This window comes from Janthinobacterium sp. 75 (assembly GCF_004365495.1).
Lineage (GTDB): Bacteria > Pseudomonadota > Gammaproteobacteria > Burkholderiales > Burkholderiaceae_D > Janthinobacterium.
This window is the reverse complement of the sequence record NZ_SORD01000001.1, coordinates 3,364,059-3,479,401: the sequence shown is the minus strand read 5'-3', so window position 1 is coordinate 3,479,401 and position 115,343 is coordinate 3,364,059. Positions and strand designations below refer to the sequence as shown.

Sequence of the window (115,343 nt, the reverse complement as noted above, 5' to 3'; positions counted from 1 at the left end):
GGGGTTAGGCCGCCGCGGCTGCGTGGTCCTCCCTCGGCTGCAGAGTAAACATGGGCGGCAACACCAACTCCTCGCTCACGATCATCGTCTTGCTTGCCTGTGACGCCCGATGTTAGCCTCAAACAGGTGACGAAGCAGCACCGCTGGCCGGCTGCCGTGTGTAGAAGTTTTTTGGTCGCCGGTGAAAAATCGATGCGACGAATACCTTGTTTGATGTTCGCGTTTGCCATTGTCGTTAAAATATATTTGATCGGCACTAGTGTATCAAAATAGCACATGCGCTGAGTGAATCGCCTCGACCATCGTAGTTACGGATGAGCCATAATTTAGCCAAAGGAGAATCATGAATGGGAAGCGCTATGCAGAAGAATTTAAAGTCGCTGTGATTAAGCAGGTTGTTGAGCAGGTTCTAATGGAATGGATGCCCTCTTTCAAACGGCATCGAGGAACCAAAATAAGAGTGATATCCCCTTAAGAGTCGTTTTCGGGGAGGGTAATGCGTAGGGCTGGATAAATTTGAAGTCGTAACTCTTGGTGCTCGGACATGATATAGGAAACCAATGGGGCGATTGGCCGGCGCCGTCAAATAAATGGCGGCCCACGCGCGTTTGGACCAAACGTAGAGACCGGACAATAAGTCGGGCAATACTTCAACTCCTTATGCTGTAGCGGTTGGTCTTGCGCCACATGCATTGCAACTATCTTGACGTCTTCGTCAAGGCTTTTCCTCCAGATACGTTCCAATTCGAGCGGAAGATTTCCAGCCACGTCGAGAAGAAATTTTTCCCAGTTCCAATCAGGAGCTAGGCTTGGATTTTCTTCGACTAGTTGCCGCATCTTGGCGAACCAGCTGAGATCAGAAAGACGTCGAATGATCGGTGACTCGTCGTGGAGCACGATATCATCTGAAATCTGTTCCGAAAGGTCTAAGAAGTCAAACTTCAGCTGCGCAAATGAAGTATCAGGACGCGCGAATGCCTGCGATGCCGTGGGCGTCACAGTGCCTGTCGTTTCCATTGATTCATGCAAAGTCAGCATCGTCATTTTATTCTTAGTAGTCGCTTTTGCCCTAGCTGTGATACCGCTTCAAGCGACTGTCTGTTATCGCTTGCCGGTGTGGAGGGTCACCCCCCGGCTAAGATAGTTGTTACAGAGGAAGTGAATTATTGTTTTTTTTGCTCATTCCATTTTTCCTTTAAGGATTTAGCTTGGTTGACTAAAATTCTCGCTGCTGTATTGAAACACAGCTTTTTCAGGATGATGTACGCGTGGACGTAGTCCTTTACTAAGATTGCTGCGATGAGCTGCAGGTAGGTGAGCCAATTCGTAGCGACATGACGCAGGACAATATTTGCAACCTTGCGTCCCGTTTCTTTATAAGACAAATTTACCTCCAATAATTAAATTGGAGGTTGCCTGCCTATCTAAAAATGTTGCCAGCCACAGCAGGGACCGGCTCCCCCTATCTTTGGGGTAATCGTTAGTATTTCAAGAGCGAAGCAGTGAATCGATTCCTGCAGCGCAGATGGTCTTAAAGCACAATTCCTGGTGAAAGAGACCTCGACAGGTTCTGTTGAGAGCGCTTGTCTAGTGTGAGGTGATTGCCCAATTTACTAACTCGCGCAGCGAGAGATCACGCACAGCTGTTTCCCCTCTTGCCTCGTCTATAGAGGTGGCTGCAGCACCAAAGTAAAACCTGCTTGAGTTTCGGCGGGCTCCGGCAGAATATCTTCCATGATTAAACACCTTGCGACGGTGTAGCTGAGGTTTTGCGGGGCGCCGGCTTTGACTCGATGCGTTGCCGGTGCCAGCGGTTTGGGTTCCGCCGCTAGGACCGGTCCAGGCGTTTGAACGGTGATCGGTACTGCAACGCATCGTTCTGGTTGCGTTGCATTGGGGCGTGCGATCACACTGCCCTCCTCCGCTGATTGGTACGCGCCGATATGGATCGGGTTATATGTCAGGCCTTGCCGCGCTGGTTGATCGATGATTAGTCGACCGATACGCCACGCTCCTCCATCATTTCCTCGATGTGCGGGTAGCTCAGTGGGTAGGCCGTATATCAGCGGATGCTGACCAAGATGACGTCGGTCGAGAAACGCACTCCTTTAAAGTTGATCATGGCGCGCCGTCAAGGCTTCGATAGTGCAGCTATCCCGAGGCAGCGGTCGTGTCGCCAATGCGACTGAGCCACTCATACTAACCGGCCGTCACAAAATCCGGGGCGGTTCACTTCTTGTCCGGTACGCGTGCGAGACGAGGACGAACCGGTCGCTGTGTATTAACGTACTCCCGAAACATATTTGCGGGTGTGTTAGTCTAGGAATGACCTTCTGGCGTAGAGGGTAGTGCTGGCGTTACACGTGCTCCGCCGAAGAGGTAGTTTGGTCGTTATTTGGCGCTCAACATGCAAGTGTGTTTTGAACTGTGACAACGCCCCTACCAGAAACTCGATTCGTGAATTTCTCAAGATGCTGATTTTAAACATCTTTTTCGTCGCCACGATAGAAATTTTCGCACCACTGTCACGCCGCTTTACGATTATAAATATCGCTCTGTGACATAGAAAGATGACCATGCGTGATGATGTACTTTACGTCTTATTGAGTGAAGGGCCCCAGCTAAGCGGCCAACTTGCCGTCGCCCTTGAAAAATGGCTCGGTATCACGTCGGCTGCTGCTCGGAAGAAGGTCGAACGACGAAGCACGGCAGTTCGCGAGTTGAAGCTACCTTTTGCACGCAGAGCGAAGTTTTTGTATGCGACAACTCAATACGGAAGCGATAAGTTTTGGGCACGTTTAGCTGAAGCGCTCGAGATGGGTAACGGTGCGTATGCGCGGGTTATTCGAGCACTTCATGCTCGCGGTGGCCTTCTCCCGCTGGCACATCTTGCCTCTGCAGCGGGTATATCGTCCGGGGCTCGCCAAATTTCATTCGAACGTGTCTGGCAAGACCTTGTAGGCACTGAGCTCTTTCAGACTATTGAAGTACCTGGCTTGGGCGAGTGTTTCGCATTCGCGAAGAGAAGTGCATCTATTGATGAGCAGCTCCCTGGTGTACGCGCTAGATTGATTGTGGAAAGTGTGCTGCTTCAGTCCATCCAGGAATGGGCTGCGAGACTTGGGCTTGGTAGCTTTGCGAGCTTTAAGTTGCGAAGCTATCAACAGGAATCCGCGCCGACCGTCTCGGTTTTTCAGTGGGACTTGACGGCACCGTCCTATATTAGTGCGCTTGCTGCCTGGAATAACTCTGGCCGCCCGAAGCCGGGATTTATGGTTTTGGACGTGCTTTTGAAAGAGCAGGTCGAACTAAACGACCTTAAGTCTTTCATCTACAAATGCAAGACACTGCGCCAAGTCCGTAACGTTCGCACGCTTCAATTTTTCGTCGCTCACCGATATACCCCCGAGGCGCTCGATGCGATGCGCCAAGAAGGCATTATTCCCGCTACTACTGAGTCAATATTTGGTACGGATGTCGCTAATGCTTTGATGGAGCTAAGCGGCATGCTGACGCAAGCCGCGACTCAAGCTGTTGACCTCGACAAGTTCGCGTACCTGTTCGACAAACTCGGAAAAGTCGAAGGCGCGGCTGGCACGCTTCGCGGGGCTCTTTTCGAGTTCGTCGTGGCAGAGGTGATGCGGAGAACGGTAGGAGGAGCCACCATCCTTATGAACAAGATTTACCGCAAGGACGGAAAAGACGTAGCGGAAGTCGACGTTAGGGTGCATGTCCCCGATCAGGAGATTAGATTCATCGAATGCAAAGGGCTATTGCCCGGCCGACTGCTGCAGGATTCAGAAATCGAGGCGTGGCTGACCAAGCGTATTCCGAACGTGAGAAACCAAACTCTCGACAACTCCGAATTCAAAAACATCACGCAAACCTTCGAACTGTGGCTTACCGGCGAGCTTTCACCCGAAGCTCGAGAACGAATCTCGGCCGCACAGGCGCAGGTAGACCCGAAACGTTACACCATTAAAGTTTCGTTTGCTCGGGACATCGAAGAATCAGTGAAGTCATTCCCAGACCTTCGAAAACTTGTAAAGCAGCACTTCCTGGCACATCCTTTGGCGGCGTCCCCTGAAGAAATAAATCCTCTTTCCAAGCGGAAGATTTCTCAAGTCGAGGCTGCTTTTTCGGACCTTACGCGTCGCGACTTTGGTGGTGAATCGCCACCAGTAGCTTAAACTCTCCTGAACCAAAGTTCTTGAACAATGCAAAACCTATGGATCGTGTTAGGTAATTGGGTGTCTTACCATGCACCTGGTGTGCGATCTCGCAACTGCCTGACCCAACGACGAGATCCGGTCTGACGTGCCTATCCCCTGCCCTGCAGAGACTCCTGCCACGTTAGCAAAAACAGGCAGTCCCTAGCCGGAACCGCCGGCGAAGTATGGTTTATCCGATCGAGGCAGCAGCAAAGCGCCTGCTTCTGAGCGCTATTACGGCACAGTTGGCTGCGATAAACTAGCCCGTCATCTGCTTCGTGCGCTCGGCCAGATCGGGGACTTTGCGCGCTTGCGGTGGAGTTGCGATCACGGCTGACGCGACATAGCACTTGGCGGCATCACGCCAAAACAGAAGCTTGCCATGGCCGCTTAACCTACACTTTTTTAGCGCGCTCTAAAAATAGGGGGATTACCTTGAGCCGCACGACGCCCAACGCACGTAGGGCACGACGAATCGTTGCTGCGCTCACGCGCAGAGCGCAGCGATGATGCAGCTCGTCGGCAATTTCCTGCAAGCTGGCCTGGGCGCGCTCCTGCACAATTTCGTGCAAAACTGCGATATGCTCAGGCTTCAACGCTGGTGTTCTGCCGCCGGCACTGCTTGACGGCACAGTGCTGCCGAGTGAATGTTTGGTTGCCATGGCATGCTCCCTCCACATCGACATAGCATGCCACAACTTCGTTGTTGATTTTGTCTACACCCTCTAAACCACTACAATTGTGCAGCTTACCCGAGGCGGAGGCCGCGTCGCCAAGGCGACAGAACCACCTTCCTTGATGCCACGTTATCATAACTGGCGGGTAGCCAGCGCTGAAGTGTGATGTGATCAATTACATCATGATCAAAGCTCGGTTACAGCAGACCAGGAAGTCTACTGCCAATAGCCTCCAAGAAATGTTCAACGTCCATGAACCACCAGCAAATCACCGTATGGATCAACGGGCATGCAACCATCGAGGCTTTGCGCATAGGCTACAATGCGGTTCGGCTGCACATGACACTTAGAAAAAAAATTTGGTGGCCTTTGTGGGCAACCGACGGACCGAAATCCCGGGCGCTAAGTGATGCTGGAGCCCAAGGAAATCATTTTTTCAGAGATTTGAACAAGTGAGGCTTGCCTCCCAGCGGCAATTCAACTCTAGCCTTGGGGGCTACTGTCGCGTAAGATGCGCAAGTTTTTGCCGTATGAAATTTAGGGCGTTAGCATAAGCACCTTTGATGTTGCAAACATAATAAAAATTATCTCACATATCAATAAATCTCCTCGTTATAGGCAATTGAGTTTATGAATGATGTAAAAATCACGGCTGCTATTAGAACTGCGTTAGAGGCTTCATTAAAAGGCCTAGTTCAGAAGATTGATAAGGTTCAAATTGGAAATATTGAACAATTTCCATATGGGTGGGGAACAGCAGGAAAAGGCAGGAGTGTTTGGCGAATACTCGAGGAATTAATTACTCAGAATCTTCAGATGTATGGAAAAGATTTTGGTATGGCAAAGTTAACTATGCCAGATAGCGAGGTCGGCGTTTACGACTTCGAGATACATTTGGAAGGATTTACACATCCGGTATTTGTCAATGTTAAATCTGCAGTAGAGGGTGGGAGAACGAACAAAGATGATATTTCCAAAGCGCGTGGCCTCTTAAAGTTTTATGAGGAAAATCCGACCCACGAATTATTTATCTCAACAATATCACTGAGATTTAATCCGGATATGAGTGTATCATTGGTCGATGTCGTCGTTATGCCTACCGCATGGCTCCCGGACCTGTACGTCAATCCAAGCAACAATGCAAATCTTCAATCTAGCAAATATAAAAATATTGCGAATGCCACAGTTAGGACGAATGAGGAGTTTATCGCGGAATTAAAAGTCGCGGTCGATGTTGCTGATATAAAAAAAATAAATAGACATCGAATCAACATCTCGACATACATTAATAATGTAAACGTGTAATTTTGGAAGGTACATAAATGGCGCGAGCTGGCGAAAAGAAAAATAGATTGGCGAAAATTTCTGATTTTGGAAATGTCGACATTGAATGGGATTTCCACAGTCAAATCTCCCCTGAGACTTCGTATATTGATGGCGTAACTGAAGCTAGGCGACAGCACTTCGCGCAATTTTTTACACCGGCTCCAATTGCAAAAATGATGGCAGAGTGGGTTGCAAGTATTCATCCGAAAAATATTCTTGAACCATCCGTTGGCACTGGAATTTTGGTGCGAGCAATTAGCGAATTAATTTCAGACTCAAAGATCACTTGCATTGATATTGATCAAGCTCCGATGAGCTTAGCAAAGAAATCTGCGCCCCGTCAATTGGCGTGCGAGTTCTTGCACGCAGATTTTCTCTTGCATCCTACAAATGAAGAATTTGACGGGATATTATCAAATCCGCCATACTTAAGGCATCATGACATTTCTTATAGTACGGACATACATGCTGAGATCGGGAAGCGAAACCATATAACCATCTCAAAAGCATGTAATTTATATGTCTTATTTATTTTCGAAATTTGTCGTCTTCTGGCTAAAGGGGGGCGTGCTGCCATCTTAGTTCCTGCCGATTGGTTAAATTCGAATGCAGCACTTTGTCTTCGAGATTACTTAATGGAATCAAGATCTCTCAAAGAACTCTTATATTTTGATGAAAGCGACAACCATTTTGATGGCGCACTAACCACATCAGTGGTTATTTTATTGGAAAATGACGAGAAAAAAAATCCCACGCTCACTGTACGACACTTTTCCTCTGGCCTTAACGTTGTTTCGGACAAAGTCATTGGGTGGGATTCTCTAAAAAAAATAAAAAAATGGAACAACTTCTTAGTTGGGGAAGTATTTGAAAAAAATGATTCAGTAATTTCTCTTTCAACTTTAGCAAAGACAAAAAGAGGTTTAGCTACTGGAGCGAACGAATTTTTTCACCTAACTGATGCAGAGGTTTCTTCGTCGCATATATCTCACGAAAATTTAGTTGATTGTATCGGCAACGCAAAAGATGTTTCTGGTCTAATTTTTTCAGAGGCTGATTTGAGTCGCCTAGCTCAATTAGGATCTCGTACCAAATTAGTCAATTTTTCTGGCGAGCTATCAGATGCTGAAAAGCAATATATAAAACGCGGCGAAGATCAAGGCTTCCATGAACGTTTCTTATTGGCGCGACGTCGACCTTGGTACAAAAATGAGAAGCGTGATCCAGCGCCGATTTGGGCTGCGTCATTTGGACGTGATCGGGTACGATTTATTTGGAATAAGAGTCAGGCATTAAATCTTACCACTTATCATTGTATTTACCCAAAAAACCTGACAGTTACTCAGCTAGGCGCCTTGGTTTGTTTATTAAATTCCGGCCCCATTCAAAAAAGATTCGCTGAGCATCTTCGAGTACTTGGTGGTGGACTGCTAAAATTTCAACCAAATGATTTGTTATCAATAGAAATTCCTGACGTTCAAACCCTTAGCGAAGATCAACTGTCTACGCTTAATGCATTTCTTGTTGCCATCGACATCGAATTGAGGCTCAATAAATCCCCGCACAATCCTAAAGTGGGACCAATATCTGATTTAGATGCTTATGTAGAAATGTTACTTAATTCAAGTATTTTAGAAAATGAACGCATCACTGAAATGACGAACGAACAGCTGGAAATGTTTTGACTGTGGATAAATTTTGGACTTGATATTTCCTCCGATAAAAATTTGACCACGGTGGTAAGTGAATCGCCACCAGTAGCTTAGACTCTCCTGCCCCATGGTTCTGAAAGATGATAACCAATGGATCGTGTTGAGGCTTAGGTGTCCCGCGAAGCACCTGGCGTGCGATCTCGTAGCAGCCTGATCCAACGCCGAGATCGGGTCTGACCTGACTATATCCCCTGCCCTGTAGAGTCTCCTACCGCGCGCTAGCAAAAGCAGGCCTTCCCTAGCCATAACTGCCGGCGAAGGATGGCATAGCTGACGGGTTCGACTGCAGAGCGCCTGCTTTTGCGCGCGATAGCGGCACAGTTGGCTACGATAAACTAGCCCGTCTTCTGCTTTGGGCGCTCGGCCACGCGCTAGTGGTGGACTGGTCGTCATGTGCCTTCCAGCCCGCCCAATTGCGAAAAGCAGTATTTTGAGCATCTGAAGAGCGTCTAGCGAACTCGTGGCGATTCAAACCGTCTTCCGCAGACGCTGCTCCGTGCTATAGAACGCCATCAGGTGGTCCAAGTGGCATTGGCGAATCACTTATCTGCCAGCCAAATCCTTTCAGCAGAAGCCTACAAGCCAATCGCGTACGCCTGCAGATTCTGGCCACCAGGCCGGAAGTCAAGCAGGCCACACGCTCCAGAGGCGATGGTCGTACCGCCTGTACTATCACCCCAGTCGGCCCCGCAGCTGTTCAGGATGATCCAGCCGTCCCGGTTAAACCCGGTGACGCAGACCGAGTGCAGCGAGTCGTCGAGTGCCGGTAGGCTGCGATAGAGATTCCCCCTGAATGAAAAAAACTCGTCACTCACGCTCATGACGGCCACCAACGGCCCCCGCCCTAAAGCCGCCTTTGCTTCCGTTTCGCTGCGGATAACGGTGTAGCTGCGTAACCGCACGACAGCACCGCCGACCTGGCAGGCGGCAAGAGGATATGGATGTGTAGAGGCCGCCGAAGTAGCCCAGCCCTTTTCCTTCAACAAGTCCAGCAGCCGGCCAAGGTCGATGGCACCGTTGCATACGGTCGTGCTATTCCCCTGGCCCGCATGACCAATGCAGGTATGCAGATAGCCAGGTGATATCGGCAGCGGCTTGCCGTTAATTCGGCTTTGCAAGGCGACCGCGGAAGCGGTAGCAAATGCCGAGCAGCTTTGGCAGTCGCCCTGCTGGCCGGCCGGGATTGGGTACTTTGCTCGCCAATCAACGCTCTGCACCCGGTAATCCAGCGTGGCCAGTTGGCGTACCCGCAACCCTGTGATTAGGACCTTTCGGTGCGTCAGCCGCTGGCGGGCTAGCGCAGTGCGCCGGTCGTGAGCGCGTTTACGTCGGCGCTGCGAGTTGCCGCCCGGCCGGTTCATGGCGCGGCGGCTTCGGCCTCAGCCGTACGCCGGGCGACCAGTGCATTGGCGTGCGCTGCCTGGGCCTTGACCAGCGCGGTCTGGGCCAGCAGCAGCGATGTTCGGTCGCTCACCGCCGAGCCTGCCAACGCCACACGCAGCGAATCCTGCGCGTTGAGGAACTGGGTCTGCGCTACCATGCTCGCGGTCGCTGTAGCTTGCCCGCCACGTGCCTGCGCCTGAGCCAGTTCGGCCTTAGCATTCCACAACTCGGCTTGCGAAAGCAAACTGGCGGTTTCGCCCTGATTGTCAGTACGCGACAAGGCCGTCGACAGATCGTTCTGGGCGTTGGCGCGTGCGACCTGGGCCTGTATTGCAGCGGTGTCGTTGGCGAAGCCTACACCTGCCAGTGTGGCGTCGGCCCTAGACTGGTTGACTTGCACGTTCGTCTTGTCGAGTTCGGCCGCGCGCAGCTTGGCCGGCAGGCTTGCAAGTTTTTCGGATACTTCCAGCGCAGCGCCACTCAGCACTTGGGCGGCGGCTGATTTCTCGACTACCTGGATCGACGACGGCAGGCCATTTGCATCCATCTTTATGACCGCTTGCTGCGAACGGAAGTTGTTGCCGGCAACCGGTACGATGTAAAACTGTCCCAGTTGCAGGACGCTGAAGACCTGAGCCACGTTTTGACGGAACTGCGACTGCAATAGCGCCAGATAATCCTTGGCGTCCTTGATCTCCTTTGCAGTTGCTGGCTTGGCCTCCAGCTCCGACACGCGTTCCTTGGCTTTTTTGATATTCGCCAGCGCCGTCTCTTGCTCATCGCAGGTGCCGTTGAAGCATGCCATAAGCTGCGCGGTCTTGGCCATGCGCACTGGCACACCGGTTTTCGTGTCGACATCCGTCGACAACGTGGGCTTGATCCAGACATTGCCGGTCGTGCTGTCCGACAGCGCCAAGTGGACGGAAAACCGCTTGTTGAAATCGTCAGTCGACACTAGATGTGACGTCACCCATTTGTCATACAAGGCATGGGACGGCGCCAGTGCCTGCGCGGTGTGCAGTTCAGTCGAATGCTCCGGCCAGCGCAGGGTTTGCACGTCAGTGGTCCCGGCTAGCGCCGCGACATACGTTTGCTCGAGCTTAGCCAGGGCCTTGCGGGCATTTTCCTGGTCCTGCAGCGAGGCTACAACTTTGGGACGAAGGGTCTTGTCATACTTCGACTTCTGGACTGCCAGCAAAAGCGCCGCGCTCGTTTGCTCGACCGTTGCGGTGGCGGCTTCAACTTGATCTTTGAGAGGTGTTGCGCCGTACAGTGCATCGACTTTTTGGGCCACATCGTCTTTGCAACGGTTCTTCGTACTGCCCCCCGGTCCTGCAGCAGCGCCGCGCAACGCGAGATTGGCGGCCGTCCCAACCACGTTGGTGAGCACTGCGGCGGTCGCGTCAGCCGATTGCGCGTTTAACGCGGTGCTGATTCCGCTTGGCGACAGTTCGCTGCCGATGTCGCTGGTGGCCCACCAGCCGTCAGACTTAAGCACGTAGCGCTGGGCTCGGTCGAGCACGATCTCTGGCGTGGCCATAACATCCATCTTGCCCTCCAGCTCTGGCATGCACTTAATCACCTGGCGTGTGATCGTAACCTTGAAGGTCGTCATGCCCAAGTTCCATGGATTTCCCGCTTTCGGCTTGTCGTCGTTGACCTTCGTCACCTTGATGCCGGTAGAACAGCCGGTGGTCAGGCAAACGGCAACTAAAACCGACGCGATAAATAGATGTTTCACGTACGTCCCCCCGAAATGAGGCGGCCCGCGCCCAGCATGTCCGACGCGGCCGGCCATTACGCAAAATCAATATTTCCAGCAAACATTGACACGAAGCCATCTTTTTGTAAATGTTTTTTTTGTTGAGCTCGCGCAGCAGTCTGTCCGTTCGATCATTCGCTTTTCTGTCGCGGTCGCACAGGTCCACCGACGAGATCGGGTCTGGCCTGTCTATCTCCCCTGCCCTGCAGCGACTTCTACTGCGCTCAAGTCAAAGCTGCTTGAGCTTCGGTGAATTCCACCATGAACTCTTCCGTGGCTAAACCTCAACGTTAATCCCGGGGTTCGCGGTGTGCGGAGCAATCGATTCGAGTTCTCTTTCGCATCATTTCCACTCTGCAACGATGCATTTAAGTTAAAGTGTTGCGTTGATAGATTGAATCCGCAAAACTGGCAAATGAACAGGAGCAGCTTTCAGATTGGCCAGAGATCGACGATGTACCATTCTAGGAAAATATCATGTTAGAAAAAATCGCAGCAGGGGTCTTCTTCTACAGCTTCTCGGTCTTGGAAGTGTTCCTCGCATTCTTCGAGCGCACCCATGCATTGGTCGGGTTGGGCCTACCATTAATGTTCATGATCGCGCTCCACTTGTACCTACCGGCCTGGGTAGCAGCTGGGTTTGTAGCGCTCGTGCTTGCGCCAGCCGCAGCTACAATGGGTACCTTGCTAGTTGAGGGCTTATTGCTTTCCCGTAAGCGCTAAATTTTTTACATAAGAAGATATCGGAAAGTTATGGGCGAAAGTAAATCCGGACGTTTAATGAAAATTGAATGGAAGATGGCGCTTCCACAGTCTGGTGATGTTCCCGTTTGGGTGTCTGTCGCCAAGCTGGAGCGCGAATGGCAGCGCAGCAAGAATGAATACATTGGAGCTGGCGGTGATAGTGCAATGCCTGGGAAGTACGAAAATTTTGGAAAATGGATAATTTCAGTGAGCCATGTGGAGATGCCGGAAGTGTGCATCGTCGACGGCTTTGTGCGGTTTAGTAACGGCCGACATCGCTTTGCTTGGCTGCGCGATCACGGCATGACTACACTCCAGGTCAGTATTCAACCATTCGATGTGACTTCTTTTGAGACGAAGTTCGGCTCTCAAGATCAAACTTCTCAATGGCTCAAAAGCTAGCAAAGAAAAACATGTCGACCAAAAAATTTGGGCCGTGGGACGATCCCGTATGTGGCAAGTGGACTATGAGATCAGCAGATTGACCTGGCCGTCTCATTCTCACTATAACGGACGTCGAAGGATTCATATCCTACCGAGTCAGCAGCAGCCTATGTAAATTGTTCCACAAGTTCGAGGGGGGCATCTCAGAGGTCCCGAAGGTCAAATTGCGCAAAAATGCGCTGCACAGTTTGGAATGAAATGTAGTCATGACCATATGCCCAAATGGAGCATTTTTTGACGCGGCAACGCATCATGTGCCACAACTTGGACGTCATGGCCGGCGCAACCGGTTCGTGGCGGACTGTGGTTGCACCGCAGGCTTTATCCTTGGCAATTTCCGAGCTGGCGTGCATTTTTTCCTTCTTTCATAGTCAGGTTCAACAGTGAGAAGGATGTTAAAGCTCTAAAGTCCAGAGACAAACCGTACTGGCGTACTTGCTTAAAAATTAGTTTGGATTGGCTATGGAGCAAATTGCGTGAAATGGCGAAATTTGCGCTAGTGCTGGTGGTCATGACTATACTCCTTCAGCCGGTCTCTAATCACGATCAATAATTCATCGGCAAGTCCGCTATCTTCCAGTGATCGCGCAATCTCCTGCATTGCCTGTAGCCGTGCCGCATCGTTTGAAAATCGGCGTTTACCTTGCCGAACACGCTCCATTTCGCTCTGTAACTGCTCCACCACCTGATGCTCGATCTCGGACATTACGTGACGAGCCGTAGATGCCGTCTGAATCGCAAACACTGCTGCACCGTGAGCCGAAGCTTCTTGTAAACGTATACTTTCTGCCTCTCGCTTGATGCGATCCGTCACTGTGCCACAGAGTAATTTCCATGTTGCGCTGAGGCTGCGATTGGGCCAACCCATCGCAACGAGGGAATGAATGTATTCAACTGGAATATCTGAGAAAGCAATCGCAAACTTCCGCGCAAGCGTCAGCGTGAACGCGCGAGCGCAGATATCTCCCGACTTGTTTGCAGGGGCGCTGGTAGGTGTCGCCCATTGACAAAGCGAGTCCAGTCCGCTCCGAAACTCTTTCGTATTTGCGTCTCCGGGCAGATGCTGGGCCGCCGGCAGAATTGTGCGCATTGAGCTGGCTTGTTCACGCACCTTGAGTACGAGGGAGGAATTAATTACCGCCACTTCTTTTTGATCACGTATATCTTCGTAGGCGTCCGCAGCGATTTTGCTGGCAGTTAGACGAAAAACGTCACTATCGCGCGTGGCCTTAAAGAACGAAGCCGCTTTCTGCCCCGCGATGCATCTGGCATGCCAATCAGTATATTTTCTCGCCTTACGAGGCGCTGCCAGGAAAACGCCCAAGGCGTCAACCATCGTCTTGGGAAGGAAAATCCCTCCCCAAATTACCATGTCTTGCCGCGTGGTCGAAGATAGCCAATTGCTCATGCGTGCGCCCAAATAATTGCCCGCGAGCGTTATCTTTCTACGCTCACGAGCATGTAAGTGCGGCGCGTGTTCTGCGCCATCTGCGAGACATTATACCTAAGACTGTATGTTTATCCAGTGTATTCCCCTGTTCTTCGCCGCGCATCACAGGCTCTAGCGATGTGCAATCATTTGGATTGATATTCGTCGAAGTCGAATTTGCTGACTTTGAACTCAACGGCAGTCGTGACTTCTGGCAGAAATTGGCCGCAGTGTGCTGTCGTTTTGCCTTGCGAATATTGCTGAGAGAGCAGCTGCAGTGTTTCAGGAGAATGGTGGTGACGGAGGTCTAGAGGCGCTTTTTTGGTTGGCATGCTAGCCCCTACGGCACTCTTAGGTCACAATCGTCACGTCGTTTGCTTGTCGGAATTGTACAGTCCTTTCCCATCGGTAAGCACAACGTTTAGGCTGTGCCTGGTTAATCGAGAAGTATTTCAGCCTAAAGGGCTTACAATCATCATTTTTATTGCTATGGCGAAAAATAACTGATGAGTAAGCCAATGTCTCAAAGAGTGCGCCCACTTAATGATGATGAGTGCCTACATTACCGAGATGAATTTCGTGCTGCCAGGTACGCAGCACTTGCAGATGCCGAATCGTTTAGTGAAATATGTTTTGCTTTAGAGTCCCTTGGAATCAGGCTACTTGGCCGGCAAGGTGATCTTGGAGCCTATGAGACGTTGATAGAAGCATATGCATTGCAGTCTCCCATATTCAAACACATCGCGAAAAATTCTCGCTCATATTTTAAGAGTTTCGATGCGCTATATAGAATCGTTAGAAAGGCGCGCAATGATGCGATGCACACGGGAGCCTACGCGCGCCATGCTACTGAAGCTGCAATCGAATTGTGTATCGGACTGGAGGATGCACTAATGATAGGAGTAAAGCAAACAGTTGGCAACGTAATGGTTAAGTCTCCAATCGTCGTTGAGTCATGGCAACTTGTAGTCCATGCGCGACAATTAATGTTGATGCATTCGTTCTCGTTTCTTCCCGTTCGATTCCAAGGTGATTGGTGGCTGGTATCCGAAGTCGGTATCGCTAAATTTTTGAATTCTAACAATGGTACGGTTAAGCGTCAGCGTCTTGGAATGTCGATTGAAGAATCTAAGGGTGGATTAGAGCTCATAAAGATACCTTCTGAGCAGCTTCTTTCAATTAACCACTCCATCGAGGAAGTTCTTTGTAATGCGCAGGTCAAGGAAGGACGGACGCTTTGGCTAGTCGTAGACCAGGAGCGACCTGATCATTTGGCAGGTGTGCTTTCACCCTTCGAACTTATGTAGACATTCCTTGGGAAACGCGAATTAATTGCGCCGAGAGAAGCAAATGGATCATGATAGGCGGGCTGGCCCTCCCCTCACCACAATAGACAGTGAAGGACGTCATATCCGACCGAGGCAGTCGCAGCGGTGCGCCTCCGTCCACGCGCTATAGCGTCACAGCTGGCTACCATAAACTAGCCCGTCATCTGCTTCGTGCTCTCCGCCAGCTTCGGGGACTTTGCGCGCCTGTGGTGGAGTTGCGCTCACGGCCGGCGCGACATGGCACCTGACGGCATCACGCCAGAACAGAATCTTGCCGTGGTCGCTTAACCTCTACTTTTAGAGTGCTCTAAAAAGGAGGGATTACCCCGTGCGAACACGTAACTCTGTTTTTTGCGAGCCAAACTCGACCACCGCCTTCGAGGTTTCCGTCAACATGGTCTTTGGCCGACCGCGCGTTTCGGCCAGTTTGCTCGCCAGTGCCGCCGACTCTCCAGCGATCATCGCCGTCAAGGCACCCTCTCGTTCGACCAAGCGTTAGTTAGTACCTAGCTGACAGTGATGTCCGATGGGGAATTCGTACATTTAAAGCTGAGGATACGCGCCGATCCAGTGTCCGATGTTGCAGTCTATCCGGCCGAGCCAATGACTTGGTTGAGGCGATAGAACAGGCAAGTGGGAGCGCCAACTGACTACAACGCATAAAGAATACGTTGACATAGTGACGAGCACGACATATAGTTCATCCACGCACTCTTTATACGTTTTTGTTGACTAACCCTTCTAGGAGATGGAAAATGGCTTCGGTTGATAACGCTCTATCGGCTCTCGCTGATTTTGTCCAGGTGCTGGACACTCACCAAACCGGAGCATTCCTGTGCTTCCTGATGATGATGCTTCTACTTTTGCTTCGGAAAAAATAACAACTATGGTTTCAATTCCTTTGGCCGAACTTGCAACTATTTCATCCCCTCTTACGTATCGCGGGGCCTACCAGGTATCAGATAAGGGGAACGCCCGCCTGCTTACCATCAGAAATTTGGTCTCAAAGGATCCGATTGATGCCGAAAATTTGCTACTTGTACAGGCAGAGCGGCCAGCTAGCAGGACCACAATTAGTGAGGGTGATATTTTAATGCCGGCTCGCGGGTTAAGTTATCCAGCTAGCTTAGTGGGAGTAATGCATGAAACTATACTTCCTACCGGGCAAATTCACGTAATCCGAACTCGTTCTATTCATCCTGAATATTTGCTTTGGTATCTTAACAGGCAAAGATCACAAGACCAGATTGCCATGCAATTGACAGGTTCAACCATTCAAGCTCTAAAGAAAAGTGATCTTGAACGGCTTGACATTGAGGTTCCTTCTAAAGAAATTCAAATTATGATCGGAAGATTAGATCAAATTCGACAAAAAAGGGATCAAGCTCGTCGATCTTTAGAAAAGGTTGAGATGCAAGAAATTGAATTGATCTGCCAAATGGCAATTGATAGAAAAGGTCATAATAAATGAATGCCAATATATTTAAAGAGATATCTCAGAGCTCAGACCCTAAATCTTTGTATAAGTATGTCGCAGCAATCATATTTTTGAAATGGATTTACAATAATACGGTCGTAGATAAATATAATTTTTCAATAGTAACTCTTGAGAAAAACAAAAATATATCCATTCGCAGTTTAAAAAATTTAAATTTCAATGATTTTCCCGGCGAGGGAAATTTGGGCGGGCATTTGGAATTGATTTTTAGAGAACTTGAGGCGGAAAATTCGGAGCAACTCGGAGGGCTATTCGGCTGGATAGATTTTCATAATAATTGCTTGCAAAAATATGATGATCGACATTATTATCTGAAGAGAATTTCAGCCATCTGTGCGAATATTAACGACGATGAGTGTTCAGTTTTTTCGCAACTTCTTGAGGTTGCGGAAACCCCATCTATTGAAACTCCGCCATCTATAGCATCTCTAATTTCTGGAGTAATTAATTTAACTGATCAAGAGGAAATTTTTGACCCTGTTTGCGGAAACGGAAGTTTGCTTCTGTCGTGCGCAGCGGTTTTGGAAAATGAGAATTTTGTACTTTCTGGAAATGAATGTAATCATTCGGTATGGTTCTTTGCTAAACTAAACTTACTTTTAAATGGGTTCTCTTCGCGAGGAATCTTGCATAAGGATTGTTTTTCTGAAGGCGTTCCTCGTTACGATGAGAAGCAATATGACGCCGTCGTTGGGCATCCGCCTTGGGGGGAGAGATTTTCTGATTCTTACCATTGGATATTGGAATCTTTATTGCCGAACATGGGGCGAAATCAAATCACTTTTCTTGATTATGCTTTTGTATTCGCTATTCTAGGGAAAATGAAGTGTGAAAATGGTAGGGCTGCTGTATTAGTGTCAAATGGAATGTTAACACGTTCTGGCGCAGAGTCCGACATTCGTCGTGATCTTATCGAGAAAAATTTGCTAGACGCAGTAATTGGTTTACCAGATAAAATGTTTACCACAACGTCTATAGGTACTTCAATTCTTTTATTTAGGTCAACCCGATCAATAAAAGAAGTTCTATTTGTGGATGCGCGTTCGTATGTAACGCCAGGAAGGGTGCGTAATACATTATCCGATAGTGCGGTGAAATCTATTGTTTCTATCGTGTTAAATCGTACCCCCCTAGAAGGTATCTCAAAATTGGTCCCTCCTACGGAAATTGCGGGGCAAGCATATACAATTAATGTCCCTCGTTATATGAACCTTGCGTCATCTAAAATAGAATCTGATCCTGATTTTCTTTATGAGAAAAAAATTTCCTTGCGGCAGGAAATTGATGAAGCCACTGTTGTAATTGATGATATTTTACAGATGCTCAAGTCACATGCGAACTGAGTGACTCGCCACCAGTAACTTTAGACTCTCCTGATCCATAGTTCTTGATAAATGAGAAGCCGATTGATCGTGTTGGGCCTGGGCGTCTTGCCAGGCATCTGGTGTGCGATCTCTTAGCTGCCTGAGCCAACGACGAGATCGAGTCTGACGTGCCTATCGCCCTGCCCTGCAGAGATTCATGCCGCGCTCAAGCAAAAGCGGCCTGGGCTCCGGCTACCGGGACTAACGGCCGCCGCAGCTATCTGTACGCCGGCGGCGACAGTGGCGGCGAGCGCGCCGGCGTGATCTACTCGTTGATCGGGACGGCCAAGCTCAATGGTGTCGATCCCGAGGCCTGGCTGCTCCATGTGCTAGTGCATGGAGCAGACCATCCCGTCAACTGTGTCCACGATTTCCTACCTTGAAACTGCATAATGCCGGTCCACTCGGCTTAAACTGCGCGCCACCTTCCTCCAAACTGGTGCCAGCATCAAGCAATTCGACCTCGGATTGTAGGCTGCTGTGGGAAAAAATTTGCTGCGATAATGCTGAACACGCCATTGTTACAATCTGTGGAGGCATCATGAACATCAACCAGGCTGTCAAAGAATTGAATCGCCACCGCTAGTCTAGACAGTCGTGATCCATAGTTCTTGGACGATGAAAAATCGATGGATCGTGTTTGGGCTTGGGTGTCCTACCAGACACCAGGTGTGCAGTCTCGTAGCTGCCCGATGCAACGATGAGATCGGATTTGACCTGTTGATCCCCGCTGCCCTGTACAGGCTCCTACCGCGCTCTAGCAAAAGCTTGCCTCCCTCCATAACTGCCCGCGAAGGATGGCATAGCTGACCGAAGCAGCAGCAATGCGCTTGCTTTTGAGCGCTACAGCGGCACAGTTGGGGCTACGATAAACTAGCCCGTCTTCTGCTTCGTGCGCTCGGCCAGAGGGGGACTTTGCGCGCTGGCGGTAGAGTTGCGATCACGGCTGACGCGACATGGCACCTGACGGTATCACGCCAAAACAGATGCTTGCCCTTCGCGTTTAACCTCTATTTTTAGCGCGCTCTAAAAATGGGGGAATTACCATTGCCCTTGCTAGGATGCACCTTACACCATATAAGATTGGTGTTTCATCAATGAAGGCACTTGTGAAGATACTTCTTATAATTCTTGTGTTGATTTTTCCACTCGTATCCAGCGCAGCCGACCGCGAAAGCTGCGCCGATAGTCTGGACGGGATGAAGCGCGTCTTACGCGACGCTAACGACAAGGCCGACGAAGCGAAGGACCAGCATAAAGCCTGGAAATCATGCAAGGACTCGTTGAGCTCAGGCTACGATTCAGACGGTGACCGTTGTGAAGGGAAGGCGCGCAGGCTGCGCTCCGCCGATGGAGATTTGAACAGCGAATTGAGTACGCTTGAACGGAAGTACCGTTCTGTGAAATCAGAGTGCTCCGCGCCTGACAGCCGAGCGAGCGCCAGCGCAGCCAAGACTGGCGACGAACATTGTGATGTCTATCGCGCCTATCTGGGACAGATGGGATACCCAATCCTGTTGAACCTTTGCAAGCAGTACATGCCGGAGGATGAGTGCGGGAAGTGCTTAGGCTTCCGCCCCACAGGGACAGGGATAGTAGTTCTGCCGCCAGCCGTCCAGCCTACTGTGAAACGACACAATAAGTAGCACGGGTTGACTAGGGCGTTGTCCCTAAGGCAAAGAACTTGCCGTGAGTGTCGTAAAGGGGCGTCTTGAGGAAGCCCGGGAAGCCGGATTCCCCATAACTTTCGCGCTGCCCATTGAAGGCTGGATGGTACTCTAAGGTATGGGGAAAATAAAATAGAGGAGAAAAATGGAAGCTATCTGGGGACTTATCGGTACGTTGATTGGTGCACTTGCCAGTATCGGCACTACCTGGATAACTGCGCGCAACGCATCTACACTGCAAATTGCTATTGCTGAGCGTGCTCGGGACGAACAAAACCGCACGTTTCAACGGGAGACATTGCTGGAATTACAGATGGCAGTAAGCGACATATTGCGATTAGTCTCTCGCGCGCATTTTCAGGGCAGAATGGCGTTCCGCTCAGGAACCGCATGGGGGCGAAATATGATTGACGATGCGCTAGACGCGGAGATGGGGACTACGTTTAGAAAGGTATCCCTTCTTACCGCTCGGGTCGTCGATGACCAATTGCGACAGGAGGTCCAACAGGCCGTAGCGTCCGCAGCGCGTGTGTCGGCTGCCGTCGACGAACACTCGGCCATTGCTCAGGTCACGATTGCCATGAACGCGGGTACAGCACTCATGGAACGAATCGACATCAACCTTAGACAACAGTATTAACCGAGGCAAAGACAAACCGCCCATCAACTCGTCAAGCACGGCTCTGGCACGGAACAGGGCCATGCGGCGACGAGGAATATGATCATACTAAACTAAACATGTACTATCTTAAGAGTATTTCCTTATTCCAACTTTTTGAATTTCCTCTTCTAGGCAAAAAGAGCTATTAATGCAATCAATCAGAGAAATTAACTGATCCTCAATTTCGTAATATTCAATTCGTGGCTGCATTGATATTGTTATTCCGATATTCGATAGTCTATTTTGCATTTCTGCTTGATGTGGTTTGTAGCGAAATGTTTCACCCGTTGGAGTAGAAGCTATAGCATTGGATTCGGAAATATGAAGTCTAATCTCCTCAATGTAATTTTTGTATTTTTTTGAGACTACCATGATGCCGCTTTTGGACTTCGGAAAAACAAGATTATACCAATAAAAAGTATCTATGCTGCCAATATTAACTCGATTCCTTTTGGCAATCTCACTATTTAAGTAGGATTGGAAGATTGAAAAGTGAGAAATATGATTTCCTAATGCCGAGTTACTAACTGACGTCAAGTAACTCCATAAAGCGATCAATATGCCACCAGCAGTAGCTATAGCAACCAATAAATCGGATGTCGCCTTTCCCACCGACAAAGCGGGCTCAACCGCTTTGATAAATCGCTCAACACAATCAGAATTCAAGCAAATTATCCTATCCCTCAAATCACCCTGAAATACCGTGAGAAATACACTTAAAATACAAATCCCATAACCAAAGATGGCGATAGAAATAAATGCATATATCGCTCGATTAAATTTATTTACATTATTCATAAACTGTTTTTATTGCTTTCAGTCTGAATCTCAAATCATAAGCCACGTTGGGAAAGGATCGCTGAAGAATATTTAATCGCTCATGAGCAAGATAGAATCGCTTAGCAAACCAAAAATTACCTTGTTTTGTTGGATAGTCCACTTCCAATTTCGTGACAATCTTAATTGCTCGCTCAATATCTTTTTTTGATGGTAGTGGATAGTTTTTTTGCAGGCGCAGCAAAAGTTTATCGTATTGATTATGACCAACCCTACACAATTTATTTACTCTACCCATGCACCGGTTGAAGTCTCGGCGATATGAGTGAGTGGTTTTATAATTCGGCTCTTTAGCCATCAACTCAATACTATGCACTGCAGCACGTATTTTTCGTACCTCATCACTTGGCAAACGGGGCTCTTTAAATCCAACTCGTAAGCCATGCACGGTAAGCGGTACGGTAGAAGAATATTGAATCTTTGTTTTCGAGTGATTAACCGGCAAATCTTTCCCAATTAACATATCCTCAATTATAGTCTTAGCATAACTAAAATTATAATCGGAAACTACAGAGGATACGTTGATATCGTCCACCAGTCGAGTGTAACGCAAATTTTTTCTCAGGAGCCTTTCAACAACCATTCCTTCTACATCAAAAAGAATCAAGCCAGCAATATAGCTCGAAGTTAAAGCTCCTTGAATCAAATAATCCTCGTGGCAACATATCTTAGAAACAACTTCGGCAACTTCCGGACTAAATTTCAGAAGCTGCGTAAAAACTTTTATAACTTGGCTTACGTGAATATTTCCAAAAAAATTCTCTATATCCAAAGTCAATATGCTCTTTGCGCCACAATGCACTTTAGCACAGGCAACATAATCTTTTGGGTGTTTAGATCCTTCAAATTTTTGATTTGGAATGCTACCGAAGATATGATCCGGCCAACTAACAAAATTTTGATTAGAGAACAATCGTTTATTTATTCTTCGCTGTATTACTCTAAGGCGATGGTGAGGATTATGAACCACGCGGACAGAGCCATCTTTTTTACGACGCTCTTGAGATGAGTATTTATCTTTCGGGGGAATAAGGAGAACATCGTCCAATTCTTCCACGACAATATCCAACGCCTCACATAGCCCTTGTATGGTCGTAATCGCGTGGGTTGCGGTTTTTACGGGATATAATCGAGTAGTACTGGAAACAGGAATCATAGGTTCGGCCAGCTCATACGGTAGAGCGCAGGGAAAAATAAAGCTTTCGTCGAGTTATCACCGGCAACTGCCACTTTTCCCATGACCTTGCCTATCAACTACCTCTCCTCGACGTTAGGAGAGAGAGGAGAGTGCTTGCGGCCCTCCCCACATGCCACACAGCACATACTGTATGACGCCCGTAAACGAGCATTTTCCGGCGATAAATGGTAAATCTCGACTGCGGCAAATGAGCGGTACGCTCATGCACTCTAAGTATCTCTTTAATTTTTCCTTAGATCAATAGAAAAATCTTCTTGGTATGAAATTTACAACAACAACTCTTAATTTGTAGTATCGCGTTCGGCGACCTACTGTTCCTTGCCCGCCAACTGTGAAATATTGCCCCTATGTACCGTTTAGTGCATATCGAGCGGGCGCAAGAAGTAGAGTCTCAACGAAATCAGACAGTTCAACTCACTTCTTTTCCCATCTGCGCGCCCCATCCATGGTCGTATCCGCATCAGGATACGCCTTACCAAAGCTGCCCGCTACCGCTAGCGGAGCCGCCACCTCACACACCTATTGCTACCCCTCCTTTCTCTGTTACGACCCACCGTCGTATCAGTCGCCCCCGTGTCGGTATCGCCTGTATCCTGTTTGCCGTACCCAGCGCGGTGCTTCGCCACAGAACCTCATTACACTAGGCTCCGAAAAAACAACATTTGAGTAGGTGTAACGCATAATTCTAACTAAACACTCACAAGTCGCTTGAAATGCGGCTTTTTGTAGGACCCGGAGCAACTTATTGTTTAAACGGTGACGTACGCGCCGTTACTGCCCCTCTTATCCCTGGTCCGGACATGTCTGGCTGGTGTGGTACGGTGGCGCGGCCAGCAACACCGCCGTTCCATTCCATCTTGTAGGCGAGTTGCTGCCCGAACTCACCCCAGCCCTTGTCTAGAATGGCACGGTGCAGCCCCGACTTCTGCCTTACCTTCTTGCCCAGCTGCCCGCATGAACCAACTGATGAACTTGATGCCGCCTACATCGCGACCATTTGCGCCGTTGCTAGTCGGCCTTGCGGCGGCGCCGGCAGATGGTCGATCAGGTCCACGGCGCCGGCGCGGCCGGCTGTTGACTATTACCCTGAGACTGCTTCGGTAAATGTTACGTCATCCATGCGGATCATAGGCGCGATGAGTTAGCGGCAATTGCCACCCCAACCCAACGGAACCATTTTCTAGGTAATCGTATAGCCGCACTTCTTGGGCTCCTCATCGGGGGTGATTCGGCTGCGCGCTGCGGATCGGCGCGCCCTCCGCGTTGACATCCTCCCCGCCCTAAAGGACGGGGATTCCTACGGCGCCGCGCGATAATTTGCGGGTCGCTTCGGCGGGTTCCTGCTTCTTCGAGCGGCCTGACTGCGCCATCTCTCCACAGGCTAAATTGACATCCTCCCTGCCTAAAGGACAGGGATTTCTACGGCGCGGCGCGATGAGTTGCTACACGCTTCGAGGGGTTCCTGCTTCTTCGAGCGGCCTGACTGCGCCATCTCTCCACAGGCTAGCAAGCGGTGCCCCCGCTCCAGTATATTCGCAGCTCCCACTACATCTGCATGATTTGCGTAACCGCAATTGACGCACAGGAATTTCGCCTGGGTCTGCCGATTGTCTTTTGATATGTGCCTGCAAGTCGGGCAAGTCTGGCTAATGTGGTGCGGTGGCACGGCAAGCAGCATTCCGCCACTCCATTCCATCTTGTAGTTGAGCTGCCGTCTAAACTCGCCCCACCCCTGGTCGAGAATGGCACGGTTCAGCGCGGCTTTCTGACGCACCCTCTTGCCCGGCTGTTCGACAGTGCCTTTGGCGGACCTGGACATATTCTGTACCTGCAAATGCTCAATGCAGACGAGCGCGTGGGTTTGGCAGATTGTCGTTGAGGATTTGTGCAAGAAGTCCTTCCGGGCATTGGCGATGCGGGTGTGAATCTTCTGGACGTGCGCTTTCGCCTTATTCCAATTCCTGCTGAATTTGACCATGCGGCCCATGCGGCGCTGGTAGCGCGCCAAGCGCTGCTGGTGTCTCTTGAAGCTGTTCAGCGGCGCTATGAAGCTGCCGTCGCTCAGGGTGGCAAAGCGAGCGATGCCGACATCTATTCCAACTGCACTCGTAGCGATAGGAACCACCGGATCTACCTCGCGCCGGGTCTGTATTGAAATGAACCACTTACCAGCAGCCTGGCTTATGCTTGCACTCACAGGTTCACCAACAAAGTCCCGGCTCTTGCGGTACCGTAGCCATCCTAATTTGGGAAAACGCAGGCGGCTGTTAGTTTGTTCGAATCTAATTGCCCCTTTTGCTGCCACGCGGAAGGAAATTCTGTCGCCCTTGCACTTGAATCTTGGAAATTTTGCACGGCCAGCAAAGAAATTCGCGTAAGCTTTCTCTAAGTCCTTCAACACATATTGAAGTGCTGAACGAGGTGCGGCAGCAAGCCAAGGAGTTTCGCAACAGTTGCGCCATGCTGTCAGATATTTCGACATGTCCACATATCCGATGAACTTGTTGCCGGCTGCGTGATTTTCTTTTTGCAGAGCCAAGGCTTTGTTGAAGACGAACCGGCACGAACCAGCGAAGCGGCGCATGGCGCGCTCCTGTTCGCCGGTTGGTCTCAACTCGAACCTGTAGGCTTGATATCTTTCCATGATTCTTCAAGCTTACTCGTGTGAAGGCAGTATCGGCCACAAGAAAGCTAGCCAATTTGCGCCGTATTTTGGCTTGACATGGGTCGCATACCGTACGAAATTGCAGCTCCGCTCTCCCTCCCCTATCTAAGCTTAAACTCCTGCCTCGCGATGATGTCGTCGAACGCAGAAGTGATCGAGGTTGAGATCAGGGTACCCATTTGGCCAAATCCGCCAGGGTGTGGTCCAAAGTTGAATGCAGTCACATCCTTTTGAGCATCCACGAAGTCATCCATCGTGCCGATGGCATCGATCAGGCCGATTTCCTTTGCTTCTAACCCACTCCAGATTTCCCCGCTGGCGTAATTGACGTCGTGCCGCAGGACGCGGCCGCGCCGTTCCTCTAGTTCGCGCAAAAAGGTTCGCCCTACCCTGTCCACCAAATCCTGCGCCTTGGCTTGCGCGTCCTGGCTAGGCGGTGTGAACGGATTCAAGAATGCCTTCAGGTGACCGGATGCATATACCTGCTGCGAGATTTCCATCCGATCCAGCGCACGCGACAGTTGCCATGGCGCGATGATGGCGCCGATCGATCCCACCAGACTGTATTTCCCTGCGATGATCTTGTCGGCGTGCAACGCAATCATGTAGGCAGCCGATGCGCCGACGTTGCTGATCGCCGCCACTACCGGTTTCGGGTGCTTTTTCCTGAAAGAGTGAATCGCGTTTCCGATACGCTCGGCCTCGACCGGCGCGCCACCGGGACTGTCTATCGCCAGAACTATCTGCGTAACGTTGCTGGACTCAAACGCCCGCTTCAGTGCCGGCACGATCTTGTCTGCGGACGCGAGTGAGGTTGCAGCGATCTCGCCCTCGATGTGCACAATGCCTATGACCGGGCCGAAGGGACCTATTTTAAACTGCAACGTTTGCATGAAAAAGTACAGACCGAACAAGAGTGGCATGAGAACGAGCAGAGACTTCAGCGTCACCGTGAGGCGGCGAGCAAATTTTCGATCCCGTTCAAGCGCCAGGCGTTCTTCCCTGAATCCCGCGCGTTGTTCGCGTATCTCAGCCAACATTAGTAGTGCGAGATTGGTGGCCTGCAGTTCAGCTTGACTCTTATCGTCCTTGTTTTCCATGGCGTTTCCTTGGGGGCTAGGCGCGATAAGTTAGCGACAACTGCCCCCCAACCCAGTACGACAGTTTCCCAGGTCATCTTGTCACCGCACGTTTTTTTTTCTTCTTCTCTCCGGTTTGGCTGTGCACTTCGCATCGGCGCGCCTTGCGCGATCATGGCTTCCGTCGGTTTTGCTTTTTCCATTTCGGATAATGCGGCGGTGGCTTCTTTGATCTTCGAGATCGGGCATTCCAGCATGAAAGCATGTGGGTGTTCCTGAGTAGCTGCAGATTCTCGTTTTACCGCTGAGCCGCTACAAAGCTGAGCAGTAACGGCGCGAAAATATTGCCCGTCAAATTCTGTTCCATCCTCGGAGTGCAAGAGCAAAACTTGGCCATTTTTGCATTCCTTTGTCACGAAGCGAAGGGCCAGACGAGCATAAATTTCGCTCTCATCGCGAGTGCCGGCTTCAACGAAGGTCCTTTGCGCCAACCGACTCGTGGTCTTCGGTGCTAAATCGCAGACCGAGTCATCCGTCGGTTTTTTTGCGAAAGCTACAGCATGCGACGACGTTGACAAAAGAGTTAAAAAAAGGAAAATCATAACTGATAAAAATTTTCTATTATGCATGATTTTAATATCCTACCGTAAGGTTATTCAGTATAAATTTATATTTATATGCTTGAAAAAGCAATAAAATATTACTATTATTTCCTTTCTTGGTCACCTGCTCACGGAGAAAGCTCATGATTAATTTAAAGAAAATATTAATGTGTGGAATTGTCGGAGCGATCTTCGGTGGCGTACTCGGATCTGGCGAGTCCATTACGTTAACAGTTATTTTTTCAATAGCTGGATTCGTTGTTGCTGTAATAGTATATGGATTAATTTACTTTATATACTATATGATCATTATATTTCACAAATGTAGTGGGGAAGCCATATTATCCTTTCATGATCTTCGAGACGATACCTATCTTTATAGTGGGGATCTTATAAAAAACTCATCATATAGAATTGATGAGTATGGGAATCCAAATTTAGATGCTAGATGGTTATCCAGGGAGCATTATTGATTATTTATTTCTTCAAAAATTCATTCAATTTTACTCTAGCCTTTTCTTTTAGATGTTGGAATCCCTTGGCGACAATATCTGGATCTTCAGTAACTTGTTCATTTGCATTTCCGAATAGAGATTTATCTGTCGTAATGTGTCCTTTCGGGGTTTCTTTAATACCTGTTGATTTGTAAAAATCCTTCTTCGATTGATTTACTTCTCGGTCTAAAGCGTCATATTTGTTGGAAATTTCCTTCTGCAATGGCGATGGGGATTCCTTGATTCTCGCTTGTTCCTTTTCAACCCAGTTGTTTCCTTTTTGCGGTAAACTTGTGCCGCTTGCATCGACAACCTTACCCCCTGGTTTTTCAGAAGATTTGGGATTTACCTTTGATTTATTTCCTTGATGAATTTTGATTACGTTCGGATTCAATAACGGGTCGGATTTGTCACGATTATAAATATCCCGAACAGCTTGAAATGAATTCGGTAGATTTGATGTTGTGCTAGGAATAATCGGTGACTTTGCGATACTTCCTAAATGCGAATCGAATATTATTTGAGCGGAAGCGCTACTATCGCCATGTGAGAGTAGCGATTCAAACAAGTCAATGTTTTTTGGATTTTTTGCAAGATCGATGCTCATTGATTCACCACGTTCAAATGCCCCGGATACAGCTCTTGAATATTCTTCTTGTTCTCGAAGCGTTGCATCCGCTCTTTCAGATCTGGAAACCGAACTCGACAATCTTGCTGCGATCTCTTGCCCATTTCTATTGTCCGATATTACCGAATTCAACAAGCTAGTATTTTTCGCAATCATTTCGCCCCATTCTTTAAATTTTGTTACGTCTTCGCTATTAAGTTTATTCCTGATATCCTTTAGCTGTTGATCAATCGATGCGACGTAATCCTTGCTGCCACGAGCAGATATGCCGATGCTTCCGACTCCAGGAATTCCGGGCTTAAACTCAACACCACCGCCAAATGCGACGCTTGCTACTTGCTGCTCAGTGGCTCCAGTTGCTTTGGCGACGTTCTCGGCCACTTGACGGAGCTCGTTCGTACGTTGTCCGAAACCTTCTGTACTGGCTCTGTTTGTACCTTTAGACGCATTTTGAATACCAGCGGTTCCTTGCGAATGTGTTAGCGCGTCCGATAGGGCAGCGGCTTTATCATTGGTGGCTGCGACGGCCTCAGACTTCGCCGCGCTAGCGGACTTCCTTGCGGCTGCAACGTGCTGATGCGTAACCTTGGCGTCGACGTTCTTCGAAACCGGCCCCTCATTGGCAAGCGCTTTTCCTGCCGTGATTCCAGACAGAGCACCACCTGTATATGTGTTCCCCGAAAAATCGTTTTGCCGACCACTGAAGAACGGCGACGAACGGACAGGTGCCAAGGTCATCTGGTCCATGGCGACATTTCCCATGGATACGTTACCCGTTGCCGCCGAATTGGTGGCACTGGTCACATTACTTTGCAACAGGCGCATGCCGTCGACGAGCGCGGTGCCAAAGTTCTCCATGCGCTTTAGGGCAGCCCAGGCAATGAAAGGAATGCTGATGGTCATGTATCCAACGACGGCTTCGCCTGAAATGGCGCTGGAAAAGATGGTCGATGAAGTGGCCAGCGACAGGGTGTTGACGCCGTTGCCTACGCTGGCCGCAGCGGCCAAGTCACGCATTGCATACATGGTCGCCATATAGTTCAGGATGGCATAGAGCGGTGGCCACAGCTGGATCCAGATGAGCACAGACGCATAGTTCTTGAAGCCGGCCACGGTGTCTTTGCCGTTGGTCAACATCAGGATGAGGATTAACAGCGGGAATATCGCGTACGCCACCGCTTCGACCACGTTGCGGATTACCGGCAGCGCTTGCTCGGCCACCTTGCCATTGTTAATCCACGCGGCATTCGTTTGGGCCACCGCCTGCGCGCGGCCAACGGCCAGCAGCATGGTAGCTGGATCGTTGATCTTTTGTCCGGCCAAGAGACTGGTATCGTTCACTGCATTGATGAGCGCGTTTTGCCGAATTATATTGGCTGCGGTGGCCGAGGCGTCGGCGATTTTTGCTTTCAGGAAGGCTTGCTGTATCTGGTCCGCGATCAGGGCCGAGGCTACCGTCCCAGGAAGCGTCGGATTCATGCGGAATGCCAGTGTGCCTTGAATGCGCTGAACTTCGGCCGGCATTTTCGCCGATAGCTTTGTATATGCCTGGGGACAGGTGAGCACTTCCGCAGTGCCGGCCGCATTCATGACGCTGCTAAACCGGGCGGGATTTGGGTCGCCCATGAGACTCCACACGTCGCCCGAGGTCGCAAATGCGTCCGGTGACAGGTAACCAGAGGCCAGATCGTACATGGTACAGTTGTGTAGGAAGTTGATGAGGTCAGTGCGGAAATATGGGCTTTGAAATACCACCTTGGAAGCCTCACGCACCATCCGGCTGCCAAACATGAGGCCATTGTTCTGATAGCTCAGCTTATCCGGCATGCCGGCCGACCCCGGGATCACCTGCATAGCCGTTTCTTCGAGTTCCGTCAGACTATTGCCGACCGTACTGGTCAGCGAGGCGAGCACCGCCAGGCCGAACGGGACGTTGTCGACGAAGACTTCGGCCGAACCGCCCGTCTTGTCGACGATACCGACAGTGACCTTCGGCACCAGGAGTACCGACAAGACCAGGACCACCGAGGCGAGCCACTTCCAGCCCACCATCTTTTCCGGGGCGAAGGCATAACCCACCAAGGCGGCCACGAAGCCGCACACGGCGACGATGCCAAGCGCATTTCGGTAGGTGTTCGCCCCGACCATGGCGGCCACGGCATTCATCAGCCCGTACAAACTGTCGGAGTTCTGGTAAGCAAAAATTTCCCACATGACTATTTACCTCCACCACCTTTTTATCACCGCAGATATCCGGGTTCGTTCCGCATGATGTCCGGCGCCTGATCGAATGGTGCCATGCACACGACAAGGTGGTGTTGGCATGTGGAGTTTTAACGGAGGAAGAGCGGGAATCCTACGGGCTGAGCCATAGCATCGAGCTGGACATCATTGCCGCACATGCACCGCTCTGTATTCAGTGGACTTCCTGCGCCGGCACGCTCCACCTTTTCGAAGAGATGTTCGTGCCAACGCTTAAGGCGGTTCAACGCACCGCCCATCTCTATTGTTCCGGACTACGATGCCAGCAGCATCGCATTAGCGCGGTAACAGGCACTCGACGAACATCGGCACCTCACAAGGGGCCAGAGCGGAGGAAAAGTCCCATAGGCCATTCGCACGCCAACGCTCACCCACATGATCACTGCCAATCGGCCCCACGCCACTGACGGCCGCCGCTACAGCATCCATCAATTGCCGTGAAATACCACCTAAATATTCCGCTTTTCAACTTGATGCCCACGATCAGCGCAGCCACCATGGCTCAGGATCATCCGTCATCGGTCATGCAGACAGCTCATCATGAAATACATCTCCCCTTCGAACCATTGGCCGTCTGCCACCATGATGGATCCTGCAGTTGGCCAGCGGGCATTAACCGAGGGGCACGCCGATCACCATATGAATTACCCCATGGATCGCGCGCGCATTACATTTGATACGACGCTGCTGGCATCGGATACTAGGCTCAGAAATTCAAAATATCGTGCAGCGCTGGCGCGGCACACCGGACGATGGAGGCTCAGATGGAACATCCCGTGACGTGGGTAAAAATCAGCAAATACGCCGAACTCACCGGCGATACGGCAGCAGCCGTGCACGCCAGACGGCGTGCCGGAAAGTGGTGCGACGGCATACAATGCAAGGTGGTCGATGAAATGCTTTGGGTCAATCTCGCTGCCGCTGAAAAATGGGTGGAAACATGGGGGCAAAGAACAGCGGTACGGGCATAGAACTGCGCAAGGGAGCACGCTCGGAAACGATACGCATCGTGTTCCAGTACCAGGGGAAACGCTGCCGCGAACCACTGAAGCTGGAACATACGCGCAACAACATCGCCTTTACCAAGCGCTTGCAAGGTGCCGTGGTCAATGCCATCGAACGCGGTACTTTTGTCTACGAGCAATTCTTTCCCGATTCGCTCACCATCCGGCGCCAAAAGCAGGCACAGGCCGACGCGCAGGCTGCAGCTGCCGCGAAGGTGCGTCCGCCAGTGCTCATGGGCGACCTGTTGCGCGACTACCTGCAGATCGCAAAGCGAAACCTGGAATTGTCGACCTACAACTGCTACCAGCAGGTAGCGAAAAACCATCTGTTTCCCCAATGGGAGGACAAGCCAGCCGCTGAACTGACCACACGCGACCTGCGCAAGTGGATCATGGGCCTGAACGGCAAGAGCAAGACCATCCAGCTGATCCTCACCCCGATGCGCAACGCCATCGAACTGGGCGTGACCGAGGGCGACCTGGAATCCAATCCTTTCGACAGCATCAAGCTAGGCAAGCTGCTGCCGCGCGACCAGCGCGTCAGCAAGTTCAAGGCTGACCCATTCAATATCGATGAGATGGAACTCATCCTGAAAGCCTGCGAGCGCGATGAAGAGCGCAACATGCTGCAGTTTGCCTTCTGCACCGGCATGCGCCCATCCGAATACATCGCACTGCAATGGCCGGCCGTGGACGAGCTGAACCACCAAGTCAGCGTGGCCGGGGCGTTCGTCGATGGAGAAATGAAGGACCGCGCCAAGACGCTGAGCGGCCTGCGCACGATCGACATGCGCTGCGGCGCGCTAGCCGCGCTGCAGGCACAGTACGCGCTGACGGGCGCTGGCGCCGGAACGGTATTCCTGCACCCGCGCAGCGGCAAGCCGTGGCAGGGAGACAAGCCCATCTATAACTGCTGGAAGCGCATCATCAAGGCCAGTGGCGTGCGCTTCCGCAACCCCTACCAGACGCGCCATACCTTCGCCTCCAACCTGCTCATGCTTGGTGCGCTGCCGCTGTATGTCGCCACGCAGATGGGCCACGCGGACACGACCATGATCGTGCGCACCTACAGCAAGTGGATTGCTGCGGGACTGGACCATGGACGCAGGGAACGGTTGCTGCGCCTGTATGCACAGACGAACCCGCTGCGGGCAGATGAATTCCCGAAATACAATTAAAAATACTTCACAGACCCGCTCAACGTATCTCCGACAGATGAGTGAGCAGGTAGGCGAAAGAATCACTTGATAGACAAGCCGTCTGCGCAGGCGATGACGCCATTCAAGTATCCGCTTGCCAACCCAACGCCGTTTGTCGGGATTCTCGCGTGACTCCGCGCAGTAACGCGCAATGCGTGCTGCGATCCCATGACGGCGCGGCCAAGTCCTGTGCGTTTTGAGGAATATGCTCGGTCGGCATGCAGCCTCCCCGGACGCTTGCGTACCTAACTTGGCAGCCATTTAACGGATGGGAACAACTCTGTCGCCTACCCGTCCAGTCACGCAGAAACCGAAAATTTCGACTTGTCTATGGTCAAGAAAAATTGCAGGCGTTTTTATATACATTCTTGATGCAATTAAGGCGGATAGACGAGTGGCAGTGGAGCTAGAAGTTCAAGGTGTTGACCGCGATCGCGATTTTGATACCTAGCAATAAGTAGTCAGCTCCGTAGAATAGAGACAACTTCTTTTCAAGGAAAAACATGCTACCAGCTACTAATCAACTGCCGACGCTAGGATACCTGCACAAAGTCATATGCGATAGCTTGGGACTGTGGAACAGCGACAACGAAGACGTCACCTTCCACGTCACGGCCACCGAGCAAGAGCGGCGTACAGCGTTGCGACAAGCTTTCGATGTAATTAAAAAAGAGGACGACGTGTATGGATCCCTCGACGACTTGGTCGCGGTTACTATCCAGTTCGCGCCAAAGGATAGTCAGAGCGTTAAAAAAAGTAGAACGATCCAAAGCTATGTCAATCATCTATCCAAAACCGACTTTGAATCTCTCGAAGAGTATATAGAATTACGCCAATACATCATAGTGTTGCTCAATGAGCGTTACGCCCGCTGGGGCGTAGCCAAACTTGCGGTCAGCTTTTACGTGTCGGCGCTTGCCCACTACCGGGAGTTTGTCAGAGAGTACGCCTGCGATGCGCAGAGTCAAAAGTACAGTTATCAGTGTTTTCTCAGTCAAGATCTTCGCTTGCTGACGGGGACTCTAACTCGCGAGTTGTTACCAGACGATACTTGGCCAGATGCGGCGCTGAATGAACCGTGGCCCTTGAAGGGATTCGCTGATGCTGCTTGCCAGATCACCGGTACGTCGCTGCATAAACTTCACCAGTACCACGAATTTCAGCGAGAGGGACCGCTCAACGAGCAAGCATGGACCCGTGACTTCACCTCCCAGGGGGTCAATACTCGGTCCAAACAGGTAATCGAGCGGCTACGCAAGTACAGCCGGATGAAGTGGGAAACTTTTTACCCCACCCTTCAACCGCTGACTTACTACCTGCCGAAGGCGATTCATGGAAAGGCATTCGCGACTCATGCGTTTGCGGCCATGATCGCTCACAACCTCAATGTCCATGTGGCTGATTGTGGACCATTCGAGCCTCCCGCAAGAGGCCATCTGACGCACGGCCAAGTTGATCAGAGTCACGCAATACCTAGCAGCGACTTGCTTGATCTGCTATTCAACGACTATCCCATTGGCCACGAAGTCTTCGCCCAGCAAGCGCCCAACCGCTATCAAGCTCTGCTCGCCGGAATCAGGACCCTACCTGGCTCACTGAGCCTTGCAATGGACATTCCGAGTAGCCTGGAGCTAATTTACGAAAAAGAACATAGGAGGTTCATCGAAGGGGCATCGCACGCAACGTTAGCGAATGGCCCCAACTGGCTCAAAGAATGGGCACGAGCCCGAGATGCCTTGTTTCTCGGTGATGCCGGGCTTGCGCTCGCGCACTTTAATACTGCACTCGATCAGGCAAAGTACGTGGCGGGGCCATTATTTATCCCCTTCTACATACAGGTGTGTGCATTCTGCAAATCGCAATATCGGGTACTTTCGGAGCGGAAGGAAGAGGAATTGTTCGAGCGGTTCTACGAAGGCTTGGGCAGCAACGCCGCGCACTACGCAAAATTGGTAGGTTATACCCCGCAGTGGGAGCGTGACCCGAAGACTCTGATGACCCACACAATGCTACCTCTGAAGTCTCGGTTGATTATCAGGGAAATCGACGCCCTGGCAAAAATCTAGTGCTACTGGATCGCACCGATTTTCATGGGGTGTCCCACCTAGGCCAAGCTTTCGAAATGCATCACTTTACCGGAGAGTGATGCAACTTACAGTGATCCGGAAAGGAGATAAAAATGAGCAAAGGTAGCAGTAATAACGGGGGCCGTAGTGGTGGCTCCCAAGGCAGTGGCAGTAAAGGTGGCGGCGCAGCTGGCGGTGGCCGTGGGCAAGGAAATGGCGGAGGGTGGCCAAGTGGAACGGGCAAGCCATCCGGCGGAGGGCGCAGCAATGCCCCCGCCCCCGCTGGCAACAAATAGGTCTGGCGCTGGTTTAGCTTAACAATTCCGTCGAGAGGAACCGCCCGCAAGCTAAGCTTGTGGACTCCCTTGACGTGAAAACGGCCGCAGGAAGCGGCCGTATCGTTTGGGGCTGGAGAATGGACGAAAAACCCATTGCCCCAAGTTTGCCCCAAGTTCGTATTCAGACAAGATGGGAAATCCCAAGTCATTGAATACAAACTAAATTCTTGGTGGGAAGTGCAAGTTTCGAACTTGCGACCCCTGCAGTGTGAATGCAGTGCTCTACCCCTGAGCTAACCTCCCGAAGCGAGGCGAATTATCGCATAGGTGTTGCGGCATCTGCAAGGGCTGGCAACAGTAAATTTGCCACGCCCACGCTTTTTTCTCAGGTGGCGGCCGGGGGAGCCGTGACGGCGGTCCAGATGCACTGGCCTTTGGCTGCCTTGTCGAGGCCAGCGATGGTCGCTTCGTGGGCGGCAAGCTCGTCGGCCGTGGCGCTCTGGAAGATGACTTCGGCCAGGGGCACGATTTCCAGCACCCCGCCATCGGCGGCTACTTCCACTTCTTCCTCCATGCTCAGGCTGTTCTGGCCGCGCGTCATGGCCAGGTAGACGTCGGCCAGCAATTCGGAGTCGAGCAGCGCGCCGTGCAGCTTGCGGTGGGCGTTCGACACGCCATAACGGTCGCACAGGGCATCGAGCGAGTTGCGCTTGCCTGGATGCATTTCCTTCGCCTGCACCAGGGTATCGATCACGCCATGCACTTGCTCATGCACGGGCGGCAGGTTCAGGCGCTTGAATTCAGCGTTGAGGAAGCCGATATCGAACGGGGCATTGTGGATGATCAGCTCGGCGCCGGCAATAAACGCGCGGAATTCTTCCGCGATTTCCGCGAACTTCGGCTTGTCGCTGAGGAATTCCGTCGTCAATCCGTGGACGGCCAGCGCGCCCTCTTCCGAATCGCGCTCGGGATTGATGTAATGGTGGAAATTATTTCCCGTCAACATGCGGTTGTTCAGCTCGACCGCCCCGATCTCCAGGATGCGGTCGCCCGTGCGCGGGTTCAGGCCGGTGGTTTCAGTATCGAGAACAATTTGACGCATGGCAGATTCAGTCGTAAAAGCAAAAAGCGAAGGGCACAGTATAGCAAACCTGTGCCCTTCGATTACGCCCTGCCCACCGTTTCGCGACAGGTATTTTTAACATCAGGCACGCACGGTTTCCACGCCCAGATTAGCCAGTTCATCGGCCCGCTCATTGCCCGGATGGCCATTGTGGCCGCGTACCCAGCGCCATTCCACTTCATGGACGGCCTGGGCCGTATCGAGGGCCTGCCACAGGTCGACGTTCTTGACGGGCGCCTTGGCCGCCGTTTTCCAGCCGCGAGCCTTCCAGCCGTGGATCCATTCGCTGATGCCCTTCTGGACATACTGGCTATCGGTATACATCACCACTTGGCAGGGGCGTTTGAGCGCCGTCAATGCTTCGATCACGGCCTTCAATTCCATGCGGTTATTCGTCGTGTTCAGTTCCCCGCCGTAAATTTCTTTCTTGGCGCCATCGGCCACCATCAGCGCGCCCCAGCCGCCCGTGCCTGGATTGCCCTTGCATGCGCCATCGGCGTAAATTTCTACCTTATCTTCAAACTTAGCCATCTTGCTGCTCCCGCCTTTTATTCGTGACCGGTGCGCCTGCGGGCGCCGTCGCCGGTTTCTTGGTCCACGCCGGACCGATCAAACGCATCCCTTTGACGCGCTTGATCGCCTGCACTATATACACTGCGCCCAGATATGGCCACCAGCGCGCGCCCGCCTTGTCCATGAAGGCGTTGCGGCGCAGCCATTTTTCTGTCCTGCAGGCTGGTGCGTAGCAGCCGAAATGGCTTTGGCTGACGCCCATGTTCAGCAATTTTAACCAGTCTTTCATACGCGGCATAGAGATCAGCTCGCCCGCCTGCGGCAGGTAATGACGTCCCGTGACCCGCCCCAGGCCCTGGCGCATGCCCCACAGGCTGGCCGGATTGAAGCCGCAGACGATCACGCGCCCCTCGGGGATCAGCACGCGCTCGACCTCGCGCAAGACCTGATGTGGCTCGGCGGCAAATTCAAGCACGTGCGGCAAGACCACCAGGTCCAGGCTTTGCGAGTCGAATGGCAGCTCGTCGAAGGCCGATACCAGGGTCAGGCGCCTCTCCTGCGGCGGACGCGACGGCAGACGCGAATCGAGCAGCCATTTGTTCGGCATGCGGCTGGCAGCCAGCGCGTCGAGCTGGGGCAAGCCAATCTGCACCGCATTAAAACCGAAGATGTCGACAGTCAGGCTATCGAGGCATTGCTGCTCCCAGGCGCGCACGTAGAGACCGGCCGGCGTCTGTAGCCAGCCGTCAAGCGCTATAATGGATTTTTCGGATGCTGCACTGTCCATTCAGTTTTCTCTTTTGCTCATGACACACTCCCCTGAACACGCTTTATCGGTACTTGCCGTGCCCGCCTTTGCCGACAACTACCTGTGGCTGATCCATGACGGCCGCCACGCCGCCGTGGTCGACCCTGGCGATGCAATGGCCATCCTCGATGCGCTGCAGGCCCATCAGTTGACCTTGTCCGCCATTTTACTCACGCACCACCACGCCGACCACACGGGTGGCGTGCCTGAATTGTTGCAGCACTTCGCCGTGCCCGTCTTCGGTCCACGCAATGAGGCTATCACAGCCATCACGGAACCGCTTGCTGAAGGCGATGTCGCCTATGTGGCCGAGCTGGGTTTGCAGATGACGGTCATCGACGTGCCCGGCCATACCAAGGGACATATCGCTTACGTGCGCCAGCGCGACGACCGCAGCGGCGCACCATGGCTATTTTCCGGCGACACCCTGTTTGCCGGCGGCTGCGGTCGCCTGTTCGAGGGCACACCCGGCCAGATGGCCGACTCGCTGGGCAAGCTGGCCGCCCTGCCCGACGATACCGAGGTATTTTGCGCGCATGAGTACACCTTGTCCAATCTGCGCTTCGCCAACGCCGTCGAGCCGGGCAATGTGGCCTTGCAGGAACGCATCGCCATCGACACGGAAAAGCGCCAGCAGGGTTTGTCCACCGTGCCGTCGACCATTGCCATGGAAAAAGCCACCAACCCCTTCCTGCGCTACCGCGAGCCCGCGATTTTGACCAGCCTGAAGGTGGAAGGCAAGCTGGCCACCGACGCCTCGCCCGTGGAAGCGTTCGCCGCGCTACGTATGTGGAAAAACAACTTTTAAGGTTCTGCTTCTAAAAAGAAAATCCCGGCGGCGCCATCAGGCATCGCCGGGATTTTTTATGCTTCTATTTGATCAGGATCAGATTTCTTCGTAAAGAGGCAAGGTCAGGAATTCGGCGAACGATTCCGACGTCGACATTTCCTCGAAAATCTGGCCGGCGCGCACATAGGTTGGGCCGTCGCCGCCTGGCGCATCGCGCTGCACCTTGGCCAGCTCTTCCGGAATCATGGCGCGCACCATTTCGGCCGTCACCTTGCGGCCATCTTCCAGCACGCCCTTGCTCGAACGAATCCACTGCCACACTTGCGAGCGGCTGATCTCGGCCGTGGCCGCATCTTCCATCAGGTTGTGGATAGGCACGCAACCATTGCCGGCCAGCCAGCTGCCCAGGTAGTGGATGCCCACGTTGATGTTGTAGCGCAAACCCGCTTCCGTGATCGGCGCTTCCGGCTGGAAATTCAGCAAGTCAGACGCCTTGACGTCGATATCGGGACGCTGCTTGTCGATCTGATTTGGCTTGTCGCCCAGCACTTTGGTGAACTCGCCCATGGCCAGCTCCACCAGACCCGGATGAGCAACCCAGCCGCCGTCATAGCCGTCGGTGGCGTCGCGCGCCTTGTCGTTGCGCACGCCGCCCATGGCGATGTCGTTCTTTTCGGGATCGTTCTTGATCGGGATCAAGGCTGCCATGCCACCAATCGCTGGCGCGCCGCGTTTGTGGCAGGTTTTCAGCAGCAGCAAGGCGTAGGCGCGCATGAATGGTGCCGTCATCGTGACCTTGGCGCGGTCGGCCAGGCAGAAATCCTTGTCCAGCTTGAATTTCTTGATGCAAGAAAAGATGTAATCCCAGCGGCCCGCGTTCAGGCCAGAGCTGTGTTCTTTCAGTTCGTACAGGATTTCATCCATTTCAAAGGCGGCCAGGATGGTTTCGATCAGCACGGTCGCCTTGATCGTGCCTTGTGGCAAGCCCAGCTCGTTTTGTGTCATGACGAAGATATCGTTCCACAGGCGCGCTTCCAGGTGCGATTCCATCTTCGGCAGGTAAAAGTATGGGCCGGCGCCGCGCGCCAGTTGCTCCTTGGCATTGTGGAACATGAACAGGGCAAAATCGAAGATGCCGCCGGAAATGCGCTTGCCGTCGACCAGCACGTGCTTTTCATCAAGGTGCCAGCCGCGCGGACGCACGACCAGAGTAGCGATCTTGTCGTTCAGCTTGTACGACTTGCCATTTTGCTCCAGCGAAATCGTCTTGCGAACGGCGTCGAACATATTGATCTGGCCCGTCAGCTGGTTATCCCAGTTCGGCGTGTTCGAATCCTCGAAGTCCGTCATGTAGCTGTCGGCGCCGGAATTGAAGGCATTGATGACCATCTTGCGCTCGACGGGACCGGTGATTTCCACGCGGCGGCATTCGAGCGCCTTCGGAATCGGCGCGATCTTCCAGTCGCCGTCGCGGATGTGCGCGGTTTCTGGCAGGAAATCAGGACGCTCGCCCGCATCGAGGCGCTTGGCGCGCTCCACGCGCACTGCCAGCAATTGCTGGCGGCGCGGCTCGAATTCACGCGTCAGCTTGGCCACCAGCGCCAGTGCCGCTGGCGTCAAAATCTGTTCGTAGCCGGGCTGGATTTCACCCGTGATTTGCATGCCTTCGGGAAGTGCGATCGTGTTCTGCGTCATGAAGTTCTCCGGTTTTTAATAAATGTAAGCAAAAGTAATCTGGTGATCCAAGTATAAGCTGAACGACTGTGCGGGCAAGCTGGACAGAGGTGCAAAAACACCCTGCCGGGCGGCGCGTTTATTCTATAGTATTGCACTATAAGGCATGGAAACGAGATTAAAAATCACTTCATCTATGCGTTTTTATCACAAGTGATGGCACAGCGGGAGCACGGCATGGGACAGTTCAGACAAATATCAACGTTCGTGGAAGTCGTGGCCAAAGGCAGCCTGTCGGCGGCCGCGCGCGCGGAAGGGATAGCCCCGGCCATGATAGGCCGGCGCCTCGATGCGCTGGAGCAGCGCCTGGGTGTCAAATTACTCCAGCGCACGACGCGCAAGCTGGCGCTGACGAATGAAGGCGCCGCCTTCCTGGAAGATTGCCAGCGTATCCTGGGCGAACTGGAAGAGGCGGAAGCGGCCGTGGCCGAGCGCAGCGTGAAGGCCAGCGGCCATTTGCTCATTTCCGCACCGGCCGGCTTCGGACGCCAGCATGTGGCGCCACTGATCCCCTCGTTTGTCGCCGAACACCGCGACGTGACGGTGTCGCTGAACCTGAACGACCGCCTGGTCGACCTGATCGGCGAAGGCATCGACGTGGCCATCCGCATCGCCAGCCTGTCCGATTCCTCTCTGGTGAGCACGAAACTGGCCGATAACCAGCGTGTGCTGGTCGGTTCGCCCGCCTATTTGAAACGGGCAGGCACGCCGCGCATCCCCGCCGACCTGGCGAAACATAATTGCCTGGCGATCAGCAGCGAAGGTAGCCAGCGGGGCTGGACCTTCCGCGAAAACGGCAAGAACGTCATTTTAAAGGTGGCGGGCAATATGGTATGCAACGATGGCGAAGTGCTGCACGACTGGGCACTGGCCGGCAAGGGGCTGGCGTGGCGCTCGATGTGGGAAGTGGGTGCCGAAATCGCCTCGGGCCAGCTGGTGACGGTGCTCGATCAGTTCGCCGCGCCGGGCAACGACATCTACGCCGTGTTCGCCCAGCGCCGGCATTTGCCGCTGCGCATACGGGCGTTTGTGGATTTTTTGCGGCATAGCTATTCGCAAGCCGATTACTGGCGCGAACGCGCTATCTGAGGACGACGGACCGACGCTGCTGCGCGTCGGCACAAGCCTCCTGCGATGCACACCGCCTCGGCGGCCCCGTACTGACGACGGTTCCGCTTCTCGGCCAAATCTGACTTCCGCTCGCGATGGTGTTGTGCAGCGTCGTGACGTCAATGGAGCAAATCGCAGCGGCGCAGCCTGGCCCCTGACGAAAAGTACGCAAAAAGAGCTGAGGAACCCATAAAACACACGCAAAACCCATGCTTCACGGAAATTTAGGCGAAAAAAAATCCTCGGAGACCGAGGATTTCTTTATTTCGTTTGATCCAGCGTATTAGATTGGCTGAATGTTCGAAGCTTGCTTGCCTTTAGGGCCAGCGGTCACTTCAAAAGAAACACGTTGGTTCTCTTGCAGGGACTTGAAGCCGTTCGACTGGATAGCCGAGAAGTGAGCGAACAGATCTTCGCCGCCTTCGTCAGGGGTAATAAAGCCGAAACCCTTCGAATCATTGAACCATTTTACGATGCCAGTTGCCATTACAATTTCCTATTTCAGTTAAGTTGGGCTTGCGCCCGTTATATCGTTTGAAGCAAGAAAGAAATGACAGACTAACTGCACTACTACCTCGAATCCAACGATGTCCAATTATACCAACAAAACCGAGAAAAACCATTCTTTCGCAAAATAAACTTGCGAACACTACTTTGATAGCCAAATCCCAGTCTTGCGGCGCCCCGTACCAGCGGCTTGAAGACACTATATCCTAATCTGCGACGCCGATGCTTTGCGTTGCATCAAATGAATCATAGTAACCACAATGCCTAGCTGTACTTATTCACACGCTGAAATGGGTGGCGCCCGCGTCGCGTGCGGCCCAGTGCAACAAGGCCTCCACTTGCCCCCGCACGGAGGGCCATTCCGCCACCGCCTGCGCCGGCGCATTGAGCATGGCGCGCACCTGCTGTTCGATGCGCCGGCATTCCTGGCCCAGCGCAGCGAAACCGAAGGTGGCGGCCGAGCCGGCAACCGCATGCAGCGCACGGTGCAGCTCCGTCAACGGTTCCAGGCGAGGGCCTTCGCTATCGCAGCGGCCGCTGGCCTGCGTGATCGCTTGCATCAGGGCTGGCACGCCGGCCGCATACTTCTCGTTCAGGGCGCGCAAACGCGCGCGATAATCCGGGTCGATCAAGGTTGCCATCGCAATACTCGCCTGAATGCGCTTACTTGGTGCCGAAGATGCGGTCGCCGGCATCGCCCAGGCCCGGCACGATGTAGGCGTGATCATCCAGGTGCGAATCAAGCGAGGCGCAGAACATCTTGACGTTCGGATGCGCGTTCTGGAACACGGTCACGCCTTCCGGTGCGGCCACCAGCGCCAGGAAGATGATCTGCTCGTCCGTCACGCCCCGCTTCTTCAGCACGTCAACGGCGTACACGGCCGAATTGCCGGTCGCCACCATCGGGTCGCACAGAATGAAGGTGCGCTCGTTCAGGTCCGGCAGGCGCACCAGGTATTCCACCGGCATATGCGTGGCCGGGTCGCGGTACACGCCGATGTGACCCACGCGGGCCGATGGCACCAGGTTCAGCAAGCCATCGCTCATGCCGATGCCGGCGCGCAGGATGGGCACAATCGCCAGTTTCTTGCCTGCAATAACAGGCGCGTCTATGGTCACCAGCGGCGTCTTGATTTCGCGCGTGGTCAACGGCAGGTCGCGCGTGATTTCATAGCCCATCAGCAAGGTGATTTCCTTGAGCAATTCGCGGAAGGTACGCGTCGACGTGTCGTGCTCGCGCATGTGGCTCAGTTTGTGCTGGATCAATGGATGATCGGTAATGAACAAATTCGGGAAGCGTGGATCTTGTTTCATCTTGTTTTTCTTTCTCTGCTATCTGGCGCGGCGGCAAGCATGGCCGCAGGCGCGTTGTGTGTCGATAAAATGATGGATTGCCGCATTATCCCAGCCCACAGCCCGCCTGTGGCTGGAATTTTCGAAATAATCGGATTTATCGGGGTCAATACTCGCGCAGAGCGCGCCTCAGGATAGCCGCGCAATCAGTGCCCGCCGGCAAGCGCCCATACGCGCCACCCGGCGCTTGCACCAGGCGCGACTGCAGGAATGCCTGCGCAACGAAGGGCGGCGCATGGCGCAGCAGCAATTCCGCCTGCACGGCCAGCACGATGCGCTCAGATAATTGCCTGGCGCCAAATTCATCGGCCTGCGGCCCGTCCAGTTCGGCCATCAGGCGCGTCCGGTACTCAGCAAAGGCGGCGTCGGTATCGCCGGCCAGCGCCAGCTCGGCCGCCAGGGCGTCGCGCGCGGCCGGCGACTTGCCGAAAGCGCGCAAGACGTCGAGACACATGACGTTGCCCGAACCCTCCCAGATCGAGTTGACGGGCAGCTCCCGATACAGGCGCGCCAGCGGCGCATCTTCCACATAGCCAGTGCCGCCCAGCACCTCCATGGCTTCCGCGCCGAAGCCGGGACCGCGCTTGCAAATCCAGTACTTGCCGGCCGGTGTCAGCACGCGGGCCAGCATGGCTTGCTGCGGATCGTCCTTTTCATCGAAACAACGGGCCAGGCGCAGGGCAAACGCGGTGGCGGCTTCGGATTCAAGCGCCAGGTCGGCCAGCACGTTCTGCATCAGGGGCTGCTCGACCAGCGGCTTGCCGAACACGGCCCGCTGGCGCGCATGATGCAGCGCCTGCGTCAGGGCGGCGCGCATGATGCCGGTGCTGCCCAGCACGCAATCGAGGCGCGTGTGGCTGGCCATTTCCAGGATGGTGGGAATGCCCCGCCCCGGCTGGCCCACCAGCCAGCCGTAGGCATTGGCAAATTCCACTTCCGACGAGGCATTCGAGCGGTTGCCCAGCTTATCTTTCAGGCGCTGTACACGGATGGCATTGCGGCTGCCGTCGGGCAGGTAGCGGGGCAAAAAGAAACAGGACAATCCCCCCTCTTCCGCCTGCGCCAGGATCAGATGGGCATCGCACTGCGGCGCCGAGAAAAACCATTTGTGGCCGACGATGCGCCAGGCGCCGCCAGCCTCGTCGCCGAACAGGGCCCGCGCCTCGTCCGGCGGCACGGGTACGGCGCGCGTGGTATTGCTGCGCACATCCGAGCCGCCCTGCTTTTCCGTCATGCCCATGCCGACCAGGGCGCCACGCTTCTGTTCCACGGGCAGGGAGCGGGGATCGTATTCGCGCGAGAGGATTTTCGGCAGCCAGCGCTGCGCGATTTGCGGCAGATCAAGGGCCTGGCGCAAGGCGGGCACCGAGGCATACGTCATCGTCACGGGACACTGCGTGCCGTTTTCCACCTGTCCTACTAATAGATAGGCGGCCGCGCGCGCCACCTGGGCACCGGGCCCTGGCGACGCCCAGGGCGCAGCGTGCACGCCGGCGCCCACGAGGATAGCCATCAGCTCATGCCAGGCCGGATGGAATAGCACTTCGTCGATGCGGCGCCCGGCCCGGTCGAACTGCTGCAGCTCGGGCGTATGGATATTGGCCAAGCGCGCCAGCGCGTAGGTCTCGGCGTGGCCCAGCTTTTCGCCCAGCGCGTCGAGCTCCTGCAGCGCGGCGCCTCCGCCCTCGCGCAGCAGCGCTTCGATCAGCGCGGGATCGCTGGCGAACAGATTGACGTTTTCAAACGGCGTGGCCTGGTTGAAAACTTCATGCGTGTCAAAGGCATTCATGGGGGTCTCCCGCGTTTTGTTATCATGGCGCCCTTGCCGTCGCTGGCGCACCGTCAACACCGTCTGCCAGCCAGACTAGCCTAAAGCGCATGTCAGGGCAAGCGCGCTACAGGAGACAGGTGCGGCAGAAAGTTTCCACAGGGAACGAAATGCCTGCACGTGTGGCGCGGGATGATTTTTTTCATGGAAGACAGGAATATTTACAAAACCTGAAGTAATGTTGCTCTATTTCATGTAATCGAATGCTTTTCAATGATACATTTCGTGTAGATCGCGTTCAGATATTTGCCCGCCGGCCCGCTGTGGCGCGCGTAGCGCACGATGCACTGTTTCCGTTGGCGCCCTGCCCTGCAGCGAGCGCCGGCACTGATAATAAAAAGGTAAAAGCCAGCACGATGTTTTCCAGTACCCCATCCGCCGCCCACCGCGAGGCACGCCACGAGTTGGACAACCTCATGGAAGAGGCCGGCGACGTCGTGTTCCGGCTCGATACGGACGGCCTGATCCTGTTCGCCAGCAAGCGCGCAGCTACCTTGTTCGGCGCACCATCGGGCCTGACCGGCCATTTGCTGCTGCCGCTGGCGGCCGAAGCGTCGCGCGCGGCGCTGCAGGCCGCGCTGGAAGATTCCCTGGAAGAACCTGGACGCCTGGAAGTGCGCCTGCAAACGCCGGACCAGGAAATCTGGTTCGAGCTGCGCCTGTCTTCTTATATGAACGCGGACGGCATCGCCGAATTGCTGGTGGTCGGGCGCGACACGTCGGCCCAGCACAACACGGAAGAACGCTTGCGCCACATGGCCACGCACGACGCGCTCACCGGCCTGCCGAACCGCCTGTTGCTGTCGGACCGTATCCGCATGGTCATCGCCCAGGCGGCGCGTTCGGGCCAGGGGTTTTCGGTCGCCACCATCGGTCTCGATGGTTTTAAAAAGGTCAACGATGGCCTGGGCCACCCCGTCGGCGACGCCGTGCTGCGCCTGGCCGCCGCGCGCCTGCGCAAGACCTTGCGCGACAGCGATACCCTGGCGCGCGTGGGCGGGGATGAATTTGTCGCCGTGCTGCCCGGCAGCGCTACCGATGCGCAAATCAAGCTGGTGACGGGCCGCCTGCTGGCCACCCTGCAAGCGCCTTTCGAAGTCGATGGCCACACGATTTACGTGGGAGCGTCCGTCGGTGTATCGATCTATCCGCAGCATGCGGAAGATGAAGTGCGCCTGGTGGCGCTGGCCGATGCAGCCATGTCGCGCGCCAAGGAAACGGGCAAGGCCCGCTGCCTGGTCTATAGCCCGCGCCTGAATGGCCCGTCGGAACATGATATTTCGCTGGAAGCGGCCATGTTTCACGCCGTGCGCGAAGGAGAATTTCTGCTCTTTTACCAGCCCATCGTCGATGCGCACACGCGGCAAATCCAGGGTTTCGAAACCCTGATGCGCTGGAAACACCCGACCCTGGGCCTGGTGCCGCCCGTGCGTTTCATCCCGATCGCCGAAGCCAATGGCTTGATCAACCTGCTGGGCGCCTGGGCGCTAAAGGCGGCCTGCGTGCAGCTCAAGCAGTTCCAGGAAGTGGCCAAGCGGCCGCTGTACATCTCCGTCAATATCAGCCCGCGCCAGTTCCGCAACGACAAATTCCTCGACGTGCTAGATGACGCCATCGCGTTTTCAGGACTCTCCGGCGAACACCTGGTGCTGGAAATTACGGAAGGCACCCTGATGATCGACCCAGTGCATGCGGAAACCATCCTCGTCAAGATGACGGAGCGCCGCGCGCGCATCGCCATCGACGATTTCGGCACCGGCTATTCCTCTCTCGCGTATCTGAAGCGCTTCCCCATTTCCGTACTGAAGATCGACCGTACCTTCATCAAGGACTTGCCCGAATCGAGCAAGGATGCGGCCATCTGCAACACCATTCTCGACCTGGCCAAGCATTTGAATTTGTCCGTGGTGGCTGAAGGCGTGGAAACGGAGGAGCAGATGCACTTCATGGAGTCGCGCGGCTGCCAGTATGTGCAAGGCTACTTGACGGGCAAGCCGATGCCGGCCCATGCCGCGCTATCGGCCTTGAGCGAAAAAACCTATGCGGCGCTGGTGCCCACGCCGTCTGCCAACGAACAGCGCGGAGGGGGGCAATGAATCCAGGTCATTTCACAGTGCCGACACAGCTCGGCAAAAACACCCTGGACCTGCTGTGGGCACGCACGCGCCAGCAGGGCGACATGCCCGGCTTCGCCAAGGCCATCAGCGCCATTCTGGGGGCCATGCGCGGCGAGGATGACCACGAATTCGATATCACGCAAACGGTGCTGTCGGATCCTGTCCTCACGCACAAGGTGCTCAGGCTGGCCAACAGCGGCATGTACTCGGCCTTCGGCCAGCGGGTCAACACCGTCTCGAAGGCCGTGCTGGTGCTGGGCATCGACGCCATCGGCCATCTGGCGCTGGGCCTGAAACTGATCGAGGAGCTGTCGCAGGCGTCGCCCGACTCCGTCAGCGCCCACGTGGAAATGGAAAAGGCCGTGCTGGCCGGGATGGTGGCGCAGCAGGTAGCCACCAGCGCCGGCAGCTTGCAGGCGGAGCAAGCCGTCGTCTGTTCGATGCTGCACACCCTGGGGCGCATGATGGTGACGTTCTACATGACGGACTTCTGGGCGCGCATGCAGGCGCATGCGGGTCCCGGCAATGAAGCGGCCGCCGCGCGCGAAATCCTTGGCCTGTCGCTGCCGGAAGTGGGCTATGCCACGGCCGCCCACTGGGGCTTGCCGCAGCACCTGATCAACGGCATGCGTCCGATGGACCCGTCGCCCGACAACGCGCCCGTCAGCGGCGCCGACTGGATGGCAGGATTGTCGACCATGGCGGCGCGCTGCGCCGACTCGCTGTGGCATGACGATGCGGCCGGCGCGGCGCAGGTGCATGCGCTGATCGACGACTATGCGGGCACCCTGGGCATCACGGCGACGGACCTCGTGGTGGCCGTGGACAAGGCCAAGGCGATGGCGGCGGCCGACCTGTCGATCGCGCCCCTGTCGAAACCGGCCGAACGGCGCGCGCGCCAGCTGGCCTCGACGCGCATGCGCGCCGAAGGCAATCGCGTCTTGATCAGCGGCCTGGCAGACCTGCGCGGCGCCATCGGCAGCGCCAACCCGGGCCAAATGGTCTCGATGGCGCTCGAAACGCTGCACCAGGGCTTTGATTTCTCGCGCTCGGTGGCTTTCGTGCGCAACCACCGGGATCATTTGTACTCGGCGCGCATCAGCATGGGCGAAGGCATGGCCGACCTGCAGGACTTGATGGTATTTGGCGACACGTATGAACCGAACGTGTTCCACGCGGCCCTCAATAGCGACCGCGTGATCTTCATCGACAATGCGCGCGACCCGAAATTTGCCGCCAAGCTGCCGCAATGGTGGAAAGCCACGCTGTCGGAGGCGCGCAGCTTCGTTGTGCTGCCCCTGTCGGCCAACGGCCACCCCACGGGGTTCCTGTACGGCGACTGGGACGACAGCTTCCCGCCGATCCAGCTGAACCAGACTGAATTCAACCTGATCAACGATATCAGGGCGTTACTGGTGCAGTCGGTGGAGATGCGCCACCAGCTCGAGCTGGTGGCAAATAAGGTAGCGTGACAGAAAACGCCAACGATGTTGTCGGATTACGCGGGGCGATGCCCCGCTAATCCGACCTGCACTTGGCGTGGGTCGTAGGTCGGATTAGGGCCGCAGGCCCGTCATCCGACAACATTCAACTTACTTCAACTTCGGCGTATTCACCGACACATCGCCGCATTGCGCGCGGTGCATCAGCGCATGGTCGATCAGCACCAAGGCCAGCATGGCTTCGGCGATCGGCGTGGCACGGATCCCCACGCAGGGGTCGTGGCGGCCGAAGGTTTCCACCATCACGGGATTGCCCTCTTTATCGATCGAGCGGCGCGGCGTGCGGATCGACGACGTTGGCTTGATGGCAATCGACACTTTGACATCCTGTCCCGTCGAGATACCACCGAGTACGCCACCGGCGTTATTGCCGATAAAACCTTCCGGCGTCAGTTCGTCGCCGTGCTCGGAACCCTTTTGCGCCACCGAATCGAAACCGGCGCCGATTTCCACGCCCTTGACGGCATTGATGCCCATCATGGCGTAGGCGATGTCCGCGTCAAGCTTGTCGTAGATGGGCTGGCCCAGGCCGACCGGCACGTTTTGCGCGATCACGTCGATGCGCGCACCGATGGAATCGCCGTCGCGGCGCAATTGATCCATGGCCTCCTCCATGCGCGCGATCAGGTCCGCGTCGCCGCTGGCGGCAAAGAACGGATTCGCATGCACGTGTTCCCAGGACTGGAATGGCACGGCAATATCGCCCAACTGGCTCATGCAGCCCTTGAAAGTGGTGCCGTATTGCTGCAGCAGCCATTTCTTGGCGATGGCAGCCGCGCCCACGACGGGCGCCGTCAGGCGCGCCGAGGAGCGCCCGCCGCCGCGCGGGTCACGCACGCCGTATTTATGCCAGTAGGTGTAATCGGCGTGGCCGGGGCGGAAGCTTTCCGCGATATTGCCGTAATCCTTGCTGCGCTGGTCTTCATTGCGGATCAGCAGCGCGATGGGCGTACCCGTCGTCACACCCTGGTACACGCCCGAGAGAATCTCCACCGTATCCGATTCCTGACGCTGCGTCACGTGGCGCGACGTGCCCGGCTTGCGGCGGTCCAGCTCGGGCTGGATATCGGCTTCCGACAGGACCAAGCCCGGCGGACAGCCATCGATCACGCAACCGATGGCCGGGCCATGCGATTCGCCGAAAGTGGTAACAGTAAACAGTTTGCCAAAAGAATTGCCGGACATAGTAGGAAGTGTGAAAGACTGGAAAACTCAATTCTACCAGCCTGCGGGGCATGCCATGCCGCTAATGCCGCAGCAAGGCCCGATATTCCCCAGCCCACATCGCCATTTTTATATCCCGTGTGTTTTTTTCAACTAAAAAACACCAAGTATGAGTTGCAATCATGCAATACAAGAAATATTGCTCGACGGAATAGATTTAAAAAAACATTTTGCTTGTTAAATAGCTATATACTTGAACGATAGCGCGCCGACCATGTCCGATGCCAAGCCGGATTTGGGCTGCGCCGAGAGCACGTCACAACATGCCCGGGGCTAGGCGTCGTTGCCGAAGACAGTACGCGAGTACGGCGAGGCAGCGCAACAACACCATGGGCTTCTTTGACGTGCTCGTAAAAAATATCGAGTCATCTTGGAGAAGCTATACATGCCCGCACCGATCATCCCCCTTGACGCCAACAAGGACGATCACGACGACCTGGTATTCCTCGATGAGCAACCAGCGCCGCTGGCCGTCGCACCGCGCAGCGTCTGGCGGGTGATGATCATCGACGACGATGAAGACGTCCACTCCACCACCACTTTCGCCCTGGGCAACCTGGAAATGCAGCACCGCCCGCTAGAATTCGTGCATGCGTATTCAGCCGGCCAGGCGCGCGAACGGCTCAAGCATGAAGACGACATCGCTGTCATCCTGCTCGACGTGGTGATGGAACAGGATGACGCGGGCCTGCACCTGGTACGCTACATTCGCGAAACCCTGAAGATGACGGATGTGCGCATCATCCTGCGCACGGGCCAGCCCGGCTATGCACCGGAAATCGACGCCATCCGTGATTTCGACATCAACGATTACAAGACCAAGTCCGAATTGACACGCATCAAGCTGTTTACCACGGTGACGGCGGCCATCCGCTCGTACGAGCAGATACGTTCGATCAGCAACAGCCGGCGCGGCCTGGGCCAGATCGTCCACGCCAGCACGCAGCTGATGGCGCTGCACGGCGTGCAAAATTTCTCGGCCGGCGTGCTGGCGCAGATCGCCGACCTGCTGGACATCCGCGCCGACGGCGTGCTGTGCGTGCAAGACTTGCAGGACAGCGGCGCCAGGGAGCTGCTCGTCTCGGCCTGCACGGGCAGCTTTTCCGGCTTGCCGCACAGCGCGCTGTGCGGCCTGCAAAACCCCCGCGTGATGGCGGCCATCGAACACACGCTGGCGCAGCGGCGCAATGTCTACACGCACGACTACGCCACCCTGTACTTCGCGGGCAAGGCCAGCCGCGACGCGGCCGCCTACCTGGTGCTGCCGCGCCCCCTCTCGGCCATCGATGAAAGCCTGCTGGAAGTGTTCTGCAGCAACGTCGCCGTGGGCCTGGACAATGTCGAACTGGTATCGCACCTGCACAATGCTGCCTTCTACGACCAGTTATCGAAGCTGCCCAACCGCACGCGCCTGGTGGAAATCCTCGACGCTGCCCTGGCCGGTCCGGCGCGCGACGACGCCACACTGGCGCTGGTCGATCTCGACCACTTTGCCGAGACCAACGACGCGCTGGGACACCAGTTCGGCGACACCCTGCTGATCGCCGTGGCGGGCCGCCTGCAAACCCAGCTCGGGGCCCAGCTGACCGTGGCGCGCCTGGGCGGCGACATCTTTTGCGTGCTGGGCGACTCCTCGCAAGTCAATCCGGCCAATATCCTGGCCCTGTTCCAGGCGCCGTTCAGCATCGATGGCCAGGATGTGCAGCTGTCGGCCACCCTGGGCCTGGTACGGCTGGGCGAACATGCGGGCACGGGCGCCGATGCGCTGAAGGATGCCGATATCGCCTTGAAACGGGCAAAAAGCCAGCAGCGCGCCGGTCACTTCTATTTCTCGCGCAGCATGGGCATCGAAATCCGCGAACGGGTGCGCATGATGCACGCGCTGCGCACGGCCTTCAGCCAGGACCAGCTGTTTGTCGTCTACCAGCCGCAGATCGACCTGACCACGCGCCGCCCGGTAGGCGCCGAAGCGCTGCTGCGCTGGCAGACGCCGGATGGCAAATTCATCTCGCCTGACCGTTTCATCCCCATCGCCGAGTATTCGGGCATCATCATCGACCTGGGCGAATGGGTGCTGCGCACGGCCTGCCGCGAACTGGTGCTGCTGCGCGAACAGGGCCACCGCAACTTCGTCATGTCCGTCAACGTGTCGCAAGTGCAGTTCCGCCACCCCCTGTTCCTGGAAATGCTGCGCGCGGCGCTGGAAGAGACACAGGCGCCGCCCGAGTTCATCGAGCTGGAAATCACGGAATCGATGGCCATGGAAGAGCCGGACATGCTGATCAAGATGTTGTGGCAGATCAAGCAGACGGGCGTCAGCATCGCCATCGATGACTTCGGCACGGGCTTTTCCTCACTATCGTACCTGCAGCGGCTGCAAGTCGACCGCCTGAAAATCGACCGCGCGTTCGTGACGGAAATCACGGGTTCCGCGCGTGGCAGCAGCATCGCCGAAATGGTCATCCAGCTAGGCCGCAACCTGGGCCTGGCCGTGATCGCCGAAGGCGTGGAAGACGAGCGGCAAGCACAAATTTTGCAGGCGCTGGGGTGTCCCATGGCGCAAGGTTTCCTGTTCGCCCGCCCCATGACGGCCACGGCGCTGGGCACCTGGCTGAACAACGAGGCGCTGCAGGGCGCGGCATAGGCGCCACTCGCCCCTGCAATGCAAAACGCCGGCAGTTGCCGGCGTTGCTTTTTATTGCATGAGTGAACCTTAGTCGGTAGTTTCGGCCGGCCAGTCGCGGATATACGCCTTGAGCATCTGGTTTTCAAAGCTTTGCGCTTCGAGCACGGCGCGCGCCACGTCGTAAAAAGAGATAACGCCCAGCAAGGTCTTGGCGTTCATGACGGGCAGGTAGCGCGCATGCTTTTCCAGCATGATGCGGCGCACTTCGTTCACTTCCGTATCCGGGGTGACGGTGATCGGGTGGTCGTCCATGTGCTTGCGCACGGTGCCGCCGCCGATCTGGCCCGCGTTTTCATGCAAGGCATTCAATACTTCGCGGAAGGTCAGCATACCGACCAGGTCGCCAAATTCCATGACCACCAGCGAACCGATGTCTTTTTCAGCCATGGTATTGGCCGCGTCAAGCAGGGGCTGGTCAGGCGTGACCGTGTAGAGGATGTTGCCCTTGACTTGGAGAATTTCAGATACTTTCATATTGGCCGTCCTGTCCGCGTGATTGGTATTTTAGTTATTCTAGCCCTTACTGCGACTGTAGCCTATGCCTGCGGAAAAATCCAGCCTTGCGCGCAATCAAATCGAAGAGGATTGCGCGCAACTTTTCATCACGCGCGGCGGCGGAACCAGCCTGCGATCGAAAGGCGTTCATGCGCCGTCGGCAGCACCTCGTGCAGCATCTCGCCCGACAGGAACATGGCCATGCGGCCAGCTACCGGCGCGATATCCACGTGGTCGCCGTCCTGCGGGTGCAAACGCAGCGCGCCGCCGTGTTCGGGCAGCCAGTCGTCGTTCAGGTACAGCACGACGGACACAGTGCGCTTGTCGTCGTCGCGGAAACGGTCCAGATGGGCGCGGTAAAAGGCGCCCGGCGCATACAGGGCGAAATGGCTTTCGTACTCGTCCAGCCCCAGGAACAGCTCACGGTTGAGTACCTGGCGCAAGGCTTCCATGTGTTCCAGATAGCGGTCACAGACCTCTGAACGGCCCGCTTCCAGCCATGCGATATGGTCGCCGCGGATATCCGGCTGCAGCAGCGGCGCATGACCACCGCCCACGCCGGCACCCTTCATTTTGCCGCTGAGCATGGCCTGCACGCATTCGGCGGCCAACTGGTGGCTGAGCTCAGGGGAGATAAAATGCTCTTGCATGTGCCAGCCTGCGCGGCACAGGCCGTCGACGATAGACGGTCCGGGCACGGCTAGGTCGCCGTCGAACGATATTGCGGGCATAAAATCTTTCCTGGTGGACATGCATGAGAGTGCGCCTGAAGCCCAGGATTTCGTTCGCTTGCAGCTGCTTCCTGGCGGTGCGGCGCACGCGCGAAGGTCGAACAGCCCGAATATCACTGACACGGCATCCTACCACCGCCACGCAGTGCCGGTCACATTTTTTCGACTTCAAGTTACACGCACGGCCCGCCAGGACGGCGCCATGCGCCCTGCACGCCAGCCCTTTTACTCAGCGACAAATCAGGTTACGATCTTGCCACTATAAAACTTGGCGGAGACACCATGAGCGGCCCGAAATACCCCGGTTTCGACACTTTATCCCTGCATGCGGGCGCGGCGCCCGACCCTGCCACGGGCGCGCGCGCCACGCCCATCCATTTCACCTCCTCGTTTGCCTTCAAGAGTTCGGAACATGCGGCCTCGCTGTTCAACATGGAACGGGCCGGCCACGTGTACTCGCGCATGTCGAACCCCACCAACGCCGTGCTGGAAGAGCGCATCGCCGCGCTGGAAGGTGGCGTGGCCGGCATCGCCACGGCCAGCGGCCAGGCCGCCATGCACCTGGGTTTATGCACCATCGCCGGCGCCGGCTCGCACATCGTTGCCTCGCGCGCCCTGTACGGCGGCTCGCACAACCTGCTGGCCTACACATTAAAACGCTTCGGCATCGAGACGACGTTTGTCGACCCGCGCGACGTGGATGCCTGGCGCAGTGCGATACGCCCAAATACGAAAGTGCTGTTTGCCGAAACCCTGGGCAATCCCGGCCTCGACGTGCTCGATATCCCGACAATTGCCGCCCTGGCGCACGAACACCAGCTACCGCTGATGCTCGATTCAACGTTTACCACGCCGTATTTGCTGCGCCCCTTCGAGCATGGCGCCGACCTGGTGTTCCACTCGGCCACCAAGTTCCTGTGCGGGCACGGCACGGCCATCGGCGGCTTGCTGGTCGATGGCGGCACATTCGACTGGCAAGCCGCGTACGACAAGACGGGCCGTTTTGCCGAACTGTGCGAACCGTACGACGGCTTTCACGGCATGGTCTTCGCCGAGGAATCGACGGTGGCGCCGTTCGCCCTGCGCGCGCGGCGCGAAGGCTTGCGCGATTTCGGCGCCGCCATGAGCCCGCACAATGCCTTCGCCATCCTGCAGGGCATCGAAACCCTGGGCCTGCGCATGGACCGCCACGTGGCCAATACACGCAAGGTGATCGACTTCCTGCTGGCCAATCCGGCCGTGGATACCGTGTCCTACCCCGAACTGCCGTCCCACCCCGACTACGCACTGGCGAAAACCCTGCTGCCGAAAGGCGCGGGCGGCGTCTTCACGTTCCGCCTGCGCGGCGACCGCGCGGCCGGCCAGCGCTTTGTCGATAGCCTCAAGATATTCTCGCACCTGGCCAATGTGGGCGACGCCAAGTCGCTCGTCATCCACCCCGCCTCCACCACGCATTTCCGCGTGCCCGACGATCAACTGGCGCAGGCGGGCATCACGCAGGGCACCATGCGTCTGTCGGTGGGCCTGGAAGACGCAGACGATTTAATTGAAGACCTGGCCCGTGGCCTGAAACTGTCGCAGAAAGGCGCCTGAGATGTTATTCACCATCGAGAACACGAGGGCCTACTGTTATACGGGCGGCAAACCATTCAATCCGAGCCAGCCCACGGCTGTCTTCATCCACGGCGCGCAGAACGACCATTCCGTGTGGGCCCTGCAAACGCGCTATTTTGCCCACCACGGCTGGAACGTGCTGGCCGTCGACTTGCCCGGCCACGGGCGCAGCCTGGGCGCGGCGAAAACCAGCGTGGAAGCACTGGCGCGCTGGATCCTGGCCGTGCTGGACGCGGCTGGCGCGGCCAAGGCCCTGCTCATCGGCCACAGCATGGGCTCATTGATCGCGCTGGAAGCGGCGTACCTGGCGCCGGATCGCATCAGCCACCTGGCCATGCTGGGCTCCACCTACCCGATGAAAGTCTCGCCAGCGCTGCTGGAAACGGCGCTCAAGGACGAACAGGCGGCCATCGACATGGTCAATATATGGTCGCATTCGTCGATCGCGCAAAAGCCGTCGTTCCCTGGCCCCGGCTTTTATGCCATGGGCGGCGCGCGGCGCTTGAAACAGCGCATCGCCGCCCTCAACCCCGATCACGTGTTTCACACGGATTTTTTCGCCTGCAATGCCTATGCGAACGGCGAAATCGCCGCCGCTTCTGTACACTGCCCCGCTTTATTCATTTTCGGCGCGCGCGACATGATGACGCCGCCCAAGTCGACCCGGCTGCTGACAGCGGCCATAGCGCATGGCACCGTGGTGCAGGTCGACAGCGGACATGAATTGATGGCCGAGCAGCCCGATGCCGTGCTCGACGCGCTGTTTGCGTTTGCGCAAAGCACGCCGGCATGACGCCATGCCACGCACATTTTTTTAGGATAGATCGATGATGTTGTTAAATACCCTGCTCGATGAATTGACTGGCCGCGGCAGCGGCACGGAAGCGGAACGGCACGAACGCTACAACTGGCTGGAGCAGCTGCGCTGCACCAATCCCCAGGCGGACGAAAATGGCCCCATGGCCGGCATACCCAGCTACCACTGGTTCCGGCTGCCGCAGGCGCTGCAGGTGGCGGGACAGGAGTCCGACCTGCTGGCCGGTACCATGAACGCCCAGTACCTGGTCTTCGAGGGCCGCCATGCGGCGGCGTTTGCGGCCGAACTGGGGCTGCAATACGACGCCAACAACCGCATCGACCGCCCCGGCGGCATCGACGAGCTGCTCGATGCCTATGAAGAGCAGGACGACGGCAGCTGGACCACCCTGCCGAATGAAGCGCCTGCCCCACCGCTGGCCGGCTGGGACGACGTGTATTTCCGCGTGCGTGACCTGAGCGACGGCATAGCCATCCAGAGCGTGACCACCATCGCCTACGAGAGCAGCCGATTTCCCGGCTACACCCTGCTCGGCACGACCCTGGTGGGCGCAGGCGCCATCGCCCACGACGACGAGACGGCGGAATATTTGCAACAAATCTTCGCCGACTGGGCCATCCAGCGCGAATGCGCCGCTACCTGCCTGCCTTCGTCCACGCCCTGGCCATGCACGCCGCGCCAGGCCCCGCCCACACCGTTCGATTTCGCCCGCAACCTGACTTACCTGGACGCGCTGCTCGCTGCCTACGGACGCGCGCAGGCGCAGGCGGAAATCGATGGCGGCGATGACGCGTACTGGGCGTGCGCGGCCGCCAGCACGGCTTATCAGGTATTCTCGCTGCGCTACACTGCTGGCTTGCCCTTGCTTGACGTGGAAACGGCGCTGGAAACGGCGATTGCCGCCTGCGAAACGGCGCGCGCGGCCTTGGCCGCCGCCTACGATGACGACGCCTTGCCCGCCTTTGATTTCGAACAATTGACGGACTATGCGCGCACCTTGCAGTTGCTGGGCGCCGCCCTGCTGTTCGGCCGCCACGACCTGGCTGCCCGCCTGGCCGCCCTGCAAACGGCCTTCGATGGCGAAGATGGCGTGTATGAGGCACTGCTGTCGACCATCGATCCACAGCGTCCCGCCGTCGACGAATGGTATTTCGCCGAGCCCTATTCGGCCCTGTTCGAGTGCCTGGACGCGGACGATACCGCGCAGCAGCTGGAACACCTGCGACACTACCTGGCCAGCTGGCATGGCGCGCTGGTGCACGAAGACTGGTTCAACGGCCATTTGCGCGCGCAAGGCCTGGGCGGCTACTACGGCCTGTGGGCCTTCGAGGCGGCCGCCGTGGCAAAGCAGCTGGGACTCGATCGTAGCGCGCTGGCGCACTGGGTCATGCCGCCATCGCCCTGACTACCCCGTTCACCTTTACATAAATATCAATGATCAATACCGCAGCCCTGTTCAGCACCACCTTCCTGCCCGGCCAAGCCGGCTTCGACACTGACGCCGTCACGGGCCTGGCCGAATGGCGACTGGACACGCCCATGCTGTTCAAGCTGCTCATCGGCGCCGATGCGCAAACCGTCGCCTGGCCCATCTACGGCGATGGCGAAGACTGCCCCTGCGTGCTGGCCGCGCCGATGGCGCAGGCACAGGCCAGCTGGCAAGCCTTGTCCGCGCTCATGGACAAGCCGCGCGACGCGGCCGCCATCGTCGCGCGCAGCGCCATCAGCGCCCTGCTGGCCGGTGGCCAGGCGTGGCTGATCCTCGATTGCGTGCAGCTGATCCCCCACGATATCGACACGCCGGAAACCGCCGCCGCGCTCGAGGCCCTGCGCGCCGAAGCGCAAGCCTTGCACTCTGCCCTGCAGCGCGGCGACCGGGAAGCGCTGGCGCCCCTGCTGGCCGCTGGTTCTGCAGCGCCTGCGACCGGCTACTGGTCTGCGTCCGCCAGCGCGCAGCTGGCCAATGTCGAGGAACTCGGCGCGGAAGAGCTGCCTTTCCTGCAAGGCCTGGAAGTAGCGGGATGGAAGGAAGACGCGCTGTGCTATGAAGTAAGCACCGCCGGCGAACCGGCCGTCACCGGGCTGGTCACGCCTTATGGCCGCTGGATCGTGCCGCTGTCGCAGCGCTATGTCGACCTATGTGCACACGATGCGGAAGACGGCTGGATCACCTTTGCCACAGCAGACGCACCCGATGCGCACGGCGTGCTGGATCTCAATGGCACAGTGGTGCTGCCGCCCGCCCCCGGCGCCCTGTATGTGATCAGCCCCCATCTGGTACAGCAGATCGATGCAGACGGCGCCAGTCGCTTGTTGCGCTTGCCCGATGGCGCGCTGCTCATCGACAGGGTAAACAACATGTGCGAGCGCGACGACGGCTATATCGACATCGAGCGCCAGACAGACAATGACGACGAACGCAATGTCTGCGGCGTGCTCGACAAGACAGGCAAGGTCGTGGTGCCGCCCGGCTACAGCTCCGTGCAGGATTTCGGCACGAAGAAAAAAATCGCCGTCGTCAGCCAGCGCATCGCCGGGCGCTTCCTGTTTGGCCTGATCAATAGCCAGGGCGAACTGCTGGCGCCCTGCCAGTACGAAGCCATCGATAGCGCCACCACCTCGTCGCCGCCAAAAGTGCGCAAGAACCTGATCTTCGCCATCGACGCGCAAGGGCTGGCCTGCATGCTGACGCTCGATGGAAAACAGGCCTTCACGCCCCTGTATCCGCCCGCCCACCATTTGCGCGGCGTGGCCGTGCAAAGCGACTTTTTATATGTGGTCAAGGATGGCATGGCCTGGAGCATGGATTTCACGGGCCAGCTGCTGGAGCAGTTCGACACCGTGGAAAACTTCAAGGCGGCCATCACGGCCCAGTTGAGCGAGGCCATGGGGCTCAGCAAGAAAAAACCCGTCAGGCGCCGCAGCTTTACGCCCGCGCAGATCCTGGCAAAGGCTGACCGCGAGCAGTTGCGCGCCATGGCCGCCCTGCTCTTGCTGGGCGATGCGGCACTGGCCGCGCGCTGCGTGGACATCACTTTGGAAGAGCTGGCAGAGGACGTCCCGGAAGAGGAATACGAAGGCGACACACCCGAAGCGGCGTGCTTCTTCCTGCTCTGGTCCACGGCCGCCGATGCGCTGGGCCACGGCACCACCCTGGACTGGAAATCAGTCGATGAAGTGCCGCGCATCGGCCAGCATATCGGCCTGCCCGCGCTGCGGGACTTCCGCTGGACGGACCGGGAAGATGACGACGCGATGGCCGAGGGCCTGACCGCCATCGCCGCCCACCTGGCGCCGCACCAGCTGCGCCTGGTGAACATGCACGGTGGCGAAGACACGTATTACCTGGGCGTGGTGCGCGCGTCCGATGCGTCGGCGTTCAGCAAGTTGGCGCTGCAGGCGGCCTTGCGGCCCGTGCTGCTGTAAGTTTTTCCACCCGGCGGCGGCCATGCGGCCACGCCAGTTCAAGACAAGGTAGCCATGCGCGCGAAAAAATTCATCGATGATGTCGTCGCATCCAATGCTTCGCTGCTAGCGCTATATGCGCAGGGACGCGAGGGACAGACCCGGCTTGGCGCCCTGCTCGACGGGCTGGCACTGGCCGAGGGGCAGCGCGAGCAAATCCTGGCGATGCTCAAGCTGGCGATCGATGACACCACCTACCAACTGGTGTGTGGCATCGAGGGCAGCGCCTCGCTCGGCGACAGCCAGCACGATTACACGCTGCTCGACGAAGAGGGCAACACGCTGACGGGCGCACTCGATACCCTGCTGTACGACAGACTGAACACCTGATCGTCCGTCAGGCGCAGCGCACTTCGCCAAAATGCTGTGCCAGGGTCAGGCCCAGCCCCTGCTCCACGGCGTTTTCCACCTGCGCCGCCAGGGCGGCCGCTTCTTCCGCCGCCTTGATGTCGCGTTCATTGGTGGAACCGGCCGGATAACCGGAGTTCACGCGCATGCCGCCGAAGACGAATAAACGGTAGACGTCGGCCAGACTGATGCGGTTGACATTGCCCAGCAAGACCCAGTGATCGGAACTGTCGGCCGCGCGCTTGCCCCACTGCACCCGCACGGCACCATCCACATTGACCCTGCCCACCCAGCCCTGCTGCACCATCTTGTCGAGCAGGGTTTCCATCTCTTCGAAACCCAGGCGCGTGCTTCGGCGGATTTCGGCCGCCCCCACCAGGGCCGAATCGGCGCAGTGGCAGGCCTGGTGCAGCACTTTCAGGATGGCGACCGCGTCGACGAATTCGCTGCCCGGTGCCGCCTCGTACCACCAGCGTTCGTATTTCACGACGGGCAAGGCGGCCACCAGCAAAGCGCCCACCAGGGTGATCATCCAGCTCAGGTAAATCCACACGAGGAACAGCGGCAAGGCGGCCAGCGCGCCATAGATGCGCGAATACGTAGGGAATTCCTGGATGAATTCACCGAAGCCACGCTTGGCCACCTCGAAGGCCAGTGCCGCCAGCAAACCGCCCCAGGCCGCGTCGCGCCAGTCCACGTCGCGGTTCGGCACGGCGATGTACAGCAGGGTAAACGCCAGCATGGTCAGGCCGATCGACACCAGGGTATAAAACACGGCGCCGAGGAAAGGCACGGCGCCCACCACGCCGCTGGTGGCCATGAAGAGGCGCGAGGTCACCGTCAGCGACACGCCCACCAGCAGCGGGCCCAGGGTGACGATGGCCCAGTAGACGAGCAGGCGCTTGGTCCATCGGCGTTCCTGGCGCACGCGCCAGATGCGGTTGAAGACGCGCTCGATCAAGCCCATCATGCCCACCGAGGTGACGATGAGGGCGCCCGCGCCGATGGCCGACAGGCGCGTCGCCTTCGAGGCAAACGTGGTCAGATAGTCGAGGATGGTGTTCGAAATGCCCTTGGGCATCACGCTTTGTACGAAATAGTCTTCCAGCGCGTGGCGGAAGGTATTAAACAGGGGGAAAGTGGTGAAGATAGCCAGGGCCAGTGTGAGCAGGGGCACCAGCGCAAACACGGTGGCGAAGGTCAGGCTGCCGGCCACTTGCGGCAGGCTTTCCTCGCGCACGCGGCGGCGCGCGAACTGCAGCAGGTCGCGCGTTTCGGACCATGTCAGGCCGCGCACGACGGCCAGTCCCATGCTCAGGGCGCGCCACAGGTATTGAAAGAGGGGGAGTATATATTTTGAAAACATGTGCAAAATCAGAACGGCGCCATGACAGCAGTCGTATCAGGCTGTAAAGCGCCCTATAATACCAATGATGAAGCCAACCAATCTGATTATTCTCGTATTGTTTTATTCACGCCATGGCGCCACGCGCCAGTTGGCCGAGCTGATAGCCCAGGGAGTGGAAAGCGTGCCTGGCTGCGACGCGCGCCTGCGCACTGTGCCCGCCGTCTCCACGGTGACGGAAGCGACGGCGCCGGAAGTGCCGCCTGATGGCGCTCCTTATGTGGAACTGGAAGACTTGCAGGAATGCGCGGGCCTGGCCCTGGGGTCGCCCACGCGCTTCGGCAACATGGCCGCCGCCATGAAGTACTTCTGGGATGGTACGGCCAGCGACTGGCTGGCCGGCAGCCTGTCCGGCAAGCCCGCCTGCGTGTTCACGTCCACGGGCAGCCTGCACGGCGGCCAGGAATCGACCCTGCTGTCGATGATGATTCCCCTCTTCCACCACGGCATGCTGGTCATGGGCCTGCCCTACACGCATGCTGAACTGATGACGACGTCCACGGGCGGCTCGCCGTATGGCGCCACGCACTGGTCAGGCATGGCTGGCGACAAGGCACTCAGCGAGGATGAAAAACGACTCGCCATCGCCCTGGGCCGGCGCCTGGCGGAAAACGCCGCGAAACTGGCAGGCGCATGATGCACGGCGTACTGCACAAGTATTTTCACTGGGGTGCCATCGCCAGCCTCGTCACCCTGATCATCTGGTGCCTGCTGTGGGAAACCATCGTCGCGCCGCTGCAGCCGGGCGGCTCCTGGGTCGTGCTGAAAGCCGCACCACTGCTCATTCCCCTGTACGGCGTCATCAAGCGTGACGTGTACACCCTGCAATGGTCGTCGATGGTGATCCTGCTGTATTTTACCGAGGGCGTGGTGCGCGGCTACAGCGACACGAATCCCGTCTCCGCCATGATGGCCTGGGGCGAGGCGGCCATCGTCTGCATTTACTTCTTCTGCGCCGTGCTGTATCTGCGCCCGTACAAAAAGGCCGCCAAGCGCATGGCCAGGGAACTGCTGGAAAAAGTGAATAAAGTGAGCATCAAGAAATGAGTGATCAAGACTATGAGTGAGCAAGCCGATTTCCTTACCGCCTGCCGCAACCTGCTGGGCGACACCTATGTACTCACCAGCGACGCCGAGATGTCGCCCTTCCTTACCGACTGGCGCGACAGGTTCACAGGCAAGGCGCTGGCCGTGCTGCGCCCCGCCAGCGTGGAGCAAGTGGCAGCCATCCTGCGCGCTTGCGCGCAATGGCAAATTCCCGTCGTACCGCAAGGCGGCAATACGGGCCTGGTATTGGGCAGCATCCCGGACGACGCCGGCACGGCCATCGTGCTGTCGCTGGCGCGCCTGAACAGCATCCGCGCCCTCGACCCCGTCAACCGCACCATTACGGTGGACGCGGGCTGCATTTTGCAAACCATCCAGGAAGCGGCCAGCGCCGCCGGCTGTTTGTTCCCCCTGTCGCTGGCGGCCGAGGGCAGTTGCACCATAGGCGGGAACCTGGCGACGAACGCGGGCGGCACGGCCGTGCTGCGTTACGGAAACACGCGCGAACTGTGCCTGGGCCTGGAAGTGGTCACGCCGCAGGGCGAAATCTGGAGCGGCTTGCGCGGCTTGCGCAAGGACAATACCGGCTACGACTTGCGCGACCTGTACATCGGCGCCGAGGGCACCCTGGGCGTGATCACGGGCGCAGTCATGAAACTGTATCCGCAGCCGAAGGCCTGCATCACGGCGCTGGCCGCCATGCCCTCGCCCGCCCACGCCCTGCGTCTATTAAGCCTGATGCAGGACCATTGCGGCGCCAGCCTGACGGGTTTTGAATTGATGTCGCAGTATTGCTTGCAACTGGTGGCCGAGCAGTTCCCCCAGCTGCCGCGCCCCTTTTCCTCCCCGCATGGCCAGTACGTGCTGCTCGAATTGTCCAGCAGCCAGTCCGAGGCGCACGCCGTGGAATTGCTGGAAGCGAGCATAGGCGAGGCCCTGGAAGACGCGTTGATCGAGGACGCGGTCGTCGCCAGTTCCGTGGCGCAGTCCGAAGGCCTGTGGCAGCTGCGCGAGCACATTCCGCTGGCGCAGGCGCAGGCGGGCAAGAACATCAAGCACGATATCTCGCTGCCCATTTCCTGCATCGCCGATTTCATCGCCGTTACGGACGTGGCTTTGGCAACGACCTTCCCCGGCTGCCAGCTCGTGTGCTTCGGCCACCTGGGCGACGGCAACCTGCATTACAACGTGGCGCCGCCTCCCGGCATGACGGACACGGATTTCCTGTCCAACCAGGAGGCGATCAACCGCATCGTGCACGACCAGGTCCATGGCTTCGGCGGCTCGATATCGGCCGAACACGGCATCGGCGCGCTGAAGAAGGATGACCTGGCCCGCTACAAGTCGCCGCTGGAATTGCAGCTGATGCGCGCCGTGAAGCAGGCGCTGGACCCGCAGAACATCATGAATCCGGGGAAAATCCTGTGAAATCGCCTTCCCTCCTGCTCTGCGCCATGGCCTTGCTGGCCGGTTCCGCCAGTGCGCAGGACGTCTACAAATGCGTGCAGGATGGCCAGACCAGCTACAGCGCCACGCCATGCACGGGCGGCCAGCTGCAGATCCTTGAAATCCCCTCACCGCCGCCTGCCGTCGACAAGGGTGCTGCCACGCGCCAGGAGCGTGTCGCCAGCCAGATGGAAGCGGCGCGCAAGAAGCGCGAACGCCTGGAAGACCAGGCGCGCGAACGGGCCGCCAAGCAGCTTGAGGCGCGCGACAGGCATTGCGCCCAGCTGCGTCTGGATCAGAAATGGGCGGCGCAGGACGCCGTCGGCGCCGGCGACAAGAACCGCGACGCGGCGCAATTGAAAGCGCGGCGCGCCGGCGAACGCCTGGCCGTCGAATGCGGCAATTGAGTGCGCCACTGGCCAGCGCGGCGACGACGCGCCTGCTGTCGCGCTGGCTGCTGCTGGGAGAATGGCGCGCGCATCCCGTGCGCGCCCTCGTCGCCATCCTCGCCATCGCCATCGGCGTATCACTGGGCTTTGCCATCCACCTGATCAACGCGGCCGCCTTCAATGAGTTTTCCACGGCCGTCAAAAGCCTGTCAGGCCAGGCCGACGTGCAGGTGTCCGGGCGCGAAGCGCTGTTCGACGAAGCCATCTATCCTTGGCTGGCGCAGCGCGATGGCGTGGCCGTCGCTTCGCCCGTGCTGGAGCTGCAAGCCGGCGTGGCCGGCAAAAAAGACGGCGGCCCGCTGCACATCCTGGCACTCGACGTCTTCCGCGCCGGCTTCATCTCGCCCGACCTGATCGGCGCGCCAGCCGAGGGGCAGCCTTTCGACACCCTGGCCGATGACGCCCTCTTCCTGTCGCCGGCAGCCTTGCGCTGGCTCAATGTCGCCGAAGGCGGCCAGGTCGCGCTGCAATCGGGCACGAGCACGGTGTCGCTGCGCGTGGCCGGCTCCCTGCAGCGGGCGCGCGCCGGACAGCGCATCGCCGTGATGGATATCGGCGCGGCTCAGTGGCGTTTCAACAAGCTGGGCAAGCTGTCGCGCATCGACTTGAAACTGCGCCAGGGCGTCAACCGCGACGCCTTCCAGGCGGCGCTGAGCAGCGCGCTGGAAGCGCAGTATCCGGGGCGCTACCAGGTGGGGCAGCCGAATGACGAGAACCAGAATAGCCGCAACAATAACCTCAGCCGCGCCTACCGCGTCAACCTGACGGTGCTCGCCCTCGTGGCCCTGTTTACGGGCGCCTTCTTGGTATTTTCCACGCAGGCCTTGTCCGTCATCCGCCGCCGCGGCCAGTTCGCGCTGCTGCGCGTGCTGGGCATGGAGCGGGGACAATTGCTGCGCCAGGTACTGCTGGAAGGCGCCAGCCTCGGTATCGTCGGCGCCGCGCTGGGCATCGCTGGCGGCTATGCCATGGCGGCCGTCGCCCTGCGCTTCTTTGGCGGCGACCTGGGCGCCGGCTATTTCGCTGGCGTGCAGCCGCAGGTGCAATTCACGCCCGTCGCCGCCTTCGTGTATTTTGCCCTGGGCCTGGGCGTGGCCTTGCTGGGCTGCGCCGCACCCGCGCTGGAAGCGGCGCGCGCCGCCCCCGCCATCGCCCTGAAATCGGGCAGCGAGGAAGTCGTGACGACGCGCCTGGCGAAAACCTGGCCCGCACTGGCTTGTTTGCTGCTGGCCGGCGCCCTGACCTTGTTGCCTCCCGTGTTCGAGCTGCCTCTTTTCGGCTATCTGTCCATCGCGCTGCTGCTGATCGGCGCCATCGCCCTGATGCCGCAGCTGGCGGCCGTCGTCTTCCGTTTCCTGCAGCGCACCTGGCTGCGCACGGGCGTGAGCAGCCACGCACCCGTGCGCAGCCTGACCCTGGCCCGCCTGGCGAATGCCTCGGGCCAGGCCGGCATCGCGCTTGGCGGCGTGCTGTCGAGTTTTAGCCTGATGGTGGCGATGGCCATCATGGTGTCGAGTTTCCGCGTCTCCGTCGACGACTGGCTGCTGCAGATCTTGCCGGCCGACCTGTATGCGCGCACGGCGGCCAGCGGCGGGATGGCAGGCCTGAATCCGCGCGAACAAGCCGCCATCACCGCCCTCCCCGGCGTGGCCAGGGTGGATTTCCAGCGCCTCCGTTCGCTGTCGCTGGCGCCCGACCGCCCGAACGTGGTGCTGCTGGCGCGCCCCATCAATTTACAGGACCCGGGCAAGAGCCTGGTGCTGGTGGGAGATACATTGCCTGTGCCAAGTGGCGCGAAAGCGGTGTGGCTGTCCGAGGCGGCCGCCGACCTGTATAGCGTCAGACCGGGCCAGCAGTTAGACCTGCCGCTGGCGGGCGGCCTGCACCAGTTCTTCGTCGCCGGCATCTGGCGGGACTATGCGCGCTCCTCCGGCGCCATCCAGATGCCGCTGGACGACTACCGCGCGCTGACGGGCGACCTCGATGTCAGCGATGCGGCCCTGTGGCTGGAAAAGGATGCCACTGGCGAGCAGCTGCAGCAGCGCCTGAAAGCCCTGCCCTTCGGCGCCAGCCTGGAAGTATCGAATCCCTCGGCCATCCGCGCCCTGAGCCTGCAGATTTTCGACCGCAGCTTTGCCGTCACGTATCTGCTGGAAGCCATCGCCATCGTCATCGGCCTGTTTGGCGTGGCCGCCACGTTTTCCGCGCAGACCCTGGCGCGCGCCCGCGAATTCGGCATGCTGCGCCACGTGGGCGTGACGCGCGGCCAGATTTTAGCCATTTTGGCGCTCGAAGGCGGTGCGCTGACGGCGCTGGGCATCGCCACCGGTTTTGTTTTGGGCCTCTTGATCAGCTTTGTGCTGGTCTTCATCGTCAATCCGCAATCGTTCCATTGGACCATGCAACTGCACCTGCCGTGGCCCTTGATCGCCACCGTGGCCGGCGCCCTGCTGACGGCAGCCGCCCTCACTGCCCTCATCGCGGGCCGGCAAGCCCTGTCCGCTGGCCCCATCCGCGCCGTCAGGGAGGACTGGTAATGCGCCGTTTGACTTGTTTATTGTTGTTCTGCAGCGCCGCCGCCATCGCCGCGCCGCCCGCGTTCGCCCCCGTCACGCCGCTGCCGGCCGGTCAAAGCCTGCGCCTGCCGCACGACTTTGGCGCCCATCCCGCGTATAAAACGGAATGGTGGTATGCCACCGGATGGGTCAAAACCGCCGGCGGTGAACAACTGGGTTACCAGGTAACCTTCTTTCGCAGCGCCACGGCCACCGACACGATGAACCCCAGCGCCTTCGCGCCGAAACAGCTGATCATCGGCCACGCGGCCCTGTCCGACCCGAAGGTGGGCAAGCTGCTGCATGACGAGAAAAGCGCGCGCGAGGGGTTCGGCCTGGCCTACGCCAAGGTGGGCAACACGGATGTCAGGCTGGACGACTGGCGCATGCAGCGGCAAGCAGACGGCAGCTATCAGGTCAGCCTGGCCGCGCGCGACTTTAGCTTGCAGCTGACCCTGGCCCCCACACAAACCGTGCTGCTGCAGGGCGAAGGCGGCTACTCGCGCAAGGGCGCCCGGCCCGCGCAATCGAGCTACTACTACAGCGAACCGCAGCTTGCTACCCGTGGCACGATCGCGCGCGCGGGCGGCAAGGCGGAAGCCGTGACGGGCACCACCTGGCTCGATCACGAGTGGTCCAGCCAGGTGCTCGATGCGGATGCCAGCGGCTGGAACTGGATAGGCGCCAACCTCGCTGATGGCGGCGCCCTGATGGCCTTCCAGATCCGCAGCAAGACAGGTGCTAAACTATGGGCGCACGCGACATGGCGCGATGCGTCCGGTAAGATGACGCAGTTCGCCCCAGAGGACGTCGATTTCACGCCCACGCAGCTGTGGCGTTCGCCCCGCACACAGGCCGAATACCCGGTCGCCACCGAGATCCGCACGGGCACCACGCGCTGGCAGATCAAGCCATTGCAAACCGACCAGGAGCTCGATTCGCGCCGCTCGACAGGCGCCGTGTACTGGGAAGGCGCCGTGACGGTGGAGCGCGACGGCCAACCGGTCGGCCGCGCCTACCTGGAAATGACGGGCTACGTGCAGCCGATGAAATTATAAGTAATTATAAATAAGCAATACCGGATACAGTACCTACTAAGCGAAAAACAATGACAACCAGCACAGATACAGGCAATACCAGCAGCACCGCAGCAAGCGCAGCCCCCTCCCCCGATACCGGCAGCAGCCGCGAACTGAAAAAAGGCAGCCTGGCCGCCTTCAAGGGCTTGATGCCCTTTTTGACGCCGTACCGCAAGCAGTTCTTCCTGGCCGGTATCGCGCTGGTGGTGGCCGCCGCCTCCACCCTGGCCATCCCCGCCGCTTTCAAGCAGATGATCGACCTGGGTTTCGGCGGTGCGGCCGGCTCCAAGAGCATCCAGCATGTCGACCTGGTGTTCCTCGCCCTGTTCGGTGTGGCGTCCATCCTGGCGCTGGCCACGGCGGCGCGCTTTTATACGGTATCGTGGCTGGGCGAACGGGTCACGGCCGACATCCGCAGCGCCGTGTACCGCCACGTCGTCACGCAAAGTCCCGAATTCTTCGAAACCACACAGACGGGCGAAGTCCTGTCGCGCATCACCACCGACACGACCTTGATACAGGCCGTAGTCGGCACCAGCATCTCCATGGCGCTGCGCAATGTGCTGCTGTTCCTGGGCGGCCTGGTGATGCTGTTCGTCACCAGCGCCAAGCTGGCCGGCATCATCATCGGCTTGCTGATCCTCGTTGTCGTGCCCATCATCGTGTTTGGCCGCCGGGTGCGCAAGCTGTCGCGCGATTCGCAGGACCGCATCGCCGACGCTTCGGCCATGGCTGGCGAAATCCTCAACGCCATGCCCACCGTGCAGGCGTTCACGCACGAGAAAATCGAATCGAAACGCTTCGGCGACTCCGTCGAAGGCGCCTTCATGACGGCCATGCGCCGCATCCGCGCCCGCGCCCTGCTGACCATGATCGCGATTCTGCTGGTGTTCGGCACCATCGTCTTCGTGCTGTGGCTGGGCGCGCGCGCCGTGCTGGAAGGCTCGATGACGGGCGGCGACCTGGGACAGTTCATCCTGTACGCCTCCATCGTGGCCGGCGCCATCGGGGCCCTGTCCGAGGTCATGGGCGAAGCGCAGCGCGCCGCCGGCGCCACCGAGCGCCTGCTGGAACTGATGGCCGTCAAATCGGAAATCGAGTCGCCTGTCGCGCCCCTGCCGCTGCCCGCGCGTGCCGCGAATGGCGCTTCGCTGTCCCTGGACAATGTCATGTTCTCGTATCCGTCGCGCCCTGATACCCATGCGCTGGACCATGTCAGCCTCGATATCCGCGCCGGCGAAACGGTGGCCGTGGTGGGGCCGTCCGGCGCCGGCAAGACCACGCTGTTCCAGCTGTTCCTGCGCTTCTATGACCCGCAAAGCGGCAGCATCCGCCTCGATGGCGTCGACATCAAGCAGCTCGACCTGCATACCCTGCGCGACGCCATCGGCATCGTGCCGCAGGATACCGTGATCTTCTCGGCCGATGCCATGGAAAACATCCGCTACGGCCGCGCCGGCGCCAGCGACGAGGAAGTCATCGCGGCGGCAAAAATGGCAGCCGCCCACGAATTCATCGAACGCCTGCCGAATGGCTATAAATCCTTCCTCGGCGAACGGGGTGTGCGCCTGTCCGGCGGCCAGCGCCAGCGTATCGCCATCGCCCGCGCCCTGCTGAAAAACCCGCCGCTGCTACTGCTCGACGAGGCGACCAGCGCGCTGGACGCTGAATCGGAGCGCCTGGTGCAAAAGGCCCTGGAAGCGGCCATGGTGGGCCGCACCACCGTCATCATCGCGCACCGCCTGGCCACCGTGCAGCGGGCCGACCGCATCATTGTCATGGAAGACGGCAAGATCGTCGAGACGGGCACGCATGCGTCGCTGGTCGCCCTGGGTGGCATTTACGCCAATTTAGCGGCCCTGCAATTCCATCACGTACAGCTCAATCCAGCAGAATAATCATGAACGCACTTTTTCACGCCAACCTGGGCATCACCGATTTCTGGACCTTTTTACTGGGGACCATCTTCATCGTCATCCTGCCCGGCCCCAACTCCATGTATGTGCTGTCGGTGGCCGCCCAGCGCGGCGTGCGGCCCGCCTACCAGGGCGCCTTCGGCATTTTCGCCGGCGACCTGATATTGATGGTGCTGTCGGCCTGCGGCGTGGCGTCGCTGCTGAAAGCCAGCCCGGCCCTGTTCTACGTGGTGAAATACATCGGTGCGGCCTACCTGGGCTGGATCGGCCTGCAAATGCTGATCGGTTGCTGGCGCAAGCTGCGCGCGCCAAGCCTGCCCGATGGCGAAACGCCTGCGGTACCCAACCCCGTCAAGGAAAGCGATCCATTCCGCAAGGCCCTGATCATCAGCCTGATGAACCCGAAGGCGATTTTGTTCTTCATCTCGTTTTTCATCCAGTTCGTCGACCCGGCCTTCCCGAATCCAGTGCTGTCCTTCATCGGCCTGGGGCTGATCTGCCAGATAATCAGCTTCACCTATCTGACGGCCATCATCTTTATGGGTGCGCGCCTGGCAGAGACCTTCCGCCGCCGTCGCCGCCTGTCGGCCGGCATGGGCGGCGGCGTGGGCGCCATGTTCATTGGATTCGGCGCGAAACTGGCCACCGCCACACTTTAACTGTACTGGAGATGCGCCGTGACCGACTTGAACGAGCTTGAACTGCGCCAGCGCTGCCATACCGTCCTGCCGGGCCACCGCCAGCCTACGCCAGCGGCCACTTTCACCGCCATGGCCGCCTGGTGCGACGCCAACGACATCGCGCACGACACCTATGGCGAAGGCGCGCTGATCGAACAGTTCGAGAAAAAAGTCGCCAGCCTGCTCGGCTTCGAGTCGGCCGTATTCTGCATCACGGGCACCATGACGCAAGTGACGGCCCTGCGCCTGGCCTGCCAGGACCGGGGTTCCTCCCTGGTCGCGCTGCATCCCACTTCGCACATCCTGCGCCACGAACGGGGCAACCATGCATTGCTCGAACACTTCACGGGCCTGATGATCGGCGACCCGCATCGCCCGTGGACGGTGGACGACTTGCGCGCCGTGCCCGATGCGCTGGGCGCCGTGCAGGTCGAACTGCCAATGCGCGAAATCGGTGGCCAGTGCCCTTCCTGGGAAGACTTGAGCCAGATCAAGCGGCACTGCCGCGAGCACAATATCCACCTGCACATGGATGGCGCGCGCCTGTGGGAAGCACAAGCGGGTTTTGGCCAGACCTTGCCCGCCATCTGCGACGGCTTTGATTCCGTGTATGTCTCGCTGTACAAGGGCATTGGCGGTCTCGGTGGCGCCATGCTGGCCGGCAGCCGCTGCTTTGTCGAACGGGCGCGCGCATGGTTTCACCGCCAGGGCGGCAATATCGTGCACCGTACACCCTACGTGGTCGCCGCCGCCATGCAGTTCGACGCGCGCATCGCCGCCATGCCGCGCTATTTCGAGCGCACGCAGTGGCTGTATGCGCTGCTGCGCGACTATCCGGCGATTGCCGTCAACCCTGCCCAGCCGCAGGCCAACATGCTGCACTTGCACTTGCCCGTCTCGCGCGAGCGGGCCATCGCCATCCGCAACCAGGTGGCCGCAGACCACGGCATCTGGCTGTTTGCCCGCGCCAGCCACGCAGCCCTGCCCGGGCATAGCGTGGTTGAATGGTATGTGGGAGATCAGTTGCTGGAGCTGCCGGACGACACGGTGCGGCTGGCTTTGACCCTGCTGGATCAGGGCATGCGCGCCAGAGAGTAATCGACACAGGTCGGCGTCGTCCGGGTTAGCGTAGCGTAAGCTGACACCACCACCATCGTAACACCCAAAAAAAAAGCGCCCGAAGGCGCTTTTTTCATTTCATGGCGGCCGGGTTGGCCGCCACTACCTGCTTAGAACTTGTAGTTATAAGCGAGACCGATCAACTGCATGCGGGTCTTGAACAGGCCCTTGGTGGTTTCACCGTTGCCGGTGCAGCCAGTCTTGACAGGCGAGCAGTCGTTTGTGTAGTTGACGTCAGCATCCTTGAAGTCGATATAGCTGTAGGCCAGGTCAAGCGAAGAATTGGCGTTCAGCTTCCAGTTCGCGCCGATCGAGTACTGCATGCGGTCGCTGTCTGGCAAGGCCGGGTGGCGCAGTTCGGCGCTGCGGACCGGCGCCTGGTCGTGGGCGATACCGGCGCGCAACATCAGGCTTTCGCTGTACTTGTAGTTGGTACCCAGCGAGACGCGGTAAGTGTCTTTCCAGCTCTGGCGGATACGCTCGGCGCCTTCGGCCGTCGGCGGGAACTGGATGTCCAGGTTCTCCAGGCGCGAAGTGCGGGTCCAGGTCACGTCGCCCATCAACGCCCACTTGTCATCCATCTGGTGGAAGGCGTTGACCGACAGGGTTTCCGGCGTGCGCAATTCCACCAGCGCCTCGGAATTGACCTTGTTCGAGGCTTTGGCGATGAAGGCGTTCACGGCAGGATTGCTCGTCACCTGCGAGAAGTCCCAGATGGTGCTGCCCTTGAGCTTGTGCGAAATCGACGAGCGGTAAGCGATACCGAAACGCGTGCCTTCATTCAACTGGTACAGATAGCCCAGGTTGAAGCCGAAGCCCCAGTCATGGCCATCCATCGAAGCGTGGCCATCCTTGATTGGACCTTGCAGCGCGGCGCCGGCAGCTTGCGCCGCAGCCAGGCCTTGCGTCTTGGCGATATTGGCCAGGAATGCCTGCGATGCGCCAGGCGCAAACTTGCCCAGGAAGGCAACCGAACCCGGCACGTCCACGCCCTGGCCCAGTTCCGCCTTCATGTATTCAGCCGTCACGCCGAAACCGAACGAGTGGTGCTGGTCCAGCTTGAACGATACGGAAGGATTCAGAGCAATGGCTTCCAGTTTGATATTGGTGATCGCATAGCGGCCAAACCAGTCATTGCCGTAGTCGAGCTTGGCGCCGTAGGGCACGAACAGGCCAGCGCCGACGGTCCACTGCTCATTGATTTTCTTGCTTGCGTACAAGGCAGGCGCGAACACCGCGTCCGGCGCGTAGTCCTTGGTTTGCGCGTAAGGCGCGCGATTACCCGGGAAGAAAGGCTTCGAGCCCGCATCCGTGTAGGTCGAATGCGGTACCACCAGGGTGCCGCCGCCAACGAACTGCGTGCCTTCCAGGCGCGACAGGCCGGCCGGGTTGTAGAAAATGGTCGACGCGTCGGCCGCTTCAGCGCCGCTGGCATCGGCCGTGCCTTGGGCGGAAACGCTTTGCGAGCCAAAACGGTAGCCCGATGCTTGTGCGGTGGAGGAGATGCCGGCGAAAGCGGCAACGATCAGGAGGGGCAGATATTTATGTTTCAAGTTAGTCTCTCTTTATTATATGAAATTGTCTTCGGCACACTATCGCGGGCATCACAAGCTGCCCCGTCTTGCACTTTTCTTGCCGCCGTGAACTCCAATTCACTGACGGCATGAGCGAAGCATATAATATTTTTTAGAAAAAAGCGAACGTTCGCTCTTTTTATGAAACAGCGTTGTTTTCCTCGTCAATCACGGGGCTGTAGGGGGGCAACACGGGCGCTGGAAGCGGTATCAGAAAGCGCTGGTGCATCAGCGCCAGCATCTGTTCGGCCGGCACAGGGCGCGAAATGAAATAGCCTTGCACTTCATTGCACTGCAACGCGCGCAGGATGTCGAGCTGCTCGCGCGTTTCCACCCCTTCGGCCACCACGCTCATGCCCAGCGCATGCGCCATCGACAGGATGGCGCGCACGAAGACCTCGCCCTGCTCCGAACGGCCCAGCTCCATGGTGAAGGCACGGTCGATCTTCAAGCCATCCATGGCGAACTTCTGCAACTGCGACAGCGAAGAATAGCCGGTGCCGAAATCGTCGACCAGCAGGCGCACGCCCAGCGCGCGGATGGCAGATAGCTGCTCCACGGCGCGGTTCTGTTCATCCATCATGGCCGATTCCGTGATTTCCACCTCGATCAGGCGCGCATCGATGCGGTGGCGCGTCAGCGCGGACGCCAGCACCTGGTGCACATCGCCACGGCCGAACTGGCGCGCCGACACGTTGATGGACACGGGCACCAGTTCCAGTCCGCTGGCCTGCCAGCGCGCCATTTGCAGGCACACTTTCTCGATGACAACTTCGCCCAGCTGCGAAATCAGGCCGCTGCTCTCGGCCACGGGGATGAATTCCAGCGGCGGTACCATGCCATGCTGCGGATGCTGCCAGCGCACCAGCGCCTCCATGCTGCACAGCTGGCCGCTCATGGCGTCGACCCTGGGCTGGTAGACGACAAGGAACTGGTCCTGCTCCAGCGCCGCCACCAGGCTTTGCTCCAGTTCGCGGCGGTTGCGGATGGTTTCAAACAATTCCGGCTGGAAGAAGCGGTGATGGCCCTTGCCTGCCACTTTCACGGCGTACATGGCGATATCGGCGTTCTTCAGCAGCACTTCCGTTTCGGCGCCATCGCGCGGATACAGGCTGATGCCGATCGAGGCGCCCATCTTGTGGCGTTCGCTGCCCAGGTAAAACGGTTCATCAAAGGCGATGGCGATGCGCTGCGCCACCTGCTCGGCGCGGCTGTCGTCTTCTACCGGATCGAGCACGACGACGAATTCGTCGCCGCCCAGGCGCACCACGTGGTCGCCCGGTCGCAGCACGGCCTTCAGGCGCAGCGACGCGGCGCGCAGCACCTTGTCTCCCTCTGCATGGCCCTGCGTGTCGTTGATATCCTTGAATCCGTCGAGGTCGATGAACAGCAGCGCCAGCATCTGCCGCGCAATGGCGGCGCGCCCCAGGGCGCCAGGCAGGAATTGCTGCAGCCAGTAGCGGTTGGGCAAGCCCGTCAAGCCATCTTCATTGGCCAGGCGGCGCAAATCGCGCTCGTGCTCCTTGGCCGTGCTGATATCTTGCAGGGTGACAGCCAGGCGGTCGCCGCTGCGCACCAGGCGCCGGCGTATCCAGCGCAGCTTGAATGGATTCCCTTCCGGCAACTCGATCTCTTCCTCGGAAAAACCGGACTGCATGGCGGCCCGGTAATTATGGATCAGGTCGCGGAAATACGGCTCGTGGGCGCGCGACTGCAGGCGCATACCCAGCAACTGCTCGCGGCGCACGCCGAAGTAGCCGGCGCCCGGCTCGTTGCAGTCAACGATCTCGAAATCGAGGATGCTGCCATCCTCGCCGCGCAGGGCGGCAATGATATAAAAGCCATCGCTCGTGCCTTCGGTGGCCATGCGGTAGGCATTGCGCACGCCTTCGGACTGGTGGTGGCGCCACGCCAGGCGCAGCGACAGCATGGTGGCGACGGCGGCAAAGGCCAGCAGCAGTACAGTGACGGCCAGGGCGATGCCGATATAAATGGTGCGCGTTTCCGCGTAGGGGTGCAGCATTTCGCCGTCAGACAGCCCGACCACGGCCGTAAACGGATAGGCTTTCAGCGCCTGCCAGCCTACATAGCGGCTTTGCTTGTCGGAAAACGCGATCCTGCCGCCCGAATGCACGGCACCGCTCTCCGTTTCCAGGAAGCTGGTGTCGAGAAACGGCGTGCCTTTGCCGCTCTGGCTCGGCAGCACGCGCGAACCGAGGCGCGTGCTGAACAGCTCGCCCTCTTCGCCCACCATGGCGGACATACCGAACTTGCCGAAATTGACACTATTGTAGAATTCGGAAAAATAGCTGGAATGGATGGAAATGAGCAGCACGCCGTCAAAATTGCCATCCTCGTCTTCCAGCCGACGCGTGAAGTGCACCAGGCTTTCGTCGGCGCCCGGGGTAGCCGGCGCCGCCTCGCTGGCCCTCCCCAGCGCGATGCGCAGCGCGCTGGAATTGCTGCGCCAGTGGCGCAGCAGGAAATCGCTGCGCTCATTGACCCGCAGGCGCTGCAGCGGTGCCGTGGCCGTCACGGGGTGGCCCTTGCGGTCGAGGATGGCGACGATGGCAAATTGCGGCAAGGCATACATGCCCTGCGTCTTCAAATGATCGAGGCGCAGCTGGCCGCGCGAATTTTCCCACTCATACTTGAGCTGCAAGGTCAGCTGGTCCATCTGTTCCAGGGTGCGCAGCAGATACTGGCCATACGCTTTCGACAGCGAAGACACGCTGTCAAGCGCCTGCTGCTGCGCCACCTTCTTTTCCGCTTCCAGCTGCAGCAAGGTGGCCGTCCACAGCACCGCGCACAGGACCAGCCCTAGCAAGGGCCAGGCCAGCATCAGACGCAGGTTGGCCTTGAGAAAATCGGCCCTGCTCATTTCCACCACGGCGGCGTTATTATTATTTACAATTTGTCGCAAGAACATGGTGCAGCATCTGCCGTTTCTGTGTATTTCTTTAAGGACACACAAATTACCACAGAGTCATGTTTGCAGGTGAAACGGCAGCGCATTTATGTGCGTGGACGGCAGCCCGCCTGTCGCGCCTGCGTTACAATCACCGTCCTTACCGTTGGAGAAATACATGCAGCAATATCAAGATTTGATCAAGACCGTGCTCGAAACGGGCAGCTGGCAAGACAACCGCACGGGCATCCGCACCCTGAGCGTGCCGGGCGCCATGATGCGTTTCGACTTGGCCAACGGCAGCTTCCCTGCCGTGACAACCAAGAAACTGGCTTTCAAATCCGTGATTGGCGAACTGTGCGCCTTCCTGCGCGCCTCGCGCAATGCGGCCGAGTTCCGCGCGCTGGGCTGCAAGGTGTGGGACCAGAACGCCAACGAAAATGCGCAATGGCTGGCCAACCCCTACCGCGAAGGCGAGGATGACCTGGGCCCCGTGTACGGCGTGCAATGGCGCTCATGGCCCGCGTACAAGCTGCTCGATGCCGACAAGCCGGCACAGATTGCCGATGCGCAAGCGAACGGTTTTACGCTGGTCTCCCCCATCGTCGACGATGGCGTGCAAAAAGTGCTGCTGTACAAGGCCGTCGACCAGTTGCGTGCATGCCTGGACACCATCATGAATAACCCGGGCAGCCGGCGCATCCTGTTCCACGGCTGGAACCCGGCCGTGCTGGACGCCGTCGCCCTGCCCGCCTGCCATTTGCTGTATCAATTCATCCCGAACGCCAGCACGCGCGAAATCTCGCTGTGTTTATATGTGCGCAGCAACGATATCGGCTTAGGCACGCCGTTCAACATCGCCGAAGGTGCGGCCCTGCTGCACCTGGTGGCGCGCCTGACGGGCTACACACCGCGCTGGTTCACCTACTTCATCGGCGATGCGCATATCTATGAAAACCACCTCGACATGGTGGAAGAACAATTGAAGCGCACGCCCTTCCCCGCGCCGCGCTTCGTCATTTCCGACCGCGTGCCAGACTATGCGAAAACGGGCAAGTACGAGCCGGAATGGCTGGAAAAGATCGAACCGTCAGATTTCTCGCTGGAAGGCTATGAACACCATGCGCCCATCAAGGCGGCGATGGCCGTCTGATGGCGGTCGCTCCGCTGGCCGCCCTGCACCGCAAGCTGTTTGACGAAACGGATGGCAGCAAGTTCGCCCGGCTGAAGGAACGGCTGCTGAAAAAGCATGTGCCCGACGACCGGCTGGCCGTGCTGGACATTCTGATGGCGTATGCGCGCGATGGGCAACTGCTGCACTGGCGCAGCTTCCTGATGACGGATATCGTCGCGCTGGTCGAACCCGGCGAGCACGGCACATTTTTCAGCTGGAGTCTCGAGATGGCCAGCCTCGCCTACTGGGGCGTCGATGGCATGCTCAAAAGCATGGGCAAAGCGGCGTACGGCCCGCTGCTTGCGCTGGCCACCGCAGAACATACCACGCTGAGCGTGCGGGCCAAGGCCGTGAAAAGCCTGGCCATCTTCAGCCGCCAGCCTTTCGATGCAGGTTTGCCTTACGATCCCGGTCACTGGAAGGCAGAGCAGCTGCAACTGGACGCCGTACTGGCCTGGCAGCGCGATGGCTATCCGGATGGCGCAGGCCACGCGCTGCCCGCCACGCATGCGGCGCTCGATGATCCGCGCACGCCACTGGAAAAAGCCGCGGCCATGCTGGATAAAAAGCTGGCGGCCAGACGCAGGAAAGAGCAGGACCTGGCGCAGCCATCGAACTGGCTGACCATCGCCAGCGCCGCCGACATGGCCGGCATCGCGCAACGCTGGGCCTTGCCGGAACACTACCGGCGCTTCCTGGCTTGCCATTCGCCGCTTCGGGTATGTATCGACAGCCCACAGTATTTCCAGGGTTTGAGCCTGTACGGCGCGGCAGAACTGATCAAGGCTCAGCACGGTTACGCCTGGAATCCCGTCAGCGGTGACGCCATTGCCGGCTGGCCGGAACAGTACCTGGTGATTGCCGACGCGGGTGCCGATCCGTATTGCCTGGACCTGGGCGCCATTGCCGACGGCGATGCGCCCGTGTACACGGCCGAGCATGGCACGGGCACATGGTGCTTCGAGCGCCATGCGGATAGTTTCATCGACTTCCTGAACGAGATCGCGACAGCGGCCTAGCCTGCTTCGCCTGCAGGTCCGCCCGGGCCTGGACCGCCAGGCCCGCGTCCGCCCGGCGGACCGAACCGCGGTTCCCGCTCGCCTTCTTTCGCCGCCGTGGTGGCGCCGCCGAGGCGGTACGACAGCCCCACATAAATCATGCGCCCATCGAAGCGGCGTGTACTCGTCTCGCGCAAGGAGGCACTGTTGATGACGGTTTCCATTTTGTTGGTGCTGAACACATCGGTCACATTCATGACCAGGCTCAGCTGCGGGGTCACCGTGTGGCGCAGACTGAGGTTCAAGGTGTTGTTCGGCGAGCGGTAGCCCTGTCCCGACAGCATCTTGCCTTGCATTTGCAGGGCCAGTTGCAGCTGGTTAGCCGGATTGATCTGGTAATTCAGGCGTGCGCGACCGCTCAGGGCATTCGCCGTGCGCGTGCTGCGGTTACCCAGGTCGTCCGAGCTGGTTTGCTGGCTGCGCGCCAGGTTGCCACTCGTGTTCAGGGTCAGGGACGGCGTCAGCTTGCCGCTGACGCTGAACTCCAGACCGCTCGCATGGCTGCCTGCGCCGTTTTCGCGCGTGGTCAGCAGCACATTGTCGCTAATAAAATAGCGGTAATCGACGATGGCGTCCGTGTCGCGCCGGTGATAGGCGCGCAAGCTGCTTTCCAGGCCAAACAATTTGGTTTCATAGCCGATCTCGAACGAGTCCGTCTGCGTGGGTTTCAGCTTGGGATTGCCAGCCGACACATTGAACTCGTCGCGGTACACCACGTACGGGTTCAGGTCGCCCGCGTTGGGGCGGCGCAGGCGGTGCGCATAACTGAAGCGCAAATTGCTCTCGTCGCTGACTTTATAAGTGGCGAACAGGCTGGGAATGTAATTGACGTAGTTGTTGCTGGCCTCGACGCCGCCCGTGATCTGGCGCACGTTCAAGTCCGTGTATTCGGCGCGCAAGCCGGCCAGCGCGCCCCAGCGTTCGCTAAGGCGCATCTGGTAAGAGCCGTACAGCGCGATGGTGCGCTCATCCATCTCGAAACGATTGCTGCGCATGGGGTTGACGATCTCCGCCAGGCTGGCCGGGTTGATGTCCGTGTACAGGGTGTCGAAGCTGCTCTTGTTGTCGGCCACCTTGTAGCCCAGCTTGGCCGTGCCGCCCGCCAGCGGACGCTCGTAATCGCCGCTGAAGTCGATGATGCGGTTGCCCGTCTCGCTATGCTGGCGCGCGCGGCTGTCGAAGGCATTCACGGGCGTCACCGTGTAGGTGTTGGCGTAATCGCTGTCGCTCTCGTTGGTGGACGAGGACACGCGCAAGTCAATTTTGAGGGTTTCGCCCGGCAGTTCCCCCTTGTGGTCGTAGCGCGCGCCCCAGCTGTAGTTGCGGCTGTCGCCATTGCGCACAGTGCTGCGCACATAGTCAACTATGGTGCCGCCCATGGTGTCGCCATTGATGTAGCGGTCGAGCGAGCGCTGGTCGTTGCTGCGCCCGTTATACGACATGCTGGCGGCCAGGGTGTCATTCGTATTCAGGTTGTAATTCACGGTGCCGTGCAAGCCCAGCGAGTCATTCAAGCCATTGCTGATGGAGCTTTGGCTGCTGGGGGCAAAGGCACCCATACCGGGCTCCAGGCGCTCGCGGCTGACCTCGCCCACGGAATTGCGGCCGTCGTGGCGCACATTGATGCCGCCCTGGTAGCCCCACGGACCTTCATTGTAGCTGCCGGAGACGGCGCTGTTATAGCGCCCGGCAATGCCCGCATTCGCATTCACGGTGGCAAAGCCACCCGGCTTGCGGTTGCGCCGCATCACCAGGTTCAAAATCGGGCCGCCACCGGCCTCGTTGCCGAACTGGGCGCCGGGATTGTTGATCACTTCCACCGATTCGATATCGTCCGCCGCCATGGCGTTCAGGGTGGCGCCGCGCGAGTCGCCCTGCAGCATGGCCGAAGGCTTGCCATCGATCAGGATTTGCACGTTGCTGCTGCCGCGCAAAGACACGGAACCGTCGGGGTCGACGGCCACCGACGGCACATTGTTCAAGGCGTCGGCCGCCGTGCCATTGCTGCTACCCACGTCGGACTTGACATCGTAGACTTGCCGGTCGATGCGGCCCGTGGGACGCTCGGCCGTCACGCTGACGGAAGGGGTATCGGTGGCCGGCGCCTTGGCCGATACTGGTGCTGGTGCTGGTGCTGGTGCGGGCTTGACGACGGTGTCGCCGGTGACAGTTTGCGCCTGAACAAAGGCGCCGGAGACCAGCAGGCTACTGCCCGCCAGACAGTGGAAAAGGATTTTATGCATTTGGCTAAAAAATAATCGAGACGCTACGGATGAGGCGCTACGCCGCAGCGTGAGGGCACCGTCAAAGCATGCCACGAGTCCCGGGACCAAGGCAAATGCGAACCATTGTTATTTACTTCAATTTACAAATCTCTTCCACTTGTGGCCGTACAGCCTCATCCGATGAGCTTTGCGCCAGCTTTAGGCTATCTCAGCAAGCCCTTGCCGCGCGCCAGTGTCAGCCAGCCCGGATACTCCGTCATCAATAAGTCATACAGTTCCGCATCGCTGTGCTCGTCGGGCGAGCTGACGGAAAAGTAATTGGCGTTATCGACCAGGCGTCCCTGCAGTTCGTCGAGCTTTTCCAGGAAGGGGAAGTCGGAATCGGCAAAGGCGGCGAGGAACTTGCTTTTCGATTTGCGTCCTTTGCCGATGCCCATGAATTGCCAGAAAATCGGCTCATTGCTGGCCCAGCGCAACTGTTTCTCTGTCGTCGCCTGGTCGCTCGTGCCGCCATCGGTCACGAACATGACGTACACGGGTAATTCCGCCGCGACCGCCCGCGTGCGCTCGCCGCCAGCCGCGTCGGGGAAATAGAACGCGCGAATGGCTTGCATGGCGGCGCCATAACGGGTGTCGCCTTCCAGCGGGTGGCGCTGTATGGCTTGGCCCACATAGCTATTGCAGTTGCTCAAGGCCATGGGCGCCGGATGGTGGACGTTCTTGCCGAACAAGAAAACATCGATCTCGCCATCGTCATCGAACTTGCAGCCCAAAGCGAGGATGCGCTCGGCAAAGCGCTGCACCAGGCCTTCTTTATACAGCCGTCCCATGGAACCGGAAATGTCCAGGCATAAACAGACCTTGGCGCGGTGGTCGGATAAGCCCACTTTTTGCAGGGACACGCCCGCCTGCTTGACCAGGCTGACCAGTTGCGGCGCTTCGCGTTCAACGCGCTTTTCCAGGTTGATCTTCGCCTGCATGACGGCCGAAGCCGCCGGGGCCGCCGCAGGAGCGGCCGGCGCGGCCTGGTCGACTTCGCCGCCGAAATGGCGCACCAGCGCATCGAGGCCCCCATTGAAACCCTGGCCCACGGCCATGCAGCGCCAGCCGCCATCCTTGCGGTAGAGTTCCAGCAGCATGACGGCTTTTTCTTGCGCAAAATCAGACCCGGCAAAGGTAAAGCGGGCCAGTTCGCGCCCGCCCGCCTGCAAGCGCACGTGGCCAGATTGCAGCTGCGACATCACGCCGCCGCCATCGATGGACGCCGTCACGACAAGGCGGTCGATATTGGCCGGCAAGCGCGCCAGCTGCAAGGCAAATTCTGCCATGTCGCCACCACTGCCGGCGCGCGCTTCCACGCCGCCGCACGGCGTGCGCGGTTGATTGAAAAAAGTCATGTAGCGCTCGTCGGACAGCTTGCCCGCAGCATCGAGGCCAAAACAGGCCACGTCGAGCGCCAGCGCCTGCGCGGCAACGCCGACCTGCAGCACGCCATCGGGAACAAGATTGGCCAAGGTTTCCATCAGTGCCTCCTAGGCAATGTAGCGGCGCGGATTGTCCGCATTGAAATCATCCTCATCGTCCTTGTCCTCACCCTTGAAGACGACGGGACCATTGAAGGCCAGCTGCAGGTTCTCTCCCTGCCAGCTCAGCCACGGCGTCGCTTCGCTGCCGGGATCGGACGTCTTGCCGGACGGCTCCAGGATAATGCTGTCCGGCGTGATGCGGGCCATGCCGATCACATAAGTGTAGACCGTGTCGTCCTCGGCCGCCTTGGACAGGCGGAAGTCGAAGTCGCACTCGACGATTTGCTGGCCGTATTGCATGACCATTTTCGGCCGCATGGACGCCACCGGGACGGCGCCGTTGGCCAGCGCAGAATACACGCTGAAAACGAGGCCCACCGTACCGCCGTAATGCTGCGCCAGCGCTGGATTGACTTCCACCGTTTCCGTGGCAGGCTCCTTGCCTGACGCGCCCGCCACATCGCCCAGGTGGCGTACATACGGCATGGCGTCAAAGCTGCCGGGCGTGTCCGGCGCCTGGATGAAGCGCATCTGGCCATTCGGCAAGAGGATGCCGACCCGCAAGTCGAGATCGTCGTTATCATCGTCGCCATCGCCGTTATCGACCCAGGTGGCCTTGACGGTCAGTTTGCTGGGCGCGCCAGCGCCTTTTTCCAGCGACACCTTGTGCGTCTGGCCCGCCTTGGTCAGCGAGATTTTCGACAAGGAAATCTTGGGGGACGGCGCCGGTTCAGCGACCGGCTGCGCCACTTCGCCGCCGAAATGGGCCACCAGCGCGTCCAGCCCGCCGTTAAAACCCTGGCCCACGGCCATGAAGCGCCAGCCGCCGTCCTTGCGGTAGAACTCGCCCAGCATGACGGCTTTTTCTTGCGCAAAATCAACGCCCGCATACGCGTAGCGAGCCAATTCACGCCCGCCGTCGAGCAAACGCAGGTAGCCGCTGCCCAGCTGCGCCATGGTGGCCGCACCATCGATGGCGGCCGTGACGACCAGGCGTTCGATGGACGCAGGCAAACGCTCCAGCTGGTAGCTGAAGCCGGCCGCATCGCCGGACGGCGCCGATGTTTCCACGCCGCCGCACGGCGTGCGCGGCTGGTTGAAGAAGGTCATGTAGCGCTCGTCGGACAATTTACCGGCGGCATCGAGGCCGAAACAGGCAAAGTCCAGCGGCACGCCGGCGCTGGCGAGGCCCAGTTGCACGACATTGCCCGTGACGAGGCCGGACAGCGCCAGGCGCTGCCCCTTGATCAGGTTTTCCATGGGATCAGGTAGTAAGAAGGGTGATACAAAGGATAAGCAAAACCGGGCAGCGTGGCCGCCCGGCAAAGGTACGCCCTTTCAGGCGTCAACATGCTTTTTAAGCATTAATACCAAAGGAACGCGCCAGAGGGCCCAGGCCGCCTTTAAAGCCTTGACCAATCGCCTTGAATTTCCATTCGCTGCCGGCGCGGTAGATTTCGCCGAAGATCATGGCCGCTTCCGTCGAGCCGTCTTCCGACAGGTCGTAGCGGGCGATTTCCGTGCCGTTGTCGCCGTTCAGGCAGCGGATGTAGGCCTTGCCCACCATGCCAAAGTTCTGCTTGCGGGCTTCCGCGTCGTGAATCGTGACGGCCACGGCGATCTTGTCGATGTCGGCCGGTACGTTGGCCAGGTCGACGGCGATTTTCTCGTCATCGCCATCGCCGCCGCCCGTGGTGTTATCGCCCGCGTGGACGATGGAGCCGTCCACCGACTTCAGGTTATTGTAAAAAATGAAATCAGCGTCGGAACGGGCCTTGCCGTCGGTTTTCAGCAGGAAGGCGCTGCCATCCAGGTCGAAAGCGGCGCCATCGGTGGCGCGCGGGTCCCAGCCCAGGCCAATCACGATTTTCTTCAAGCCAGGAGCTTCCTTGCTCAGGTTGACATTGCCGCCTTTTTGCAAACTGATCGCCATGGTATTTCCTCTTTAATGTGGGGGTTGCATTCGGTGTTTCAGGTCACGCCGCCGGTACTCCGGCTTGATGAGCCATGAGCCTACCATAAAGTTACTGCTTGCCAGCCGCGCACTATTGAAAATAATGCCATACGGAAAAGACGGGGCCACTGCCCGGAGGCGCAAAATGACGGATAATGCCGCTCGACAAAAACTTTCACCATCCTGTACCCAGGCTTGTCCTTGAACAATACCAAAATACGACTCGATTGCATTCCTGGCACCTTGTGCGACGAGCGCCTGTGGTCGCGCCTGGCGCCTGCCCTGGGCCACGCCTTTGATCTGCAGCACGTGCCCCTGCACCAGGCGCGCACGCGCCCGCAAATGCAGCAGATCATCGCCAGCCATAGCGCTCCACAAGCCCATCTGGTGGGCTTCTCGCTGGGCGCCTACCTGGCGCTCGAACATGCGCTGGCGCACCCGCAGCGCGTGAAGTCGCTCACGTTGATCGCCAATTCGGCCCAAGGCTTGCTGCCGGCGGAAATTGAAGCGCGCCAGCGCATCGTCGCCATGCTCGAGCGCAATGCCTATGCGGGCATCACGCGCCAGCGCCTGCGCGAACTGCTGCATCCATTGCACCTCGACGATGTCGCCATCACGGGACTGATCCAGCAGATGGGGCTGGACCTGGGCAAGGACGTGCTGCTGGCGCAATTTCTCACCACGATAGACCGCCCCGACCTGATGGCGCGGCTGCCCGAGCTCGATTTTCCCGTGCTGATCGTGGGCGCCGAAGACGATAAGCTGGTCAATCCCGACGACCTGCGCGCCATGGCGGCCCGGCTGCCGCAAGCCACCCTGCACTTGCTCAAAGATAACACCGGCCACATGATCCCGCTGGAAGCGCCAGGCGCGCTGGCGCAAGCCATGCGTGCGCATCTGGAGGCGGCAAGCGATTTCAACGATAATGACGGGCATCGGGTCATGCCCCCACCACTTTTACAGAACCAATGAGCCATTTGACCATCATCGTCGCCACCGACCAGCAAGGCGGCATCGGCATTGACAACACCCTGCCATGGAAATTGCCGGAAGACCTCGCGCACTTCAAGCGCTTGACGACGGGCCATCCCATCCTCATGGGCCGCAAGACCTTCGATTCCATCGGCCGTCCGCTGCCGAACCGCCGCAACATCGTCATCACGCGCAATCCGGACTGGCGCCATGAGGGGGTGGAAGCTGTGTCGTCGGTGGAAGCGGCCATCGCCCTGCTCGATGGCGCGGAAGGCTATGTCATCGGTGGCGCCGAGATCTACAAACAGTCACTGTCCCTGGCGCAGCGTTTGATCATCACGGAAATCGGCCAGACGTTTGACTGCGACGCCTTTTTTCCCGCCCTGGATCACGCCACGTGGCAAGAAACCGCGCGCGAAGCACATGTCTCTGAGAAATCCGGCCTGCCGTACGCCTTTGTCACCTTGCAACGCAAAGCCTGATAAGGTTGATATAAGGCTGATATAAATTCGGACAGAACGTTGCTGTAATACCCCTGTCACACCTTTGCATCACGCTAGCGCACGCTGCTGACGTTTTGCTACGATATTTTTTTCCCGCAGACGCCGCATTTCTGCGAGAATCCCGTTCTTATTTTTTTTCTGCGGCTGCCGGGTTGCACTACCGCCTGACCGTCGCGCCCTAGTCCGCCCCTTCACATCTGTCAGGGGCGGCTTGCTTTTTTGGAGACATGCATGAAATTTCGTTTCCCCATCGTCATCATTGACGAGGATTTCCGTTCTGAAAATACGTCCGGCCTGGGCATTCGCGCCCTTGCCGCCGCAATGGAAAAAGAAGGCATGGAAGTGCTGGGCGTGACCAGCTACGGCGATTTGTCGCAATTTGCCCAGCAACAATCGCGCGCGTCGGCCTTCGTGCTGTCGATCGACGATGAAGAATTCGGCGCCGGGTCCATCGAGGAAACCGATCACGCCTTGAAATCGCTGCGCGCCTTCGTCGAGGAAATCCGCTACAAGAACGCCGACATCCCCATCTATCTGTACGGTGAAACGCGCACCTCGCGCCACATCCCCAACGATATTCTGCGCGAACTGCATGGTTTCATCCACATGTTCGAAGATACGCCGGAATTCGTCGCGCGCCACATCATCCGCGAAGCGAAATCCTACCTGGACGGTCTGTCGCCGCCCTTCTTCCGCGCGCTGGTGCACTACGCCAACGACGGCTCCTATTCGTGGCATTGCCCCGGCCACTCGGGCGGCGTAGCGTTCCTGAAGTCCCCGATCGGCCAGATGTTCCACCAGTTCTTCGGCGAAAACATGCTGCGCGCCGACGTCTGCAACGCCGTCGAGGAACTGGGCCAACTGCTCGACCATACGGGCCCGGTCGCCGCGTCGGAACGCAATGCGGCGCGCATCTTCAATGCCGACCATTGCTATTTCGTCACGAATGGCACGTCGACCTCGAACAAGATGGTGTGGCACTCGACGGTGGCACCAGGCGACATCGTCGTCGTCGACCGCAACTGCCACAAGTCGATCTTGCATTCGATCATCATGTGCGGCGCCATTCCCGTGTTCCTGATGCCGACGCGCAACCACCTGGGCATCATCGGCCCCATCCCGCTGGCTGAATTCACGCCGGAAAGCATTGCCCGCAAGATCGAGGCAAATCCGTTCGCGCGCGAAGCGAAGAACAAGAAGCCACGCATTTTGACCATCACGCAATCGACCTATGATGGCGTGATCTACAACGTGGAAACCCTGCGCGAAATGCTGGACGGCAAGATTGACACCCTGCACTTCGATGAAGCATGGCTGCCGCACGCCACCTTCCACGACTTCTACAAGAATATGCACGCCATCGGCAAGGACCGTCCGCGCGCCAAGGAATCGATGATTTTCTCGACCCAGTCCACGCATAAATTGCTCGCCGGCCTGTCGCAGGCCTCGCAAATCCTCGTGCGCGAATCGGATACGGTCAAGCTGGACCAGGACGCCTTCAACGAGGCTTACCTGATGCACACCTCGACCTCGCCGCAGTACTCCATCATCGCCTCGTGCGACGTGGCTGCGGCCATGATGGAAGCGCCGGGCGGCACCGCCCTGGTGGAAGAATCGATCATGGAAGCGCTCGATTTCCGCCGCGCCATGAAGAAGATCGACCAGGAATGGGGCCAGGACTGGTGGTTCCAGGTCTGGGGTCCGGAAAACTTCAACGACGAAGGCATGGGCCAGCAGGAAGACTGGATGATACGTGCCGAGGATGACTGGCACGGCTTCGGCGACCTCGCTCCCGGCTTCAATATGCTCGACCCGATCAAGGCGACCATCGTCAACCCGGGCCTGTCGCTGGACGGCCAGTTCGGCGAGACGGGCATCCCCGCCTCCATCGTCACCAAATACCTGGCCGAGCACGGCGTCATCATTGAAAAATGCGGCCTGTACTCCTTCTTCATCATGTTTACCATCGGCATCACCAAGGGCCGCTGGAATACCCTGCTGACGGCCTTGCAGCAGTTCAAGGACGACTACGACAAGAACCAGCCGATGTGGCGCATCCTGCCGGAATTCGCGGCGGCCAACCCGCGTTACGAAAAAATGGGCTTGCGCGACCTGTGCCAGCAAATCCACGACTTCTACAAAGCCTACGACGTGGCGCGTTTGACGACGGAAATGTATTTGTCGGACATGATCCCGGCCATGAAGCCGTCGGACGCCTTCGCCAAAATGGCGCACCGCGAAATCGAGCGCGTGGCGATCGACGAACTGGAAGGCCGCATCACGTCCATCCTGCTGACGCCGTATCCACCGGGCATTCCGCTCTTGATCCCGGGCGAGCGCTTCAACAAGACCATCGTCGACTACCTGCGCTTCGCGCGCGACTTCAACGAGCGCTTCCCCGGCTTCGAGACGGATGTGCATGGCCTCGTGAAACGCGAAGTCGATGGCAAGCGCGGCTATTTTGTAGATTGTGTGAAATTGGATGAGAACGCCTAAAAACGTCATCGTTCCTTGAACTGTAGTTATGGACGCCGCCTGATGCAAATCAGGCGGCGTTTTTCATTTCAGGCCAGCGCGCACGCTTGCGCCAGATCAGACGGCGGCAATATCAGGCTACCCGCATGGGTGACTCGTGCCAGGCTGTCTGCTTCGCGCCGCTTCAGGGCCAGCGGCGAAGCACCATGCGGAGACAGCCTGCCCGGCGCAGGAGAAGAGCGGCTTGGTATGGCGAACGGCGTTTCGCCGATAGCGTATAAACCATCGTTTCCGAAGCTGCGGGTTTCCTTGTCAAGATGAGCGTTCAAACAAGCTTAATTGGCAGGAATGATTACGTCGCTTATACGCCACAGTGCACGTGCTCGACAAAAAGTAATTTTCATTTTCAAAAAGGAAACTTCGCCCTAGTTCGGCAAAAACATCCTCAATGACACGCCAACCCCCATTAAAAGCAAACCAGACCAATATGCAGCCAGTTAATTGGAAACAGGATTTTGCTCAACAAGCCCTACACTGAACGGGCGAGATTTTTATTGCCCGAAAGAAACCAAATGACTCATCCTGCTTTGCACCGTGTGCTGGTCATCACCCTACTCAGCCTGCTTGCCGCCTGCGGCGGAGGCGGCGACAGCAAGACCGGCGCCACCCAGAACCCGGACATCTCGGCAGTGCCGCCAGCGACCGCCGGCCCTGGCACCACGCCGGGCGACACCATTGCACCGCCGCCACTGACCACGCCGCCGTCCAGGCAGACAGCCACCTTTACGCGCCTGGAAGCGTCGCGTTTCCTGGGCCGTGCCACGTTCGGGCCGAACATCGCGGCCATCGAGGCGCTGGCCGCCAGCGATAGCGACGCCTGGCTCCGCGCTCAGTTCTCCAAGCCGCAAACGCTGCACCGCAGCTACATCGACACCATGCTGGCAGCGCAGGCCACCGGCGGGCAAAAAGTGGGAGTTACGGGGGTATATGAAACCTTCTGGCAGCAGGGCATCCGTGGCGAGGACCAATTGCGCCAACGCATGGCTTTTGCCCTGTCCGAGATTTTCGTTATTTCCATGCAGAATGATGCCGTACGGCCGCAGGTACGTGGCGTGGCCAGTTACTACGACATGCTGGGCCAGCATGCTTTTGGCAACTTCCGCGACTTGCTGGAAGGCGTGGCCCTGCATCCGATGATGGGGCTGTACCTGTCCCATCTGCGCAACCAGAAAGAATCGGCCACCCGTACGGCAGATGAAAACTTCGCCCGCGAAGTGATGCAACTGTTTACCATCGGCCTGTACCAGCTGAATGCGGATGGCAGCCTGAAACTGTCCGGTGGCAAACCCATTGACACCTACACGCACGACGACGTGGCGGGCCTGGCTCGCGTCTTTACAGGCTGGAGCTGGGCCGGGCCGGACCAGAGCGCTACGCGCTTCTATGGCGGCACGGCCGATCCCGACCGCGACTGGAAGCCGATGCAGAACTACGCGGCCTATCATTCCAGCGGCGACAAGCGCTTCCTGGGCCAGAGCATCTCCGGCGCCAGCAGCGGCCAGGCCGACCTGAAACTGGCGCTCGATACCCTGTTCAATCATCCCAATGCGGGGCCGTTCTTTGCCCGCCAGTTGATCCAGCGCCTGGTCAGCAGCAATCCCAGCCCCGCCTACGTGGGCCGCGTGGCCGCCGCGTTTGCAAATAACGGCAGCGGCGTGCGCGGCGACATGCAAGCCGTCATCCGAGCAGTACTGCTCGACCCGGAGGCGCTGGCCCCAAGCGGCAGCACCTTGCGCACAGGCAAGCTGCGCGAGCCACTGCTGCGCCTGGCCGGCTGGATGCGCGCCTTCGATGCCAAGCCAGCTGGCGGCCGCTACAGCCTGTATTACCTCGACGATCCTTTGAGCGGGCTGGGCCAGAGTCCCTTGAATCCGCCTTCCGTATTCAGTTTTTTCCGCCCCGCTTATACGCCGCCCAATTCCGCCCTTGCCAGCGCGGGCCTGGTGGCGCCGGAACTGCAAATCACGGCGGAACCGTCGGTGACGGGCTACCTGAACTTCATGCAAGACGCCATCAATAGCGGTGTGGGCGAGAGCCGTGAAGTCAAGCCCGACTACACGCGTGAACTGGCGCTGGCAAGCGACACGGGTGCCCTGCTCGACCGCATCGACCTGCTCCTGATGCATGGCAGCATGCCAGCCAGGCTGCGCGGACAAATCCTGACCGCCGTCAATGGCATCAGCATCCCCACGGCGACGGCCAGCAATGCCACGCAAGTTGCCACCGCCAAGGCCAACCGCGTCAAACTGGCCATTTTCCTGACCATGGCCTCGCCGGCCTACCTGGTGCAAAAGTAAGAGCGATCACATGCAAAATTTCCCCTTTTCCCGCCGCCGCTTTCTCGGCTCCATGCTGAGCCTGGCCGGTACCACGGCCACCCCCTTCGCCATGAACCTGGCCGCCATGGGCAACGCCGCCGCACAATCGGCCAACGACTACAAGGCCATGGTCTGCCTGTTCATGGCAGGCGGCAACGACGCCTTCAACACGGTGCTGGCCACCGATACGACCTCATGGAATGAGTACTCGCGCCTGCGCAACACGGGCGGCGCCGATTCCATCCATCTGCCCGGCGTGGGCGAGACGGGCGGCGTCTTGCCGGTCGCGCCCGCCACCGTGCAAACGGGCCGCGCCTTCGCCCTGCATCCCCAGCTGGCGCCACTGAAAGACCTGTTCGACAATGGCCGCGCCGCCATCGTGGCCAATGTAGGCACCTTGATCCAGCCCGCCACTCTGGCGCAGTACAAGGCGGGCAGCGTCGCCCTGCCACCCAAGCTGTTCTCGCACAACGACCAGCAATCGACGTGGCAATCGGGTTCGCCGGAAGGCGCCAGCGTGGGCTGGGGCGGCCGAATGGCCGACGTGGCCGGCTCGCTCAATACGAATGCGATGTTCACGGCCATTTCCGCCGCAGGCAACACCGTCTTCCTCAGCGGGCGCCAGGTGCGCCAGTTCCAGGTGGGACAGGCTGGTGCCGTGCCCATCCGTGGCCTGGGCGGCAGCCTGTATGGCAGCACGGGCGGAGCGGGTGCGCTGCAAGCGATCGTCAACGATGCGGGCAGCGACCTGATCGAACAGGAACACGTGGCCGTCGTGCAACGCGCCATTTCCAGCCAGAGCATCCTCAACGGCGCCATGCTGGCAGCCGGCGCGGGCGGCGTGCCCAATCCCCCACCCTACATCAATCCGAACACGGGCGTGTCCGGTGTCAATCCGCTGGCCGTGCAATTGCAGACGGTGGCGCGCATCATCGGCGGGCGCGGCCCCCTGGGGGCGAAACGGCAGGTGTTTTATGTGACACTGGGCAGTTTCGACACGCATGACCGGCAAAAAGTGCTGCATGCCGACCTGATGGCGCGCCTGGCGCACGCGCTGGCGTATTTCGACGCGACCCTGGCCGCCCTGCAGGGCGCGGACTTGCGGCGTCAGGTGACAACGTTTACGGCGTCGGACTTCGGCCGCACCTTCAGCAGCAATGGCGACGGCACGGATCACGGCTGGGGCGCGCACCACTTTGTCGTGGGCGGCGCCGTGAAGGGCCGCGACATCTACGGCACCTTCCCCGTCACGGGTCTGGGCCATGCGCTCGATGTCGGTTCCGGCGCCCTGCTGCCGACCACCTCCGTCGACCAGTACGGCGCCACCCTGGCCAAATGGTTCGGCGTGGCCGACAACCAGATGGCCGAGGTGTTCCCGAACATCGGCAACTTCAGCCGGCGCGACCTGGGCTTCATGACGGCAACTTAACCGTTCACGGCCACCGTCAGGGTCGCCACATAGCCCTCTGTGGCATTGCCCGTTACCGTGGCCATCTGCAGGCTGGTGCCGTCGCGGAAGACATTGTCGGAGGCATAGCTGATCTGCGCCAGGTTGCGCACGCTGGCCGTGTAGCCGCTGGCCGCGTAGACCTCGCTTAACGTTGCCATCGGAAAGGTGAACTGCGAGGTCTTGAGACGGTTCGCGGCAGAGGCCGCCTTGGCCAGGCTGGGATAGACCTCGAGATGCACGTGCGGCATGCGCCCCGCGTAGCAGCCGGGAAAGATCGTCGTGAAGGCAAGGTTGCCGGCGCTGTCCGTTTCCTGCACGCCTCGCAAATAATTTTGCGCCGTCACGCCGCTCGAATACAGCGAATACTGGCCGTCGCGGTCACAATGCCATAAATAGACGGCGTAGCCGGCCAGGCTGGCGCAGCTGCCGCTGGCGTTGAGCAACTGCAGCTTGATAGTGAGTGGCACACCCGCCGCCATACCCGTGGCGCCATTAAAACTGGTGCGAATATCGCTGCGCACCACCCCCGACTGGTTCAGCACGTTGATGATGCTGCCGCCATTCGTATTCGTGCCGTCGGCCGGATACGGCCCACCCGTTTCCTCAGGGATCACCGGACAGGCACCCGCCGTCGGTATCGTGACGGTGCCGCTGCCGGAAATGCCTGTGCTGGCAACGCTGGCTGCCACCGTGACGCTGGCGTCCGAACCGCCGCCGCAGCTGCTCAGGGGCAAGGTAGCGGCGCCGGCCAGCAGCCAGCGCAGGACTTGCCGCCGCTCCGCCGCATGGCGCATCATTTCGAGGTCGGATGCCAGACCGTGATCATGTAATTCCATACATATTCCAACAAGTGGGGCAAACCCGCCAAGGCAGGACTCAGGCTGGCGCACAGGAACAGCGCCTGCGTGGCCCGTGGCGAGAGCGCCTTCCTGGCAACCAGGGCGAGCTTGCGTTCCATGGTTCAGGCCGTTGTATTGACCAGGTTGCCGCTGGATGGTAGGCTGGCACTGCTGCCGGAAGCGCCCAGGCTGCCCGATAGCGCCTGCAAGAAACTGCTCAACTTGGCGCTGCTGTCGCCGCTGGTGCTGGCGCCGCCGCCCAAGGCAGTGATCAGACTGGAGAAGCTTGATTGCAAGTCCGAAACGCTGCTGTTATCGCTGCCCGTGCCGGACGACAGGGTCTGGATCAGGCTTTGCAAGTCCGATTTGATATTGCCATGCCCCCGTGCCCGTACCCCGCCGCCGTCCTTGTCGCCGTCCTTGTCTGCGCCGGCGCTGGCGCCAGAGCCACCCTGGGCATGCAGGCTGCCCATCAACTGGTGCAGGAACGCTCCCAATGCCTGGCCGGCATCGCTGCTGCCGGCGGTGCTGGTGTCGGCGCCAGTGCTGTCGGACGATACCGTGTCGGGCAGCGTCACGCCGATCGACGACAGTGCGCTGGAAACGGCATCGAGAAAGCCCTTATCGTCCTGCCTGGGCGGCCGCGCGCCGCCCACGCTGTCGGCGCTGCCGGTATTGCTGCCGCTGACGCGGTTGAAAGCACTCAGCTGGGTAGCGGCGCTGCTGGAACTCAAGGCACTGATGCTCATGCTCAATCTCCTGTCGTTGGATGATGTCGTTATTGGGGACGGTGCGGGCCGGGGCGGCTGTCGCGCCGCTGCTGCGCCTGCTTGCGTTGCTCCGGCGTCAGCACGGCCAGCAATTGCTGCTCCAGCCGCGCATGCAGCAAGCTGATCTGCGCCATGGCTTGCGCCGCCGTACTCGCCAGCGCGCTGGCCTTCGCATCGTCATAGGCGCTGGATCCTGCCAGCTCGCGCAACTGCGCATGCGCCTTGAAGGCGATTTTTTCCTGTTCGCGCAGCAAGGGCGCCTGGGCGTAGGTGGCGGCGAAAATCTTGTCCTGCTGCGCTTCGCTCAAATCGATGCCGTGCAGAAACGGCGGCAAGCCTGGCGCGCCGGGGCCGCCCGGACCGTGACCGGGGCCATGGCCAAAGCCGGGTGGCGGCCCCGGCATGGCGCGCGGCGGCGTGCCGTCCGGCGCAGGCTCCTGCTGGGCCAGTGCGAGCAGCGGCATGCTGCAGGCGGACAGCAGCAACAGGGATACGGCGATACTCAGGTGTTTCATTGGGTTTTCCTTTCGTGGCGACCAGCCCTGATTGTCGGCGTCTGGCATGTAAAGCAACGTTAGGCTGGGGTAAAAGCGTGTAAAGGAAGGTGCGGAAATGTAAGCAGAGGTATGTAAAAGCGGGTAAAACCGTCCTGAACAGCCCCCCTTGACTGCTATCATCGAGCGATATTCACCCGAAAAAAGCACAGGCATGAGCAAGGTTTTGTTAATCGATGACGACGTGGAACTGGTTGGCATGTTTCAGGAATACCTGACACAGGAAGGTTTTGACGCCCGCGCCGTGCATGACGGCGAAAGCGGCGCGGCCGAAGCACTGACAGGCCTGTACGCCATCGCCGTACTCGACGTCATGATGCCGCGCATGAATGGCCTGGAAACCCTGCGCCGCATCCGTGGCGGCAGCAACCTGCCCATCCTGATGCTGACGGCACGCGGCGACGACACGGACCGCATCGTGGGCCTGGAGCTGGGTGCCGACGATTACGTGACCAAGCCGTGCACACCGCGCGAGCTGACGGCGCGCATCCGCGCCATCCTGCGCCGTTCGCAAGCGGCGCCGCACGATAACTCGGGCCTGGCGCCGCTGACCGTGGGGCAACTGACGATGTGGCCGGAACAGCGCCGCATCGCCTGGGCCGGCACACACCTGGAACTGACGAGCACGGAATTCAACCTGCTGGAAGTGCTGGTGCGCCATGCGGGCAAGCCCGTGAGCAAGAATCAGTTGTCCGAACTGGGCCTGGGCCGCCCCATGGCGCGCTTCGACCGCAATATCGACGTGCACTTGAGCAGCCTGCGCCGCAAGCTGGGCAGCCTGGCCGATGGCCGTTCCTGCCTGCAGACCGTGTACCGTCTCGGCTACCAGCTGATCAAGGAATAAGCGTGGGCCGTCTGTTCTGGAAGTTTTTTCTGTGCATCATGCTGGCGCAGGTCACGGCCACCATCGGCATCGGCGGCACTTTCTGGTTGAAAAACCGGGCGGCGCAACAGGAGCGGGCCCTCGACATCGATACCAGCCCGCCCGCACAGATGGCCATCGAAGCGGCCAGCGCCACCCTGGAAGCGGGGGGCAGCAAAGCCTTGCAGCAGTTTCTCGGCAAGATGGAACGCATGCGCGTGTTTGCCGTCGATGCAAAAGGACAAGAACTGATGGGCCGCAAGGTCCATCCGGCCATACTCGGCAAGGCGCGCGCGCTGCTGGCGCAAGGCTCGCCCCATGCCGTGGTGCGCGAGGTCATCGGCAGCGACGGCGTGCGTTACCTGCTGTTCCTGCCCTCGTCCGTCCGCTTTCGCACTGCCGAGGCGGGCGCCGCGCGCGACACGCTCAACGCCGTCACCCTGAGCGGCCCGCGCGGCATGGGCGGCCCCCGTTCCGAAGCGTCCGGCATGCCACCGCCGCACGCCGACTACCAGCGCGGAGGGCCGCGCGAGATGGGTGGCATGGGCGGCATGCCGCCGGGACCGCGCATGGACAACACCTACCGCACCTTCATTCCCCTGGCCGCCGCCATCGCCGCCAGCCTGCTGTTCTCTTTCTTGCTGGCCTGGTATTTTGCGCGTCCCATCCGCGACCTGCGACAAGCGTTCGAGGCCGCCTCGCACGGCGACCTGGCGCCCCGCTTTCACGCCAGCGGCAAGCGCGGCGATGAATTGACGGACCTGGGCCGCGATTTCGACCGCATGACGGGTCGTTTGCGCAATCTCATGGAGAGCCAGACGCGTTTGCTGCATGATGTGTCGCACGAACTACGCTCGCCGCTGGCACGCTTGCAAGCGGCCATCGGCCTGGCGCACCAGCAGCCGGACAAGATGGACGCCTCGATGCAGCGCATCGAACGCGAAAGCGAACGCATGGATAAGCTGATCGGCGAGCTGCTGACCCTGTCGCGGCTGGAAGCTGGCGCTGGCTCACCGCTCAGCGAAGACGTCGGCATCGCCGACCTGTTGCACGACATTATGGAAGACGCCCGCTACGAAGCGAAGGCGCGCCAGGTGGAGATAGCCCTCGCGGGCGACGCGGCCATCGCCGACGCCGCTGTCACCGGCCGGCCGGAGCTGCTGGCGCGCGCCGTGGAAAACGTGGTGCGCAATGCCGTCAAGCACAGTCCCGATGGCGGTACGGTGGAAGTGAATTTGTCGCGCCAGCATGATTGGCTGCGCATCGCCGTGCTGGACCGGGGACCCGGCGTCGCTGGTGCCGACCTGGCCAGCATTTTCCAGCCGTTCTTCCGCGCCAGCAATACCCAGCACAGCACGGACGGCCATGGCCTGGGCCTGGCCATCGCCCAGCACGTCATCAGCGCCCATGGCGGGCGCATCGGGGCCAGCTTGCGTAGCGGTGGCGGGCTGTGCGTGGAAATGTTGCTGCCCACCAAAACGCCAGGCTGACCTTCCGGCGAGCCTGGCGGCGAGCATTGCCGCTAACCTTGTTACGCCTGGGTATCGATGATGCTGCCCAGGGTGGACGAGCTTGATTTGGCCGGACTCGTCGCCGTATCGGCGCTGCTGGTTGTCTGAGGAGCTTGCTGCGCCGCCTCTTGCGCCGCTGCCGCCTGTAACTGGGCAATTTGCGCCTGCAAGGCCTGGATTTGTTGCGCCAACTGCTGCTGCAGCTTTTGCGACGCGTCCGTCTGCGCGCCCTTCTGCGATTCCGTCAACTGCTTTTGCGCCGCCGTGATCTGCTTTTGCAGCGCCGCGATCTGCGAACTGCTGCCCGAACTGGCGCTACTTGCCGCACTGACCGCGCTGCCTGAACCGATTGCCGCTACCATGATGCCTCCTCAGTGTTTCACTACCAAGGTTAACGGCAAGCATGGGCGCGGATGTAGTGCTGCGGGTGTAAAGGCAGGTAAAGAAGGGAAAAACGGCTGGCGCCCGCCCTTCCAGCAATCAGGTCTTCGGCAGGGTCACGCCAACCTGGCCCTGGTATTTGCCGCCACGGTCCTTGTACGAGGTTTCGCACACTTCATCGGATTCGAAGAACAGCACTTGCGCCACGCCTTCGTTGGCGTAGATTTTCGCCGGCAACGGTGTCGTATTCGAAAACTCCAGGGTCACGAAACCTTCCCATTCCGGTTCGAACGGGGTGACATTGACGATGATGCCGCAGCGCGCATACGTGCTCTTGCCCAGGCAAATCGTCAATACATTGCGAGGAATGCGGAAATACTCGACCGTGCGGGCCAGCGCGAACGAGTTTGGCGGGATGATGCAATAGCCCTTGCCAGACACATCGACGAAGTTATTCGCGTCAAAATCCTTCGGATCGACGATGGTAGTGTTGATGTTGGTAAACAACTTGAACTCGTCGGCGCAACGGATGTCATAGCCATAGCTGGACGTGCCGTAAGAAACGATGCGGTTGCCGTCGCGTTCCTTGACCTGGCCCGGTTCGAACGGCTCGATCATGCCCGTTGTTTCCGCCATGCGGCGTATCCATTTATCGCTTTTAATCGTCATCGCAGGGGCTCTTTCTAGAATATCGGAATGGCGGGGGCCGCACGCCTGCTGCAGGCGCGGCCCGAATGGCAGGATTTTACGCGAAAACCCGCCACTGTTGGCCCTTGCAAGATGAAAATCGTTGGCGTCAGGCTACTGCTTCGCCAGCAAGGAAGCGATCATCTCGCGCACCACTTGCGCCGTCAGTTCCGGGTTTTCCATGGGAAACAGATGGCCGCCCGGCACCTGGCGGAAAAACCTGCCGACCAGCTTGCGCGTGGCCTTCAAACCCGCCTGGCGGCATTCCACCGATGCCGTGCCGCCGATAAAACCGATGGGCACGGGAAAGCCATCCTTGACGAGGCCGCCGATATGATGCGGCAAGCTGCGATAAACATCCGTTTCCACTTCGCGCGTAAAGCGCAGCTGCACCCCGTCCGGGTGGGGAACCAGGCCGCTATCGATATAGTCGCGCAAGACTTGCGGCGCCCAGATCGCGAACATGTCCTTGGAGGCAAAGTGTGCATACGCGGCTTGCGCATCGGGCCACAACTTGCGCCGCCGGGCGGAAAAGCGCGACGGAGAAAACCGTTCGCCCAGCGCCGTATTGCGCGCCAGGCGCACCAGCAAGGCGCGCCAACCCGCCACCACGGGCGAATCGAGCAAGACCACGCAGCGCACCAGGTCGGGGCGCTGCTTGGCCACCATGACGCTGAGCATGCCACCAAGCGAATGGCCGACGAGGATCACGGGCGCGCTGTAGCGGCGTTCCAGGTCGTCGATGTATTCGCGCACCAGCTCGGGCCAGCCCGTGCTGACGGGGTAAGCGGGATCGTGCGCGTGCATGTCGAGCGCCTGCACGCTGTAGTGCTGACCCAGCAAGGCGAACAGCCTGCGGTAGGTGCCTGCAGGATAACTGTTGGCATGGGCAAAGTGCAGTTGCGGGAGTGTCATCGTGGGGTGGTGCCGGTGAATGCGATAGGCAATTGTAATGGCATGCCGGCAAGCCGTATCAGAGGAAGGCCTCTAATTGCCGGGGTGCTTGCGCCATGCCGGGCACGAAGGAGGCCAGCACCGCGCCCAGCTCGGCACTTGATTCCACTATGCAAAAGGCGTCGTCGAACGCATGCTCGCGGTTCATATGATTGCGCACGATGATGCATTCCAGCCCGGCGGCCTTGGCGGCGCGCAAGCCGCGCGGCGAATCTTCCACGGCCACGCATTGGGCCGCGGCCAGCCCCAGGCGCTGCAAACCCAGCTGGTAGCCGTCGGGCGCCGGCTTGCTTTCCCCATACATTTCACGCGTCAGCACGAAGTCGAAGTGCGGCAACATGCCCGTGGCCGCATGGCTGAGCTGGAAATGCTGTGCGTAGGCGCTCGTCACCACGCCCATGGCAACATGCGGGCGCAGCGCCGCCAGCACTTGCCCGATGCCGGGCATGGCCAGCTGGCGCGCCTGGCGCAGCCGTTCCGCAAACAGCACGGTACGCTCGGCGCGCAGGCGATCGACCAGTTCGATAGCGTGGCCCTGTCCCAGCAGCACATGCCAGGCGCCGTAGTTATTGTCCAGGAACCAGTCAAAGAATTGCTTTGGCGTCAAGTCTATGCCGTAGGGCAAGAGCAAGTCGCGGTTGCTTTCATAGAACAGCTGCTCGGTGTTGACCAGCACGCCATCGTTGTCCCACAGCACGCCCTGGATGGTTTTCATGGCTTGTTGTCGTTTAAAAACTTACTTGAAGAAGATGTCGTAAGACAATTTCACAATCAGCAGCACCAGGAGCACGAGGAACAGGATGCGCACGAAGGCGGCGCCGCGCCGCACGGCGATCCAGGTGCCCGTCAGGGCGCCCAGGATGTTGCACACAGCCATCGGTGCGGCCACGGCGTACACCACGTGGCCGGCGGGAATGAAGAAGGCCAGTGCGGCCACGTTGGTGGCGATATTCACCAGTTTCGAGCAGGCCGAAGCAAGGATGAAATCAAAGCCGAAAACGCGGATGAAGAGGAAAATCAGGAAACTGCCAGTGCCTGGCCCGAACAGACCGTCATAAAAGCCGATGGCGCCGCCAATGACGATGGCAAGGATGCGTTCGCGCGGACCGATGGGGCGCGCTTCGCGCGTCGTGCCGAAATCCTTCTTGATGAAGGTGTAGATGGCCATGATGATGATCAATACCAGCACCATGGGGCGCACCACCTGTTGTGGCACATACGACACGGCGGCCGCGCCGATGAAGGACATGACGAAGGCGCTGGCCACGGCGGGAAGCACCAGCAGCCACGGGATATGCACCTTGCCGACAAAGGAGCGGGCGGCAAACGTGGTGCCGCAGGCAGACGCCAGTTTATTCGTGCCCAGCAAGGACGTGGAAGCCATGTTCGGCATCAGGTTGAACAGGGCCGGCAGCTGTATCAGCCCGCCCCCGCCCACGGCGGCATCGATCAAGCCGGCAAAGAAAGCAAATAAACACAGCAGCGAAATGGTCAGCATGATAGGCAATAAGGAATGGGCGACAGCGGCAGTATAGGCGCCGTGGATTTTTCCGGATGCAACTTCATATTGCGGAAAACGCAATCAGACGTAACGCTTGACGGAATACGCCCCGTGCGGTCTACTGGCCTCTTTTGCCGGGAGTCACACGATGTCGATGAAACTGATGTGGGAGATCCGCGCCTTTTGCACCGTCGTCGAAAAGCGCAGCTTCATCCATGCGGCGCGCATGCTGGGACGCTCGCCGTCGGCCGTCACGCGCGCCATCCAGTTCCTCGAAGACGCCATCGGCGCCGAGCTGATCTTGCGCACGCAAAAGCAGTTCACCCTGACGACGGCCGGCGAAACGTATTACGCGTCGGCCAAGCACTTGCTGGAAACGCAGGCCGAGGCGGAAGACCAATTGGCGGAATTGAGCAATTCGCCGCAAGGCTGGGTACGCCTGTCGGCGCCGGAAATCCTCTCGCTGGGCTTTCTGCCGAAGGTGGTGGCACAATTTTCGCGCGACTACCCGAACGTCTCCGTGGACATCCATTTTTCGGACAAATCAATCGACCCCATCCAGGAAAAGCTGGACTTCGCCATCCGCGGCGCCTTCCCCCAGTCGAGCGAGCTGATCGGTTATCCCCTGTGGAATTACCGCCGCTACATGTACGCTTCGCCCAGCTATATAGCCCGCATGGGCGCGCCAGACGAACCGGAAGAGCTGGCCGGTCACGACATCATCATGCACTCGGCCCCGCGCATCCTGCGCGACTGGCATTTCGTCTCTGCTACGCGCAATGTGCGCTACCAGGTGCAACCGCGTTTCCGCTTCACTTCCGGCATCGCCACTTTCCAGGCGGCCCTGGAAGGCGCCGGCATCGTGCGTCTGGCCAGCTGGCTGGCCGAGCCTGCCGTGGCCGCCGGCACCCTGCGCCGGGTCTGCACGGCGTACCGGCTGACGTCGTCAAAGGAGCTGGACCCCAGCATCCACGCCGTCTACGGCACCTCGCGCATGGCCAAGGGGGCGCGGCTGTTTCTGGAGTATGTGCGGCAGCGGGGGCTGGAGATACCCGACGAACGGGCAAGTTAGCACCTATTGCGCGACGACGGCATCGCTGTACACGGCAAACTGCGCGCCATCGAAAACAAAACCGGCCACTTCGCGCATGCCCAGCCTCTCATGCGCACGCAGCGAGCCGATATTGTCGCGCCGGATGAACAGCACCGCCTCCGCCCCGCCATGCTGTGCGCGCAGGGCTGCGTACAGCAGCGCCAGCAAGCCCTGCCCCCGCTCCGAGTCCGCAATGCAGACGGGGCCATACACATAGGCGTTGTCACTTCCCGCATACGCGGCCAGCATGGCCAGCACCACGGGCGCCTGCACGGTGGCTGGCGCCGCGCTGAACAGTACGCCAACGACAGGCCCATCGGCCACGCGCCGCGCCACGATGACGGGCGAAGCACCATCCACCATGGTCGCCACCTTTTTCAGTGAAAACTCGCCCGTCAGGCTGCCGCCCTGAGAGGGGGAGTTGGCTTGCAGCAAGGCAGTGATGGCGTCGATATCGGCGGTTTTGGCCGTGCTGACAAGATAAGTTGTGCCGGGGTACGTCAATTCATTCTCCCTTGAGCATCGCGACGGCGAACCCGGCGCGCGCAGCAATTGGCGATTATTTTTTCACGTAAATGCAAAGCGGCGTATCCAGCACGCATGCCACATCATAAAGTGGCGCCTCGCCACGAAACGATATCGCGATCAGCATCAGCGGCGTCAATGTGCCGTGAGCAATAAACGTCTCCACATAACCCTCGGAACCGACGTGGTGGTAAGCCACCTCCGGCGCTTTCGGTGACGGCACTTCCCCGACCATGGAGCTTCCCTTGAATTGAAAAATCAGCGCACAGCCTTTTCTTTCCGCCTGTTGCGCCGCGCCTTGCAGTTCCTGAGACAGTGTCACGTAGGGGAAAATGCCCTGCAGTTGCCGCGAGTTCACGATAGCCTCGGCGGTTGGAAGGTCCGTCACATGAAACAGATACGGATGTTGCAGGCGAACGGCGTCAGTTTGCCTCCCCTGCAAGTCAAACTGACGGGACTTTGCCGGCTTGCTTTGCAAACGGATACGTTCCTCAAAGCCGACCTGCGGCATGGCCGCTTCTTTCTTGCACCAGTCAAACAGCCCCATCTTTATCCTTTTAGCATGGTCCAGGCAGCGACGTGCGCCGCCAAACCCCAATCATAGAGAGATGTGGCATGAAACTCAACGACCCAGGCCACTAGCGCCCATGCCAGTAGCGCGGCCGGCTGCTGCGATACTGCGTCACGTCAATATCCGCGCCAAACGCCAGCACCACCGCCCCCTCTACATCCGTGCGCAAGCGGGAAATACCCATGTCGCCATAGCGCGCATACACCTGCGCTTTCGGATGTTTATAGCGATTGCGATGTCCGACCTGGAAAATCGCCAGATCGGGATGGACGGCGTTCAAAAACGCCTGTGTCGACGAGGTGCCGCTACCATGATGGGGCGCCAGCAGCACGTCGGCCGCCAGGTCGCCGTGCGCCGATCGCGCCAGCAATTGCGCTTCCTGCGCCGCTTCGATGTCGCCGGCCAGCAAAATTGCATGCTTGCCCGCAGTGATTTTCACGGTGCAGCTGCGGGCGTTCGGTTTCAATGAAATGTCCGTGTGGCTGGCGGGCAAAGGGTGCAGCATGGTGAACTGTACGCCTTCCCAGGTCCAGCTCTGGCCCGCCATGCAGTGCAGAAAGGGCCGGTGCAACTCCCGCCGGGCCTCGATGGCCGGGTGACCGTCGAACAGGGACGAGGCCAGCCAGCCCACGTCTATGTTTTCCAGCAAGGACATGGCACCACCCGCGTGATCGAGGTCGCTGTGGGAAATAATCACGCCGTCGAGCTTGGCGATGCCGCGCGCACGCAAGTACGGCACGATGACCCTGCTGGCACCATCGGAATCGAGGCTGTAGGCGGGCCCCGTGTCGTACAGCAGGCGGTGGCCGTGGGTTTCCACCAGCACGGCCATGCCTTGTCCCACGTCAAAGGCCGTGATCCACATCTGGCCAGCTGGCGGGCTCGATGGCAAGGCTGTCAGCAGGGGCAGCCAGCCCAGCATGCCCGCCCAGCGATGGGGCCATCCCCTGGGCGCCAGCAGCCATGCCGTGCCAAACAATGCCCAGCAAAAACTCCACATTGGCGGCGCGGGCGCCGTCCACACGGCAAAGCGGCGTGCGCCCAGCCAGTCCAGCACTTGCGCCAGCACTTGCACGATGGCGTGCGCCAGCAGCAACAGCCAGTCGCACAGAGGCGCGGGCAGCAGGCTGCCAGCCAGCGACAGGGGCGTGACGACCAGGCTGATGACGGGAATGGCCAGCGCATTGGCCACGGGGCTGACCAGCGACACTTGCGAGAACAGCAGCATCGTCAGCGGCACCAGCCCCACCGTCACCACATACTGCGTGTGCGCGCCCAGCGCCACGGCGGCACGCATACGCCGCCAGCGGCTGGCGCTCTCTGGCAAGGGGGCCGTGGTGCGGCCCGCCGTCGCGTACAGCATGGTGGCGACGGCGCCGAATGACAGCCAGAAGCCGGGCCACAGCACGGCCCACGGATCGAGCAGCAGCACCACGCCCAGCGCCAGGCACAGCACGTGGCCTATGCTGGTGATGCGCCCCAGCCACAAGGCCAGTGCCACCACCAGCAGCATATATAAAGTGCGCTGGGCGGGCACGCCGAAGCCGGCCAGCAGTACATAGACAAATGCCGCCAGCGCGCCGGCCAGGGCCGCCACCTTTTGCGCCGGCAGCAGCAAAGGCAGTTGCTTGTCCGTGAAAAATGAGCGCCGCCACAGCGCGCCCGCTCCCAGGGCGAACAGGCCCGCGATCATGGTGATGTGCAAGCCGGAGATCGAAATCAAATGACTGACGCCCGTGCGGTTGAATACTTGCCAGTCCGAATGGGGAATGGCGCGCTGGTCGCCCACCACCAGCGCCACGATCACGCCTGCATACTGTTTTCCTTCCAGGCTGCGCAGGATACGCGCGCGCAGTGTCGCGCGGCTGGCCTCCACCACATTGCCGAAAGCGGGCACGAAGGCTGCCAGGCGCAGGTTCGGCGTATCGGCGCGCGGCTGCGGCCGTACATAGCCAGTGGCGCGTACGCCCTGCTCCAGCAGCCACGCCTCGTAGTCAAAACCCATGGGATTCGCATTGCCGTGCGGACGCTGCAGCCGTACTGTCAAACGCCAGCGCTCGCCAGGCTGCACGTCGCCCACCTCGTTCGTCACTTCATCGCGAAAGCCCGCGTACCAGGACAGGGCGATCAGGGGCGGCACCTTCGCCCCCACCGACTTTTCCACGGCAAAATTGAAACGCACGCCCTGCTCGAAGCGGTACGGCAGGCTGGCGACCGTGCCAGTGACGGTGATGTCCTGTCCTTCATCGGCCAGCGCCAGTTGTGGCGACAAGGCGGCCTGGGCCAGCCAGGCGGCCCAATAAAAGCCCAGTGCCACGCCAGCGGCGAAGCCGACAATGCAGCGCCAGTATGTGTGATGGCGCAGCAGCAGTACAGTCATCAGCGACACACCAGCGATCACCCACAGCAGCGCGCGCGCATGCGGCGGCAAGCTTGCCTGCGTCTGCAGCCAGGCGGCGCCAGCGGCAAAGCCAAGTATCAGGGTGCGCATGGGAAGGCAGGATCAAGGCAGGATCGTCGCTCGCTGCGAAAGGTACTCGGATACTCTGATCGTTTTCCACTCTTTGCCGTCTGATCTGGCGCAATGGTGACGTGGATAAGGACGTCCATGCACGCCATCCGTTGCCACCATTGACAATACTTCCCCCATGCTAAGATGACCATCCGGCGCCCGGGCGCCATGACTTGGCGGACCTTGCATGAGCCTACTGACAGCGGCCGAAACCTATTTGCACGACTTTCATCAAAGGCAAGTCGGCGTGACCAGCGCCGCGTTTGCCCACCTGCCCGCCCACTCCCCAACGGGCACCTGGGACTCATCCTATGCAGCACTGACTGACCTCGTGCCGGTCGGCAATAGCCCCTTGACGGTGCTCGACCTGGCCTGCGGCGACGGCCATCTGCTGGGCTTGCTGGCCGCCAGGCGGCAGCCAGCACTGCATTTGACCGGTATCGACATGAGTGAAGCCGAACTGGCCGTCGCGCGCGCCGCCTTGCCCGCATCCGTACGCTTGCAACAGGGACGCGCCCAGGCGCTGGACTTGCCATCGTCCAGCGTGGATTATCTCGTCTCGCACATGGCGCTGATGCTGATGGACGACGTCGAACAGGTCATGCGCGAAATGCGCCGCGTGCTGCGACCCGGCGGCCATTTGGCCGCCATCGTCGGCCGGACTTTTTTACTGGGCGAGGTGAATGACGTATTCATGCGCGTCTTCAAGCCCATCGCCAGCGACGCGCTACCGCCGCTGCGCTTCGGCGACCGGCGTGCGGGGTCGGAGGCCGGCTGGCGCGAGCTGCTCGACGGCAGTTTCGACCACATCGCGTTTGACGACATCGACGTGCCCTGGTCGCCCACGCCAGGCGAACTGTGGGACGCCTTGCTGGATACCTACGATATTGACCGCCTGGACGATGACGCCAGGCAGCGCCTGCGCGGCGCGTTCCTCGATGCCGTGGCGCATCTGCAAACCGGTGACGCAGTGATCACCACCGGCTGGGGTCTGCGCCTGGTGCGCGCGCGCGCCGCATGAAAACGCTGCACGGAAAATTACTTTCATAGTAATATTGCCTTTATGAAAATTATCGTTGACACCACGGCGTCGAGCGCAGTGTATGGTAGCGATAGGACACCATAAGGACACAGGCATGCCCCCATTCAAGAAACTGATCCTCGTCGCCATGCTGAGCTACGGCGCCACGGCAGCATCCGCTGCCAGCGTAGCCGAGTACAACAGTCCCGACAGATATGACTGGTGGAAATACTTGCAGTTACTGGAGAAAAATGTTCAGCAGGAAATGCCGGCCGGCTCTACAGTCCAGGCCTCGGATGCGCAGCGCATGCAATTGTTGCGCGCCGTGGGCTCACCGCTGCAGCGCCTGGGCACGGCGCGCGCGATGCTCGGTGACAGCATGGGCGCCATCGCCGCCTTCGATACCTTTGAGCAGCTCACCCTGTATCAGCAAAGAAAGGGGCAGCCGCATGCCGACGACGATGCGCGCCTGGCCGCCGCCACGCCTCGCGACGCCATACACGCCATTGTCGAAGCGGCCAGCAAGCGGCAGATCGTCATCCTCAACGAATCCCACCATGTGCCCATGCACCGGGCGTTTGCCGCGGCGCTGGCGCGCGAGCTGCGCAAGATCGGCTTCGACACCCTCGCGGTGGAGACCTTTGGCACGACTCCGAATGCATGGCCCTACATCCATGAACAGACCGGCTACTATTCGAATGAGCCCGTGTTTGGCCACTTCTTGCGCGAGGCGCGCCAGGACGGATGGGCCTTCGTCCAATATGAAGAAGAGCGCGCGGACCGTGGCGCGGACGACTATCCGCGCCAGCGCGAACTGGAACAGGCCGAAAATATCCAGTCCAGGATCTTCGCCAGCCGCCCCAATGCCCGCGTATTCATCTATGTCGGCTATTCGCACAGTGTGGAAACGCCCATCGCGAACAAAAGGGAGGACGACGTCCGCATGGCCTCGCACGTGCGCCGCATCACCGGCATCGATCCACTGACGATAGACCAGACCGTCATGTACGCGCACGCGGCGCCGGGTGCGGAACAGGCGTCATACCAGCAGGCGCAGGCCAAGTCGGACAGCCAGCGCCCCTTTGTGCTGCTCGGGCCGGGCGGACAACAGGAAGTATTTGGCGCCTACCGCAACGGCGTGGACATGCAGGTCATCCATCCGCGCTACGCCGCCGGCGCCAGCGGGCGTCCGGGATGGTACGCCATGCTGCCCCAGCTTCAGCCACATAGGATTCCCGCCAACCTCTACCCCGCCACCGGCAGAAAGCTGATCACGGCGCGCGCCACTGGCGCGGACCTGCATGCCGTGCCTTACGACGCCATCGTGATTTCGGCCGATGCGCCAGCACCGCAGTTGATGCTGCCGCCCGGCTCCTACACGCTGCTGGAAAGCCTTTGAAGGAGGCGGCGCCACCGTGCGCCGGGCAAAATCTTTTGCCCGGCGCACGGTATAATCGGCCTCGCTTACTTCAACACCCAGGCACGACATGACTTCCTCCGCACCTCCTCCCGATACTTCCACCGCCATTTCCGACAGCACCGAAGACAATAACGACGCAACCCTGGTCGCGGAACTGGGGGAACTGGCCGAGCATATCCGCCTGGTCAAGATGGAGGGGCGAGTCTTCGTGCGCTTTTCCGGCGTGGTCAAGGCGGGTCACCTGGTGGTGCCCTATGCGCTGGTGCCGGCACAGGGCGTGCTGGCGCGGCCGGCCAAGTGGCGCAAGATGGACCGCGAAACCAAGCTGGCCCTGGTGCGCGAACGGGCCAGCGCGGCCATCTTCGATGAGTTGCGCCAGCATGTGATGGATTTCGTCGCCGATATCGCTGGCCTGAGCGAAGACGTGGACACGGACCCGATGGTCTTCCTGCACACCTTGGCCGACATGCAGACGTCGGAACCTGCAGGCATGGTCTTCGACCGCATCCGCCAGCGCTTCAACCACGCCATCGAGCGCCAGCAGGAAGAGCAGCACGCAGCGCGCACGCGCCAGAGCATCAACCTGGCCGAGTATCCGGCCTCGTTCGAGATGGCGCGCCGCCTGCCGCGCCGCTTCATCGCCCTGCTGGGCCCCACGAATTCCGGCAAGACACACCGCGCCATGGAAGCGCTGGTGAAGGCGAAAAGCGGCATTTATCTCGCGCCCCTGCGCCTGCTGGCCCTGGAAAACTACGAACGCCTGCAGGAAGCCGCGCCGCATGGCAAGCCGCTGGCCGTGAGCCTGATCACGGGCGAGGAGCGTCGCGTCGTCGAGGGCGCCACGCACGTGGCCAGCACGGTGGAAATGCTGGACACGAAAACCGTCGTCGAAGTGGCCATCATCGATGAAATCCAGATGCTGGCCGACCCGGACCGGGGCGCCGCGTGGACGGCGGCCGTCTGCGGCGCGCCGGCCCACACCGTCTACCTGGTAGGGGCGCCCGAAGCGCGGCGCGCCATCGAAGCGCTGGCCGAACGCCTGGACTGCCCGCTGGAGGTGCATGTCTTGAAGCGCATGGCGCCCCTGTCGATGGAGCCGACCGCCGTGCGCAAGGTGCGCAACTTGCGCCGCGGCGATGCCGTCATCGCCTTTTCTCGCCGCGAAGTGCTGATGTGGCGCGACATGATTACGGAAACGGGGCTGTCGGTGGCCACCGTCTACGGCAACCTGTCGCCCGAAGTGCGGCGCGCGCAGGCGCAGCGCTTCCGTGACGGCACGGCCGATATCGTGGTCGGCACGGACGCGCTGGCGATGGGCTTGAACATGCCGATCGCGCGCATCGTCATGACTACCTGCGTCAAATACAATGGCCGCGAAGAAGAAGAGATTTCAGCGGCGCTGGCGCGCCAGATCGCCGGGCGCGCGGGCCGCTATGGCGTGCATGAAGAGGGTTTGGTGGCCGGCTACGACAACGAGACGCATGAAGTAATGCGCGCGCTGCTCCAGGAAAAGCTGCACCCGCTGAACACCAGCGGCTTTGCCGTGGCGCCATCGCTCGAACATCTGCACCGCATTTCGTCGGTGACTGGCGAGCTGTCGCTATCAAAACTGCTGCGCCGCTTCATCCACAATATCGACGTGCCGGACGGCTTTTTCTTCCCCCGCATCACGGAAGACCAGAAGGAGCGCGCCATCTGGCTCGACACCCTGCCCCTGTCCGTGGCCGACAAGTTCACCCTGTCGCTGGTACCTATCTCCAGCAAGGTGCCGTCCTTGCAAACGGCGTGGGAACACTGGTCGAAGAATCTGTCGTTGGGCAAGACCTCAACCCTGCGCCAGCACGCGTATGGCGGTGGCACACAGAATCTGCAGCAAGTGGAAGACACCTGCCGCTACTACTCCGCGTATGCGTGGCTCAGCTACCGCCTGCCAGAATTTTTCCCCGACATCGCCGTGGCGCAAAACCTGTCACGCGACGCCTCGGAACGTGTCGATTCCATCCTGCGCGCGCACAATGCGGCATCGCGCGGACGCTCCGGCAAAAAGTTCAAATAAGCGTCCGCTGATTTCCAGAAGCCAGCCCTGGTCGGTGGTGGGATGCCTGGCCGGTCGTAGAGCAATGAGGCGACCTCGCACTGAGCGAGGGCAGGCCATCGGCATTAAGGTTTGGGCGTCTCATAGTGCAGCTTCAGCACCAGGCCATTATGGTCATCGGCCATATAGATGTCGCCATCCTGTCCCAGCTTCACGTCGACGGGCGCGCCCCTGCCCTGCTTGCCCTTGCGCTCCCAGTTGCCGATCAACTCGACGGACTTGCCCAACGGCGCGCCCGCCTTGTCGGGCAGCAGGGCCACGAGGCGGTGGCCATTGCTGCGGTAGCCGTGGTAGCCGATGATCAGACTGTTCTTGTACAGATCCGGGAAGCGGCTGGCCGTATAGAACGTCATGCCCAGCGGCGCGGCGTGGCCGGGCAGCAGGCGCTGGGGCGCCGCGTATTGGGCGGAGCAAGCCGTCTTCGGATACTCCGGGCTGGCCACGTTGTCGTCATAGCAGTACGGCCAGCCGTAGTGGCGATCTGCCTTGATCAGATTCAGTTCTTCATGCGGCAGGTTCTCGTCGCTTTTCAGCTGCGGCAAGGCGGCCTGGATGGCGTCGCGCGCGTTTTCCGCTTGCCACAGCTCGCCCGTGGCCGGGTGGAAGGCCAGCGCCATCGAATTGCGCAAGCCGCGCGCATGCGTGCGCCAGCTTGTCACCGTGCCGGCAGGCCAGTCCATTTTGTATTCGCGGATGGCACCCAGCGCCTCCGGCCCCTCCGCCGAGGCGCATGGTTTGCTCGCATCGGGCGCCTTGCCATCGTTCTCGCAATGGTCGGTGCTGGAACCCACGTTCACATACAGGTCGCCCCTGGGGCTGAAGCGCATGTTCGTCAGCAGGTGCAAGCCCATGCCCGGCAGGCGCGGCGTCTTCGCCGTGCCGCCGATCACGTCGGTGCGGGTGCGCGTGGTGTCGCGCAAGTCGAAGCGGAAAATGCGTCCCACCTCGCCCACGTAGACCATGCCGTCCGGTCCCTGCACGATGCCATTCGGGCGATCGAGCTTGTCGAGCAGCAGCTTGCGCTCGTAGCCGGCGCCGGCAGCCTTGCGCTGCAACAGCCACAATTTACCTAGCTTTGGCGCCCATCCCGCCATGTCCGTAACGAGGATGTCGCCATTTGTCAGCGGCAGCACGCCACGGGGGAATTTCAGGCCGTCGGCCAGCACGGCCACGCAAAAGCCGGGCGGCGTGGTGACATCGAGGCGCGGCATGCCGTCGCACTGGCTGCTGGTCGTCGCCGCCATGGCGTGGCCAAACACGGTGGACATGCAGGCTGCCATGGCGCCCGCGAGCATTTTCTTGTTCATGGTCTCATTCCATCAAGGGTAAACGGGGCAGCACGGCGCGCGCATTGGCGCTGGTTTGCGCCGCAACGTCAGCAAGCTCCAGGCCGCGCAATTCGGCCAGCACGGCGCCGATGCGCGGCAATTCTTCGGGGCTGTTGCGGCCAGGGTGGATCCAGCTGGGAGAAATATCGGGCGCGTCCGTCTCCAGCACGATGGACGCCAAAGGCAGGTCCGTCGCCATGCGGCGTATCTGCAGCGCGCGGGTAAACGTCATGGCGCCGCCGAAACCGAGCTTGAAACCGAGATCGATATAACCCTGCGCCTGCTGGAAGCTGCCATTGAATGCATGCGCGATGCCGCCGTTCGGGCGGATCTGGCGCGCATGCTTGAGGACGATGTCCTGCGAGCGGCGCACATGTGTCAGCACGGGCAGGTCGAAGTCGCGGGCGATTTTCAGCTGCTCGCGCAAAAAATGCTCCTGCTTGGCGCGCATGGCCGGTTCGCACAGTATGGGAATGAAGAAGTCCAGGCCGATTTCGCCGATGGCGACGAAACGCGGGTCATTCATGGCCTGCGCCACTGCATCGCGCAGGGCGATCAAATCGTCTTCGGTGGCGTGCGGCACGTAGATCGGGTGTATGCCAAGGGCAAAGCAGGCGTTGGGCGCCATTGCCGCCAGGTCGCGCACGATGCTGAAATTGGCCCGTTCGACGGCGGGAATGACGATCATCGCCACGCCTTGAGCGCTTGCATGCGCCGCCACCTGCAGCGATTCGCTGCCGAATTCGTGCGCGTCGAGGTGGCAGTGCGTATCGATCCACAGCATGGCGGCTCCTTGGTATTGCTCAGTATTGGTAAGGCTGCAGCCCCTCATCCGTCAGGCGCAGCACGCGGTCGCAGCGCTTGGCCAGTTCGATATCGTGCGTGACGATGACGAAGGCCGTGCCCAGAGTGCGCGACAGTTCCAGCATCAGGTCAAAAATTTGTTCGGCGGTGGCGTGATCGAGGTTGCCCGTCGGTTCATCGGCCAGCACGCAGGCCGGCTGCGTGACGAGGGCGCGCGCCAGGGCCACGCGCTGACGCTCGCCGCCCGACAATTCGCCCGGCGTGTGCGTAACGCGCTTGGCCAGGTTCACCCGCGTGAGAATTTGCTGCGCCAGGTCGGTGGCCTGGGCGCGCTTCATGCGCCGTATCATCAGGGGCATGGCGACGTTGTCCAGCGCGGAAAACTCGGGCAGCAGGTGGTGGAACTGGTAGACGAAGCCCAGCGAGGCATTGCGCAAGTCGCCGCGCGCCTTTTCGCTGAGGGTGGCGAAATCCTTGCCCAGCAGGGTCACCTTACCACTGGTGGGCGTATCGAGCCCGCCCAGCAGGTGCAGCAGGGTCGATTTTCCGGAACCGGAAGCGCCGACGATGGCGACCCGTTCGCCACGGTGGATATCGATGTCGATGCCGGCCAGCACCTGCACCTTGTAGCTGCCTTGCGTGAAAGTCTTTCCCAGGCCTCGGCAGGACAGGACGGCAGAATCAGCGGAAGCGCCGTTGGAGGCAGGTTTGTTCAGATCGGTCATGGTAGTAGTCAGTGGTTTATTCATAGCGCAGGGCTTCCGCAGGTTTGACGCGGGCAGCCCACCAGCTTGGGTACAGGGTCGCCAAAAAGGCGAGGATCACGGCCAGCACGCCGATCTTGGTGACGTCGGGCCAGCGCAGGTCGGACGGCACGGTGCTGATGAAGTAAATGTCCTTGGAGAGGAATTGCACGCCCAGCAAATGCTCGATGAAGGGCACGATGACGTCGATGTTCATCGCCACCAGCACGCCGCCGCCCACGCCCAGTATCGTGCCCAGGATGCCCACCAGCGCACCCTGGATCATGAAGATCTTCATGATGGAGCGGGGCGAGGCGCCCAGGGTGCGCAGGATCGCGATATCGGCCTGCTTGTCCGTCACCGTCATCACCAGGGTCGACACAAGGTTGAAGGCGGCCACCGCGATGATCAGGGTCAGGATGATGAACATCATGCGCTTTTCCGTCTGAACGGCGGCGAACCAGTTGGCGTTCAGTTTCGACCAGTCGCGCAGCCACAGGTCGCCCGGCATGGTCTTTTTCAGTTCCGCCGCCACTTGCGGTGCCTGGTTCATGTCGGCCAGGCGCAAACGCAGGCCGGACGGGCCGTCGAGGCGCAGCAGGCGCTGGCCGTCTTCGATATTGATGAAGGCCAAACCAGCGTCGAATTCATTATGGCCCGCCTGGAAGATGCCGCTGACGGTGAAGCTGCGCATGCGCGGCAGCACGCCGGCCGGCGTGACCTGGCCCTGCGCCAGCATCAAGGTGACTTTTTCACCGAGGTTGACGCGCAGGGCGCGCGCCAGTTCGATGCCCAGCACGATATTGAAGGTGCCCGGCTGCAGCGCCTTGAAGCTGCCCATGCGCGTCTGGCCGGCCACGTCGGAGACGTTCGGCTCTTCCTCGGGCAGCACGCCGCGCACGATGGCGGGGCGCAGCGCATCGTCGCGCAGCAGCATGCCCTGCGTTTCCACGAATGGCGCGGCGCCCTTGACAGCGGGATTCTTGAATGCCTGCGCAGCTTCCGCGCGCCAGTCCGGCATGCTGCCGCTGTTGTCGAACACTTCCACGTGGGCCAGCACGGACAGCATGCGGTCCGTCACTTCCTTCTGGAAGCCGTTCATCACGGACAGCACGACGATCAGCGCCGCCACGCCCAGGCCAATGCCGGCCATGGAAATGAGCGAGATAAAGGAGATGAAACTGTTGCGGCCACTGCGCTTGCCGGCCCGCGTGTAGCGCAAGCCGACCAGCCATTCGAAAGGAATATTTTTTAACATGCTCATTGATTCGCTATTTCTAAGGGGTCAGACCCGCCGGGTCTGAGCCCAGCAGTTTGTTGATCAGCCATTTACTCATAGCGCAGCGCTTCGGCCGGCTTGACGCGCGCGGCGCGCCAGCTCGGGTAGATGGTCGCCACCAGCGCGAGGCCAAAGGCGATGAGGCCGATCTGCGCCACGTCCAGCCAGTGCACGTCCGACGGCACGGCGCTGATCTGGTAGATTTCCTTGGAGATGAAGTGCAGGCCGAAGATGCCTTCGATGAAGGGCACGATGACGCCCACGTTCAGCGCCAGCACGACGCCGCCGATCACGCCCAGGGCACTGCCCAGCAAACCCACCAGCGCGCCCTGGATCATGAAAATCTTCATGATGGAGAATGGCGAGGCGCCCAGGGTGCGCAAAATGGCGATGTCGGCCTGCTTGTCGGTGACCGACATCACCAGGGTCGATACCAGGTTGAACGCGGCCACGGCGATGATCATGCTGAGGATGATGAACATCATGTTCTTCTGGCTTTGCACCAGCGCATACCAGCTGGCGCTGGCGCGCGACCAGTCGCGCATCCACAGCTGGCCCGGCATCGACGCTTTCAGTTCGCGCGCCACTTGCGGCGCCTGGTTCATGTCATGCAGACGCAGACGCAGGCCGGACGGGCCATCGAGCTGCAGCAACTGCTCGGCGTCCTGCATGTTGACGAAGGCCAGGCTGCCATCGAGTTCGTTATGACCTGCCTCAAAGATGCCAGCCACCTTGAGCGCGCGCATGCGCGGCATCACAATACCGTTGGCCGGGTCGCCCGCCCTCGGTTCGCGCTCCAGCATCAGGGTCACGTTCTGCCCCACTTTCACGTCGAGCGCCTTGGCCAAGTCGATGCCCAGCACGATGTTGTACGAGCCTGGCGTCAAGTCCTTGAAACTGCCCTGCTTCATCTGGGAGGCCACGCTGGAGACGGTCGCTTCCTGCTGCGGCAGCACGCCGCGCACGATGGACGGGCGCATGGTTTCGTCATTGAGCAGCATGCCCTGAGTTTCCACGAACGGCGACACGGCCTTGACTTGCGGATTGGCGTAGGCGGCGCGCTCCTGCGCCTGCCAGTTGGGCATGGAGCCGCTGGTATCGAACACCTCGACGTGGGCCAGCACCGACATCAGACGGTCGGTGACTTCCTTCTGGAAGCCGTTCATGACGGAGAGGACGACGATCAGGGCGGCCACGCCCAGGCCGATGCCGGCCACGGAAATGAGGGAGATGAAGGAAATGAAGCTATTGCGGCCACTGCGTTTCCCGGCACGCGTATAGCGCACGCCAACCTGCCACTCAAAAGGAAATTGTTTGATGATGCTCATGCGCTCCCGCGACAACGATAATATGCGAGCGCGCAGTGTGCCACACAAATGACACTCATGCGTGAAACACATCACCGTGGCGCCACTTTTCGCGCGCCCGCCGTCAAGGGAAAAACCGCGGGGACTACTCCCCCGGCGCCACAATCGCCTACAATCTCGGGATGAATCAACTTACCCTCGTCCTGCCCTTCGCCTTGCCCAATGCCGAGCTGGCTGCCGACCTGCTCAAGGTCTTGCAGGCGCCCGCCCTGGCGGCACTGCTGTCACGCACCTCCACTTGCAATTTGGAAACTTTTGACAACGCCAAGCGCCTGCTGCCACACGAAACGTGGCTGGCGCACGCGCTGAGCCTGTCGCCCGCGCCCAACGGCGAAGCGGCGCAGGCGGCCTTTGCGGCCCAGGCCATGCGCGGCTACGGCCTGGCGCCGGAACCGGGCGCGCGCTATTTCCTGCTGCATCCAGCCCATCTGGCCATCGCCCGCAGCCATATCAGCCTGGAAGACTTGCGCCAGCTCAAGCTCAGTGAAGTGGACGGCCGCGCCCTGTTCGACATTGCAGCCCCGTATTTCGACGAAATCGGCCAACCGCTGGCGTATGGCGACGCAAGCACCTGGTTCATGCGCGCCGATGCCTGGAGCGACTTGCAGTGCGCCTCGCCGGATGCCGCCACCACGCAGGACCTGTCAGTCTGGATGCCGGAAGGCGAACACGCGCGCGCCGCGCGCCGCCTGCAAAACGAAGTGCAGATGCTGTGGCATGAACATCCCGTCAACGCGGCGCGCGAAGAACGTGGCCTGAAAGCCATCAACTCCTTCTGGATCTGGGGCGCCAGCGTGGCCACGGCTGAACCTGCCCGCTGCGCGGCCAGCCTGCATACCAAGGACGCACCCGGCTGGCTGGCCGCGCTGGCGGAACCAACGCTGCGCGATGCCAGTCCAAACAGTGTGCTGGCAAGCAAACAGGACGCGATTGTCGTGCTGGGCGGCCTGATCGAGGCGGCGCAGGCCCAGGAATGGGGCATGTGGCTGCAGCAGTTGCAGGCACTGGAAGCCGACTGGTTCGCGCCCCTGCTGGCGGCCGTAAAAGATGGCCGGCTTGCGCAGCTGCGCCTGGTGCTGAGCCACCGCGACGCCTGGCTAGCTTGCAGCACCAGCAAGCATGCGCAGCGCAAATTCTGGCGCGCGATTACCCTGAACAAGTTGAAAGCATCATGACCCGCACCCGCATCGCCACCCGTCCCTGCCCTTACCGCGAATCCGAACTGCTGCGCCAGGGCGGCATCCATCCCGTGCTGGCCCGCCTGTACGCCTCGCGCGGCCTGTCCGACGCGAAAGAACTGTCGAGCGAACTGGCGGCCCTGATGCCGCCGTCCGGCTTGCTGCACATCGG

98 protein-coding genes, 1 tRNA gene and 2 pseudogenes (2 of these 101 cut by a window edge) are annotated in these 115,343 nt (G+C 59.1%); 48 read left to right on the top strand and 53 right to left on the bottom strand.

Annotated elements, in window-relative coordinates:
* From C8C89_RS15890 to C8C89_RS27370, 4 genes and pseudogenes are all read right to left on the bottom strand, one after another.
* Positions 1 to 257: the beginning of a hypothetical protein gene (locus C8C89_RS15890; protein WP_133990932.1), read on the bottom strand. Its footprint begins 1,303 nt before the window's first position; 257 of the gene's 1,560 nt are visible here — the first part of the coding sequence; its start codon is at positions 255 to 257; the stop codon falls past the left edge of the window.
* Positions 258 to 582: 325 nt separating this feature from the next.
* Positions 583 to 1,044, bottom strand: a complete 462-nt coding sequence (locus C8C89_RS15885; protein WP_133990930.1) for a hypothetical protein — start codon at positions 1,042 to 1,044, stop codon at positions 583 to 585.
* A 119-nt stretch (positions 1,045 to 1,163) separates the two neighbouring features.
* Positions 1,164 to 1,385, bottom strand: coding sequence for a hypothetical protein (locus tag C8C89_RS15880; protein ID WP_133990928.1), 222 nt, complete (start codon positions 1,383 to 1,385; stop codon positions 1,164 to 1,166).
* A gap of 608 nt (positions 1,386 to 1,993) precedes the next feature.
* Positions 1,994 to 2,122: pseudogene (locus C8C89_RS27370) on the bottom strand (IS6 family transposase); the annotation flags it as partial.
* Positions 2,123 to 2,576: 454 nt separating this feature from the next.
* Here C8C89_RS27370 and C8C89_RS15870 point away from each other — a divergent pair.
* Complete coding sequence (locus C8C89_RS15870; RefSeq protein ID WP_133990926.1) at positions 2,577 to 4,190, top strand: hypothetical protein; 1,614 nt, start codon at positions 2,577 to 2,579, stop codon at positions 4,188 to 4,190.
* A 416-nt stretch (positions 4,191 to 4,606) separates the two neighbouring features.
* Here C8C89_RS15870 and C8C89_RS15865 read toward each other — a convergent pair whose 3' ends face one another.
* Complete coding sequence (locus C8C89_RS15865; RefSeq protein WP_133990924.1) at positions 4,607 to 4,873, bottom strand: helix-turn-helix domain-containing protein; 267 nt, start codon at positions 4,871 to 4,873, stop codon at positions 4,607 to 4,609.
* A gap of 645 nt (positions 4,874 to 5,518) precedes the next feature.
* Here C8C89_RS15865 and C8C89_RS15860 point away from each other — a divergent pair.
* Positions 5,519 to 6,193 carry a hypothetical protein gene (locus C8C89_RS15860; RefSeq protein ID WP_133990922.1) on the top strand — a complete coding sequence of 225 codons (675 nt, stop codon included), beginning with the start codon at positions 5,519 to 5,521 and terminating at the stop codon, positions 6,191 to 6,193.
* Between the two features lie 17 nt (positions 6,194 to 6,210).
* Entirely contained in the window at positions 6,211 to 7,899 is a 1,689-nt protein-coding gene (locus tag C8C89_RS15855) for an N-6 DNA methylase (protein ID WP_133990920.1), read from the top strand.
* Between the two features lie 602 nt (positions 7,900 to 8,501).
* Here C8C89_RS15855 and C8C89_RS15850 read toward each other — a convergent pair.
* Positions 8,502 to 9,287, bottom strand: a complete 786-nt coding sequence (locus C8C89_RS15850; protein WP_133990918.1) for a C1 family peptidase — start codon at positions 9,285 to 9,287, stop codon at positions 8,502 to 8,504.
* Complete coding sequence (locus tag C8C89_RS15845; RefSeq protein ID WP_133990916.1) at positions 9,284 to 11,050, bottom strand: hypothetical protein; 1,767 nt, start codon at positions 11,048 to 11,050, stop codon at positions 9,284 to 9,286. Before C8C89_RS15845 ends, C8C89_RS15850 begins: the two co-directional genes overlap by 4 nt.
* Positions 11,051 to 11,548: 498 nt before the next feature.
* Here C8C89_RS15845 and C8C89_RS15840 point away from each other — a divergent pair, with 498 nt between their 5' ends.
* A complete protein-coding gene (locus C8C89_RS15840) occupies positions 11,549 to 11,794 on the top strand; it encodes a hypothetical protein (RefSeq protein ID WP_133990914.1) in 246 nt (81 codons plus the stop codon).
* 30 nt (positions 11,795 to 11,824) lie between these two features.
* Positions 11,825 to 12,217, top strand: a complete 393-nt coding sequence (locus C8C89_RS15835; protein ID WP_133990912.1) for a hypothetical protein — start codon at positions 11,825 to 11,827, stop codon at positions 12,215 to 12,217.
* Positions 12,218 to 12,580: 363 nt separating this feature from the next.
* Here the strand turns inward: C8C89_RS15835 and C8C89_RS15830 are convergent, their stop codons facing one another.
* The 3 genes from C8C89_RS15830 to C8C89_RS15820 all read right to left on the bottom strand — a co-directional run bounded on the left by C8C89_RS15830 (position 12,581) and on the right by C8C89_RS15820 (position 14,020).
* Complete coding sequence (locus C8C89_RS15830) at positions 12,581 to 12,772, bottom strand: hypothetical protein (RefSeq protein ID WP_133990910.1); 192 nt, start codon at positions 12,770 to 12,772, stop codon at positions 12,581 to 12,583.
* Positions 12,756 to 13,667 (bottom strand): hypothetical protein, encoded by a 912-nt coding sequence (locus C8C89_RS15825; RefSeq protein ID WP_133990908.1) that lies wholly within the window; start codon positions 13,665 to 13,667, stop codon positions 12,756 to 12,758. The genes C8C89_RS15830 and C8C89_RS15825 overlap by 17 nt, the downstream gene beginning before the upstream one ends.
* A gap of 167 nt (positions 13,668 to 13,834) precedes the next feature.
* A complete protein-coding gene (locus tag C8C89_RS15820) occupies positions 13,835 to 14,020 on the bottom strand; it encodes a hypothetical protein (protein WP_133990906.1) in 186 nt (61 codons plus the stop codon).
* 174 nt (positions 14,021 to 14,194) lie between these two features.
* On the opposite strand from C8C89_RS15820, the gene C8C89_RS15815 reads away from it, so the two are divergent.
* Entirely contained in the window at positions 14,195 to 14,995 is an 801-nt protein-coding gene (locus C8C89_RS15815) for a hypothetical protein (RefSeq protein ID WP_133990904.1), read from the top strand.
* A gap of 342 nt (positions 14,996 to 15,337) precedes the next feature.
* Here C8C89_RS15815 and C8C89_RS27020 read toward each other — a convergent pair whose 3' ends face one another.
* Positions 15,338 to 15,487 (bottom strand): hypothetical protein, encoded by a 150-nt coding sequence (locus C8C89_RS27020; RefSeq protein ID WP_166674761.1) that lies wholly within the window; start codon positions 15,485 to 15,487, stop codon positions 15,338 to 15,340.
* A 364-nt stretch (positions 15,488 to 15,851) separates the two neighbouring features.
* Here C8C89_RS27020 and C8C89_RS15810 point away from each other — a divergent pair, with 364 nt between their 5' ends.
* The 4 genes and pseudogenes from C8C89_RS15810 to C8C89_RS15795 all read left to right on the top strand — a co-directional run bounded on the left by C8C89_RS15810 (position 15,852) and on the right by C8C89_RS15795 (position 20,185).
* Positions 15,852 to 16,487, top strand: a complete 636-nt coding sequence (locus C8C89_RS15810) for a restriction endonuclease subunit S (RefSeq protein WP_133990902.1) — start codon at positions 15,852 to 15,854, stop codon at positions 16,485 to 16,487.
* Entirely contained in the window at positions 16,484 to 17,857 is a 1,374-nt protein-coding gene (locus tag C8C89_RS15805; RefSeq protein WP_133990900.1) for an N-6 DNA methylase, read from the top strand. Before C8C89_RS15810 ends, C8C89_RS15805 begins: the two co-directional genes overlap by 4 nt.
* A 227-nt stretch (positions 17,858 to 18,084) precedes the next feature.
* Positions 18,085 to 18,261: pseudogene (locus C8C89_RS15800) on the top strand (transposase domain-containing protein); the annotation flags it as partial.
* 1,429 nt (positions 18,262 to 19,690) lie between these two features.
* The gene (locus tag C8C89_RS15795) at positions 19,691 to 20,185 is read left to right on the top strand and encodes a hypothetical protein (protein ID WP_133990898.1); all 495 of its coding nucleotides are present in this window, start codon (positions 19,691 to 19,693) and stop codon (positions 20,183 to 20,185) included.
* 108 nt (positions 20,186 to 20,293) lie between these two features.
* Here C8C89_RS15795 and C8C89_RS15790 read toward each other — a convergent pair whose 3' ends face one another.
* The 5 genes from C8C89_RS15790 to C8C89_RS15765 form a co-directional block, all read right to left on the bottom strand.
* Positions 20,294 to 21,004, bottom strand: a complete 711-nt coding sequence (locus C8C89_RS15790; RefSeq protein ID WP_133990896.1) for a retron Ec48 family effector membrane protein — start codon at positions 21,002 to 21,004, stop codon at positions 20,294 to 20,296.
* Entirely contained in the window at positions 20,997 to 22,100 is a 1,104-nt protein-coding gene (locus tag C8C89_RS15785; RefSeq protein ID WP_208327704.1) for a reverse transcriptase family protein, read from the bottom strand. Before C8C89_RS15785 ends, C8C89_RS15790 begins: the two co-directional genes overlap by 8 nt.
* Positions 22,101 to 23,643: 1,543 nt before the next feature.
* Positions 23,644 to 24,885, bottom strand: coding sequence for an RNA-guided endonuclease TnpB family protein (locus C8C89_RS15775; RefSeq protein WP_133990892.1), 1,242 nt, complete (start codon positions 24,883 to 24,885; stop codon positions 23,644 to 23,646).
* A 122-nt stretch (positions 24,886 to 25,007) separates the two neighbouring features.
* The gene (locus tag C8C89_RS15770) at positions 25,008 to 26,006 is read right to left on the bottom strand and encodes a S49 family peptidase (RefSeq protein WP_133990890.1); all 999 of its coding nucleotides are present in this window, start codon (positions 26,004 to 26,006) and stop codon (positions 25,008 to 25,010) included.
* On the bottom strand, positions 25,946 to 26,614 hold the full coding sequence (locus tag C8C89_RS15765; RefSeq protein WP_133990888.1) for a hypothetical protein: 669 nt from the start codon (positions 26,612 to 26,614) through the stop codon (positions 25,946 to 25,948). The genes C8C89_RS15770 and C8C89_RS15765 overlap by 61 nt, the downstream gene beginning before the upstream one ends.
* A gap of 116 nt (positions 26,615 to 26,730) precedes the next feature.
* Between C8C89_RS15765 and C8C89_RS15760 the strand changes: the two genes are divergently transcribed.
* Complete coding sequence (locus tag C8C89_RS15760; protein ID WP_133990886.1) at positions 26,731 to 27,060, top strand: hypothetical protein; 330 nt, start codon at positions 26,731 to 26,733, stop codon at positions 27,058 to 27,060.
* Positions 27,061 to 27,064: 4 nt separating this feature from the next.
* Here the strand turns inward: C8C89_RS15760 and C8C89_RS15755 are convergent, their stop codons facing one another.
* Positions 27,065 to 29,923: a conjugal transfer protein TraG N-terminal domain-containing protein gene (locus C8C89_RS15755; protein ID WP_133990884.1), complete on the bottom strand. Its 2,859-nt coding sequence runs from the start codon at positions 29,921 to 29,923 to the stop codon at positions 27,065 to 27,067.
* An 812-nt stretch (positions 29,924 to 30,735) separates the two neighbouring features.
* Here C8C89_RS15755 and C8C89_RS15750 point away from each other — a divergent pair.
* The 3 genes from C8C89_RS15750 (at position 30,736) to C8C89_RS15740 (ending at position 34,240) form a co-directional block, all read left to right on the top strand.
* Entirely contained in the window at positions 30,736 to 30,942 is a 207-nt protein-coding gene (locus C8C89_RS15750) for an excisionase (protein ID WP_205704585.1), read from the top strand.
* Positions 30,912 to 32,153, top strand: a complete 1,242-nt coding sequence (locus tag C8C89_RS15745; RefSeq protein ID WP_166674760.1) for a DUF3596 domain-containing protein — start codon at positions 30,912 to 30,914, stop codon at positions 32,151 to 32,153. The genes C8C89_RS15750 and C8C89_RS15745 overlap by 31 nt, the downstream gene beginning before the upstream one ends.
* A 524-nt stretch (positions 32,154 to 32,677) precedes the next feature.
* Positions 32,678 to 34,240, top strand: a complete 1,563-nt coding sequence (locus tag C8C89_RS15740) for a hypothetical protein (protein WP_133990880.1) — start codon at positions 32,678 to 32,680, stop codon at positions 34,238 to 34,240.
* 506 nt (positions 34,241 to 34,746) lie between these two features.
* Here the strand turns inward: C8C89_RS15740 and C8C89_RS15735 are convergent.
* From C8C89_RS15735 to C8C89_RS15720, 4 genes are all read right to left on the bottom strand, one after another.
* A tRNA-Val gene (locus C8C89_RS15735) sits at positions 34,747 to 34,821 on the bottom strand.
* An 82-nt stretch (positions 34,822 to 34,903) separates the two neighbouring features.
* On the bottom strand, positions 34,904 to 35,620 hold the full coding sequence (dnaQ, locus tag C8C89_RS15730; RefSeq protein ID WP_133990878.1) for a DNA polymerase III subunit epsilon: 717 nt from the start codon (positions 35,618 to 35,620) through the stop codon (positions 34,904 to 34,906).
* Between the two features lie 102 nt (positions 35,621 to 35,722).
* Positions 35,723 to 36,172 carry a ribonuclease HI gene (gene rnhA / locus C8C89_RS15725; RefSeq protein ID WP_101481623.1) on the bottom strand — a complete coding sequence of 150 codons (450 nt, stop codon included), beginning with the start codon at positions 36,170 to 36,172 and terminating at the stop codon, positions 35,723 to 35,725.
* Positions 36,165 to 36,941, bottom strand: a complete 777-nt coding sequence (locus C8C89_RS15720) for a class I SAM-dependent methyltransferase (protein WP_101481624.1) — start codon at positions 36,939 to 36,941, stop codon at positions 36,165 to 36,167. The genes rnhA and C8C89_RS15720 overlap by 8 nt, the downstream gene beginning before the upstream one ends.
* Before the next feature lie 19 nt (positions 36,942 to 36,960).
* Between C8C89_RS15720 and gloB the strand changes: the two genes are divergently transcribed.
* Positions 36,961 to 37,770 (top strand): hydroxyacylglutathione hydrolase, encoded by an 810-nt coding sequence (gloB, locus tag C8C89_RS15715; protein WP_101481625.1) that lies wholly within the window; start codon positions 36,961 to 36,963, stop codon positions 37,768 to 37,770.
* 78 nt (positions 37,771 to 37,848) lie between these two features.
* Here gloB and aceB read toward each other — a convergent pair whose 3' ends face one another.
* Complete coding sequence (gene aceB, locus C8C89_RS15710; RefSeq protein WP_101481626.1) at positions 37,849 to 39,447, bottom strand: malate synthase A; 1,599 nt, start codon at positions 39,445 to 39,447, stop codon at positions 37,849 to 37,851.
* A gap of 216 nt (positions 39,448 to 39,663) precedes the next feature.
* Between aceB and C8C89_RS15705 the strand changes: the two genes are divergently transcribed.
* The gene (locus C8C89_RS15705; protein ID WP_133990876.1) at positions 39,664 to 40,575 is read left to right on the top strand and encodes a LysR family transcriptional regulator; all 912 of its coding nucleotides are present in this window, start codon (positions 39,664 to 39,666) and stop codon (positions 40,573 to 40,575) included.
* 304 nt (positions 40,576 to 40,879) lie between these two features.
* On the opposite strand, the gene C8C89_RS15700 is transcribed toward C8C89_RS15705, so the two are convergent.
* The 4 genes from C8C89_RS15700 to C8C89_RS15685 all read right to left on the bottom strand — a co-directional run bounded on the left by C8C89_RS15700 (position 40,880) and on the right by C8C89_RS15685 (position 44,245).
* The gene (locus tag C8C89_RS15700; RefSeq protein WP_010398811.1) at positions 40,880 to 41,083 is read right to left on the bottom strand and encodes a cold-shock protein; all 204 of its coding nucleotides are present in this window, start codon (positions 41,081 to 41,083) and stop codon (positions 40,880 to 40,882) included.
* A gap of 298 nt (positions 41,084 to 41,381) precedes the next feature.
* On the bottom strand, positions 41,382 to 41,744 hold the full coding sequence (locus C8C89_RS15695) for an Hpt domain-containing protein (protein ID WP_101481628.1): 363 nt from the start codon (positions 41,742 to 41,744) through the stop codon (positions 41,382 to 41,384).
* 22 nt (positions 41,745 to 41,766) lie between these two features.
* On the bottom strand, positions 41,767 to 42,417 hold the full coding sequence (upp, locus tag C8C89_RS15690; protein ID WP_010398816.1) for a uracil phosphoribosyltransferase: 651 nt from the start codon (positions 42,415 to 42,417) through the stop codon (positions 41,767 to 41,769).
* 145 nt (positions 42,418 to 42,562) lie between these two features.
* Positions 42,563 to 44,245 carry an isovaleryl-CoA dehydrogenase gene (locus tag C8C89_RS15685; RefSeq protein ID WP_133990874.1) on the bottom strand — a complete coding sequence of 561 codons (1,683 nt, stop codon included), beginning with the start codon at positions 44,243 to 44,245 and terminating at the stop codon, positions 42,563 to 42,565.
* Positions 44,246 to 44,640: 395 nt separating this feature from the next.
* Here C8C89_RS15685 and C8C89_RS15680 point away from each other — a divergent pair, with 395 nt between their 5' ends.
* Entirely contained in the window at positions 44,641 to 46,380 is a 1,740-nt protein-coding gene (locus tag C8C89_RS15680; RefSeq protein WP_133990872.1) for an EAL domain-containing protein, read from the top strand.
* Complete coding sequence (locus C8C89_RS15675) at positions 46,377 to 47,873, top strand: HDOD domain-containing protein (RefSeq protein WP_101481630.1); 1,497 nt, start codon at positions 46,377 to 46,379, stop codon at positions 47,871 to 47,873. The genes C8C89_RS15680 and C8C89_RS15675 overlap by 4 nt, the downstream gene beginning before the upstream one ends.
* A 120-nt stretch (positions 47,874 to 47,993) precedes the next feature.
* Here C8C89_RS15675 and aroC read toward each other — a convergent pair whose 3' ends face one another.
* Positions 47,994 to 49,088 (bottom strand): chorismate synthase, encoded by a 1,095-nt coding sequence (gene aroC, locus C8C89_RS15670; RefSeq protein WP_101481631.1) that lies wholly within the window; start codon positions 49,086 to 49,088, stop codon positions 47,994 to 47,996.
* Positions 49,089 to 49,512: 424 nt separating this feature from the next.
* On the opposite strand from aroC, the gene C8C89_RS15665 reads away from it, so the two are divergent.
* Complete coding sequence (locus C8C89_RS15665) at positions 49,513 to 51,771, top strand: EAL domain-containing protein (protein ID WP_133990870.1); 2,259 nt, start codon at positions 49,513 to 49,515, stop codon at positions 51,769 to 51,771.
* A 69-nt stretch (positions 51,772 to 51,840) separates the two neighbouring features.
* Here C8C89_RS15665 and C8C89_RS15660 read toward each other — a convergent pair whose 3' ends face one another.
* Both C8C89_RS15660 and C8C89_RS15655 read right to left on the bottom strand, forming a co-directional pair.
* Entirely contained in the window at positions 51,841 to 52,287 is a 447-nt protein-coding gene (locus tag C8C89_RS15660) for a CBS domain-containing protein (RefSeq protein WP_010398828.1), read from the bottom strand.
* Positions 52,288 to 52,415: 128 nt separating this feature from the next.
* A complete protein-coding gene (locus tag C8C89_RS15655) occupies positions 52,416 to 53,039 on the bottom strand; it encodes a 2OG-Fe(II) oxygenase (RefSeq protein WP_133990868.1) in 624 nt (207 codons plus the stop codon).
* Positions 53,040 to 53,321: 282 nt separating this feature from the next.
* Here C8C89_RS15655 and C8C89_RS15650 point away from each other — a divergent pair, with 282 nt between their 5' ends.
* Genes C8C89_RS15650 through C8C89_RS15630 form a run of 5 tightly spaced genes read left to right on the top strand, consistent with a single transcriptional unit; the run spans position 53,322 to position 59,265 of the window.
* Entirely contained in the window at positions 53,322 to 54,632 is a 1,311-nt protein-coding gene (locus C8C89_RS15650) for an O-acetylhomoserine aminocarboxypropyltransferase (protein ID WP_133990866.1), read from the top strand.
* A gap of 1 nt (position 54,633) precedes the next feature.
* Positions 54,634 to 55,446 (top strand): alpha/beta hydrolase, encoded by an 813-nt coding sequence (locus C8C89_RS15645; RefSeq protein WP_133990864.1) that lies wholly within the window; start codon positions 54,634 to 54,636, stop codon positions 55,444 to 55,446.
* A 34-nt stretch (positions 55,447 to 55,480) separates the two neighbouring features.
* Positions 55,481 to 56,875, top strand: coding sequence for a PoNe immunity protein domain-containing protein (locus C8C89_RS15640; RefSeq protein WP_133990862.1), 1,395 nt, complete (start codon positions 55,481 to 55,483; stop codon positions 56,873 to 56,875).
* Between the two features lie 29 nt (positions 56,876 to 56,904).
* Positions 56,905 to 58,896 (top strand): WG repeat-containing protein, encoded by a 1,992-nt coding sequence (locus tag C8C89_RS15635; RefSeq protein ID WP_133990860.1) that lies wholly within the window; start codon positions 56,905 to 56,907, stop codon positions 58,894 to 58,896.
* Between the two features lie 54 nt (positions 58,897 to 58,950).
* The gene (locus C8C89_RS15630) at positions 58,951 to 59,265 is read left to right on the top strand and encodes a hypothetical protein (RefSeq protein ID WP_133990858.1); all 315 of its coding nucleotides are present in this window, start codon (positions 58,951 to 58,953) and stop codon (positions 59,263 to 59,265) included.
* Between the two features lie 7 nt (positions 59,266 to 59,272).
* On the opposite strand, the gene C8C89_RS15625 is transcribed toward C8C89_RS15630, so the two are convergent.
* Complete coding sequence (locus C8C89_RS15625; RefSeq protein ID WP_243858035.1) at positions 59,273 to 60,649, bottom strand: YihY family inner membrane protein; 1,377 nt, start codon at positions 60,647 to 60,649, stop codon at positions 59,273 to 59,275.
* A 67-nt stretch (positions 60,650 to 60,716) separates the two neighbouring features.
* On the opposite strand from C8C89_RS15625, the gene wrbA reads away from it, so the two are divergent.
* The 9 genes from wrbA to C8C89_RS15580 are packed head-to-tail and all read left to right on the top strand — an operon-like array spanning position 60,717 to position 70,958.
* On the top strand, positions 60,717 to 61,325 hold the full coding sequence (wrbA, locus tag C8C89_RS15620) for an NAD(P)H:quinone oxidoreductase (RefSeq protein ID WP_101484585.1): 609 nt from the start codon (positions 60,717 to 60,719) through the stop codon (positions 61,323 to 61,325).
* Positions 61,322 to 61,735, top strand: a complete 414-nt coding sequence (locus tag C8C89_RS15615) for a DUF2069 domain-containing protein (protein ID WP_133990856.1) — start codon at positions 61,322 to 61,324, stop codon at positions 61,733 to 61,735. The genes wrbA and C8C89_RS15615 overlap by 4 nt, the downstream gene beginning before the upstream one ends.
* Before the next feature lie 12 nt (positions 61,736 to 61,747).
* Entirely contained in the window at positions 61,748 to 63,163 is a 1,416-nt protein-coding gene (locus C8C89_RS15610) for an FAD-binding oxidoreductase (protein ID WP_101484586.1), read from the top strand.
* Positions 63,160 to 63,588 (top strand): DUF4124 domain-containing protein, encoded by a 429-nt coding sequence (locus C8C89_RS15605; protein WP_101481641.1) that lies wholly within the window; start codon positions 63,160 to 63,162, stop codon positions 63,586 to 63,588. Before C8C89_RS15610 ends, C8C89_RS15605 begins: the two co-directional genes overlap by 4 nt.
* On the top strand, positions 63,576 to 66,167 hold the full coding sequence (locus C8C89_RS15600) for an FtsX-like permease family protein (RefSeq protein WP_133990853.1): 2,592 nt from the start codon (positions 63,576 to 63,578) through the stop codon (positions 66,165 to 66,167). The genes C8C89_RS15605 and C8C89_RS15600 overlap by 13 nt, the downstream gene beginning before the upstream one ends.
* The gene (locus tag C8C89_RS15595) at positions 66,167 to 67,243 is read left to right on the top strand and encodes a carotenoid 1,2-hydratase (protein ID WP_133990851.1); all 1,077 of its coding nucleotides are present in this window, start codon (positions 66,167 to 66,169) and stop codon (positions 67,241 to 67,243) included. Before C8C89_RS15600 ends, C8C89_RS15595 begins: the two co-directional genes overlap by 1 nt.
* A 50-nt stretch (positions 67,244 to 67,293) precedes the next feature.
* Positions 67,294 to 69,162, top strand: coding sequence for an ABC transporter transmembrane domain-containing protein (locus tag C8C89_RS15590; RefSeq protein WP_101481644.1), 1,869 nt, complete (start codon positions 67,294 to 67,296; stop codon positions 69,160 to 69,162).
* A gap of 2 nt (positions 69,163 to 69,164) precedes the next feature.
* Complete coding sequence (gene leuE / locus C8C89_RS15585; RefSeq protein ID WP_101481645.1) at positions 69,165 to 69,839, top strand: leucine efflux protein LeuE; 675 nt, start codon at positions 69,165 to 69,167, stop codon at positions 69,837 to 69,839.
* A gap of 27 nt (positions 69,840 to 69,866) precedes the next feature.
* Positions 69,867 to 70,958 carry a beta-eliminating lyase-related protein gene (locus C8C89_RS15580; protein WP_166674878.1) on the top strand — a complete coding sequence of 364 codons (1,092 nt, stop codon included), beginning with the start codon at positions 69,867 to 69,869 and terminating at the stop codon, positions 70,956 to 70,958.
* A 131-nt stretch (positions 70,959 to 71,089) separates the two neighbouring features.
* Here C8C89_RS15580 and C8C89_RS15575 read toward each other — a convergent pair whose 3' ends face one another.
* Positions 71,090 to 72,532 (bottom strand): OmpP1/FadL family transporter, encoded by a 1,443-nt coding sequence (locus C8C89_RS15575; RefSeq protein WP_101481647.1) that lies wholly within the window; start codon positions 72,530 to 72,532, stop codon positions 71,090 to 71,092.
* Positions 72,533 to 72,692: 160 nt separating this feature from the next.
* On the bottom strand, positions 72,693 to 75,482 hold the full coding sequence (locus C8C89_RS15570; protein ID WP_243858034.1) for an EAL domain-containing protein: 2,790 nt from the start codon (positions 75,480 to 75,482) through the stop codon (positions 72,693 to 72,695).
* Positions 75,483 to 75,639: 157 nt separating this feature from the next.
* Between C8C89_RS15570 and C8C89_RS15565 the strand changes: the two genes are divergently transcribed.
* Both C8C89_RS15565 and C8C89_RS15560 read left to right on the top strand, forming a co-directional pair.
* Positions 75,640 to 76,614: a thymidylate synthase gene (locus tag C8C89_RS15565; protein WP_133990847.1), complete on the top strand. Its 975-nt coding sequence runs from the start codon at positions 75,640 to 75,642 to the stop codon at positions 76,612 to 76,614.
* Entirely contained in the window at positions 76,614 to 77,654 is a 1,041-nt protein-coding gene (locus tag C8C89_RS15560; protein WP_133990845.1) for an SMI1/KNR4 family protein, read from the top strand. Before C8C89_RS15565 ends, C8C89_RS15560 begins: the two co-directional genes overlap by 1 nt.
* On the opposite strand, the gene C8C89_RS15555 is transcribed toward C8C89_RS15560, so the two are convergent.
* From C8C89_RS15555 to C8C89_RS15540, 4 genes are all read right to left on the bottom strand, one after another.
* On the bottom strand, positions 77,651 to 79,936 hold the full coding sequence (locus C8C89_RS15555; protein WP_133990843.1) for an outer membrane beta-barrel family protein: 2,286 nt from the start codon (positions 79,934 to 79,936) through the stop codon (positions 77,651 to 77,653). The genes C8C89_RS15560 and C8C89_RS15555 overlap by 4 nt on opposite strands.
* 185 nt (positions 79,937 to 80,121) lie before the next feature.
* A complete protein-coding gene (locus C8C89_RS15550; protein WP_133990841.1) occupies positions 80,122 to 81,441 on the bottom strand; it encodes a VWA domain-containing protein in 1,320 nt (439 codons plus the stop codon).
* 9 nt (positions 81,442 to 81,450) lie between these two features.
* A complete protein-coding gene (locus C8C89_RS15545) occupies positions 81,451 to 82,704 on the bottom strand; it encodes a TerD family protein (protein ID WP_133990839.1) in 1,254 nt (417 codons plus the stop codon).
* A gap of 97 nt (positions 82,705 to 82,801) precedes the next feature.
* Complete coding sequence (locus C8C89_RS15540) at positions 82,802 to 83,377, bottom strand: TerD family protein (protein WP_101481653.1); 576 nt, start codon at positions 83,375 to 83,377, stop codon at positions 82,802 to 82,804.
* Between the two features lie 222 nt (positions 83,378 to 83,599).
* Here C8C89_RS15540 and C8C89_RS15535 point away from each other — a divergent pair, with 222 nt between their 5' ends.
* From C8C89_RS15535 to C8C89_RS15515, 5 genes are all read left to right on the top strand, one after another.
* Entirely contained in the window at positions 83,600 to 84,370 is a 771-nt protein-coding gene (locus C8C89_RS15535) for an alpha/beta hydrolase (protein ID WP_133990837.1), read from the top strand.
* The gene (locus C8C89_RS15530; RefSeq protein WP_133990835.1) at positions 84,367 to 84,852 is read left to right on the top strand and encodes a dihydrofolate reductase; all 486 of its coding nucleotides are present in this window, start codon (positions 84,367 to 84,369) and stop codon (positions 84,850 to 84,852) included. The genes C8C89_RS15535 and C8C89_RS15530 overlap by 4 nt, the downstream gene beginning before the upstream one ends.
* A 252-nt stretch (positions 84,853 to 85,104) precedes the next feature.
* The gene (locus C8C89_RS15525; RefSeq protein WP_101481656.1) at positions 85,105 to 87,369 is read left to right on the top strand and encodes an arginine/lysine/ornithine decarboxylase; all 2,265 of its coding nucleotides are present in this window, start codon (positions 85,105 to 85,107) and stop codon (positions 87,367 to 87,369) included.
* A gap of 551 nt (positions 87,370 to 87,920) precedes the next feature.
* Positions 87,921 to 89,705 carry a DUF1800 domain-containing protein gene (locus C8C89_RS15520; protein WP_133990833.1) on the top strand — a complete coding sequence of 595 codons (1,785 nt, stop codon included), beginning with the start codon at positions 87,921 to 87,923 and terminating at the stop codon, positions 89,703 to 89,705.
* 10 nt (positions 89,706 to 89,715) lie between these two features.
* Positions 89,716 to 91,155 (top strand): DUF1501 domain-containing protein, encoded by a 1,440-nt coding sequence (locus C8C89_RS15515; protein WP_133990830.1) that lies wholly within the window; start codon positions 89,716 to 89,718, stop codon positions 91,153 to 91,155.
* Here the strand turns inward: C8C89_RS15515 and C8C89_RS15510 are convergent.
* Genes C8C89_RS15510 through C8C89_RS15500 form a run of 4 tightly spaced genes read right to left on the bottom strand, consistent with a single transcriptional unit; the run spans position 91,152 to position 93,300 of the window.
* Complete coding sequence (locus C8C89_RS15510) at positions 91,152 to 92,012, bottom strand: intradiol ring-cleavage dioxygenase (RefSeq protein WP_133990828.1); 861 nt, start codon at positions 92,010 to 92,012, stop codon at positions 91,152 to 91,154. The genes C8C89_RS15515 and C8C89_RS15510 overlap by 4 nt on opposite strands.
* Entirely contained in the window at positions 91,970 to 92,134 is a 165-nt protein-coding gene (locus C8C89_RS27015; protein WP_166674759.1) for a hypothetical protein, read from the bottom strand. Before C8C89_RS27015 ends, C8C89_RS15510 begins: the two co-directional genes overlap by 43 nt.
* A gap of 3 nt (positions 92,135 to 92,137) precedes the next feature.
* Entirely contained in the window at positions 92,138 to 92,764 is a 627-nt protein-coding gene (locus tag C8C89_RS15505; protein WP_133990826.1) for a hypothetical protein, read from the bottom strand.
* Between the two features lie 29 nt (positions 92,765 to 92,793).
* Positions 92,794 to 93,300, bottom strand: coding sequence for a periplasmic heavy metal sensor (locus C8C89_RS15500; RefSeq protein WP_133990824.1), 507 nt, complete (start codon positions 93,298 to 93,300; stop codon positions 92,794 to 92,796).
* A gap of 193 nt (positions 93,301 to 93,493) precedes the next feature.
* Here C8C89_RS15500 and C8C89_RS15495 point away from each other — a divergent pair, with 193 nt between their 5' ends.
* Both C8C89_RS15495 and C8C89_RS15490 read left to right on the top strand, forming a co-directional pair.
* Positions 93,494 to 94,183: a response regulator transcription factor gene (locus C8C89_RS15495; protein WP_133990822.1), complete on the top strand. Its 690-nt coding sequence runs from the start codon at positions 93,494 to 93,496 to the stop codon at positions 94,181 to 94,183.
* Between the two features lie 2 nt (positions 94,184 to 94,185).
* Entirely contained in the window at positions 94,186 to 95,691 is a 1,506-nt protein-coding gene (locus tag C8C89_RS15490; protein WP_133990820.1) for an ATP-binding protein, read from the top strand.
* A gap of 41 nt (positions 95,692 to 95,732) precedes the next feature.
* Here C8C89_RS15490 and C8C89_RS15485 read toward each other — a convergent pair whose 3' ends face one another.
* The 5 genes from C8C89_RS15485 to C8C89_RS15465 form a co-directional block, all read right to left on the bottom strand.
* The gene (locus tag C8C89_RS15485) at positions 95,733 to 96,074 is read right to left on the bottom strand and encodes a FlxA-like family protein (protein ID WP_101481664.1); all 342 of its coding nucleotides are present in this window, start codon (positions 96,072 to 96,074) and stop codon (positions 95,733 to 95,735) included.
* A 118-nt stretch (positions 96,075 to 96,192) separates the two neighbouring features.
* Positions 96,193 to 96,762: a dCTP deaminase gene (dcd, locus tag C8C89_RS15480; protein WP_035819543.1), complete on the bottom strand. Its 570-nt coding sequence runs from the start codon at positions 96,760 to 96,762 to the stop codon at positions 96,193 to 96,195.
* A gap of 132 nt (positions 96,763 to 96,894) precedes the next feature.
* Positions 96,895 to 97,695 carry an alpha/beta hydrolase gene (locus C8C89_RS15475; RefSeq protein ID WP_101481665.1) on the bottom strand — a complete coding sequence of 267 codons (801 nt, stop codon included), beginning with the start codon at positions 97,693 to 97,695 and terminating at the stop codon, positions 96,895 to 96,897.
* Positions 97,696 to 97,753: 58 nt separating this feature from the next.
* Entirely contained in the window at positions 97,754 to 98,449 is a 696-nt protein-coding gene (locus C8C89_RS15470) for an HAD family phosphatase (protein WP_133990818.1), read from the bottom strand.
* A 21-nt stretch (positions 98,450 to 98,470) separates the two neighbouring features.
* Complete coding sequence (locus C8C89_RS15465) at positions 98,471 to 99,232, bottom strand: TSUP family transporter (RefSeq protein WP_034756294.1); 762 nt, start codon at positions 99,230 to 99,232, stop codon at positions 98,471 to 98,473.
* A 151-nt stretch (positions 99,233 to 99,383) separates the two neighbouring features.
* Here C8C89_RS15465 and C8C89_RS15460 point away from each other — a divergent pair, with 151 nt between their 5' ends.
* Positions 99,384 to 100,307, top strand: coding sequence for a LysR family transcriptional regulator (locus C8C89_RS15460; protein ID WP_101481667.1), 924 nt, complete (start codon positions 99,384 to 99,386; stop codon positions 100,305 to 100,307).
* 3 nt (positions 100,308 to 100,310) lie between these two features.
* On the opposite strand, the gene C8C89_RS15455 is transcribed toward C8C89_RS15460, so the two are convergent.
* From C8C89_RS15455 to C8C89_RS15445, 3 genes are all read right to left on the bottom strand, one after another.
* Positions 100,311 to 100,832, bottom strand: a complete 522-nt coding sequence (locus tag C8C89_RS15455; RefSeq protein ID WP_133990816.1) for an N-acetyltransferase — start codon at positions 100,830 to 100,832, stop codon at positions 100,311 to 100,313.
* A 55-nt stretch (positions 100,833 to 100,887) separates the two neighbouring features.
* Positions 100,888 to 101,400, bottom strand: coding sequence for a hypothetical protein (locus C8C89_RS15450; RefSeq protein ID WP_101481669.1), 513 nt, complete (start codon positions 101,398 to 101,400; stop codon positions 100,888 to 100,890).
* Between the two features lie 91 nt (positions 101,401 to 101,491).
* Positions 101,492 to 103,915, bottom strand: coding sequence for a DNA internalization-related competence protein ComEC/Rec2 (locus tag C8C89_RS15445; RefSeq protein WP_133990814.1), 2,424 nt, complete (start codon positions 103,913 to 103,915; stop codon positions 101,492 to 101,494).
* Positions 103,916 to 104,123: 208 nt separating this feature from the next.
* Here C8C89_RS15445 and C8C89_RS15440 point away from each other — a divergent pair, with 208 nt between their 5' ends.
* The 3 genes from C8C89_RS15440 to C8C89_RS15430 all read left to right on the top strand — a co-directional run bounded on the left by C8C89_RS15440 (position 104,124) and on the right by C8C89_RS15430 (position 108,433).
* Complete coding sequence (locus C8C89_RS15440; protein ID WP_133990812.1) at positions 104,124 to 104,957, top strand: class I SAM-dependent methyltransferase; 834 nt, start codon at positions 104,124 to 104,126, stop codon at positions 104,955 to 104,957.
* Positions 104,958 to 105,072: 115 nt separating this feature from the next.
* Complete coding sequence (locus C8C89_RS15435) at positions 105,073 to 106,356, top strand: hypothetical protein (RefSeq protein WP_101481671.1); 1,284 nt, start codon at positions 105,073 to 105,075, stop codon at positions 106,354 to 106,356.
* Between the two features lie 88 nt (positions 106,357 to 106,444).
* Positions 106,445 to 108,433 (top strand): helicase-related protein, encoded by a 1,989-nt coding sequence (locus C8C89_RS15430; protein WP_101481672.1) that lies wholly within the window; start codon positions 106,445 to 106,447, stop codon positions 108,431 to 108,433.
* Between the two features lie 104 nt (positions 108,434 to 108,537).
* On the opposite strand, the gene C8C89_RS15425 is transcribed toward C8C89_RS15430, so the two are convergent.
* The 5 genes from C8C89_RS15425 to C8C89_RS15405 all read right to left on the bottom strand — a co-directional run bounded on the left by C8C89_RS15425 (position 108,538) and on the right by C8C89_RS15405 (position 113,954).
* Positions 108,538 to 109,779, bottom strand: coding sequence for a PQQ-dependent sugar dehydrogenase (locus C8C89_RS15425; protein WP_101481673.1), 1,242 nt, complete (start codon positions 109,777 to 109,779; stop codon positions 108,538 to 108,540).
* A gap of 4 nt (positions 109,780 to 109,783) precedes the next feature.
* On the bottom strand, positions 109,784 to 110,581 hold the full coding sequence (locus tag C8C89_RS15420) for a TatD family hydrolase (RefSeq protein WP_101484588.1): 798 nt from the start codon (positions 110,579 to 110,581) through the stop codon (positions 109,784 to 109,786).
* Positions 110,582 to 110,603: 22 nt separating this feature from the next.
* Entirely contained in the window at positions 110,604 to 111,329 is a 726-nt protein-coding gene (lolD, locus tag C8C89_RS15415; RefSeq protein WP_101481674.1) for a lipoprotein-releasing ABC transporter ATP-binding protein LolD, read from the bottom strand.
* A gap of 16 nt (positions 111,330 to 111,345) precedes the next feature.
* Positions 111,346 to 112,611, bottom strand: coding sequence for a lipoprotein-releasing ABC transporter permease subunit (locus C8C89_RS15410; RefSeq protein WP_086139677.1), 1,266 nt, complete (start codon positions 112,609 to 112,611; stop codon positions 111,346 to 111,348).
* Between the two features lie 65 nt (positions 112,612 to 112,676).
* Positions 112,677 to 113,954, bottom strand: coding sequence for a lipoprotein-releasing ABC transporter permease subunit (locus tag C8C89_RS15405; protein ID WP_133990810.1), 1,278 nt, complete (start codon positions 113,952 to 113,954; stop codon positions 112,677 to 112,679).
* A gap of 161 nt (positions 113,955 to 114,115) precedes the next feature.
* On the opposite strand from C8C89_RS15405, the gene C8C89_RS15400 reads away from it, so the two are divergent.
* Together C8C89_RS15400 and recJ are read left to right on the top strand one after the other, a co-directional pair.
* Entirely contained in the window at positions 114,116 to 115,168 is a 1,053-nt protein-coding gene (locus C8C89_RS15400) for a hypothetical protein (protein WP_133990807.1), read from the top strand.
* Positions 115,165 to 115,343: the 5' end (the start) of a single-stranded-DNA-specific exonuclease RecJ gene (recJ, locus tag C8C89_RS15395; protein WP_133990805.1), read on the top strand. The gene runs 1,522 nt beyond the window's last position; the window shows 179 of its 1,701 coding nt (coding positions 1–179); the start codon lies at positions 115,165 to 115,167; its stop codon lies off the right edge, out of view. Before C8C89_RS15400 ends, recJ begins: the two co-directional genes overlap by 4 nt.

Bases quoted from the DNA above. Each gene is read 5' to 3' on its own strand.
- C8C89_RS15485 (WP_101481664.1), bottom strand. From the start codon at position 96,074: ATGGTAGCGGCAATCGGTTCAGGCAGCGCGGTCAGTGCGGCAAGTAGC.
- C8C89_RS15750 (WP_205704585.1), top strand. From the start codon at position 30,736: ATGGAACATCCCGTGACGTGGGTAAAAATCAGCAAATACGCCGAACTC.
- C8C89_RS15510 (WP_133990828.1), bottom strand. From the start codon at position 92,012: ATGGAATTACATGATCACGGTCTGGCATCCGACCTCGAAATGATGCGC.
- C8C89_RS15820 (WP_133990906.1), bottom strand. From the start codon at position 14,020: ATGCCAACCAAAAAAGCGCCTCTAGACCTCCGTCACCACCATTCTCCT.
- aceB (WP_101481626.1), bottom strand. From the start codon at position 39,447: ATGACGCAGAACACGATCGCACTTCCCGAAGGCATGCAAATCACGGGT.
- C8C89_RS15435 (WP_101481671.1), top strand. From the start codon at position 105,073: ATGCCCCCATTCAAGAAACTGATCCTCGTCGCCATGCTGAGCTACGGC.
- C8C89_RS15680 (WP_133990872.1), top strand. From the start codon at position 44,641: ATGTTTTCCAGTACCCCATCCGCCGCCCACCGCGAGGCACGCCACGAG.
- C8C89_RS15805 (WP_133990900.1), top strand. From the start codon at position 16,484: ATGAATGCCAATATATTTAAAGAGATATCTCAGAGCTCAGACCCTAAA.
- C8C89_RS15850 (WP_133990918.1), bottom strand. From the start codon at position 9,287: ATGAACCGGCCGGGCGGCAACTCGCAGCGCCGACGTAAACGCGCTCAC.
- C8C89_RS15700 (WP_010398811.1), bottom strand. From the start codon at position 41,083: ATGGCAACTGGCATCGTAAAATGGTTCAATGATTCGAAGGGTTTCGGC.
- C8C89_RS15830 (WP_133990910.1), bottom strand. From the start codon at position 12,772: ATGACCACCAGCACTAGCGCAAATTTCGCCATTTCACGCAATTTGCTC.
- C8C89_RS15470 (WP_133990818.1), bottom strand. From the start codon at position 98,449: ATGAAAACCATCCAGGGCGTGCTGTGGGACAACGATGGCGTGCTGGTC.
- C8C89_RS15640 (WP_133990862.1), top strand. From the start codon at position 55,481: ATGATGTTGTTAAATACCCTGCTCGATGAATTGACTGGCCGCGGCAGC.
- dcd (WP_035819543.1), bottom strand. From the start codon at position 96,762: ATGACGATTAAAAGCGATAAATGGATACGCCGCATGGCGGAAACAACG.
- aroC (WP_101481631.1), bottom strand. From the start codon at position 49,088: ATGTCCGGCAATTCTTTTGGCAAACTGTTTACTGTTACCACTTTCGGC.
- C8C89_RS15790 (WP_133990896.1), bottom strand. From the start codon at position 21,004: ATGAATAATGTAAATAAATTTAATCGAGCGATATATGCATTTATTTCT.
- C8C89_RS15545 (WP_133990839.1), bottom strand. From the start codon at position 82,704: ATGGAAAACCTGATCAAGGGGCAGCGCCTGGCGCTGTCCGGCCTCGTC.
- C8C89_RS15720 (WP_101481624.1), bottom strand. From the start codon at position 36,941: ATGGACAGTGCAGCATCCGAAAAATCCATTATAGCGCTTGACGGCTGG.
- C8C89_RS15635 (WP_133990860.1), top strand. From the start codon at position 56,905: ATGATCAATACCGCAGCCCTGTTCAGCACCACCTTCCTGCCCGGCCAA.
- C8C89_RS15795 (WP_133990898.1), top strand. From the start codon at position 19,691: ATGGAAGCTATCTGGGGACTTATCGGTACGTTGATTGGTGCACTTGCC.
- C8C89_RS15590 (WP_101481644.1), top strand. From the start codon at position 67,294: ATGACAACCAGCACAGATACAGGCAATACCAGCAGCACCGCAGCAAGC.
- C8C89_RS15755 (WP_133990884.1), bottom strand. From the start codon at position 29,923: ATGTGGGAAATTTTTGCTTACCAGAACTCCGACAGTTTGTACGGGCTG.
- C8C89_RS27015 (WP_166674759.1), bottom strand. From the start codon at position 92,134: ATGGAACGCAAGCTCGCCCTGGTTGCCAGGAAGGCGCTCTCGCCACGG.
- C8C89_RS15610 (WP_101484586.1), top strand. From the start codon at position 61,748: ATGAGTGAGCAAGCCGATTTCCTTACCGCCTGCCGCAACCTGCTGGGC.
- C8C89_RS15770 (WP_133990890.1), bottom strand. From the start codon at position 26,006: ATGGAAAACAAGGACGATAAGAGTCAAGCTGAACTGCAGGCCACCAAT.
- dnaQ (WP_133990878.1), bottom strand. From the start codon at position 35,620: ATGCGTCAAATTGTTCTCGATACTGAAACCACCGGCCTGAACCCGCGC.
- C8C89_RS15775 (WP_133990892.1), bottom strand. From the start codon at position 24,885: ATGGAAAGATATCAAGCCTACAGGTTCGAGTTGAGACCAACCGGCGAA.
- C8C89_RS15440 (WP_133990812.1), top strand. From the start codon at position 104,124: ATGAGCCTACTGACAGCGGCCGAAACCTATTTGCACGACTTTCATCAA.
- C8C89_RS15865 (WP_133990924.1), bottom strand. From the start codon at position 4,873: ATGGCAACCAAACATTCACTCGGCAGCACTGTGCCGTCAAGCAGTGCC.
- C8C89_RS15650 (WP_133990866.1), top strand. From the start codon at position 53,322: ATGAGCGGCCCGAAATACCCCGGTTTCGACACTTTATCCCTGCATGCG.
- C8C89_RS15530 (WP_133990835.1), top strand. From the start codon at position 84,367: ATGAGCCATTTGACCATCATCGTCGCCACCGACCAGCAAGGCGGCATC.
- C8C89_RS15520 (WP_133990833.1), top strand. From the start codon at position 87,921: ATGACTCATCCTGCTTTGCACCGTGTGCTGGTCATCACCCTACTCAGC.
- C8C89_RS15570 (WP_243858034.1), bottom strand. From the start codon at position 75,482: ATGTTCTTGCGACAAATTGTAAATAATAATAACGCCGCCGTGGTGGAA.
- C8C89_RS15825 (WP_133990908.1), bottom strand. From the start codon at position 13,667: ATGAGCAATTGGCTATCTTCGACCACGCGGCAAGACATGGTAATTTGG.
- C8C89_RS15505 (WP_133990826.1), bottom strand. From the start codon at position 92,764: ATGAGCATCAGTGCCTTGAGTTCCAGCAGCGCCGCTACCCAGCTGAGT.
- wrbA (WP_101484585.1), top strand. From the start codon at position 60,717: ATGAAGCCAACCAATCTGATTATTCTCGTATTGTTTTATTCACGCCAT.
- C8C89_RS15855 (WP_133990920.1), top strand. From the start codon at position 6,211: ATGGCGCGAGCTGGCGAAAAGAAAAATAGATTGGCGAAAATTTCTGAT.
- C8C89_RS15765 (WP_133990888.1), bottom strand. From the start codon at position 26,614: ATGCATAATAGAAAATTTTTATCAGTTATGATTTTCCTTTTTTTAACT.
- leuE (WP_101481645.1), top strand. From the start codon at position 69,165: ATGAACGCACTTTTTCACGCCAACCTGGGCATCACCGATTTCTGGACC.
- C8C89_RS15645 (WP_133990864.1), top strand. From the start codon at position 54,634: ATGTTATTCACCATCGAGAACACGAGGGCCTACTGTTATACGGGCGGC.
- C8C89_RS15600 (WP_133990853.1), top strand. From the start codon at position 63,576: ATGCGGCAATTGAGTGCGCCACTGGCCAGCGCGGCGACGACGCGCCTG.
- C8C89_RS15475 (WP_101481665.1), bottom strand. From the start codon at position 97,695: ATGACACTCCCGCAACTGCACTTTGCCCATGCCAACAGTTATCCTGCA.
- C8C89_RS15555 (WP_133990843.1), bottom strand. From the start codon at position 79,936: ATGCATAAAATCCTTTTCCACTGTCTGGCGGGCAGTAGCCTGCTGGTC.
- C8C89_RS15560 (WP_133990845.1), top strand. From the start codon at position 76,614: ATGGCGGTCGCTCCGCTGGCCGCCCTGCACCGCAAGCTGTTTGACGAA.
- C8C89_RS15515 (WP_133990830.1), top strand. From the start codon at position 89,716: ATGCAAAATTTCCCCTTTTCCCGCCGCCGCTTTCTCGGCTCCATGCTG.
- C8C89_RS15685 (WP_133990874.1), bottom strand. From the start codon at position 44,245: ATGAATGCCTTTGACACGCATGAAGTTTTCAACCAGGCCACGCCGTTT.
- C8C89_RS15740 (WP_133990880.1), top strand. From the start codon at position 32,678: ATGCTACCAGCTACTAATCAACTGCCGACGCTAGGATACCTGCACAAA.
- C8C89_RS15870 (WP_133990926.1), top strand. From the start codon at position 2,577: ATGCGTGATGATGTACTTTACGTCTTATTGAGTGAAGGGCCCCAGCTA.
- C8C89_RS15760 (WP_133990886.1), top strand. From the start codon at position 26,731: ATGATTAATTTAAAGAAAATATTAATGTGTGGAATTGTCGGAGCGATC.
- C8C89_RS15860 (WP_133990922.1), top strand. From the start codon at position 5,519: ATGAATGATGTAAAAATCACGGCTGCTATTAGAACTGCGTTAGAGGCT.
- C8C89_RS15400 (WP_133990807.1), top strand. From the start codon at position 114,116: ATGAATCAACTTACCCTCGTCCTGCCCTTCGCCTTGCCCAATGCCGAG.
- C8C89_RS15565 (WP_133990847.1), top strand. From the start codon at position 75,640: ATGCAGCAATATCAAGATTTGATCAAGACCGTGCTCGAAACGGGCAGC.
- C8C89_RS15410 (WP_086139677.1), bottom strand. From the start codon at position 112,611: ATGAGCATGTTAAAAAATATTCCTTTCGAATGGCTGGTCGGCTTGCGC.
- C8C89_RS15550 (WP_133990841.1), bottom strand. From the start codon at position 81,441: ATGGAAACCTTGGCCAATCTTGTTCCCGATGGCGTGCTGCAGGTCGGC.
- C8C89_RS15495 (WP_133990822.1), top strand. From the start codon at position 93,494: ATGAGCAAGGTTTTGTTAATCGATGACGACGTGGAACTGGTTGGCATG.
- C8C89_RS15885 (WP_133990930.1), bottom strand. From the start codon at position 1,044: ATGACGATGCTGACTTTGCATGAATCAATGGAAACGACAGGCACTGTG.
- gloB (WP_101481625.1), top strand. From the start codon at position 36,961: ATGACACACTCCCCTGAACACGCTTTATCGGTACTTGCCGTGCCCGCC.
- C8C89_RS15675 (WP_101481630.1), top strand. From the start codon at position 46,377: ATGAATCCAGGTCATTTCACAGTGCCGACACAGCTCGGCAAAAACACC.
- C8C89_RS15465 (WP_034756294.1), bottom strand. From the start codon at position 99,232: ATGCTGACCATTTCGCTGCTGTGTTTATTTGCTTTCTTTGCCGGCTTG.
- C8C89_RS15445 (WP_133990814.1), bottom strand. From the start codon at position 103,915: ATGCGCACCCTGATACTTGGCTTTGCCGCTGGCGCCGCCTGGCTGCAG.
- C8C89_RS15745 (WP_166674760.1), top strand. From the start codon at position 30,912: ATGGGGGCAAAGAACAGCGGTACGGGCATAGAACTGCGCAAGGGAGCA.
- C8C89_RS15450 (WP_101481669.1), bottom strand. From the start codon at position 101,400: ATGGGGCTGTTTGACTGGTGCAAGAAAGAAGCGGCCATGCCGCAGGTC.
- C8C89_RS15540 (WP_101481653.1), bottom strand. From the start codon at position 83,377: ATGGCGATCAGTTTGCAAAAAGGCGGCAATGTCAACCTGAGCAAGGAA.
- C8C89_RS15655 (WP_133990868.1), bottom strand. From the start codon at position 53,039: ATGCCCGCAATATCGTTCGACGGCGACCTAGCCGTGCCCGGACCGTCT.
- C8C89_RS15660 (WP_010398828.1), bottom strand. From the start codon at position 52,287: ATGAAAGTATCTGAAATTCTCCAAGTCAAGGGCAACATCCTCTACACG.
- lolD (WP_101481674.1), bottom strand. From the start codon at position 111,329: ATGACCGATCTGAACAAACCTGCCTCCAACGGCGCTTCCGCTGATTCT.
- C8C89_RS15630 (WP_133990858.1), top strand. From the start codon at position 58,951: ATGCGCGCGAAAAAATTCATCGATGATGTCGTCGCATCCAATGCTTCG.
- C8C89_RS15500 (WP_133990824.1), bottom strand. From the start codon at position 93,300: ATGAAACACCTGAGTATCGCCGTATCCCTGTTGCTGCTGTCCGCCTGC.
- rnhA (WP_101481623.1), bottom strand. From the start codon at position 36,172: ATGGCTAAGTTTGAAGATAAGGTAGAAATTTACGCCGATGGCGCATGC.
- C8C89_RS15460 (WP_101481667.1), top strand. From the start codon at position 99,384: ATGTCGATGAAACTGATGTGGGAGATCCGCGCCTTTTGCACCGTCGTC.
- C8C89_RS15615 (WP_133990856.1), top strand. From the start codon at position 61,322: ATGATGCACGGCGTACTGCACAAGTATTTTCACTGGGGTGCCATCGCC.
- C8C89_RS15430 (WP_101481672.1), top strand. From the start codon at position 106,445: ATGACTTCCTCCGCACCTCCTCCCGATACTTCCACCGCCATTTCCGAC.
- C8C89_RS15835 (WP_133990912.1), top strand. From the start codon at position 11,825: ATGGGCGAAAGTAAATCCGGACGTTTAATGAAAATTGAATGGAAGATG.
- C8C89_RS15425 (WP_101481673.1), bottom strand. From the start codon at position 109,779: ATGAACAAGAAAATGCTCGCGGGCGCCATGGCAGCCTGCATGTCCACC.
- C8C89_RS15625 (WP_243858035.1), bottom strand. From the start codon at position 60,649: ATGTTTTCAAAATATATACTCCCCCTCTTTCAATACCTGTGGCGCGCC.
- C8C89_RS15665 (WP_133990870.1), top strand. From the start codon at position 49,513: ATGCCCGCACCGATCATCCCCCTTGACGCCAACAAGGACGATCACGAC.
- C8C89_RS15695 (WP_101481628.1), bottom strand. From the start codon at position 41,744: ATGGCAACCTTGATCGACCCGGATTATCGCGCGCGTTTGCGCGCCCTG.
- C8C89_RS15525 (WP_101481656.1), top strand. From the start codon at position 85,105: ATGAAATTTCGTTTCCCCATCGTCATCATTGACGAGGATTTCCGTTCT.
- C8C89_RS15595 (WP_133990851.1), top strand. From the start codon at position 66,167: ATGCGCCGTTTGACTTGTTTATTGTTGTTCTGCAGCGCCGCCGCCATC.
- C8C89_RS15705 (WP_133990876.1), top strand. From the start codon at position 39,664: ATGGGACAGTTCAGACAAATATCAACGTTCGTGGAAGTCGTGGCCAAA.
- upp (WP_010398816.1), bottom strand. From the start codon at position 42,417: ATGAAACAAGATCCACGCTTCCCGAATTTGTTCATTACCGATCATCCA.
- C8C89_RS15840 (WP_133990914.1), top strand. From the start codon at position 11,549: ATGTTAGAAAAAATCGCAGCAGGGGTCTTCTTCTACAGCTTCTCGGTC.
- C8C89_RS15815 (WP_133990904.1), top strand. From the start codon at position 14,195: ATGAGTAAGCCAATGTCTCAAAGAGTGCGCCCACTTAATGATGATGAG.
- C8C89_RS15405 (WP_133990810.1), bottom strand. From the start codon at position 113,954: ATGAGCATCATCAAACAATTTCCTTTTGAGTGGCAGGTTGGCGTGCGC.